This is a genomic window from Chitinophaga eiseniae (assembly GCF_012641265.1).
Lineage (GTDB): Bacteria > Bacteroidota > Bacteroidia > Chitinophagales > Chitinophagaceae > Chitinophaga > Chitinophaga eiseniae_A.
Map to the genome: position 1 here is coordinate 346,030 of NZ_JABAHZ010000004.1, position 115,343 is coordinate 461,372.

Here is a 115,343-nt window from a genome sequence, read left to right on the forward strand (position 1 = left end):
ATATGGGGCCAATAACCCCTGGGGTAATTTCTGGGCAGTATCCGGCGGATGGAGAATTTCCAATGAAGAGTTTATGAAGGGGCAAGGATTGTTCGATGATCTGAAACTGCGTGCTGGTTACGGAATTACCGGTAATCCGCCTAATGCGGGCTTTCTCAGCAAACCATTGATCGGCTATGGCGATTATGTGTATACGAACGGTAAATGGTCCAAGATCCTGGTGCCTGCTACGAATCCCAATCCGTTTATCCGCTGGGAAGAAAAATCTGAGGCCAATATCGGGTTGGACTTTAGTATGCTCAAGGGCCGCATTAGCGGTAACATCGATGTATACAACCGCCGTATCAAAGGACTGCTGTATAACTACGCAGTGCCTAGTCCCCCGAACCTATACCCACTCACTACCGCCAACGTAGGTAAAATGGAAAACAAAGGGATAGAAATCATGCTAAATTTTGTACCGGTAAAAACGAATGATTTTACCTGGAATACCAGCGTTAATTTTTCTACCAATACCAACAAATTAATCAGCTTATCCAACGAGCTATACCAGACCACCACACCTTACTTTACCACTGGTGCAGCGGGTGTACCTATTCAAACCTTTACCAATATTGTAACCGTTGGAAAGGGAATAGGCGATTTTTACGGTTATAAAGTGATTGATATCGATGATAAAGGGAAATGGATCTACGAAGGAAGAGACGGTAAGCCGGTTAAGTACGACGATTTCCCACATGCTTTCGAGGATAAAAAAGTGATTGGAAATGGATTGCCTAAATATTATGCAGGCTGGAATAATAATTTCTCCTACAAGCGCTTCGACCTGGGTATTACCATGCGGGGGGCTTTCGGCTACCAGATCATCAACTCCCAGCGCATGTATATGGAAAACCCTACCATCCAGAATTATAATATCCTGAGATCTGCCTATGACAAGGTGTTTGGGAAAACCGAACTAAAAGTAAATGCCCTGGAATTTAACAGCTACTATGTAGAAAAAGGGGATTTCTGGAAGATAGATAACATTACACTGGGCTATACGTTTGCCGGTCTGAAGAATAAATACCTGAAAGGGGCGAGGGTATATGTGTCTTCCCTGAATACCTTCACCATTACCGGTTACAAAGGACTGGACCCTGAGGTGAACCGGATGGGCCTGAACCCCGGCATGGACGACCGTGATAAATATCCTACTACCCGTTCCTTTACCCTGGGCGTGAACCTGAATTTTTAACCACTAAAATGACTGCACATGAAAATGCGCTTTAACATATATGCGTTACCGTTAGCGATACTGATGATCGTAACGGGCATGGCCTGTACCAAATTAAAAGATAAGCCCTATACAACCATTATCTCCACGGAATTTAATCCTACTAAAGATGATATAGCAGCGCTGGTAGGCGCCGGCTATTCGCAGTGGCGATTTGTATTGCTCGACTGGAACGGCTTGTGGCGTGCGCAGGAAGTAACGGCCGATCAGCTGGTGATACCCAAACGCCCCTGGGGCTGGTTTGATGATGGTGTGTACCAGCGCTTACACCGCCATACCTGGACTACCGACGACGATGTGGTGAATCAAACCTGGTCGAGAACTTATGCCGGTATTACCAACTGTAACCGGATTATTTACCAGATCGAATCCGGCCTGATACCGGTAGGAGAGGCGAAGCCTGCTACGCTGGCAGAACTGAAAGTGCTGAGAGCTTCGTACTATGCTGTGTTGTGCGATTTTTATGGCAATGTTCCCCTGGTGACCCAGTTCGATCTGCCTATGGGATATTTGCCGAAGCAAAACACAAGAAAAGAAGTATATGATTTCATTGTAAAAGAAATTACGGACAATATTCAGTTGCTCAGCAGTGCCAACGATGTGAGCACCTACGGGAAGTATAATAAGTGGGCGGCGTTTACCCTGCTGGCCAAGATGTACCTGAATGCCGGCGTATATACCGGTACCCCGGAATGGGCCAAATGCATCAGTGCCTGCGATAGCGTTATTCGCTCCAACGCCTATATCCTGGAGGCGGCCCAGAAGAATGTTTTTATAACTGAAAACCAGAACTCCAAGGAAATCGTGTTGGCCATTCCTATGGATGAAGATTATACCAATAACTGGAATGCCTTTGACTTGCACATGCAAACGCTGCAACAGGAAAACCAGGCTACCTATAACCTGAAAAATACGCCCTGGGGCGGTATTTGCGCCATTCCACAGTTCATCAGTACCTTTGACCCGGCAGATGCCCGTTACCAGCGCAACTGGATCAAAGGGCAGCAATACACCTCCTCCGGGCAAATGCTGTATGTAGCACAGGGCGATTTTGCCGGCAAGCCTTTGAGTTTCGTGAATGAATTGCCGGGGCTGGAGAAAGGCGAATCAGTACATGGATTCAGGCTAGGTAAGTTTGAAATAAAAATGGGTGCTTCTAACCGCCTCAGTAACGACTTCCCGGTATTCCGTTATGCGGAGGTGCTGATGATGAAAGCAGAGAGCCTGTTGCGCACCGGTAAAGCCGATGAAGCGGCGGCGATAGTGACACAGGTAAGGCAGCGGGATTTCCTCGCCGATCCAGCCAAAGCGGTGGTAACGGGGGCGCAACTGAAAGCCGGCAGCGTGTATGCCTATGGTATGAAAGACCAGGTGAATAACCAGTTTACCAACGAAGGCGGGGCCGATATTGAGTATGGCCGTTTCCTCGATGAACTGGGCTGGGAATTTGACCAGGAAGGCCACCGGCGCACGGACCTGATCCGGTTTGGCGTGTTTACCAAAAAGTCGTGGTTATCGCATGCGGTTACTAATAATAACAACAGGATATTGTTCCCGATTCCCAGAACGGAAATACAGAAGAATGGTAACCTGACCCAGAATCCGGGGTACTAGAGACATCAGGGTGGGGCTGCCCGGTGGGTATTTTTCTCGCAGAGGCGCAAAGCTGGTAAGCAGCAGAGATTGAAGCAAATTTTAAGCCCGCAAAGCGGGGAGATAATGTAGTACCATATGCTACATTATCTCCCCGCTTTGCGGGCTTAAAATTTGCGCTCTTCTTCTTATTAAATTCTTTGCTGCTTTGCGCCTCTGCGAGAAAAATACCCGCCGGGCAGCTTTTTTTATGCGTATATTTATGCAGATAATGTCAATAAATCACCTATTTTCAATCAACTGAAATCAACAAGAAAATACCTATATCGTTGGCCAATAGGGATGTTACCCAGAACTGCTGTGTTTTACAAAACGAGGAAATCATTTGTCTGTAGATGCCACACATATCAGTAAGGAGCTGCTCCTGCGTATAGCCGGTGGAGATGAAAAAGCATTTACCCAACTGCTGATGGAGCAGTCGGGGTTGCTGTACAGCTTTGTGCTGCGGCATACCGGGGTAAAGGAGGTAGCGGAAGAAATTGTACAAGATATCTTTACCCAGGTTTGGCAAACCCGGGAGAGCCTGGCGGAAATCCGGAATTTTCGTACTTATTTGTACGTTATTTCCCGTAACCGTATACTCAATGAAATCAAGCGGCTGATGCGGGAGCGGAAGCGTCATGCCGAGTGGGTGCATACCGCTGTGGGTATACTGGAAGAAGATACAGCGATGATAGAGCAGCAATACAACCTGATAGAAGCGGCTATCCAGCGTTTGCCTCCGCAACAAAAGAAAGTATGGACCCTGAACCGGCAGGAGGGGATGACCTATCAGCAGATAGCAGCGGCGATGAATATTTCCAGGGAAACTGTTAAAACCTATATCCAGTATGCCAATGCAACTATTACCAGGTACATTGCCAGTCACCCGGGTATATAATTTAAAATTTTTTTTCTCCCCTTTACCCCCTTTTTCTGAGTTGCGTTGTCCTTATGTATAAAAATGTCCGATTTTGGAAGATTACCGTACCAGGTTAGCGCACCTGCATCATTTATGGTCCATACAATCCCTCTCTGTCGTGGAGCAGGAAGAGTATGTGGCGTTGCTGGAGCAATACGGTGAAGCAGAAGTGCTGGGGCCTATGTTGGACGACAGCTGGGCTACTGCGCGGGATCAGGGAACGTTTACCGCATCGGACAAAGTCGCGCTGGCCCATCGTATTATTTCGGCGGCGCCGCCGGAGCGATTTACGGAAACACGGGTATACTTACTGTGGCGCTGGCTGGTAGCTGCTGCCGTATTATTGGTGGTGGCACTGGGAGGCTGGCGGTATTACGTGTACACACATCGGGCTGTACCGGTATTGGCAGTAACAGATATTGCACCCGGTGACAATGGGGCTATTCTTACGCTGGGCGATGGCAGCCAGGTGGTATTGGATAGTTTAAGCGACGGGATAGTGGCCAAACAGCAAGGCACCAATGCGGTGATCAGCAAAGGGCAGCTGGCCTATGAGGCAACGATGGCCGGTCAGCGAGACGAAGAAATAGTGTATAATAAAATGTCGACGCCGAGGGGAAAACAGTTTCAGCTGATATTGCCCGATGGCACAAAAGTGTGGCTGAATGCCGCCACCGCTATCCGGTATCCTACCGCGTTTGCCGGTAATGAAAGAAGTGTGGAGGTAAGCGGAGAAGCTTATTTTGAAGTGGCCCCCGATAAATCCAAACCCTTCCGGGTACATTTTATATCGGCGGAAGGCCGCCGCCAGGGAACTGTACAGGCGTTGGGGACCAGTTTCAACGTATGTGCCTACCAGGACGACCCGGCCGCCAGAATAACCCTGCTGGACGGTAAAGTATTGGTAACCCCATCGCAGGCCGACAGCAAAGGCGCTATCCTGGTACCCGGTCAGCAAGCGGCCCTCATGTATAGCCAGTTGGCCAGCATGAAGGTACAAACCGCCGATACCAGCCGCGTAATGGCCTGGAAGAATGGTATGCTCAACCTGCATAACATGGCCCTGGGAGAAGTGATGAAGCAAATATCAAGATGGTATAATATCGATGTCGTGTATGAAGGCAATATCCCGGATATTACCTTCTGGGGCGAGATCAGCAGGTCTGAACACCTGTCAACTGTACTTGGCTTTATGGAAGAATCAGGCATTAAATTCAGCATCGGTGACGGAGGAAAGCAAATAATCGTCAAAAAGAGTAATTAAAATAGGTAGCATACCCCTGTTCCTGTGAAAGTCAGATAGGTAGCTGTAGTTCCGTTACAACGGGGAGCGCAATTTTATCAATCAAAGTAAACCAAGTCTATGCACTTTACACCCTGCAAAGGTCGTCCTGGAAAGGAACGGCTTAGTAAGCTATTGCGGAAGCTGACTGCATTTGTCTTCCTCATTATGTGTTTACACATCAGCGTAAACGGCAGTACGCAGATCGTTTCCATTTCCGGAAAGAAAATACCCGTGGAAGAGGTATTTCTCACCATTAAAAAGCAAACCGCTTATGCCGTTGTCTGCAAGTCCTCCGTGATAAAGGATATGAAGCCGGTAGACCTGAATGTAAAAGACATGCCACTGCGCAACCTGATGGACCTGACCGTCAAAAACCAGGGATTGCAATACACCATCGGTAGAAATTCCGTATTTATTTTTCCCGATTCGGCGGCCGCAAAAAATGATGCTAAAAAAAACGAAAGGGAAAACGTTACCCGGCAGCAAGAGCCCGTAACCGGTAAGGTAACCGATTCTACCGGCGCTCCCTTGCCAGGGGTCACTGTTTTCGTGAAAGGAAAATACAGTACCGCGGTAACCACCAGCAAAACCGGCAGCTTTTCCATCGCCGCTGCCGATGGAGATGTGCTGGTAATCTACAACCCCGGCTTTACAACCCGTGAAATTCCCGTAAAGAAAGGGCAAACATTGCAGGTGACATTAAAAGTGCCGGAAAAATCGCTGAACGAGGTGATCATCACCGGTTTTCAACAGTTGAACAAAGAAACGTTTACCGGCGCCGTAGGCAAGGTAGATAAAGCCCTGCTGCAGCGTTCCGGCGTTGGTGATGTGTCGCGGATGCTGCAGGGCGCCGTGGCCGGCGTCAGCGTGGAAAATGTATCCTCCACTTTCGGAAGTACGCCAAAGATCAGGATCCGGGGAAGCGCCTCCATCAGCGCCAACCAGGAACCCTTATATGTGGTAGATGGCGTACCCGTTAGCTCTCCTGCCAATATACAACCCAACCAGCTATATTCCGGCGACCCCGCCGCCCTGCTCGGATCTGCCATTGCCGGTCTGAATCCTGCAGACATTGAAGATATCGCCATCCTGAAAGATGGATCCGCGACTTCCCTCTATGGTACCCGCGCCGCCAACGGCGTAGTATCCATCACCACCAAAAAAGGGAAGAAAGGACAGATGACGGTCAACGTCGGCAGCGCATTGACGCTCGGCATCCGCCCCAACGTAGCTACCTTTAACCTCATGGACTCCAAGGAACAAATGGAGCTTTCCAATGAGCTTTACCGCTATGGTTACCTTTCGGTATTAAACTATCCCAGCACCACCGGCGCTTTTACGGATATTTATAACCAATATACGCAGCGTAACATTACCCAGGCCCAGGCCAACGAATTGCTGAATAAAGCGCGTGCGGTGAATACTGACTGGTTTAAGGTATTATTCAGGAACAACCTGGTGCAGGAACACAATATCTCTATCGGCGGCGGCAGTGAAAAAGCGACCTACTTCCTGTCTGGCAGCTACCTGCACGACGATGGACAGGCAAAGGGATATAATACCAACCGCTATACAGCTAATTTTCGTACGGTGATTAACGTTACCAAAAAGTTGGATGTGGACTTTATCACCAACTTCACCTACCGGGATCAGCTCACCCCTGGAACGTTCAATAGCGGTACCCGTAATGGCCAGTCATCCCGTAATTTCGACCTCAACCCATTCAGCTATGCGGTCAATACCAGCCGCGCGATGGTGCCCTACGATGAAAACGGCAACTACAAATATTACCTGCGCGATTTTGCTCCCTTCAACGTATTGAATGAGCTGCATGAAAATTTCAATACGCTTACCAGCACGGATATCAGAACGGCGTTGAAGCTGACGTATAAGATCATCCCGGGGCTCACCTATGAAACGTTGATGTCGGCGCGGAAAACCAGCGCAGACCTGAGCCATGTGATGACCGAAAGATCCAATGTGGCGGCAGCTTACCGGGTAGCCTCCCCGCTGTCGATCGCTAACCTCAACACCTTGCTGTATAAGGATCCGAACGATCCTAACGCCATACCACAAACGATTTTGCCCACAGGCGGTATCCTCGATCAACAAACCGCCCGGGGAAGTTTCTTAACGATGCGGCACGCGTTAAACTGGAACCATGCTTTTAATCGCCTACATGTTGTCAATGTATTTGGCGGCTTTGAAATAGGCAGCGACAAAGTGAACACTACCTCCACCCGCGGATGGGGATACCAGTATTATGCCGGTAAAATTATTTCCCCCAGCCCGCTGGCATTAAGAGCGGCCATTGAAAAGAATGAACCGTATTATACCGAAACATTTACCCGGGAAAATAAAACGGCCTTCTTCCTCAATACCAACTACGTATTCGACGAGAAATATATCGTAGACCTGGCCGCCAGGGTAGATGGCAGCAACCTGTTTGGTTCTGCCACCAAAACCCGGTTCCTGCCTAACTACAGTATTGGATTGGCCTGGAACGTAAGCCGCGAGAAATTTATGGAGCAACTGAACAGCGCGGGCAAAATAGATTTCCTGAAAGTAAGGGGTAGCTATGCCTTACGCGGGAACGCCTGGCAAAGTTCTCCGGCTTTAAATGCCAAGTATCAGAATTATTATCGCGGTGATCCTAACTATGATGAGTTAGGCATCAACATCCTCTCTCCCGAATTATATAACCTCAACTGGGAAAAAGATTATACCACCAGTGTGGGTATTGACGTAGGGTTGTTTAACAAAGTTACCCTGACAGCAGAATACTATAACCGCGCCAACAAAGACCTGGTAGCATCCAGGAATGTATCCTATGAAGATGGCTTCAGTACCAAAACGATCAACTGGGCCAGCATGACCAATAAAGGGATAGATGTTACCCTCGGGATTAAAGACATTATACGTACACGGGATTTTCACTGGAACTTCAATGTCCTGGTGGGACAGGTGAAGAACCGGTTAACAGAAGGTATTTTTTCACCGTTGTTGACCCAGAAAACAGCGCCAACAGGATACGGAGAAGTGGGCAGGCCACTCAACGGTTTATACGCCTACCGTTTTGCCGGGTTGGATAATATGGGACAACCCCTGTTTTATGGAGCAAAAAATAACAAGTACAGTAACATCGTGTTGTCTTCGCAGGATGACTCACTGATTGCATACCAGGGTTCCCGTGATCCAACCGTGACCGGCTCTTTTACCAATAGTTTCAATTACAAATCATTTGAGTTGCGGGTTTTCTTTACCTATAGCTTTGGCAACAAAGTGTTCAGAAACCCTATTGTCAGCAGCACTTACGACGACAACCTGGCCACCCAAAAAGATGTGGCCGCCCGCTGGCGTATTCCCGGCGATGAGAAGATCACCAATATTCCCGGGCTGGTATCCAATATCCAGGATTCCTATAACCAGGCTGCTTTTATTCAGCGGGAGTTTGCGTACAACAGGAGCGACCTGATGGTGGTGAATGCTGCCGTGCTCCGGTTGAGCGAAGTTACTTTGTCGTACGACTTTGTACCGAAGAAAGCCAGTCCGTTGAAAATGGCGCGTTTGTCGCTCGCTGCCAACAACCTTTATTTCTGGGCCGACAGGGACTTACGGGGAGTGGATCCGCAAAGCATTATTTCGGGTGTCAATCTCCCTAACCCTACTTCTTATACACTCAGATTAAACGCCCAATTTTAAAATATTCAGCTATGGTAAAGACAGCTCTGAAAATAAGCAACCTGGCGATGTTACTGTTGCTCTTCTGTGTAGGAATGACAGGTTGTAAGAAGTTTACAGAAGAGGCATATGATAACCGGGCGCAAATAGAATCGGCCGATCAGTATGCCAAAGTATTGGTAAATGCCTACCCGATAAGACATGACCTGTTTACAGACATTCTTACCGACGATTATGACTTTCATGCGCAGCTGGCGCAGGCCTCCAATATCAGTGCCTACCTGCCCATGTATTTATGGAAAGATGATTACCCGGATAATATTAATACCGGACCGGCAGTGGCTTACGCAGGGTACTATTCAAAAATATACTATGCCAATTTGGTAACAGAAGGTATTGATGCTGCCACCGGTTCGCCGGAGCAAAAAGCGGCGGTAAAAGGGGAAGCCCTGCTGGTTCGCGCCTACTGTCATTTTATATTGGTGAACCTTTTCGGACAGCACTACAATGTGGCTACGGCTGCCAAAGACCTGGGTATACCGCTGGTGACTGAAATCAATAAAGGCAATATTAATTTCTATCATCGCAATACGGTGAAGCAGGTTTACGACCAGGTAGAAAAGGATGCTACCGATGGCCTCGCGTTGTTGCAGAAAGGAGGCAGTTACACACCGGCTAACCCTTACCATTTTTCCGTAGCCAGTGCTAATGCTTTCCTTTCCCGTGTCAAACTATATAAAGGAGAATGGGATGAATCAGTTAAATATGCAGATGCCGTGATTGCAGAAAAAGGACGTATCGTCCGGAACCTGGCCGCGGATCTTGTTTTCCAGCAATCCAACGGCCTGCCTTTTTTTGCAGCAAGGTATATGGACCCGGCCTCTCATCCTAATTTGTTGATGTTGTCATACGTGACTAACCTATCGCCCATTACCCCAACCGGCTTTTCTATCTGTGGCTTTTTCCCCAGCGATTCTATCGTTCCACTGTATCAGCCAGCGGGTGCCAACGATCTTAGAAGAAGAGTGTTTACCGCAGTAGGTACGGTGATTGACCGGCGGCTGATTGCCATCAAGTATGGTACGCAGCCTAACAGTCCCAATAACACGCCCATTAAAACACCTTACTTCAGTATGGAAGAAGTATTGCTCAATCATGCAGAAGCCTTGCTGAGAAGCACTAACGGTAATGCTATCGCCGGAGCATTGGCCGATGTGGAAGCCATCCGTAAGGAAAGATACGTACCCTATATGTCATTAGATCCGGCTATTACGAAACAGGCATTATTGGATATAGTGTTGTTGGAGAGAAGGAAGGAATTTGTAAACGAAGGATTGCGTTGGTATGATGTAAAAAGATTGGGACTAAGAGTGGAGCATCGCACCTCCAGGGGCGGCCCACCGGCAGATGTACTGACTGCCAGCGATCTGCGGAAGGCTTTGCAGATACCACGTTTGGAACAGGAACGGAATGTACCTATCGCCTCCGAATTAAATCCCAGATAACCACCTGCAAACTTTTTTATTATGAAACAAGTAATCAAATTATCTGTCATAACTGCGTTGGTCAGCCTGATCTGTTTCTCTTGTGTGAAGGACAAGCAGCCGGCGATCAACGATACCATCGATTATTTTCCCAGGGGGGCGCTGAGAAACGGGCTGGATAGCCTGATAGACACCATTCAGCAAAAATATGGGCTGCGGGTTATTTATAAGTTCGAACCCAGGGTAATTGATCCGACTACTTTTTTCGTGCCTGCTAAATATGAAAAAGCCAAGCCCTATACGAAAATGGTCGTGGAAAAAATGTGGCTGGAACCGATCAGCATCTATGCACCGGAATTTTCCAAGCACCAGATACCTATCGAATTCCTGACGGTAGGAACCGGTATTCACTTTAACTCGCTGAACTCAGGACCCGCTGCCGGCGCAGGTTTGAACGCCCAGTATTACCGGTTAGGTATGGGAGATGTAGATAACTACGCGTTGGACCGGGGTTGGATCAGGGATCATATCTGTACAGTATACCACGAACATGCGCATCAGCTGGATCAGAAATTCGGGCGCCCGGTAGGATACGATCAGGTATCACAGGGGACTTATTACGATTTACAGTTCCAGTATAAAACAGATGAACAGGCTAACCAGGACGGATTTTTTACGGCTTACGGGGGATATTTACCGGAAGAAGATTTTGCCACTACGGTAGAAACCATGATCCGCTTGCCTAAGTCGGAAGTGCTCCGTATTGCCGCCATCAATCCAAAGCTGGAAAAGAAGTATAAGATGGTCAACGCTTTTTACCTGAGCAAAGGTATTGACCTGCACCTGATGAAGGTAAAGCTGGATTCCACTGTGATGGCGCTGGTACCCTAACGTATTTAATGACATTAAAAAAAGGGAAAATGAAAACTACATATCAACTCCTGATAGCCCTGGCGATGGTGGCAAGTATGGTGGGGTGTACAAAATATGAAAAGGATTTTAACCTGGATGAGTTGTCGGCCAAACAGGACCGGCTGAATACACAAATTCTGCAGCGGCTCGCGGATGCGCCCAATGGCTGGGTGATATACGTGCCTAACCCGGATACGGCTGTGCTGAGTGCTACGCCCATCATCCTGAGATTTGATACGGCCAGCCGTACCTATACTTCCAAGTCACCGTTCCCGGTATCCAATGCCGGCACGCCCACTTTGTTCGACGTGAGCAGTGCTACCGGCGCCCCTTTGCTGAGCTTTGCCAGTGGCAGCGTGTTCTCTGGCTGGAATGAATCGGGCGGCATCAGCGATTTCTTTTTTAAAGTATTGAACGTAGGCCAGGATACTATTGATATACAGCCCTATCGTAAAGGCCAGACTTACCAATCGGAAGGTGGTATCCCCATGAAGATGATCCGTTTGAAAGCGCCTATCACCTGGTTTGATAATCCTTTCAACCTGCGCTCGCTGCTGTTGTCGGGGGCATCGCCTTTCCAGAAGAGCAGTATCAACGTATTACAGTTGACCTATCAGAATGGATCGGCGCCCAGCGCCCTGAGCATGGCCTTCTTCGCCATGGGCCCGGATGACCTGGCCTTCCTGAACGCCTATGTACCGTTTAACCGCGATATGAAAATGTATCCTGCTGCGGTGGCGGTAAACGGTGATCCGGATTATTTCAGTTTGTATCACCTGGGTAATAACAGCTTTTTCTCGCATGTAGACAATGGATTTTCTCCCGGCTGGCTGTTTATCGACTTACCCCGGGCTATTATCAAAAAATTGAAAACCGATCACCTGATCGTGCGGGCAGTGAGTAATGATCGCGCTAAAGTAACGGTGTTTGCCGTAGATAAAAACGGGAATGAAGTGATTACAGGCTTGCTGGAAGCGAGACCGTAAGTTTTTCTCGCGAAGGCGCAAAGCAGGAAAGAAGCAAAGAAATTAAAAGAAAGAAGAGCCCGAATTTTAAGCCCGCAAAGCGGGGAGATTATGTAGTATTATTCTATGCTATATAATCTCCCCGCTTTGCGGGCTTAAAATTCGCTTCAATCTCTGCTGCTTTGCTTCTTTCCTGCTTTGCGCCTTCGCGAGGAAAACTACGCTTGGTCAGCCTTATTTTTAAATCTCTCTAAAAAGCATTGCTTCCTAACGATGAATTCTCTATTTTTATAAAGATTAGCTTAAACGATTAAGCATTTTGTTGCCCATATTGACAAACAGGTGTTCCCGTTATGGGCTATGTAACCAGGACCGGCGTATGAAAACGACCGACAGGGTAGCCATCTCAAAAAAGTATGCATATGAAGAAAGATAACAACCGGCGTTCTTTTCTGAAAAATATAGCCATTGCCTCTTTCGGCGTAACAGCCTTGCCTTCGGTAGCCGGAGCGGCCGATCTGCCTGTTGAGGAAGAGAAACGGGATAATAAGGCAGCGGAAACCCGTCGCAGGTTCAACGACGTTTATGCCGGGAAATACAATAACCGGGCGGCATTTCCTATAGGAGGCATCGGTGCCGGCATGTTTTGCCTGGAAGGTACCGGGGCTATCTCTCATTTATCGGTGCGTCATAATCCTGAAATGTTTCATGAACCGGCCATGTTTGCCGCTATTAGTTTGAAAAGTACGCCCGGACTGGCCCGGGTGCTGGAAGGCCCGGTACCCGACTGGAAAAAATTCGGACAGCGCGATGCAGGTCTTGGAGGTACCGGCGGCGCTACCTGGGGATTACCCCGGTTTAAAACAGCCACGCTGCAGACTCGCTTTCCTTTTGCACAGATTATACTCGCCGATCCGCAACTGCCGTTACAGGTAAGTATAAAAGGTTGGAGTCCTTTTATTCCCACAGATGAAGACCATGCCAGCATGCCCGTTGGGGGACTGGAATACCAGTTTACCAACAAAAGCCACCAGGCGGAAGAATATGTCTTCTCTTACAACGCCCGGAACTTTATGCGCCAGGGCGACGCTGGCAATGCGATAAAACCTTACACCAACGGGTTTATATTATCACAGGTCGCCATAGCAGACGCGCCGGAGAAGCAAGGGCATTTTGCCATCTACACCAACGAGCGCCATACTGTGGTGGATCATTGCTGGTTTCGTGGTAACTGGTTCGATCCACTCACCATGGTTTGGAACACGCTGAAAGATGGCAATACCCGCAACACGCCACCCGTGGCGCAGGATGCACCCGGAGCATCCCTGTTTGTACCTTTCCGCCTGCAACCCGGCGAACAGAAAACCATTCGCGTGATGATGGCCTGGTATGTACCGGATTCCAAATTGCGGATAGGCGACACAGTTAATGGCAAACCCGGAACACCACCGTATTATAAGCCATGGTACAGCAGCCGGTTCAATGGCATACAGGCGGTAGCTGATTACTGGGCACAGCATTACGATACCCTTCAACAAAACACCCAACGGTTTACCGATACTTTTTATAACAGCACTTTGCCACCGGAAGTATTGGAAGCGGTGGCGGCCAATCTTACCATCCTGAAATCGGCTACCGTCATGCGCCAGCACGATGGGCGATTCTGGTGCTGGGAAGGCTCCGGCGACAACTGGGGTAGCTGTCACGGTACCTGCACCCACGTATGGAATTATGCGCAGGCAGTGCCTCACTTGTTTCCCGCATTGGAAAGGAGTTTGCGCAATACAGAGTTCAACGAAAATCAAAATGCGGAAGGTCACCAGGGATTTCGCGCCAATCTGCCCATTTCTCCGCTGGTGCATAATTTTCACTCGGCAGCAGATGGACAGCTGGGGGGTATTATGAAAATATACCGCGACTGGCGCATCAGCGGCGACCACGACTGGCTGAAGAAAATGTATCCGCTGGTAAAAGTGAGCATGGACTACTGTATCCGCACGTGGGACCCCGAAGGGAAAGGACTGGTGGAAGAACCACATCATAATACCTATGACATTGAGTTCTGGGGCCCTACCAGCATGTGTACCAGTTTTTACCTGGGTGCATTGCAGGCCATCATGCACATGGGTACATTTCTGCAGCAGGATGTATCGGTTTACAGCAGCCTTTATCAGAAGGGGAAGCACGCATTGGAAACGACTTTATACAATGGTGAGTTTTTTGTACAACAAATTAAGTGGACCGGCTTAAAGGCGCCCGACCCGGTAAAGGCGCAGTCATTCAGTACACAATATGCGGAAGAAGCGCGGGTGTTGCTGAAAAAAGAAGGCCCCAAATACCAGTATGGCGCGGGCTGCCTGTCCGACGGAATACTGGGGGCCTGGATAGCCCGGGTATGCGGACTGGAAGAACCTGTTGATGCTGCCAAAACTAAAAGTCATTTGCTGGCGGTACACAAATACAACGGCAAGAAAGATCTGAGCACCCATGTAAACCCGCAACGCTCCACTTATGCGCTGGGAGCGGAAGGTGGCTTGTTGCTGTGTTCCTGGCCTAAAGGAGGCATGTTGTCGCTTCCCTTTGTATACAGTAATGAGGTGTGGACCGGTATCGAATACCAGGTGGCTTCTCACCTGATGTTTCATGGCGAAGTGGAAAAGGGATTGGAGATCGTACGAGCTTGCCGCCAGCGATACGACGGCGCCGTACGGAATCCTTTCAATGAGTATGAATGCGGGCATTGGTATGCGAGGGCCATGTCGAGCTACGGGTTATTACAGGGGCTGACAGGCGTGCGCTATGACGCCGTGGATCAGGCGTTGTATATCGATTCCCGGGTAGGAGATTTCACCAGCTTCATTTCCACGAATACCGGTTTTGGTACGGTGAGCTGGAAGAAGGGTGTTCCTTCGCTGAAGGTGGCATATGGTACTATACCTGCCACGCACGCGGTGGTGGCAGGTAAGAAAATGTCTTTGCAATTGGTATAACTATCCGCGCAGGGTTTGAATGTTGTTGATCAGTTGACCAATATGATCGATACTGATTTCAACGCGGTCGTGATCCTGCAGGGTGAAGTCGTTGCCGGGTACCAAGCAGGTGCCGGTCATCAGGTAACAGCCGGTAGGGAAAGCGCAGCCTTTAAAGAGAAAACGAACCAGCTCTTCATGACTGCGTTTCATTTGACTGATAGGTACATTGTCGTTGTATTGCAGCTGTTCCTGCCGGTAAATCGACATGCTGATGTTGGTGTTGGCCGGGATGGGCCGATCAGGGACCATCAGGCAGGGGCCCAGCCCGGCGCATTTTTCATATACTTTTGCCTGCGGCAGATACAGCGGATTTTCTCCTTCAATACTGCGGGAGCTCATGTCGTTACCAATCGTATAGCCTTCCACGGTACCCCCGCTGCTTACAAATAAAGTAAGCTCTGGCTCGGGTACATCCCAGGTAGAATCTTCCCGGATATATAAGGTTTGCTGATGCCCCGAAACGCGGTGGGGAGTGGCTTTAAAAAAGAGTTCCGGGCGTTCGGCCACATATACTTTATCATAAAAGGTGGCGCCACCGGATATTTCCGATTCTTCCATGCGGGCGGTGCGACTGCGATAGTAGGTAACACCGGCAGCCCATACTTCCTGTGATCCGATAGGCGCCTGCAAATCGTGTGCGAGCACCGTTGTCGCTGCATCCCTGGAAATGGGGGTACGGCCGTTGATATCCGCGAGCACGTGCTGGTATAATCCGGGTCTGTTTACATATTGATCCCAGGCGGCATTAATGGAATAGTATTGCTCCTGGTGCGCTACCAGGAGGAACTGGGAAGTTTTATAGATGTGGAGGATATTCATGTGTGTTTATTTGCTGGTGAGAAAATGTTGAACTTCTTCCAACGGCAGCTGCCACAGTTGTTGTGCCATTGCTTGTAATGCCTCCCGGCTCCCTTCGAAGTGCATGGTCACCTGTTTATAGGTCATGGCTTCGCCAGGTTTTAAGGCCCTGGCATCGGAAGAAGATTCCACTTCATAGAAAGGCCCCATTTGTGTGCCATCGGCCAGTGGACCATCATTGTAGCAGTTGACCGCGTCGCCTTTAAACGGTTCCTGTTGCAGTTCCCATTTAGCGTTGACATAACGTCCTTGTGGTACCACTTCATAAAATAGTACGGTGAGTGTATTGTTGGCAAGGTCAATACTGCCGGCGCCTTTTTTCGCTACAAGTGGGGAGAGCCCCAGTTTACCGCGTGATTTACCATCGGCGCGCAAGAGCAGCAGGCTGTCTTTTACCTGTAGGTTAGCGGGACCTATTTTCCCAAAATAGTTATCGGTGATATGTTTTTGCGCATTGGGGATATGCCTGAAGGGCGCTACCACAGCGGTTTGTTCCGATGGTTTGAACATGCCGAGCAGCCATATGCTCAGCAGGCCGTTTTGTTCCTGCCAGGCGCTATCGCTTTTGTTGGTGAGTATGTTAGTGGTTTCATAAGCCACGCTGTGCATGCCTGCCGGCAATGCAAACCCCAGTGTGGTATTGATGTCCTGGTTGTTGAGCAGGCGGATAGTGCGACTGATATGCAGGTTGAAATGGGTGCCGGAATAATTCTGCAGGGCGCCCTCTTGCTGGTAGGTGATGGCGGTATCGGATTGCGCGGTAACAGTATAGTGGGTGGTATCTATCAATCCTGGTGTTTGCCAGTTGGTAAAATCAAAGGGCTTTCCCGGTGGAAAGAAAAGGGCGTATTGTCCACCTTCTGGTCCCAGCCAGAAGCGTTCTTCGCCACCGAATGCGTTGATATGGGGCGCATATTTTCCGGAGGCTACCAGGTGATAGTTGATCCAGCCAAAGCTTTTACCGCTGTTGCTGCCGGTGGTGCTGGTCATTACACGGGCCTGGTAGTCGCCGGTTACTACTACACGGCCACTATCGCCGGCGTGTTTTAATACCACTACATTTTGGAGGTGTTGTTGCAGGAAGGCCACGTCTTCGTTGAAGTTGCCGGGAGTGGCAGCCTGTTGTGCTGTATTTTTTGCACCGCTGTTACAGGCGGCCAATCCTGCAGCGAGGCAACCGGAGAGGAGGATAGATTTCATATCGGTGGAATTAAGGTGAATGTTTATATCAGCGCCCTGTCGAGATGTACATAGCCACCATCCACGTGTATCAGTTGCCCGGTGGTATGGCTCGATTTCTCTGACAACAGGAACGCGGTGGTTTGTGCAATTTCTTCCGGGTGCGTCATGCGTTTACCGAAGGGTATGTTGGCCACGATGCTGGCCAGTTTGGCTTCTTTATCCGGGAAGGTGTTGATCCAGCTTTCGTATAGCGGTGTCCATGACTCTGCTACGATGATGGCATTGACGCGGATGCCGAAGGAGCGGAGCTCCACGGCCCATTCCCGGGTGAGCGCATTGCGGCCACCGTTGGCAGCGGCATAAGCGGAAGTGTTACCCTGGCCTGTTTCAGCGGTTTTGGAGCTGATGTTTACAATAGGGCCTTTGCTGGCAATCAGGAAGGGGAGTGCGTGATGCGCCATCAGGTAGTAGTGTACCAGGTTGCGGTGGAGGGATTGCATAAACCCTTCGTAGGATCCGGTTTTAAGCCCTACGCCATCGTTGATGCCGGCGTTGTTCACCAGTCCGTCGATCCTGCCGAATTGGGCGGCAACGGTGGCAATGGCCTGTTCGCAGGCGGTAGGGTTGGTAAGCTCCGCTACTACCTGTGCACCTTTCCCACCGGCTTGTTGAATATGTTGCAGGTGCGCCTGGTTATCGGCTTCACTGCGGCCAATGATAACGGGAATAGCACCTTCCTGCGCCAGTATGCTGGTGATGGCAGCGCCTATGCCCTTGGCGCCGCCGGTAACGAGGATGATTTTATCTTTCAGACCAAGATCCATAACTGATTATTATGTGTTTGAAAAATGCCCGTCTACCAGTCGCCAGATACGCAAAGGATTGCGGTCCTGTAATTCGGGTGGCAGCAGTGACGCGGGGAATCCCTGGAAACATACCGGCCGGCAGAAGCGGTAAATGGCGGTGGTACCTACAGAAGTGCCGGCAGCGGGCGTGGTGGCAGGCCAGGGGCCTCCATGTACCATGGCGTGATTAACGGCTACGCCTGTAGGAAAACCATTGATAATGATCCGGCCTGCCTTCTCCCGTAAGATATCTATCAGGGGGGCATGTGCAGTCAGCTCTGTTTCCGTACCGTGAATGGTAACGGTGAGCTGTCCTTCCAGCCGCTGCGCCAGCTGATATAGTTCTTCCATATTGGTGGCTTGTATATGCAGGGAAGAAGGCCCGAATACTTCGTGACAGAGCGCGGGATTTTCAAGCGCCTGGGTCACAGATACCTGTAACAGGCAGGGGCTTCCCTGGTGTGGGGTGGCAGGTGCTTTCCCCAGCACGAGCGCGCCTTGCCCGGTCAATTGTTCCACACCGCTGGTATAGGCTTCCAGTATGCCCGGCGTAAGCATATACCCGGCGGCGGCGGTGGTGATACCTTGTTGTAACGCCTGTACGAAGGTGCTGGCGCCGTCTTTAGCGGTGATGAACATACCGGGATTAGTGCAAAATTGCCCAACGCCCTGGGTCACGGATTGCAGGAATTGTTGCGCCAGTTCGGCTCCTTTTTCCTGTAAGATTCCCGGGAGAAAGAAAACAGGATTTACGCTGCCCATTTCCGCATACACCGGGATGGGTGTAGCTCTTCGTGTAGCCGTTTCATATAGTGCTTTGCCACCCCTGAAGGAGCCGGTAAATGCGATGGCCGACAGGAGGGGATGTGCGGCCAGGTATTGCCCCGTTTCATGGGAAGTGCCATGCAGCATGGAAAATACCCCTTCGGGCATTTGCGTGTGGAGAGCGGCCTTACGGATGGCGGTGGCTACCAGGTGAGAGGTATGCGGATGTGCGGGATGTGCTTTAAACACCACCGTACAACCGGCGGCCAGCGCAGCGGTAGTATCGCCGCCCGCTACCGAAAAGGCGAGTGGAAAATTGCTGGCGCCAAAGATGCCGATCACGCCAATGGGTATTTGCAGCTGGCGGATATCGGGTTGGGTGTTGATCCGGGCATTAACCCAGGAGCCTTCGGCAATGGTGTCGGCAAATAATTGCAGCTGCCCGGTGGTGCGGTCTCTTTCGCCCTGCAGCCGCGCTACCGGCAGCCCGCTTTCGGCAGCGGCCACCTGGATCAGCTCATCGCCCAAAGCCATGATTTCTGCTGCAATGGCTTGCAGGAAGGCAGCCCGCCGGGGGGCCGGCAGCTTTTTGTAATGCGGAAAGGCTTTGGCCGCAAGGGTGAGGGCGGCATCCATTTCGCCGGCGGTGGCTTCCCGGAATTCGGTGGGCAGCCATTGTTGCCGTACCGGGTCAAATGCCCGGAAGGTGTGGTCGCCTTCTCCGGAAAAACTGGTACCGATCAATTGTAATCCTGTTAACATATTTCTGCTCATCGTCCGGTAGTTTATGCGTATACGTTAGTTTACTTCCAAATCATTTTTTGCCGGTAATGCCGGAAAGGGGGCGTGTGGCTCGCGCTGGTACCAAAACACGACGCTGCTGATATCCGACTGCTGTGGCAGATACCGTCCGCCGCTGCGCCAGCCCAGGTCTTGTATGGTTACCTTCAGCTCTTTTTCGAAGCGGACAGGATCCATAATATGCCAGCGGTATAAGCCGAAGCGTTGCTGGGATTTATAGAGTCCATCGGGGCGGATCACCTGGTGCAGACCGGTGTACGGCGTATTGAATTCCTGGTAATGTCCTTTGTTATCGAAGTTATAGGAGCCACAGAAATAGTCTTCCGTACCGGTACCACAGATGGTAGGCGCCTGGCGGTCGCCATCCAGGAAGAATTTGATTTCTCCTTCTCCCCACCAGCCGTTGTTGTTAACGCCCCATGCGAGGTAGGTACCTACGTATTGGCCTTTTCCTTTCACGCCATCTATCATGGTAAACTCAGCGCCTTTTACCGGGTTGTTGCGACGGAATTGTGCATGGAAATAGCCTGCATCTTCCGGTACCTGGGTAAGGGTATAGTCTACCTGGTAGTAGAGGGTCATTCTTTCGGTGTTGATATTTTCCATGGTGATTTTGCACTTCTTGCGGAAGGGCATGGCCCAGTAGCAGTTGAAGGCACTACCCGGGTTTACGCATATGGCGAGGGAACTAAGCGGTGCATATTCTCCCCAGCCCATCCCAAAAAAATCACCTACAGGTACTTCTACCGAAGGAGTGGATTCATCGTCCCAGTAGATGCGGAGAATAGAATAGCGCCAGTTGCCGGTGGGCGTCATCCAGATATGCTGAATGGCGCCGGGGCCGCTCATTTCGGCCAGTGTAACTGTTTTGCCGGCTTCGATGTTGATGAAAGGATTTATCTTCCAGCCTTGTCCCAATTCCCTGGCGGCGTTTTTTGCGGTGCCCTGGTCTAATGGTGTCATGCCGCCTTTGCCGGGTTCGCCGGTCAGATTTTCCGGACTGATAGAACGGGTTTTAGCGTCAGATAAACGGAACAGGTTACCCATGTTCATATCCAGGCCATTAAAAGGTTGTTGTGCATAGATGGCCGCGCTGACACAGGTGGTAAGAATAAGCAGCAATAGTTTTTTCATTTTTACGTGGTATTAGATCACTGTGAATAATAAGCTTTAACGTTTAAGCGTGGGCATAACACTACACGGGTTCCTGCCTGGTGATGGGTTAGCGGCGTTTGCCACAGGATTTTCTGACCACCAGCGTGGTATCTATACAAATATGTTCTATGCCTTTATGCGGTTGATTGATTTGTTCCAGCAGTACCCGCACGGCGGCTTTACCCATTTCAGGGATAGGCTGTCGTACAAAGGTAATGGGACAGTAGAACAGGTCCAGTGCATCCGTTTCATCGAACGTGATGATGGCCAGTTCATCCGGGATACGGATACCCCGTTCATTGATATATTTCAACCCCTCTATGGCCAGGCTGTTGGTGGCAAAGAAGATGGCATCGGCGCGATGGCGGCTGTTGAGCAGCTGATCGATGGCCAGTTGCATATCTTCTTTGAGATGCGAGTAGCGGGCGGTTTTCAGCAGGCTACGGCTGGCGCTGAACCCATGCGCCTGCAAGGCCTCCTGGTAGCCGCGTTTGCGCTCACTGATATGATGCAGGGTCGTTTTATACGCGATCATACCTATCCGTTGCCTGCCTTTACGGATCAGGTGCTCCACCGCTTTTTTAGCCCCCTGGTAATTATCTACTGTAATGTGACTGGCCATTATCTCCGGGAAAAAACGGTCGATCAGTACAAAGGGAATATTTTGCGCCTGCAGTTGCCGGAGCTGATGCTCCGACCCTTCGGCAGGAGTGATGATCAACCCATCTACCTGGCGGTTCAGCAACACATTCACCAGGTCGTCCGACTTAGCGGAACTTTCATCAGAGCTGCCAAAAATAACGGTGTAGTTATTCCGCTTGGCTTCATCTTCAATGGTCCGGGCAATATTGCCGAAGAACGGGTTGGAAATATCTGCTACTATCAATCCTATGGTAAACGAGCGCCCACTCTTCAGGCTGCGGGCAATATGATTGGGCTGATAGTTCAGCTTCCGGGCAATTTCCCGGATCTTCTTCGCAATTTCTTCGCCTACCCGGGCTTCTTTTTCTTTGTTTGTCAGCACATAAGATACCAGGGCGGTAGATACGCCCGCTGCGGTAGCAATATCTTTTAGTGAGACCTTCTTCATGACTTAAAAATATGCTTAAACGTTTAAGGAAGCAAGTTTTTTGGAAAATTTTCTAACTTCCCGTTATAGCTACTTATATGGCCGCGACCGGCGGCCGCAAAAAAATCCAAACACCCTGTCCAATTCGTCCAAAACCATTTGTTATACAGGTATAACATTAAAACGTACAACAATGCAAGAGTTTATCCTGATTTTCAGACACGAAGACGGCCATAAGATTGCGTCTCCGGAACAGAACCAGATATGGATGAAACAAACCATGGATTGGATCGGCGGTATTGCCGCACAAAACAAATTCGTAGGCGGCAATGGCCTTCCTTTCGCAGATGCCCGGGTGGTACATGCCGATAAAACCGTAACCAACGGGCCTTTTGGCGAGATAAAAGAAACTATTGGCGGTTACATCATCGTAAAAGCTGGTTCAGTGGAAGAAGCGGCGGAGTTTGCAAAGGGCTGCCCCATTTTACAAGGCGACGGCAATACCGTGGAAGTACGGCAGATCGCTAAAGGTGATGGCGTACATTAAAAGAGGCATTGGTCCCGGTAGCATAGCTGCCGGGACTGTTTTATTTTTGTGTCATGGAACAACCCGCCTTAATACCACATTTATTCAGGACAGAATTCCGGAAGATCACGGCTGTACTCTGCAAGGCTTTCGGAATAGAAAACATCGCTGTTGCGGAAGATATTGCCGGCGAAACGTTTTTGTCTGCCCTGGAAGTATGGCCCTACAAGGGTATTCCGGAGAACCCGGTGGCCTGGTTGTACCTGGTGGCTAAGAATAAAACCAGGAATTATCTTTTACGTAACCAGCACTTTGCAGAAAAGATAGCCCCGCAGATGAAGGCGGTGGCAACAGAAAGCGAACAACTGGATATCAATCTCTCGGAAAAAAATATTACAGACAGCCAGCTACAGATGTTGTTTGCCATCTGTCACCCTGCTATACCGGTGGAAGCCCAGATAGGACTGGCTCTTCGCATCCTCTGCGGTTTCGGGATTCCTGAAATTGCCAATGCTTTTTTAACAAATAAAGAAGTCATTAATAAAAGATTGTTTCGGGCAAAAGAGAAGTTAAGAGAAGAAAAAATTCCCATCGAATTCCCGGCGCCGGCGGAAATCAATCAACGCCTCGATGCGGTGCTCACCACCCTGTACCTGCTGTTTAATGAAGGCTACTACTCGGAAAGCCAGGACGCTGTACTGCGGGAAGACCTTTGCCTGGAAGCGATGCGGCTCACCTATTTATTGATTGAGTACGAAGCTACCAACCAGCCGGAAGTCAATGCCCTGTTTGCTTTGATGTGTTTTCATGCTTCGCGGTTTGAAGCCCGTAAAAGCGATAATGGAGAAATTATACTGTACCACGACCAGGACGAAACCCGCTGGAACCAGGAATTAATAGGCCGTGGGGCATGGTTCCTGCACCAGGCTTCGGAAGGACAACGGCTTTCCCGCTATCACCTGGAAGCGGCGATAGCTTACTGGAGCACACAAAAAAATGATACGCCGGAAAAATGGGAACAGGTGTTGCAACTTTACAACCGCCTGCTCCAGGTAGCTTATTCTCCCATTGCTGCGCTCAATAGAACCTATGCGCTCGCTAAGGTACACGGCGCCGCCATTGCTATTACCGAAGCGGAGAAACTGAAGCTGGAAAATAATCACTTTTATTTTGCCTTACTGGGAGAGTTGTACAGTAGTATCGACCCCAACAAGGCCCGTGAACATTTTCAACGGGCTTACCAGCTGGCAATAACGGACACGGATAAACGGACCATGCAGCGGAAGATAGATGCATTATAAGCCGGTACATCCGCAAGAAACGGGTTGTGTACACCCCGTGCAAGCGTCACCTTTACCATAAAAACAGACGTTATGCATGTAGTCAGTGAACCGGCTATTCTTTACTTTGGAACACCGGTCGTATTAATCAGCACCCTCAATGAGGATGGATCGGCTAACCTCGCGCCCATGTCATCTGCTTTCTGGCTGGGACAGCAATGTGTATTGGGACTGGGGGCTTCGTCTAAAACTACCGAAAACCTGTTGCGCACCGGCCGTTGTGTGCTCAACCTGCCTTCGGTAAAGGAAGTGGCGGGCGTAAACCGCCTGGCACTCACCACCGGTAGTAACCCGGTTCCGGAACGGAAACAGCAAAGAGGCTACCGGTTTGAACCCCATAAATTCGAAACAGCAGGTTTTACACCATTGCCTGCCGATAAAGTGCCAGCGCCCCGTGTGGCGGAATGCCCTGTACACCTGGAAGCCACGGTGTCGGCAGTACATCCCCTGGGCGCTACACAAAGTATACGCATCTTCCACCTCGATATTATCCAGGTACATCTTCACCCCAGCATCCTGATGGATGGCCATCCTAACCGCGTAGATCCGGATAAATGGCGGCCACTGCTCATGAGCTTTCAGCAACTATATGGGTTAGGGGAGAGATTGGGAGAATCGGTGCTGGCACAAATTCCCGAGCAGCTGTACGCCGTTTCGAACCGGTAAAACTTTCTTAATTTCAATAGGACAAAATGTGATGGGTATGTTACAAAACAGGGTAGACCCATTCGGCCGCCTGGTTAAAACCAGTGCCCGCGGTGGCTGGATGGGCAACCGGGGCATATTGCATGATGAGCAGCAACATATTTGCCGGGCATATAAATCTACTGCCTGGATTACCTGCGTGTTGCAATTCAAAGACCGCAAAAGAACGGTGATGACGCCCGGTCGCTATACCGAATTATTTTTCCTGGATGAAGCTACCGCCTTCTCCGCAGGGCATCGTCCCTGCTTTGAATGCAGGCGTTCCGCTTACCAGCATTTTAAATCCTGCTGGCTGGCAGGTAATCCACAGTATGGATTTACAGCGGAAGTATCGATACAGGAAATAGATAAAATTTTACAACAGGAAAGGATCAGCCGGAAGAAGGAAAAAGTCACCCATGAAGATACTTTTGGACAACTGCCGGACGGCGCTTTTATCGCCATCAAGGAACAGCCCTGCCTGGTATTCCGGCAGACGGCTTATCCCTGGTCGCCTTTCGGCTATGGTACACCAATAGCCATCACCCCCAACGAAACAGTGACGGTGCTAACGCCGGCTTCCATCATCCGGGCTTTCAAGGCCGGGTATATTCCCGAAATAATACTTCCCGGTATTTAAACAGGTAGCTTTCTTATTTTTGCACTATGAAACATATAGATTGTGCGGGCCTGATTGTGGTGAAAAACCGTCGGCTATTGCTCGCCTATAGTAACAACAAAGGCGCCTGGTATTTGCCGGGAGGAAAGGTAGATCCGGGAGAAACAGCGGTAGCAGCCCTGCAACGGGAAATTAACGAAGAGCTGAATATCCATTTGCCGGGAGATAGCCTGCAATGGTACTACTTCATTAGTGCTCCGGCTTTTGGTGAAGATAACCTGGAAATGAGACAACATTGTTTTTTACATGAGCTGGAGCAAGAACCCATTCCTGCTGCTGAAATCGGTGCACTGCGTTACTTTACGCCTGCCAGCTATCAGATGGAAGCCCACCAGGTAGCGGGTGTACTGATCGCTTTTAAAAAACTACAGGAAGACGGATTGGTAGATTAATTCATGAATTTTGATACAACTGCATGATGTCACACCAACTACTACAGCGTTTTAACGACAGCATTGATCAATGGATCGCTTTCCTGGACCACTACTCCTGGCAACAATTGTTACAGTCGCCGGCGCCAGGGGCATGGTCATTGGGACAGCTATACATGCACCTGATCGAAGATACCACGTATCATGTCGAACAAATGAAAGCCGCTTTGCTGGCTACCGGGGACAGTGATAAAGAGATGCATCCCGATGCCAAAACTATTTTTGCACAAGAGGGATTCCCCGATGTGTTGATAGCAGGACCAGCTACTTACGACAGTGTAATGCAGCCGGTGAATAAAGCCGCCCTGCTACAGGGATTGGAGCAGGTAAAGTACGAAGTACAACAACTATTATCGGCTAGAGATATTATGCAGGCCAGGGGCAAAACCATGCACCCGGGATTACATTTCTTCAGCGCAGCAGAATGGTTACAGTTTACCACCATGCATATGCAACATCATCTGCGGCAGAAAGCACGAATAGATCGTCTAATTAATAAAAATAACCAGGAATGGGACAGGAAATAGAAAGGAAATTTTTAGTAAACGGCGCGCAATGGCAACGGGCGGAAAAGCCTGCTGGAGAACATTACAGGCAGGGATACCTCCTGCTGGACCCGGATAAAACCATCCGGGTGCGCCTCACACCCACCAAAGGTTTTCTGACCATCAAGGGAAAGTCAACCGGCGCTACCCGGGCAGAGTTTGAATATGAAATACCGATGGAAGAAGCCAGCACTTTGCTGGACCAGTTTGCGATCGCTGAGCTGTCGAAGATCAGGTATACCCTTACCTACAAGGATAAAGTTTGGGAGATAGATGAATTCCTGGGGGATAATGCCGGTTTACTGGTGGCAGAGATAGAACTGGAAAGTGAAGATGAATCTTTTGAACGACCAGAGTGGGTGTCGGAAGAAGTGACAACAGATGCCCGGTATTATAATGCGAATCTGACAACGATGCCTTATAACAAATGGTAGATTACATGGCAGTAGTATAAAATAAATGGGAGTAACGCAGAAAACGTTACTCCCATTTATTTTATAAGCGATATTAATATCCTGAATTCTGTATCAACACCGGTGCATTTCTATCTATTTCCGTTTGCGGAATAGGCCAGAAATCATACTGGGGCAAATACTTGGTTTTGATAGTAGGCTGCAGTGGATTAGGCACAAACCCATTCAGTTTCTGCGCGGCAATTCCCCATCTTCTCAGGTCGAAGTAGCGGAGTCCTTCCAGGGCAAATTCTACTCTTCTTTCATGCCGGATCTTAGCCCGCATCTGGGTTTGCGACAAGCCCGCCGGTAAGTCGGGCATATTGCTGCGGTTTCTCACCAGTTTAATAGCGGCATACACAGACGCGTCTGGACCGGCCACTTCATTCTGGGCTTCGGCATACATGAGCAATACGTCGGCAAAACGCAGCAATACAAAATCATTGTCATCAATGGTACCATAGTCGGGATCTACAAGGGTAGGATCCAGCCATTTCTTTACCGCATAGTAGCCGGTGGTCCAGCTGTCTTTACCCGGGGTGGCAATGGCTAAGGCGCCGGTAAATGGCCAGCCTTGCGCTTTGGTATCGCCAGGGAAAAAGAAGGTCTGGCGCATACGCGGATCACGGTGTTCATATGGCTTGCCGGGTACATACACTGCAGAGGAGGTGGTATCTTTGCCATCGGCGGCTTCATATTCGTCGATCAGATCCTGGGTGCCTTGCTCGCCCTTCCAGCGTTGCAGGTTCACAGAAATGGCCACATCCTGGTGCAGGATATTCGGACGCAGGTACTTCACAGAAAACAAGATCTCTTTACTGTTATTCTGATCAGGTTTGTAGAAGTTACCGGCATAGCTGGGGTTCAGCGAATATTTGTTGCCGGTAATGATTTGCTGCGCCAGCGCTGCTGCTGCAGCATAGTTTTTCTGGAAAAGCAATACGCGTACTTTATATCCCTGGGCAGTGCTCTTTACGGCATGTCCATTACCATAGGCATCATCAGGCAGGGCGGCAATAGCAGCATCGAGGTCGGTCAGCACCTGTTTCAGCACGGCATCACGATCTGATTTTGCCCGGCTGGATTTATAGTCGAGGCTAAACGGATCTTCCGTTACGATTACGGTATTGCCATAGAGCTGTGCCAGCCAGAAATAGTTGAATGCCCGCAGGAAATAAGCTTCTCCTTTGTATTGGGTAAGTTTATCACCACTGAGCACCTTGTCTACGTTGGCAAGGAAGCTATTCACAGATGCAATAGCCTGGTAACAGTTGGTATAATACGATAACACAAAATCGCCCGACTGTGGCGTAATACCCCCGGTCAGCGCATTAAGGCCTCCACCGTAGTTGTATTGTCCATAGGAATCATCAGTAAAGTTATCCCAGGCGAATACGCTATACTGGGAGGTGGCATATCCGCCACTGCTAGCGTATAAGGTATTGTATAAACCGGTGAGCGCTTTATCGGCATCATCGGGCGTTTTCCAGAACAGGGAGGAGGCGAGCTTATCCGGCGGCGTTACATCCAGCACGTTTTTACCACAGCCGCTGCCTATGATCATCGCTATTCCTACTAATATTAATAACTGCTGATATTTTTTCATAACTAATCATTTAACAGGAAGAAATTAAAACTGTACCATTGCGCCAAAGGTGTAGGTCTTTGTTTGCGGATAGGTAACATAGGTGCCACTGCTTACGCGCTCAGGGTCCAGTCCGGGAAACTTGCTGATGGTAAATACATTGTCGGCGGTGAAATATACGCGGAGCGATTTAATACCCACCTGTTTCAGCATAGGGGCAGGTAAGTTATAGCCCAGCTGCACATTCCTCAAACGCAGGAAAGATGCATCTTTCAGAAAATAGGTAGATGCATAATTCTGTACGGGTTGATAACCATCGGCTACATAAATCTTAGGCATCGTGTTGGTATGATTTGTTGGCGTCCAGCGGTCTCTCCACGCAGTGGTTGGTACAGAGCCCTGTCTGAAGGGTTCTATACCCCAGCCGTTCACATAAATTTTCTGTCCTTCGGATGCATACAGTTGAGCGCTCAGGTCAAAATTTTTCCAGGAAGCACCCAGGTTAATGGCATACTGAAAGGAAGGGTATTTCCCTTTGATGTAAGTGCGGTCTTTGTCATCAATCACACCATCGTTATTGATGTCCTTTATTTTCAAATCGCCGGGAGTAGGCGTGACAGGCTGTTTGGGTGATTTGGCAATTTCATCTGCACTCTGGAAAATGCCATCCCAGGTATACAGGTAAAATTCATCCAGCGAATGTCCTTCTTCCATGATGGTAGTACCGCTGATTTCTCTTTTACCAAATTTCTCCAGCGTGTTTTTATACGCCTGGAAATTACCGCCTACATACCAGGTGAAATTTTTCCCAATGCGGTCGTTATACTGTACGCTAAACTCCACGCCTTTATTTCTTACCGCGCCGTTGTTGATAACAGGTGGCTGTAATCCTAACCACAGCGGCACTTGTGAGGTGCGGAGGATATCAAAAGTGTATTTGTTGAACCAGTCGGCGGTAAAGTTGAGTTTATTATCCAGCGCAGTCAGGTTCAATCCCAAATCCAGTACCCGCGTGGTTTCCCAGGAAAGTCTTGGGTCAATGATCTGGCGGCCATTGAAGCCGGTGCCAATGCTGGTGCCAAATACATAAGGGGTATTGTCGAGGGTGGACTGATACGGGTAAGTTCCGATATTCTGGTTACCTAATTGCCCCCAGGAGGCCCTTAACTTCAGGTCATTGATCCATGATACGTCTTTCATAAAGGCTTCTGAAGAAATCCTCCAGGCGCCGGAGAAGGAATAAAATAAACCCCAGCGCGTGTTGGAAGGCAGCCTGGAAGTACCATCGTATCTTACGCTGGCGCCAAACAGGTATTTATCTGCATAGTCATAATTGGCGTTACCATAAAAGGAGCGGATACCCCATTGTCCGGAAGTACCGTTATTGGTCTGGCCATCTTTAGGACCGAAATCAAGTTCCCGTAAATCGTTGGTAGGAAACTGCGTACGGCTGCCGCCCAATGTATCTGCTTTATTCAGCTCCTGCTGATAACCGGCCAGTGCAGATAACTGGTGTTCTCCGAATTTCTTTTTATAGGTGAACTGTGAATAATACACAGTATAGAGATAACCCATATTGCCCACCGTAAGGCCGGGAGTACCGTCATCGAGTAATCCGGCGGGACTCATGTCGCTGAAGTAATAAGTAGGAATAGTAGGGCGGAAGTCGTTGAATTTGTAGTTGTCGTAGTTCATACCAGCCCTGTTTTCCCATCTCAATCCGTCTACGATATCTACATCGAGCGACAGGTTGCCCTGTGCGTAGTAGTCGGTGGTTCTTACGCGGATATCTTCCTGTACAATGGCCACGGGGTTTTTGTTGCCCAGCTCATTGGAATAGGCTTTTTTGATCCACTTGCCATCTACAGAAGCGGGATACAACGGTGACTGTGCCAGTGCAGACAGGAACATATCGCCTGCCCCATTTTCGGGATATTTTCTGTCGGCATAGCGCATTTGTACATTGGCGCCTACGGTAATCCTTTTATTCACCTTGGAGCTCAGGCCTAAGTCGAGCGTATATTTTTTATAGTCGAAGCCAATCAATACACCCGGCTGCGTGCTGATGCCCACGCCCAGGCTATAGCTGGTATTGTCTTTACCGCCGCTCATGTTCAGGTAGTGGTTCTGGGTATAGGCGGTTTGGAAAATATCATCCAACCAGTTGTGGTTAGGATATTTAACGCGGTCAGTAGCATTTTGGTAGAGATCGATTTGCTGCTGGGTATAGAGTGGCGCCAGGCCGGAATTGGTCCGGGCTTCATTCGACAACTGCATGTATTCTGCTGAGTTGGTAATGATATCTGGCAGTTTGGCGGCTTTGGAAATACCGAGGTTGTAGTTGTAGCTCAATGAAAAACCTCCTTTACCTTTCTTCGTCTTCACCACGATAACGCCGTTGGCGCCGCGTGATCCGTAGATAGCAGCAGATGCTGCATCTTTTAACACTGATACCGATTCAATGTCGTTGGGATTTAAGATACTCATGTTGCCGGGCAGTCCGTCGATGATGACTAATGGATCGTTGCCGGCGCCACTGAAGGTGCTCACACCGCGGATCCGCAGTTGCACGTTTTCATTGCCTGGTTCTCCCGATCCCTGTGTTACCTGTAAGCCTGGCAGCTGGCCTTGCAGGAGGGAGGCGGGATTGGTGGCCACGCGTTTGTTGAGGTCGGCCCCTGATATCGTTGCTACGGCGCTGGTGAGCTTATGTTTTTCCTGGGTGCCGTAACCCACTACCACTACTTCATTCAACCCGGCCACATCTTCTCTCAGCGTGATGGTGAGCTGGCGCTGATCGCCTACTACTACTTCCTGGCGGAGAAAGCCGATGGCGGAAATAACGAGGATCGCATTATCGGGTACTTCCAGCGAAAACAATCCTTCGGGAGAGGTGAGGGCGCCCTGCGTAGTGCCTTTGATCTGTACGGTAATATTGGGCAGGGGATTTCCTTTTTCATCTACCACTTTCCCGCTGATTTTCTTGCTGCGGATTTGTTCTGCGGCGTTTTTTAGCACCACCATATTGTTTTCCAGGATGCTGTAATGCAGTCCCGTTTGATGGGTGATTTCATCCAGCACAGTTTTGATGTCAGCTTTTTCCATGGTAAGGGTCAGCTTTGGCAGTTTTTCTACATCGCTGTTGCTATAATAGAAAGTGTAGCCCGATTTTTTTTCGAGATAACGGAATACTTTTTCTGCATCTGCTTTTACAAAGGAGAGCGACAGGTTGTTTTGTGAATATCCGGCTGCCGAAGCCTGGAAGAATAAGAAGAGTAGAACACCAGTAAACTTGAACATGAGTAGCAATTTACTTCCATTACATGGCACTACAAACGAAATTAGTTTGGTTGCTATTTTCATAACCTGTAGAATTCTTATGAATACTTTTAAAAATGTGGAATATGGAATAAAACACCGGGAAATTCCGGGCATAGCTTTCCCACTAGGGAGGTCGCTCCCCAATCATGATAACGTGCATCATAGCTGGATTTTAGTTAATTGTTATGATATCGTCCTGGATGGAATATTTGAATGGTTGAATATCCTGTAAGATGTTTAATAGTTTTTCTACTGATACATTGTCGGCGCGGCCGGAAAACCGCAGGCCGGCCAGCTCCGGATCCCGGATAATGATTTTAACGCCATACCAGCGTTCCAGCCGGAGTGCCAGGCTTTGCAATGTTTCATTACGGAATATCAGCTGGTTATTGATCCAGGCTGTTTCCAGTACATGCGTACTGTCGGTCATCGAAATAGGCGACAATGGTTGGCGTTCCACTGCCACGTTGCTGGTTTGTTCCCGGGCTACGCCGGTACTTCTCCCGGAAGGCGCAGCACTTGTACGCACTATTACTTTTTCGTTGGGAGCTACTTTGAGCCGCTGTTGCCCCTCTTTTAAGATCACTTCCACTGCGCCGGATATCACCGCCGTTTCTTCAAAATCTTCTTCTTTATAAGAACGTACATTGAAAGAAGTACCCAGCACCCGGATGTCCATGGTAGCGGCATGGATAATAAAAGGCCGGTTGGCCGCATGTTTAATATCAAAAAATCCTTCCCCGCTCAGGTATACCTCCCGCTGATGCTTATCCATTTTAACGGGATAACGCAGCGTACTGCCAGCATTGAGCCAGATGGTGCTGCCATCCGGTAAGCGGATCTTTGTTCGCATCCCGGCATCGGTACTCACTATTTTATATCCATTCTGTTTGCCGCCATAGAGGTAACCCCATAGGGCGCCAGCACAGCCTAGCACAAATAAAAATCCCACCAGCATTTTAAGTACCGGCCATTTGCGGCGTGGCGGCGCGGCTGCCGGAGGTTCCGCAGTAATGGCCTGCGTTACTTTATCCATCAGGCGCGCGGTAGCTTCGTCCTCGTTCTCCGCAGATGTTCTGCTGAACGAAAGCTGGTTTAGCATCCCCGACCGAAGCCAGTCGCCCGGATGCTGTAATAACAACTCATCCAGTTCTGCCTTTTCCTCATCAGAAATCTCATTGTTCCAATGCAAGGACAGTAACTCCCATAGCCGTTTGGTCATTTATTTAAAATATAATGATTCATGGATATGCTATAAAGACAACACCCAAACAAAAAACAATTAAGTGAAACGAAAAAAAATTTCAGGAGTAGGAGTAGAGAAGGGTAGTACCCAGGGATAGCCACATTTTTTTCAGGGCCAGGGTCATCTGTACATTTACCGTTGCTTTGGAGATATCGAGCAACGTAGCTACTTCTTCATAGGAGAGCCCTTCTTCTTTTACGAGCACAAATATCTGCCGGCAACGGGGCGGCAACGACCGGATGGCAGCCTGTATAAGATCCAGGTGCTCCTTGCTGATCATAATATCTTCCGGGTTGCGATGGTGGTGGCGGTTGACCTGTATTTCCCAGGCAGCGTGATGAGCCTCGCGGCGCCCCTGGCTTTTCAGGTAATTCAATGCTGTATTTTTGACGGCTTTAAACAGGTAATAACGAACGTTCTGCGGGCAGGCTACCTGTTGCCGTTGTTCCCATACTTTAATAAATACATCAGCTACAATCTCTTCAGCTTCTTCCTCATTACCCACAATATTATACGCGAAATACTTTAATGAAGGCGTAAATGCCCTCATCATTTCCTTAAACGCGGAAAGATCCCCCATGACCCAAAAGGATGTGTAAAGTTGGTCGACTTTGATCATAACAATGTATAAACTAAAGTAACATTTCTTTTAATGCACGCAGTATGTTGAATTACCCATATATAATAGTATATTACCTGAAATGGACATTCCTCGCGGAGGCATTACTATATTTAAGTAAACATTAATGTAATTATTAAATATTTCCCATTAGATTCAGGGAATAATTATACCGCATGAAATTTTCATCCCTTAAAGGCATAATTGCCTCTCTTGTTTGTCTGGGATTTATGACAGCAGCTCACGCGCAGCTATCTGATAGAGTCAGTACCCTCTCCAGGCTGGAGCCGGCACTCACACAAATGCTGGCAGAAACCCATACCGCCGGATTCGCCGTTGCTGTTGTAGAAAAGAATAAAGTGGTATATGCCAAAGGGTTCGGTTATCGCGACCAGGCAGCCAGGCTGCCCGTTACCCCTGATACCCGCTTCGCCATCGGCTCCTGTACCAAGTCCTTTACCAGCGCACTGCTGGGCAATCTGCGGCAGCAGGGAAAAGTAGATTTCGATAAACCGGCCACTACTTACCTGCCAGCACTGCATTTCAATAACCCCGACCTCGACCACCAGGTAACACTGAGGGATATGATGTGCCACCGTACCGGCTATTCGCGCTACGATATGGCCTGGTACCTGTTTGGCACCGACTCCCGGGATACCCTCCTGAAACGGATGTATTATATGAAGCCCGATTTTCCCCTGCGCGCCCGCTGGCAATACAATAACTTCATGTTTATGGTGCAGGGAATGGTAACAGAGCAGCTCACCGGCAAATCATGGGAACAAAATATCAACAGCCAGATTTTTGAGCCCCTGGGCATGCAGGCATCGTCTATCGGCACGGTAGCATTGGCCGCCGCCCCGGAACATTCGCTGGGATATGAAGTAGATGATAAAAATAGGATCAAGGAAATGAAATATCACCCCATTACCGCTATGGGCCCGGCAGGCGCCATCAACAGCACAGTGATGGATATGTCGAAATGGTTAATCACCTGGATCAATGGAGGCACCTACAACAAAAAAGAAATTATCCCGGCCAGCTATGTAAAAGATGCAATTTCCTCTCAAGCGGTCGTGTCGGGCGACTTGCCGGATAGCAAATCCACTTATTCCCAGTTCCTCAACTACGGCTTTGCCTGGATGCTGTTTTCTTACCGCGGGCATTACCGCGTGGAACATGGTGGCAACGTAGATGGGTTCACCGCGCTGATGGCTTTTTACCCTACCGACAGCATCGGCATCGTAGTGCTCAGCAACCAGCAGAATTCTGCCGTGCCTACCCGGGTAACAGACCTGGTTTCTGATCACCTGATGGGTATCAATACCACGAAGAGAGAGAAGCCAACACCTAAGCAGGACGGTGATCCGGGGCCGGAGAAAGACTCCGCGTTTACCCCGCACCCGGCTTCCCATTCTTTGGCTGCCTTTGCAGGACAGTATAAGAACGATGCCTATGGCTATTTCGACCTTTATGTAAAAAATGATTCCTTATATGCCAGGTTCCCCTATATCACCTGGTACCTGTACCACGAAAACTATGATATCTTTTCACCGTTCAATGCGGCCGACTCTGTGATCGATGTGAAATACAAATCCAATATGCGGGTACAGTTTCTCCTGGCTACCACCGGCGAAGTAGACCAGCTGCAGTTTTCCTTTGATCCCGCTGGTGGACCGGTTATCTTCAACCGGGTAAGCCAAACGCTAAACCTGTCGCCAGATGCTCTTAGGAAATTTACCGGCCAGTATAAAAGTGGAGGCTTGTCTATCAACATTAAACTCGCTGCCAATAATGTGTTGCAAGTGTATACCCCCGGACAGCCAATATTCACGCTGGAAGCGGAAGACAGCCACCTTTTCCGGGTAAAGGAACTAAAGAATTATAAATTGAATTTTGTGGAAGAAGGCGACCAGGTGACGGCTGTAAAATTAACGCAACCAAACGGCACATTCCGCGCGGACCGCGTAAAAGAAGAAAAGTGAAAATTCGGCTAAAGTTTAGCAGGGAATAATTATTTTTGAAAGAATGGGGCCGGGCGTCAAACACCGGCCCAACTGTTACCACTGTAATCAACCGGATGAGCAGCACCTATACTTATTTATTATCGGTCAGGAGTCCACGAAACAATGTTATCATATGAACAGGTTATTTGATCTGGCCGCAGCACAGGCCACCGCACGTCCCAACAGCATTATGCTTGCCTCAAAAGTAAACGGTGCCTGGCAAACCCTTACCTGCCGGGAAGTAATGGAACAGGCCGCCGCCTTTGCCGATGGATTACTGGAATTGGGGATACAAAATGATGAATTGCTGCCGGAGAAACAGGAGAAAATAGCCCTCGTGTCACAAAACAGGCCAGAGTGGATTATTGCCGACCTGGGTGTTCAGCAAACCGGCGCCATACTCACACCCATTTATCCAACGATCAGCCCCACCGAATTTGCGCTGATCCTCAACGAGGCAGAAGTACGCATCATGATTTTCGCCGGTAAAGAGCTGTACGACCGCTTCCAGCCAGCGTTTAAAGATATTCCTACACTCACCCATGTATACACGTTTGATGAAGTACCAGGCGTTAAGAACTGGAAAACACTCACTGCTTCCCCCGCCGGTGAAGCCAAACGAAAAGCTGTATGCGACCGCATTGCCAGCGAAACGGTAGCTACCATCATCTATACCTCCGGCACCACCGGCACTCCCAAAGGAGTAATGCTCACACACCGCAATATCGTGAGCAATGTCATCGCCTCCATGCCGGCGTTTTCGTTTGCCCGCAAAGATGATCGCTGCCTCAGCTTTTTACCGCTGAACCACATCTTCGAAAAAACAGTGACGTATATCTATATACAGGCAGGTCTCAGTATTTACTACGCCGAAAGTATGGATACCATTGGAGATAATCTGCGAGAGATAAAACCAATGGTATTTACCTGTGTGCCCCGCTTGCTGGAAAAAGTGTACGAAAGGATTATGGGAAAAGGCATGGAGTTGAAGGGCATCAAACGGGCGCTGTTCTTTTGGGCGGTCGACTTAGGCAAGCGATATGACAACATAAACCGGGGTAGCATTTTCTATCGCGCACAGCTGGCCCTGGCCAATAAACTCATCTTCAATAAGTGGCGGGAAGCGCTGGGCGGCAGGGTAGACGCCATTGTGAGCGGATCGGCCGCTATGCAGGAAAAACTCATCCGCATTTTTACTGCAGCTGGCATCATCGTGATGGAAGGTTATGGCTTAACAGAAACTTCCCCGGTTATTTCCGTGAACCGCATTGAAAGTAAAGACCGCCGCATTGGCACCGTAGGTACGCTGATCGACGACATAGAAGTGAAGCTGGCTGAAGATGGAGAAATTATTTGTCGCGGGCCCAATGTCATGCTGGGTTATTATAAAAAGCCCGAACAAACGGCGGCCGTTATTTTACCGGATGGCTGGCTGGCCACCGGCGACATAGGCGTTTGGGTAGAAGACCGGTTCTTAAAAATCACCGACCGGAAAAAGGAAATATTCAAAACTTCCGGCGGAAAATATGTGGCGCCCCAGGCCATTGAAAACAAGATGCGGGAAAGCCCTTTTATCGCGCAAATGATGATCGTAGGCCCCGGCCGTAAGTTCGTGTCGGCGCTGATTGTACCGGGCTTCGACCAGGTGCGGAACCGATTGGCCGGTCAGGGCATCGCCTTGCCGGATGATAACCGGGAACTGATCAAACTCCCGGCCGTTATTCAACTGATCCAGGAGCAGGTGGACCGCTACAACCCCCTCTTCGGACACGTAGAACAGGTAAAGAAATTTACCCTGCTCCCGGGCGAATGGACCGTCGATAATGGCATTCTCACGCCTAAGCTCTCGCTCAGGAGAAAAGTGGTAGAGCAACAATTCGAAAAAGAAATAAACGCTATGTACGAATAAGCTGCCAGCTAAAGTCGTTGTATATTTGCAGCGTTATATGCAGGTACCTCCATCCATAGCGCTATCTGGTTTTATTAAACATTATCTTTTCCTGGAAACGACCACGGAAGCGGTAAAGCAGCTCCGGCTATTTGCCGACGGCCATACCGGCTGGGTGTTTTCGTTTAAAGACCAGCTGATCCGCGGGTTTACCCCCGAGGGTACACCTGCTTATTTGCCTGATAACTTTGTATACGGACAGGTAAATGCTTTCCGCGACCTGTATGGCCATGGGCATATTTCGCTGATGATCGTGGTGTTTCACGCACATAGTATCTACAGCCTGTTGGGCATCCCTTCCGGTGAACTCAAAGACGATATTTTGCCAACAGCCGAACTATTCGGTTCTGGAGCAGGGACCTTGTACGACAGACTACTGGAGCAACCCGATATCTCGGAAAAGATCAGGTTGGTAGAAGACTTTTTCGGTGCGTGGTTATCCGGGAAAAGTTTTCCGGTGCAGTCGCCCGTAACTGCCGCCATGCGCTTTATTGCCGCCAGCAAGGGCCTGGTAACTGTAACAGCGCTCACCCAACTAACGGGATACCACGAACGAAAACTGGAGCGGGCATTTACAGCAGGCATCGGTGTTTCTCCCAAGCAGTTTGCGGGGATTGTAAAGCTGCATGTATTCCTCCGTTGCCTGAAAACATCGTCCTCTTCCACACACCTTACCTCCCTGGCATATGAGGTCGGTTATGCTGATCAGCCGCACCTGATCCGGGAGTTTAAAAAATATACCGGACTCACCCCTTCCCAATACCGGCACCAGGTACACCCGCTGGCGGTCAACTTCCTGGCATTGCGATCGCCCGGAGCTTAAAAAAAATGCATTTGTCGGATTTGTACATTTTTCCCTCAATGGGAGCCATTAGTTTTGCGCTATAACCAAATAGCCATGAACAATATGAAAATTGCCACCGCACAGTTTGAAAATAAGAGCGGTGATAAAAATTACAATCTCTCCGTGATCGAAAAACTGGCGGAGAAAGCTGCCAACGAAGGAGCTAACGTGGTTGCCTTTCATGAATGCTCCGTTACGGGGTACACCTTTGCGCAGCACCTCAGCAAAGAACAAATGCTGGAGCTGGCAGAGTTTATTCCACAAGGTCCCAGTATAACGCGGCTCCAGGAGATAGCTGCCCGCTATAACATCGTGGTGCTGGCCGGCCTATTTGAGAAAGATGAGCAACAACGCCTCTTCAAGGCCTATGTATGCGTAGATAAAAATGGACTGGTAGCCAAATACCGGAAATTACATCCTTTTATTAATCCTCATCTTAACCCCGGTGATGCCTACTGTATTTTTGAGATCCAGGGCTGGAAATGTGGTATCCTGATTTGTTACGACAACAATATTATCGAAAACGTGCGGGCTACCCGCTTACTGGGCGCTGATATTATTTTTACGCCGCATGTAACGATGTGTACGCCTTCTACCCGCCCGGGAGCCGGGTTTGTGGATCCGGTGCTGTGGGAGCGCCGGGAAACAGATCCTACTTCCCTGCGACTGGAATTTGATGGTATGAAGGGGCGCGACTGGCTCATGAAATGGCTGCCGGCACGGGCCTACGATAATGGAGTATATATAGTTTTTTCCAACCCCATTGGTATGGATGACAACCAGCTAAAAAATGGTTGTGCCATGGTAATAGATCCTTTTGGAGATGTGATCGCGGAATGTCGCACCCTGGGCAACGATGTTATTACCACTACCATCACTCCCGAAAAGCTGACACAGTCGGGCGGTTCCCGGTATATCAGGGCGCGGCGTCCCGACCTGTACCGCGATATAATCGGGCAGGAACATGCGCCGGAACAAAAGGTGGTATGGCTGAATAAATAATTAATGGACGGCATATGGCTTAGATACGATTATCTCCCGGAAATACCCTATTTTGGTTACACCCGCGGAGTGTAACCTTGCCGGGAGATATTGTAAAAGCAAGTCGTTATATGCTTACATCGGTCATCGAGTATATCCTGCTCGTTTTTATTATCCTATTTTTTGTACTGCTGGCGCAACAGCTGAAGATCGCCTACCCGATTGTGCTGGTGCTGGGTGGTCTCCTGGTGAGCCAGTTTCATTTTCTTCCTTCCATACAAATCAACCCGGAGCTGATCCTGTTGATCTTTTTACCGCCCTTGTTATATGAAGCTGCCTGGTATACTTCGTGGAAAGAGTTTTGGCGATGGCGAAGAGTGATTGCCAGTTTTGCTTTTCTCATTGTTGTATTTACGTCCCTGGTGGTGGCGGTGGTATCGAATGCATTGATCCCCGGATTTACGCTGGCACTGGGCTTCCTGTTAGGAGGCATTGTATCGCCCCCCGATGCCGTGTCGGCTACTACCATCCTCAAATATGTAAAAGTACCGAAACGGATTTCTGCGATACTGGAAGGAGAGAGCCTGATGAATGATGCCTCCAGTTTGATTGTATTCAGCTTTGCTAAAACAGCGGTGATGACGGGCGTATTCGTATTCCACGAAGCGTTGGGAAGCTTTGTGGTGGCCATTGTAGTAGGAGTGGCCATCGGGCTGGCGGTAGCAGTGATATACTATGGAATTCACCGCTGGTTGCCTACCAGCACGCAGATGGATGTAGTGTTGACGTTAACGGCGCCTTATGTGATGTACATTGCAGCGGAATCGCTGCATGGTTCCGGCGTACTGGCGGTTGTCAGCGGGGGGCTTTTCCTCTCCTCCCGCAGCATGCGTATCTTCAATTACCGTAGCCGCCTGCAGGGCGCCAATACGTGGGCTACGCTGGGGTTCCTGTTGAATGGACTGGTGTTTATGCTCATCGGGTTGGAGCTGCCTGTTATTATCCGTGAGCTGGGAACCGTGAGCATAGGCGACGCTATTAAATATGGGTGTATCATTACCGGCGCACTGATTGTAACGCGCTTGTGTTGCACGCTGGGAGCTTCGGTATTCACGGTATTTATCAGTCGCTATATTACTACCGCCGACAACCGTCCGGGATGGAAAGGCCCCATCATCATTGGCTGGGCGGGCATGAGGGGTGTGGTGTCGCTGGCGGCCGCCTTGTCTATCCCGGTGTTAATGAACAATGGTCACCCTTTTCCGCAGCGTAACCTGGTGTTGTTTATCACGTTTACGGTGATCCTGCTCACATTGGTGGTACAGGGGTTGACCTTACCGGTGGTGATCCGTTGGGTGAAGATGGAAGACCCCGACAAAGTCTGGTCTACCGAAGAGCAGGAAGAAAAGATCCGCGAGGCGCTGGTTGATCATAGTATTCAATACCTCGATGCCCATCACACCAGCGATATGCAGGCCATCGTGGAGCTCAGGGATCTGCGGACAGACCTGGCTGCCGGTAAGGCCGTTGCCATCCGGCACAAACGGCCGGGCATGGACCATGAAGGATATAAAAATGTATTCCTGAAAATGCTGGATCATCAGCGGTATGTACTGCATGAGCTGAATAAAGACCCGCATATGGAGCATGAAATTATCCGGAAGTACCATGAACTGGTGGATATCGAAGAAGAGCTGTTGAGGATGAAGTCGGAAGAAAGCGAATAGAACTCCTGCATAAATAGTACCTTGCCGGCATGAAAATGAGTCATTATCTCCGGCAGGGAAAGTCTGAAAATTACCAGGATGCAGAAGCGAAAGGTTTGTTGAAAGCCGGTGAGGTAGCAGCGTTGCTGTCGAAGCGTTTTAATACGAAGATCGCGGCAAAGGAGCTGGAGGTATTTGCCTCCGAATGGCATCATGCCGGCGTATTTAAGCGGGCAGCTTCCGGTAAGCTGGGCGGGCGCCGGGTTTACTTCTTTTCGGCCACCGATATTGATCAGATCTCCCTGGAAAAAATACAGGCCAACAGGGTGGCTACTGCCAGCAAGCCTGCACCCGATACCCGGGTGGTACAAGGTTGGTATCCCCAGTTTTTTCGTATGACCGACCCCGTTACCCGTAAAACTTTTTCCAAACCTTTTATCGGTGTCTATAAAGGACGGGCCGACAAAGCGCCTAAAGGATTTGCACCATTGGATGAGAAAGCTTTTGCTGCGGCTGAAATGCAGCGGGGTAAAGCACTGAAGCCCGGGGAGGTGCCGGTTTTTTAAGGACGCATTACGTTTTGTCGTATCATGGCCGGCATCCCCACACTTGGGGAACCGCTGCATCGGGATTACAGCTTTTTTACTTATCTTAAATGAAGAAAATCATCCACGATATGAAAAGCATACCTACTTTGCCACTGGTGTCGAAATATGTTGCAGAGCAACCACGCTTTACTTTACTGGATTCCGTTACCAACAGGATGATCCTGGTTGTTTTTTGCAGCATTTTCAGCTTCCTGTTTATGTATATTTTTCTGCCATTTAATATTAACATCTGGTATGAAGGGCAGCACCTGGCCCTGATGCCCCTGTTCCTGATTTTTACTTTATGCGGGGTAGCGGTGCTCTGTATCACCCAGTTTGCCCTGGCAGGCTGGAAAGTGCGCCGGAAACTAACCAATGCCACCTACGGTGGCTGGTTTTTGGGAGAAGTATTGCTGGTGTCACTACTGGTCACCATCGTAAATGTGTCTATCACGGATACATTCTTTTTTACCTGGACCGAATTTATCAATACCCTCCGTTATACCTCCCTGATTTTTCCATTGCCTTATTGTATTGCCCTGCTTTGGTTTTTTACCCGGGAGAAAATAGCCCAGCTCAAAAGCCTGGAGAAAGACAAAGACCAGGTAGTGGTGAAAACGGAAGAAAACTGCATCCTGATCCGTGATGAACATGATAAGCCTGTATTAACCCTGCATCCTGGTAAGCTGCTGCTGGTAAAGGCAGAAGATAATTATGTACAGGTATATTACCTGTCGGGTAACCAGGTTTGTAAAGAGCTGGTGAGAACATCCCTGAAGAAACTGGAAGGTTATTTATCGCCCCGGCATTTTGTGCGGGCACACCGTTCTTACCTGGTGAATATTACTAAGGTGGTACTTTTTAAGAAAAATACAAAAGGACATTACCTGGAGCTGGAGGGATTACATGATCTTCCGGTACCGGTATCGGCTACCTGTTTGCCGGTGTTCCAGGAACGATTCACCCCGGCCGCCTGATTTCTACCCCTAATAGCCCCATTTTCGCCCCAAAGTCTTACGGGGTAATACTTCCCCTTTCGGTATTTTATTAATATCGCTGTATCACACATTGCCTTTCATTGCCCATTTAAAATTAACAACCAAGCCATCTAAAATCGTTCTGCCGATGTTTAAATCCACTTTTATAAGTATGGTTTGCCTGTTCGGGTTACAGTTTGTTGCTACCGCACAGATTGTCATTTCAGGAAATGTTCGGAACAGCGTTACCAAAGAAGTAGTACCTGTAGTATCTGTTACCATGAAAGAAGCTCCCAACGGCGACTATACCAACGATCAGGGGAACTTTAAGTTCTCCACCCGGAAAACATATCCTGTTACCCTTATACTGTCATCGGTTGGCTTTGAAACAAAGGAAATCACCGTTTCCGGTCCCGGTTTCCAGCGGGTGGAATTATCACCTGCCTCGGTATTGGGTAAGGAAGTGGTGGTTTCCGCCAGCCGCTTTGTACAAAAGAAGATTGAGTCGCCCGTCACCATCGAAAGGATCGGTACCAAAGACATCATCAACTCCCCGCAGCCCAGCTACTACAACATGATCCAGGGCCTCAAGGGGGTTGACGTTACCACCTCCAGCCTGTTGTTTACCACCATCACCACCCGTGGCTTTAACACCAGCGGCAATACCAACTTCACCCAGATTGTAGATGGTATGGACAACCAGGCCCCGGGACTCAACTTCCCCATAGGTGCTATCATCGGGCTTACAGAGCTGGATGTGGATAACCTGGAAGTACTGTCCGGCGCCTCGTCCGCACTGTATGGCTCCCGCGGATTAAACGGTACCATGGTGATGACCGGCAAAGACCCGTTTAAATACCAGGGCCTCAGCGCCCAGATCACCCAGGGTGTCAACCATGTAAAGAAAGGGAAGTCTAACGACCCGTTGGGACCGTCGCCCTATTACGACTGGACGGTGCGCTGGGGAAAGAAAGTGAGCGATAAGTTTGCGTTTAAAATAAATGTGCAGTACACCCAGGCGAAAGACTGGATGGCCAACGATACCACGAATACCAACGGCCCCGGTGGTCCCCGGCAGGATCCTAACTACAATGGCGTAAACATTTACGGTAGTAAGACTTCGGTAGACATTAATCCCTTCCTGGAAGGCGCCCTGGCGCAAGTACCGGAACTGGCGCCTGTTATCAACCCCATGCTGGCAGAAGGCAGTCACTATGTGGCCCGCACCGGCTACCCCGAATATGGTTACCTGAGCAGCGATGCCAAAATGTTTAAAGCCAACGTAGAACTCCGCTATAAGATAAAACCTAAGCTGGAAGCTATTTTATCTGGCACCTACGGCCAGGGTAACGCGGTATACAGCAATGATACCCGCTATGCATTGACCGGCTTTCACCTGGGCCAGTACCGGGCAGAACTAAAGGCCGAACACTGGTTTGTTCGTACCTATACCAGCCGCGAAAATTCCGGGCACACCATCATTGCCATGCCCACGGTACAGCTGATCAACGAAGCCTGGAAGCCCAGCTACAACGCCAATACCGGCGATGGCTGGTACCCGCAGTATACCAGCGCTTTACTGGAAGCCATGTCGCAGGGTAAAAGCTACCTCGATGCCAGCAATATGGCCAGGGTATTTGCCGACCAGGGCCGGCCCGATGCCGGCAGTCCCCAGTTCCTGCACCTGAAAGACAGTATCTCCAGTATCCCGACGTCTAAAGGAGGTACCCTGTTTACCGACCGAAGTCGCCTGTTCAACACAGAAGTACAATACAACTTTACCCACCTGGTGAAGTTTGCAGAGCTGATTGCAGGACTTAACTACCGCCTGTACCGGCTGGACTCCAAAGGCACCTTATTCCCCGATAATGATGCCCCGATCGATGTAGCAGAATACAGCGCTTATGCTCATCTCACCAAAAAAGTAATACACGATAAACTCAGCCTGGCGGCGGCATTCCGGTACGATAAAAATACCTTGTTCGCCAAGCCCCGCATCACCACCCGGGTATCGGCTGTACTGGAAGTAAACAAGGAAAGCTTCATTCGCTTCTCTTACCAGAATGCCTATAGCTTCCCTTCCAATATCCAGTCGCTGCAAAGCACCCTGATTGATTACAACAGCTTCGCTTCCGGGGGCTCCGACCGCCTGCTGAATGGGGTATATCATTTTGATAAATACCCGGCTTACACCTTGAGCAGCGTAGATTCTTTCCAGCACAGTAAAAACCCGGCCGACCTGAAACAGTTCCAGCTGAAAGATATCCGGCCGCAGTCTGTAGATGCGTTTGAGTTAGGATACTCTTCCCTGATTGCAGGCAGGGTATTAATTGATGTATTGGGATACTATTCCACCTGGAAGAACTTTATCGGCTATGTAAACGTAGCCAACACGCCGGGAACCGACGATCCACAGGCATTCCTGGACCACAGCAAATATATTCAATACAATATCGCCTATAATGGCGCCGAAAAAGTAAATACCTATGGCTATGCAGCCAGCGTGAGCATCGATTTCTCCCATCACTTCCTGGGAAAAGTCAATTTCTCGTCCGACTTCCTGAAGAACCGGAACAACAGCCAGGTAAACAATTTCAACACGCCCAATTATAAGTTTAACGTAGATTTTGGTAACACGGGTTTTGGTAAAAAAGAACGTTATTCATTCAACACCACCTTCCGTTATCGCCCGGCTTATTTTTACCAGATAGGCTTCGGAAGCGGTACGGTGCCGGCTTCTGCGGTGATCGATGCCCAGGTGAGCTATCGCTTGCTCCAGGCGCATTCCACGATCAAGCTGGGTGGTACCAACCTTACCAATACCTATTACAGGAATGGCTTTGGTAGTCCTGCTATTGGCGGTATGTACTATATCACTTTTGCCTACAATGTTTTCTGATAATAAAAAATAAATTACATGAAACGATACACACACTACCTGTTGTTGTTATCCTTGCTGGCGGCCTGTAAGGGGTCGGAAGTAAAAGATGCCGGAGATGCCGGCGGTTATAAGAAACAGCTCAGCTTTGGTCCCGGAGAGGAAACAAAAATAGCCGAAGCGTTGCTCACGCTCACCGACAGTAGCAACATTACCCTGAAAGAGGGACTGTACAAATTTGATAACCTGAGCATTGCCCAGCTAAAACATATCAAAATACAAGGCGCTGGTCCGGATAAAACGATCCTCGATTTTTCGGCGCAAAGCCAGGGTGGGGAAGGTATCCGGGTTACCGATGTAAAAGGGTTTACCATCGATGGTCTTACCCTGAGGGATTCCAAAGGCGACCTGATCAAGATCAACAAAAGCGAAAATGTGGTGATCACCAACCTGCATGCGGTGTGGTCGGTATCAGATTCTACTACCGGCGGATATGCCATCTACCCGGTAATGTGTAAAAATGTGCTGGTAGAAAACTGTTACGCGCAAGGTGCTTCCGATGCGGGTATTTATGTAGGGCAAACCGATAGCGCCATTGTACGAAAATGCAAAGCATATAAGAACGTAGCCGGATGTGAAATAGAAAATACTTCCCACGCAGAAGTATATGATAATGAGTTTTGGGGAAATACCGCCGGCTTCCTGATTTTTGACTTGCCGGATTTATCTAAACGGGGTGGTTTTGTAAAAGCGTACAACAACTATTTTCACGATAACAACGAACGTAATTTTGCTAAATCAGGCAGCTTTGGCTCTACCTGGGGCGTTGGTAATGCAGCTCCCGGCAGCGGCGTGGTGATTTTAGCGGCATCTGATATCGATCTCCATCACAATCGTATTATCAACAACAACTCCAGCGCTATTTCTGTCGTATCCGGATTTTTTATCGATGAAAGTGCGGGATCAAAGATCAATGATCACTATTTCCCGATTCCCCGCAATGTGCATATCCATGATAACACCATGGAGGTGGCGAATGCGTTTCCACCGGCTGTTTATGAGCATCATACCGGTAAAATACTGGTAGGTATTGAGCAGCAGCTCAATGCGATGGATCCGTCCCGCAAAAATGCCCGGTTGCCATTTATTACTTATGATGGGATTACGACCAATCTGCTCACAAAAGGCACAGCGGTGAATCCGGACTCACTCTGTATTCAGCAGCAGGGCCCTAATCTATTTGTGAATGTAGATGCGATGAATATGAAATCGAAGACCTGGCATCCCAGCACGGATGTGACACCTTATGTTTGTAAATAAATTTTTTTCGAGAGATGAGGAAGCTTTGCTTATTGATATTGTGTGTAATACTGTGGCTGGCCGCCGTGCAGAGTTGCCAGCAACGCCCGGCGCCTGCTGTGGTGGCCGGACCGTTTCAGTTTAAAGATAAATTGTCGGACTACGGCTTTTTTACCGGCGCACTGAAAACGCTCACTCCCCGCAAAGGCGTAGTGAATTATGAATTAGCCACGCCACTGTTTACCGACTATGCGGTAAAAGACCGCTTTGTAGTGGTGCCGGAGGGAAAACAAATCCATTATACCGATCACGGTGCATTGGATTTTCCCGATTCGACTTTCATCATTAAAAACTTCGCTTACACCAGCCCTGCACACGAAAAGGTAATGATAGAAACCCGGCTCTTATTCAGGGATCCGGCCGATCATCAGTGGAAAGTGATGAATTACCTCTGGAATAAAGACCAGCAGGACGCCGGCAAGTGGATACTGGGCAAGAGAATCCCGATCACCTTCCTGGACGATAACGGGCAGGAGCAGTCGACCATATACCAGGTGCCCAATACCAATGATTGTAAACGCTGCCATATCAACAACAGCGTACTCACGCCCATTGGTCCCAAGGCGCGTAACCTCAACTACGTACGTCATGGACAAACGGCCAACCAGTTGCAGGAATGGGCTACCAATGGACTATTGGCGGGTATGCCTGCCCTGGATAAAGTACCGCAACTGCCCGACTGGAAAGACAGTGTACACTTTAGCGTGAGTCAGCGTGCCCGCGCCTACCTCGACGTGAACTGTGCGCATTGCCATACCAAGGGCGGCGATGCCTATAATACCGGTCTATTCCTGGAATACGAACAAACCGGGGCCGATCACCTGGGCATGATGAAATCGCCGGTATCGGCCGGTGGGGGCGCCGGCGGGCTCGATTACGATGTAATCCCCGGAGATGCACAGCATTCTATCCTGGTATACCGGATGAATAGTATTGAGCCTGGTACGGCCATGCCGGAGCTGGCCCGTACAGTGATTCATAAAGAAGGCGTAGCGCTGATCCGGCAGTGGGTGAATGAGATGAAGCCGGGGCGTTAATTACGTGGATTTAAATGAAATAGTGAAAGTCGCCTGCTTGCGGGCGACTTTTTTATGCATGATAACTGCAATATTATGTATAAAATATGTGTTTTTTATTTAAAAATACATATTTTTGCGTAAAATGCGCAAATAATGCTTATTTATTTCAAAGTTGCGAACTATAAATCTATCAAGGACCCTGTGGTAATTAACTTTACTGCAACGGGTATCAGTGAACATGCAGATACACACATCACGACAGTGGCCAACACGCCGTTACTGAAATCTATTTTGTTATACGGACCTAATGCCAGCGGAAAGACTAATATTTTAGAAGCGTTTTTACATTATCGTTATCTCATCACTAGTTCTGCGAAAGAAAGCCAGGGTAATGAGGCAATTGAGGTACAGCCTTTTTTATTAAATACGGTGACGGCTAAACAACCGGTTTTTTTTGAAGCCAGGTTTATTTTGAATGGTGTGAAGTATAGATATGGTTTTGAGGCAGACAAAAAAATTATTCATAAAGAGTGGTTACTGGAAGCGAAAGCAGCGAAGGAATATCCAGTGTTTTTAAGAATAGGGCAGGATATTGAGATCGATGGAAAGCGTTTTGCAAATGCAGAAGGATTAGAGAAAAGAACAAGAAAGAATGTATTATTCTTATCAGTGGCGTCTCAATGGAATGTAGCGAAGGCAGAAAAAATTAATGCCTGGTTTGGGAATGCCTTCACTATTCATGGATTATTGGATACTGTATATGAAGATTTTACCCTGAATATGTTGGAAGATGAAAAGTATAAACATAAAATAAGGGATTTTGTCAGCAAAGCAGATTTAGGAATTGCGGACCTCGAAGCATATAATATGCTTTCAAGAAAGGATGATTTTGGCAGTGATGATTTTTTCGGCCCAAGGTTTAACACACATTTGACGGAGATGGAGAGAAAGTCAAGGGCTGCATTGACCTGGCATAAGGTATTTGATGAGCATAATAAGGAGGTAGACATGTACCCTTTTGTTATGCGCACGCAGGAATCCGAGGGAACCAAAAAATATTTTAACCTGATAGGTCCATTAATCAAGGCATTGGAGCAGAACTACCTGGTGGTAATAGATGAATTTGACGCGCGTTTTCATTCGCTGTTATCAAAGGCAGTAATAGAGCTGTTTAATAACAATCCCCAGTCACAGGCACAATTATTTATTGCCAGTCATGATACCGCTTTGCTGGATAAAGAGTTGCTTCGCCGGGATCAGATTTACTTTGTAGAGAAAGACGGTTTTGGTGCCACCCAGGTAACGTCATTGGTGGAATTTAAAATACGCAAGGAAGCGCCTTATGATAAGAACTACCTGGAGGGAAAATTTGGCGCCATACCAATGATTGATAACCTGGAATCAGCCCTGAAAAAATGAGTAAAGGCAGGAAGGAGTCATTCAATGATTTGCTGCAATCATTGAAGACAAAAAAGGTAGAAACCCCGAAATCGGTGGATGTAATTGAAGAGCGTAAATATTTTTTAATTGTATGCGAAGGTGTTAGAACAGAACCCATCTATTTCAATTACTTCCGGAATTTTTTGCCGCCAAGGCTGCTGGATACAATCCAGGTAGATGGCGCCGGTTGCGATACCATCGATGTTGTCAAAAGAGCGGTTGAGGAGAAAAAGAAGCGGGAAAAGCACAAGCTGAAACCGCCCTATGATGAAGTATGGGCGGTGTATGACAAAGACGATTTTTCCGATACACGATATAACGGCGCCATTGCCCTGGCCAAAAAGGAAGGTATTCAAAGTGCCCATTCGAACCAGTCATTCGAGTTGTGGTATGTGCTCCACTTTCAATACCTGGATACCGCCGTTCAAAGAAAGGACTATATACCAATATTAAGTAAGAACCTGGGATTCCCCTACATGAAAAACAGCGAAAGGATCGTAAAAACATTGTTTGAATCCGGAAAAGTGAAGGAAGCCATTGCCCGCGCAAAAAAACTGGATGCCCGGTATGGTGGTAATGCTCACGCCGGCTTTTGCCCTCACACCAAGGTACATGAATTAGTGACGGCACTCCTCAAATATACCCGGCAGCCTTATATTAAATAATAATTTAAGCATATGTTTAATGTGTCAATGCTTTCGTACGCAATTCCTGTTTTGAAAAATGTTAATTATTTTTATTTGTAATTAATTGATTATTAAATATAACTATTTTCCTCATCAGGAAAACTCCTCATTTTTTTCCCGATTGCGTAAATCATTTTCCCGATCTGATACACCAAACAAACTGAATCGCTGCAACTTTGCGAAAAATATTAGTAGTTGAAGCATTTATACTTTATTCTCAGTCTCATTTTAATAAACCTTACTGTACTGGCGCAAAACGGCACCGTTAAAGGAAAGATCACTTCTGCAGATGGACAGCCTGCCGGCTTTGTAACCATCGGGTTAAAGGATACCAAAAAAGGCGCCCTCACCGATGAAGAAGGTCAATTTATCATCAAAAATGTAAAACCAGGTAATTACGTCCTGGTAGTTTCCTATACCGGTACTAAAACCCTCCACAACAATATCACCGTGGCTGCCGACGAGGTAACCGCCCTGCACCTGGCCCTGGAAGCAACTTCCAGCCAGCTGAATGAAATTGTGGTAGATGGTACAAGAACCCGCACTATCAATAAAAAGCCGGTGAGCATCGGCAAATTACCGGTACCCGTGATGGACCTGCCCCAGAGCGTGGCTATCATCGGGCATGAAGTGCTGGAAGACCAACAGTCGCAGCGCATGAGCGATGTAGTGAAAAATATCAACGGCGTATACATGGCCTCCACCCGCGCAGGTACCCAGGAAGCTTTCAACGCCCGCGGATACGCATTTTCTTCTACCAACATGTTCAAAAACGGCGCCCGCGTGAACTCCGGTGCGATGCCGGAAATGAGCTCCCTGGAAAGAATAGAAGTGCTGAAAGGCAGCGCCGCTATCCTCTACGGCAACGTAGCGCCAGGAGCAGTGATGAACATGGTGACCAAACAACCTAAATTTAACTTCGGCGGAGAGGTAAGCCTCAGAGCCGGTAGCTTCGGACTCCTGAAACCCGCTTTCGATGTATACGGTCCTATCTCCAAAAAAGTAGCATTCCGGGTAAACGGTACCTTCGAAACGGCCGACAGCTACCGCGACCAGGTACACTCCAAACGTTATTATATCAACCCATCCCTGTTGTTTAAGTTGAGTGACCGTACCGAATTAGTAGTACAGGCCGACTACCTGAAACACGACTTTACACCGGACTTCGGTATCGGGTCTATCTCCGATACAGCCATCATGAAAGTACCACGCAATACTTTCTATGGAGAAGCCTGGCAATATGCACATACCCAACAAACGACTGCCTCTGCCAATATCCGCCATAAGCTGAGCAAAGACTGGTCGCTGAACGGTATCGTGTCTTACTCTAAGTACCAACGTGATTACTACGCATTAGAAAGAATACAGGTACAGTCCGACGGTAAATACAGACGCCTGCTGGGCAGAAATGCTACCAACGAAGATTATTATTCCGGTCAACTGGATCTTACCGGTAAAGTAAGAACTGGTTCCCTGGAACATACTATCCTCGCCGGTGTGGATGCAGATAGATACCTGACGGGTAACTATGTTTATACCGTACCTACTGTATTGCCAGGTACAACTGGTGTCTATGATAGTATCAATGTGTTTGACCCTGCTAAATATAACCGTAGAACCGATCTACCTTCATCTGCACTTAGCACCGTTACCAATAACCCAATCAACAGGGTAGGTGTATATGTGCAGGATTTAGTCAGCATTTCAGAAAAATTGAAAGTACTGGCGGGCGTTCGTTACTCTTACCTGCAAACAGAAGCTACAGCAGCATATGATTTTAAAGGTGGTAAAACAGTAGGCAAAGGAAAATATGACCAGGCATTTTCTCCCCGTTTTGGTATCGTGTATAAGCCAATCGCTAATACAGCCATCTTTGCCAGCTACTCTACTTCTTTTACACCTAATACCGGTAATGATATATACGGTGAAACCCTAAAGCCTTCTATCATTAGCCAGTATGAAGCAGGTGTTAAAAACGATTTCTTCAACGGCTTACTGTCAGTAAATGTAACAGCTTACCGCATCCGGAATAACAACTACGCACAAACGGCGCCATACCTGAAAGATGGTGCGCAGAATAACAACACGCTTATCAAAACGTTGATTGGTGAAACCCTGAGCCAGGGTGTGGAACTGGATATCGCCGGGCACCCGCTGCCAGGACTGGATGTAGTGGCGGGGTACAGCTACAACAACATGACCATCGAAAAGACCTCTGGCCTGAAAGGTAGCTCTATAGAAGGAGAACGCCTGGTAGGTAACCCTAATCATACTGCCAACGCCAGCGCCTTCTATACTTTACAGCAAACTAAATTGAAAGGACTGAAATTCGGTGCTGGATTTTATTACATCGGTCAACGTTACGCCGGCTGGAACAATACTGTAGGTCAGTCACAGCCATTCAGCCGCCTGATCTCTGTACCAGGTTTCTCCACCCTCGACCTGAGCGCTGGATACAATTTCAAACGTTTTGCAGTAATGGCCAAGGTATCTAACGTTACCAATACTTATAACTACTACGTACACGAAAACTATAGCATTAACCCGATACCGCCTACACAGTTTACCGGAACGGTATCCTATAAATTCTAAGGGAATGTAAAAACGCGACAGCCGGTTCTTTTAAAGAACCGGCTGTCGCGTTTTATAGAAGATGTCAGTAAGCTATTTACACCCGCCCGCTACCAGCGGAATACTATCAAACTTCAATTTATCATTGTCCAGGTTAAAAACCGGTTGGCCGAGGCGGTCCACGCTTTCCGGCAAGGCTTCATAGGCCTGTTCCCCGGAAATCTTAAAAATAGCCGGCCTGGAGCTTTCCACTCCCTCACTGAAGAAAGTATATTTACCCCGGATAATCCCGTTGTGCAGCACGCCATTGAATTTGCCGGTATTCTTATCCTTCTCAAAGAAATTATAAAGGAGCGCACCGGTAGCTACGCTGTCAGAAAAGGAGATGCTAAGCTGGATAGTATCTCTGCCCATAATTTTAGCATAGCAATGTGTAGTATTCTTTTCTTCAGCAGGTGCGGCGGTAGTCAGTGTATCCGTTGCCGTAACGGCCTGTTTGGATGCCTGTTGATGGCAGGATACCAGGATGTCTGCTGCCAGTACCAGTAAGATAATAGGTGTTTTCATACCCTTAAATTAACACTATTTTATTTCCCGGAAAGAAATTGTAATTATGTGGCATCATGAAAAAACTGATCTGCTCCTGGTTATGCTGCCTGTTGGCGGTTACCTGCTTTGCCAAATATGAAAACCTGTCTGATACTGCATCTACCGTGGCCGACTGTCGCAAATGTATAATAGTGGCGGAACAATCGCAACATCGTATCGTGATTGTAAATATCACTACCGGGGCCGTGATCTGGGAGTGGAAGCCGGAATTATCCAACGTCCAACCGGCGCATGTTAAATGGTTCAGCAATCCCAGCGATGCCAAAGTGGTGTATAATAACCAATACATTTTAACCAATGCCTCCGGCGGGGGCGTAGCCCTTATCCGCATTGCGGATAAGAAAACCGTGTTTTATGCCTATGCCGGCGGTAATACGCATTCGGTGGAGCTATTGCCAGATGGCAATATCGTAAGCGCCTCCAGCACGGGCAATTACCTGATGCTGTTCAGAACCGATACCCTTCACTATCCCGATGGCGTATATACGAAAAAGATAACCGTGGCTTTTGGGCACAACGTGGTATGGGACGCTGCCGGCAAACGCTTGTGGACCGCCGCCATGGATACCATGCACGTATTCCGTTATAACTTTAACTGCCAGGCCCCCGACCTGGTGCCGGAAGCAGCTGTGGCTATTCCCGGAACGGAAGCCCATGACCTGTTCCCCGTATATGGCAAAAATAGTTTATGGCTTACGAACACGACCAACGTATATACTTTCGACATAAAAACCAGGAAAGCCACGCAGGCGCCCGTCATACAACATGATATTAAAAGCGTATCCTCCGGACCCGCCGGTTACCCGGTGCTGCTGGTGAAACCCAGGGAATCGTGGTGGACAGACGAAGTAATAGATGCCAGCGGGCATACTGTCTTCTCCCAAAAAGGCTGGAAAATTTATAAAGTGAGATGGGTATTGCCCAATACCTTCAGCTACCCGGCCCACGATCAGCTGCATCTTTGCCGCTAAGGCGCGCCAAATTTAATTTTCGTACTTTTGCGCCAAATGCAAAAAGAAAAATACTCCGTAAGTAATATACTTACCAATCTTAAGATCGATTCACTCAACGACATGCAGCAGGCATCGGTAACCGCTAACCAGCAACATGCCAATGTAATCCTGCTGTCGGCCACCGGTTCCGGTAAAACACTGGCGTTTTTACTGCCCATACTGGAAAGACTGGATCCTGCCAATAAAAATACCCAGGCCCTCATCGTAGTGCCCTCCCGGGAACTGGCCCTGCAAATAGAAAAGGTGTTCAAACAAATGGGCACCGGCTATAAAATTACTGCTTGCTATGGCGGGCACCTGCGGGAAACCGAAGAAAATAATCTCATTCAGCCCCCGGCAGTTATTGTAGGTACACCCGGACGACTGGGAGATCATATCCGTCGCGAGAATATTACCGTTGCCGCCATTGAAACACTGGTACTCGATGAATTTGATAAAACCCTGGAACTTGGCTTCCAGGAAGAAGTATCCTTCATCGTGGAATCATTGCCCAATATCAAAAAGCGTATCCTCACCTCCGCTACAGAAGCCGTGGATATCCCGGCATTCCTGGCGCTGGATCAACCGGCAAAGCTCAACTTCCTGCCGGAAAACGGTACGCCGGCTGAAAGGCTCGCGATCAAACAGGTATTATCGCCGGAAAATGATAAGGTGGATACCCTCTTCCGCCTGATCTGCTACCTGGGCAACCGCTCTACCATTGTGTTCTGCAACCACCGCGATGCCGTAGAGCGTACCAGCAAAATGCTGTCCGAGAAAAGTATTATCAATACCTTCTACCATGGCGCCATGGAGCAGCAGGAACGCGATGCTGCCCTCTGCAAATTCCGTAATGGGTCCGTAAACGTACTGGTGACCACCGATCTGGCCGCGCGTGGACTCGACATTCCCAATATCCGCTACATCGTTCACTTTCACCTGCCACATACAGAAGACAGCTGGACACACCGTAACGGTCGTACCGCCAGGATGGAAGCCAGCGGCACTGCTATCGTGATCCTCGCGCCCGATGAAAAGCTGATGCCTTACCTGGCCGATGAAACCATCGAGACTATTGAGCTGCCCGAAACAGCGAAATTGCCCGAGAAACCTAAATGGACCACGCTGTTCATTGCTGCCGGCAAAAAGGATAAGGTAAATAAAGTAGATATCGTAGGCTTCCTCGCCAAACAAGCACACCTGAAAAAAGAAGATATCGGCTTAATTGAAGTGAAAGACTTCTTTTCATTTGTAGCCGTGGTGAAATCCAAAGTAGGACACGCCCTGGAACAGATTAAGAATGAAAAGATCAAGAATAAAAAAGTGAAGATTGATATAGCGAGATAATAACGCTTTATATATAGTTGGGGGCAGTGGTCGTTGGACCACTGCCTTTTTTATTTTTTCTCGTAGCGACAGGGTGATGTAATCCTTATTTCCCTTCGGGGTAATAAGACTGCGTTACTTCAATCACGCCCACAATATGATCATTAAACGCTTCGAGCTCCTCCGCCGGTACCCATAATTCGTTGTGTATAACTCCACCTACATTCTCCACAGGATACCTTTCCAGGAAACTGCTATCTACTGCAAAGCGGGTTACAAAGCCAGATCCGTATGCCGGAACATTCCATTCTACTGAAATCTGGATCGCATAAGCCTCGTTCATAACGGGATAAAAAATGGGTTGATCCGGTTTCCGGGGCGGGAATCTTTTCCACCCCGACTGCTCTATTAGTTTTAGTTCATCGGGACCTACAGGGCGATATAAGGTGGTTAACTCCATTGCAGATAATTTGTCTAATTTTAGTTACGAATATAACATAATGGCTACGAATACCCAACTCCGCCGGAAGGACATCCCACAGTATGTATTGAATGATTTCCGGCATCTGCACCGGATGGAGCAGGATACTTCCGATTTTGGTTACAGCAACCTGGATGCAGCCAGGCGTATACCCGGCTTTGAAATATACTCCAGCGAAGGGTTGCGGCCGGCAGTAGGACCGCTGAAGTCCGACTTCTACCGGATCAGCATTACCCTGAGCGGTAGTGTGGACGTGCAATTGGGGCTGGAGCAGTTTAAACACCGGCCAGGTACGCTCAGCTTTACTTTTCCCGGCCAGGTATTCAGTAAAGACAATATCAGTGCAGATACATTCGGCTACTATATTTTATTCAATGCCGACTTCCTGGAAGATATTATCCCGGCGGCGAAGATCCCGGTGGAGTTTCCTTTTTTCGACTATTCAGGCGTACCCTTTGTACAGCTGGAAGTTGCCGCCATTACAGCGGTAGCAGACTTTGTGAGAAAGATCAACGAAGAGCTGCAGCAGCACCGGTCCGGCTGCGAAAAGGCTATCCATATGTACCTGTACCTCTTATTGCTGGAAGTAAAGCGAAGCTATGTAGCACAGGGACTGGATGCTACGGCCACGGATATACGTAATGCCTACCTGGTACCACGGTTCAAAAAGCTGGTGAGCCAGCATTTCCTGGCCAAGAGAAAGGTGGCCGATTATGCCACGCTGCTGGGCGTTACCCCTAATCACCTGAATCGTACGGTAAAGGAAGTCACCGGTCATACCGCTTCGGAGGCCATTGCCGATATGCTGGTACAGGAGGCTAAAGCAGCGTTGCGGTATACAGATACTTCCGTGGCGGAAATTTCATGGCGACTGAATTTCAGCGACCCTGCCGGCTTTAACCGGTTTTTCCGGGAACAGACCGGGCAAACGCCGCTGGCGTTTCGTAAAAATGCATAATCGGGTTAATACAATGCATGATTGCGATAACAGTACCACGCTTTTTATGCCGCAACTTTGTGAGCATAAAAGTTAACGATATGTCTACCTCATTTGAAAGTAAGAAAGTAGTGATTGCCGGCGGTTCTTCCGGCATTGGATTAGCCACCGCAGCAGCATTGATACAACAGCGGGCGCAGGTAACTATTACTGGTCGCGACGCTGATAAACTGGCCCGGGCAGCGGCCGCTCATCCCGGGTTACATACGGCGGCGATGGACAGCTGTAACAGAACGGCACTGGATCAGTTTTTCCAGGCCCATGGGCCTATCGACCACCTGGTGATTGCATTGAGTGGCGCCAAGGGAGCCGGTACTTTTGCCGACTTGTCGCTGCAGGAACTGCGGGAAGGATTTGAAGGGAAATTCTGGCCACAGCTGAATACTTTACAGGCAGCCTTGCCCTATGTGAATAAAACAGGCAGCATTACCCTCATTACCGCGATATCCGCTATTACGCAGGCACCTGGCGTATCCGGGCTGGCCGCCATCAATGGCGCGCTGGAGTTAATGATTCCTTCCATTGCCCGGGAAATACAACCCTTACGTATCAACGCTGTTTCGCCGGGCGTGGTAAATACCGCCTGGTGGGATTTCCTGCCTGCGGAGGCCAAAGCAGCCACGTTTGAACAGTTTGCCACGCAAACACCGGTAGGCAGGGTAGGAGAGGCGGAAGAGATAGCAGACAGCATCCAGTTCCTGATGCGAAACAGGAATATAACGGGAACGATTATACGTTGCGATGGGGGATTGTGTTTGTAGTAAGTCGGTGACTATTTAGGGCGCAGGGATTTCATCACCTGTTGAAATACCTGTCGCAGCATCTCCGTGGTAAGGGAGAAGGGCTTGCCCGACATGCTGGCATTATCGATATGAAATTTGACTAACGTATAGAATGCGCCATAGGCAACAGCCCAGAACACTTCTATGGGCAGGGAAATAATTTCTCCCCGGTTCATGGCATTTTGAGTAAACCGCTGCATGGCCGCTTTGAAGGCAAATTCCGGGGAACCGTCCTGTTTTTCGATCAGGGGAGAGTTACGGAACTGCTCTGCAAAGCGGTAATGCAGCGGGTATTGCGTAATATACTGATAGCGGTTGTACCACTGCTGCCATAACCCGGTTTCAAAATCCACCTCAGGGTCAAATCCTTTCATGGTTTCTTCTACAAAGGTGGCGGCAGTGGCAGCATACAGCTGGTTGAGCAAGTCTTCCCGGTTCTTGAAATAGATATAGATCGTAGATACTGATATATTGGCCGCTTTGGCCAGTTTATGCATACTAAGTCCATCAAATCCTTCCTGGACAATCATTTCCATTGCCTTCTCGCGGATGGCCAATGCCTTATTTTCATCTTTAATACGCATAAAGACAAAGATAAAAGAATGATTGTTCTTTTTAGAATATTTATTGCAGGAAAGCCAGGGAACCACCGGCCGGCAGCTCATAAGCTTCTTTGCCTGCTTCGAAGATGCGGGCGCTTAGGGTACCTTCCAGGGTGAGTTGCCTGCCCCTGGCGTAAATCCAGCTACCTTCCCGCAATCCCAGCACGGGGGTAGTATTTTGCGTGTGGTATTCTTTGATCCTGGTTTCCCGGGTTTCGCCCATATGCTGGGAACCCTCGATGGGGTCCAGGTAATGTGGATTAAGATTGAAAGGAATCAGCCCCATGGTGGCAAAACTGGGGGGATATACAATCGGCATATCGTTGGTATTTTGCATTGACACGCCCCCAATGTTGCTGCCTGCGCTGCAACCCATGTAAACGGCGCCGGCTTTCACGGCTTCTCCCAGGATATTCATCAGGCCTTTTTCATGCAGCTGTTTTACCAGCAGGAAGGTATTGCCTCCGCCGGTGAAAAAGCCATTTGCCCCGGCAATGGCGGCTCCCGGATCATCGAAAGTATGTAGCCCCCGCACTTTTACACCAATAGCCGCAAAGGCTTCGGCAGCCCTGTTGGTATAATCATCATGCGAAATCCCTCCCGGGCGGGCATAGGGAATAAATATGATCTCGTCTATCCCTTCGTACAACACTTTCATGGCCGGTTGCAGGTAAGCCAGGTAAGTTTCCCCAAACAAGGTAGAGGTGCTTGCCAGTATAAAATGTTTCATAGACCATAAAGGTACAGAAAAGCGGAAATCGGAGCGCAAGAAGCTCGCTGCTTCCCGCTTCTCAAAAAAAATATTATTTTTAATTGTAAATATGACAATTATTTTGTTTTTTTGAATTCTCACAGGTTAGGCAACGATGCCTGGCCCAGTTTTTTAAAAGCCTCGTTATGAAAAAGCACTATCAGTATATCCGTACAGGTATTTTAGGAATCCTGCTTTCCGCGGGGGCAGCATCTGCCCAGAACACGGTTACTTTTAAACCGGACGCGCCTACACAAACCATCAACCGTAATATTTACGGCCACTTCGCCGAACACCTGGGGAACTGCATCTATGGCGGGTTTTATGTGGGTGATACTTCTCATATCCCCAATGTAAGCGGGGTACGTAAAGATGTAATTGCCGCCCTGCGTAAAATGAAGATCCCCAACCTTCGCTGGCCGGGAGGATGTTTTGCAGATACCTACCACTGGAAAGATGGCATAGGACCTAAAGACAAAAGACCCACCATCGTGAACACCTGGTGGGGTAATGTAACAGAAGATAATAGCTTTGGTACACACGACTTCCTCAACATGTGCGAAGAGCTGAACACGGAGCCTTATATCTCCGGTAACGTGGGAAGCGGTACCGTACAGGAACTGACCGATTGGGTACAGTATGCCAACTTCCCCGGCAAAAGCCCGATGTCGGATCTGCGCCAGCAAAATGGCCGCAAGGAACCCTGGAAAGTACAATTCTGGGGAGTAGGTAATGAAGCCTGGGGATGCGGTGGTAATATGCGTCCTGAATATTACGCCGACCTGTACAGGAAATACGCCACCTTTATGCAGGGAAACGTTTTCCGTATCGCTTCCGGCGCCAATGGCCCGGACTATAACTGGACCGAAGTACTCATGAAAAATATTCCCCATCATTTACTGCAGGGCATCGCCCTGCACCACTACTCCACGGTAGAATGGAGTAAAAAAGGCGATGCGGTAAATTTTAACGAGCAACAATATTTCGCCACCATGAAATCGGCCCTGTTTATGGACACCCTGGTGATTAAACACTGCGCTATCATGGATAAATATGATCCGGCTAAAAAAGTAGCCCTGGTGGTAGACGAATGGGGTGGATGGTACGATGTAGAAGGCGGTACCAATCCCGGCTTCCTGTTTCAGCAAAATACCATGCGCGATGCCATGATTGCCGGCGCTACTCTCAATATCTTCAACAACCACTCCGACCGGGTACGCATGGCCAATCTCGCACAGGCCATCAATGTACTGCAATCCGTTATTCTCACTAAAGGTGATGTGATGGTGTTAACACCTACCTACCACGTCATGGAAATGTATAACGTTCACCAGGATGCTACCCTTATCCCCATAGCGCTGCACAGCAACGACTATGTATATAATAACGAGAAACTGCCCGCCGTTTCAGCCTCTGCGTCGAAAGATAAAAATGGCATTACCCACATTTCACTGGTTAACATCGATGCACATAAAACGCAGGATATTACGCTGGATACTCATGGACAAGGATACAAATCCATCAGTGGCCGCATACTGGCTTCCGCCAAACTGCAAGACTATAACAGCTTTGCCAAACCAGATAATATCAAGCCGGCCGACTTCAAAGGCGCTACCCTGAAGAATAACCAGGTCAGCGTGAAATTGCCTCCGTTCTCAGTAGTGGTACTGGAACTGAAGTAATAGCTCACTGGTCAACAAACGGGTGTACACACACCCGTAATTTTTATCTCTTATAAATAAGTGTCAATATTACAATCAATATGAAGGCGTCATACGTAATAGGAGTAGACTATGGAACGGATTCTGTCCGGTCTATCATAGTAGATGTACAAAACGGGCAGGAAGTAGCCGCATCGGTATTTTACTATCCCCGCTGGAAAGATGGTCTCTATTGTAACGCAGCACAGAGCCGGTTCCGTCAGCATCCACTGGATTATGTGGAAGGGCTGGAAACAACCATCAAAGCCTGCCTGAAACAGGCCGGCAACAACGTAGCCGCCAATATCAAGGCCATTTCCGTAGATACCACCGGCTCTACCCCGGTAGCAGTAGACGAAACCGGTACGCCACTGGCACTCAACCCTGCCTTCCAGGACAATCCAAACGCCATGTTTGTACTCTGGAAAGATCATACCGCCCTGAAAGAAGCCGCCGCTATTAACGCTACTGCGGCCACTTTCGGGGAAAACTACCTCCGCTATGTAGGAGGTATCTATTCCTCTGAATGGTTCTGGGCCAAGCTCCTGCATATTCTCCGGGTAGACGAATCCGTTAGAAATGCTACGCATTCCTGGGTGGAACACTGCGACTGGATTCCGTTCCTGTTGTCGGGCGGAAAGCATGCCAGTGAACTGAAACGGGGCATCTGCAGCGCAGGACATAAAGCCCTGTATGCGGCTGAATTTGACGGGCTGCCACCAGATAATTTCTTCACCGCAATAGACCCGTTGTTAAAAGGATTTACGCAACGGCTGTTTACGAAAACATATACTTCCAGCGAAGCTGCCGGTAATCTTTGCCCCGAATGGGCAGAAAGACTGGGGCTGCCCACCAGTGTTGTGATTGGCATAGGCGCGTTTGATGCGCATATGGGCGCCGTAGGCGGACAAATTGAACCTTATCACCTGAGCAAGGTAATGGGCACTTCTACCTGCGATATGCTGGTAGCACCTATGGAGGAAATGAAAGATAAGCTGGTAAAAGGCATCTGCGGGCAGGTGCCCGGATCGGTGATCCCCGGAATGATGGGCATGGAAGCAGGACAATCTGCTTTCGGCGATGCGTATGCCTGGTTCAGCAACGTACTGGCGTGGCCGTTACAACAACTGCTGCCGGGTTCTTCGCTTATAGATCCGGAACTGGCTGCAAAGCTGGCGGCCGAAACCTCCGGCAGAATGATTGCTGAATTATCCAGACAGGCCGCCGGGATTGCCCCGGACGAGCATAGTGAGCTGGGCATCGACTGGCTGAACGGTCGCCGCACCCCCGATGCAGACCAATCCCTGAAAGGAAGTCTCACAGGCCTCAACCTCGCCACCGACGCGCCGCGCATTTTCCGCTCCGTGGCAGAATCCACCTGCTTCGGCGCCAAGGCGATCGTAGAACGTTTCGAAAGAGAAGGTGTGCCGGTGAAAGGCCTAATCGGCATCGGTGGTGTGGCAAAGAAATCGTCCTTTATCATGCAGATGATGGCCGACGTGATGAACATGCCGATCCGTATTCACCGCTCTGAACAAACCTGTGCGTTGGGCGCTGCCATGTTTGCCGCTACGGCCGCGGGACTCTTTACCCGGGTAGAAGAAGCCATGGAAGCGATGGGACAGGGATTTGAAGTAACCTACCATCCGGATACCCAACGGGCCGGCATATACGAAAACAGGTATCGGAAATATAAAGCATTGGGTGCTTTCACCGCAAATATCAACATCGATTAATTTATTGTATGCAACAGTATCAACATATCCGGCAGGCTGCCTACGAAGCTAATATGCAGCTGCCTGCGCTGGGACTGGTGATCTTCACCTTTGGCAATGTAAGTGCGGTAGACCGGCAACTGGGTGTATTTGCAATTAAGCCCAGCGGAGTGCCTTATGCGGAGTTGTCGCCCGGCAAGATGGTCATCGTAGACTTTGACGGTAAAACAGTAGATGGCCAGCTGCGCCCTTCGTCTGATACCCTCACCCATGCGGTGTTATATAAGCATTGGGAGCATATCGGCGGTATTGTACATACCCACTCCACCTATGCCACCGCATGGGCACAGAGTCAGCGCGATATCCCCATTTATGGTACCACGCACGCCGATCATAATACGGTAGATATTCCCTGCGCACCGCCCATGTCAGATGCCATGATTGCCGGTGATTATGAGTACCAGACCGGTTTCCAGATTATGGATACCCTCCGGGAACGGGGCCTCACTTACGAAGAAATTGAAATGATCCTGGTCGGGAACCATGCCCCTTTCACCTGGGGTAAAACCGCCGCCAAGGCTGTATATAACAGTGCCGTGCTGGAGTCTGTTGCCCAGATGGCGTATCTTACAGAATCTATCAACAGCAATGCTCCCCGTCTGAAAGACGCACTGATAAAAAAACATTTTGAACGTAAACATGGCCCCAATTCCTATTATGGGCAATAAACCAAACAACATGACGAATCTGAAAACTTTTGAGATCTGGTTTGTAACCGGTAGCCAGCATTTATACGGAGAAGAAACACTGAAACAGGTAGCGGCACATAGCCAGGAGATAGCAGCTTCGTTGAATAACGATGCGCGTATACCCGTTACCGTAGTTTATAAGCCTACAGTAAAAACACCAGATGAAATTTATGCCGTTTGCATGGAGGCCAATACTGCTAAGAACTGTATCGGTATCGTGACCTGGATGCATACTTTTTCGCCGGCTAAAATGTGGATCCGTGGCCTGAAAGCGCTGGCGAAACCTATCTGCCACCTGCATACACAGTTTAATCGCGATATCCCCTGGAAGGAAATAGACATGGACTTCATGAACCTGAACCAGAGCGCGCATGGCGACCGTGAGTTTGGATTTATGATGAGCCGTATGCGTATGAACCGCAAAGTGATCACTGGTCACTGGCAAGACCCCGAAGTACTGGAAGAACTGGGTGGCTGGGCCCGGGTGGCCGCCGGCTGGAACGACTGGCAGGGCGCACGTTTTGTACGCTTCGGCGACAATATGCGTTTTGTAGCAGTAACGGATGGCGATAAAGTAGAAGCAGAATCAAAGCTGGGCTTTTCCTGCAATACGCATGGTATAGGCGACCTGGTAGCAGTGATCAACAGTATTGGAGATAGCGAAGTGAATGCCCTGGTGAAGGAATATGCCGACACCTATACGATTTCCGCGGCGCTGCTGCAGGATATAGCCCTGAAAGATGCGGCCCGGATAGAGCTGGGATTGAAAGCATTCCTGGAAGCAGGTAATTATAAAGGTTTTTCCGATACGTTCGAAGACTTACACGGCATGATCCAGCTGCCGGGTATTGCCGTACAACGACTCATGAAGGCGGGTTATGGCTTTGCCGGGGAGGGCGACTGGAAAACAGCGGCACTGGTGAGAGCGATGAAGGTAATGGGCAGCGGATTAGCCGGTGGTAACTCTTTCATGGAAGACTATACTTATCATTTTGACCCGGCCAACCCGATGGTGCTGGGTTCACATATGCTGGAAATCTGCGAGTCGATTGCTTCCGGTAAACCTTCCTGTGAGAAGCATCCGCTGGGAATAGGCGGTAAAGCCGATCCGGTGCGACTGGTATTCAATGCGGCCGCAGGTCCCGCTATCAACGCTTCCCTGGTGGATATGGGTAACCGTTTCCGTTTACTGGTAAATGAGGTAGAAGCGGTATTGCCGCCACAGGATCTGCCTAAACTGCCGGTAGCGAGAGTGTTGTGGAAGCCGTATCCCGACATGAAGAAGGGCTGTACTGCCTGGATCCTGGCAGGAGGCGCACACCACACCTGCTATAGCCAGAACCTTACCTCCGTACATATGCAGGACTTTGCGGAAATGGCCGGAATAGAACTGGCGCTGATAGGTAAAAATACCGATCTCCGCGAGTTTAAAAATGAGCTGCGCTGGAATGATGCCAGTTACCGGAGTTACTAAATGCAGGCGATGGGCAGCAGGTATTTGAATAATATGGAGATGCCTGCTGCCATACCACCGCTATATCAACCGATCTTTCAACACGCATAAGCCCAATGCTGATTGCCAACTGCTAAAAGGTACACAAATTACCCGTTATGAAAAATATACTTTCCATTGGCGATATCATCGTCTTTGTTATTTATTTCGTCATCGTTGCCACCTATGGTTATTGGATATACCGGAAGAAGAAAAAAGCGGCTACTGATACAAAGGACTTTTTCCTGGCCGAAGGATCCCTTACCTGGTGGGCTATTGGCGCCTCCCTGATTGCCTCCAATATTTCAGCCGAGCAGTTTATCGGCATGAGTGGCGATGGTTATTTTGTAGGAATAGCGGTAGCCGCCTATGAGTGGATCGCCGCCATCGCCCTGATCATTATCGCCGTCTGGTTTATTCCCATCTACCTGAAGAATAAAATTTATACCATGCCGCAATTCCTGAAAACGCGCTACAATGAAACCGTGGCGCTGATCATGGCAATTTTCTGGCTGTTCCTCTATGTATTTGTTAACCTCACTTCCATTTTATACCTGGGCGCCCTGGCCATCAATGGACTGTTGGGCGGTCAATACCTGCATGTGGTGATGATTGCGCTGTCGGTTTTTGCGGTGATCATTACCCTGGGAGGTATGAAGGTAATCGGGTACACCGACGTGATACAGGTAGGCGTATTGATTATTGGCGGGTTGGCAACTACCTATATGGCATTGACCATGGTAAGCGAGAAATTCGGATTGGGACATGATGCGATGGCCGGTTTCGGTGCGTTGATGAAAGATGCGCCGGATCATTTTCATATGATCCTTGCCAAGCCAGATGCGTCCTCTTCCCAGGAATATATCAACAAATACCTGGTACTCCCCGGTATCCTGATGTATGCGGCAGGGCAGTGGATTGTGAACCTCAATTACTGGGGTTGTAACCAGTATATCACCCAACGCGCGCTGGGGGCTAACCTGCAAACCGCCCGTAACGGGATTATGTTTGCCGGCCTGTTGAAAATTATGATGCCTATTATCGTCATGCTGCCTGGTATTGCGGCGTATGTGTTGCAAAAGAATGGGCATTTACCAGGCCTGGAAAGTAAAGATGGAGCGTATGCCGCCATTCTCGGCTTTTTGCCTTCCGGCCTGAAGGGATTGTCGATAGCCGCGTTAACAGCTGCGATCGTAGCTTCCCTGGCAGGTAAGGCCAACAGTATCTCTACTATTTTTACCCTGGATATTTATCGTAAATACATCCGCCAGGATGCCTCAGAAGCCAAGCTGGTGTGGACCGGCCGCATTACCGTGGTAGCAGCCATGGTGATGGCTATCCTGTTTACCTGGAATGATCTGTTGGGCATAGGCGGGGCAGGTGGATTCACCTTCATCCAGAAATATACCGGCTTTATCAGCCCCGGCGTATTTGCCATGTTCCTGCTGGGTATGTTCTGGAAACGGACTACCGGCGCAGCAGCGGTGGCAGGTATTGTTACCGGTTTTACCCTTTGCGTGTTCTTCAACCAGTTTGCGCCGGCAGTGCTCGGAAATGAAACGATTTTCTATACTGCTTACCCCAATGGTAAAGGCGGTTACGAAATTCCTTTCCTGATCTGTATGGGCCTGGCTTTCCTGTTTACCATGATCGTGATGATCGCTATCAGCCTCGCGGGACCAAAAGTAAACCCGAAGGCATTTGTATTCGACAAGGGCATGTTCAGGATCAGTCCTGCTACAACCGTATTGATCGTTGTAACGTTACTGTTACTATCGGCTTTGTATATACGTTTCTGGTAATAGCTGCGGCGACTATCTTTTTTAGCCCCGTGTTTCGCGGGGCTAAACTTAATTTGTATTTTTATTGCTTAATCAATCGCTATGAAAAGATATTCGCAGCAAAGTCGCTTATTATTCGCTGTTGACTGTATTATTTTTGGATTTGACGGACAAGAGCTGAAATTGCTGCTGATACAAAGGGGCTTTGCGCCTTTCAAGGGCCAATGGAGCCTGGTGGGCGGATTCGTACAGGAGATTGAAAGTGCGGAGGATGCCGCCAGCAGGGTGTTGAAAGACCTCACCGGGCTGGATGGCATTTATATGGAGCAGCTGCATACGTTCAGTTCCCCTTCCCGTGATACGGTAGAACGTACCGTATCGGTGGCTTATACTGCCCTGATTGATATACAGAAATATAAACAACAACTGAACGAAGATTTCCATGCTGTGTGGTTTCCTATTAACCATCACCCGGAGCTGATCTTCGATCATAAACAGATGGTAGACCAGGCCAAGGAAAAGCTGCGGTATAAAGCTGCGCTGCATCCATTGCTGCTGGAGCTGCTGCCGGGTAAGTTTACCATCCCGCAACTGCAACACCTCTATGAATCGGTTTATAACGTGGCCTTCGATAAGGGTAATTTCAGCCGTAAGATCCTGTCTACCAAGTTGCTGGTAAAGCTGGCAGACAAAGATAAGCTCAGCTCTAAAAAAGGCGCTTTTTACTACAAGATAGACCGTAAAAAGTATAACGCTAATTTCCATGCTTTCCTCAACTTTGTACCGGATCCACATGTATTGGCCGCTACAAACGGGGCGTAAGGGAAATATAAGTTTTTACGTGTTGGATAAACAATTAAAAAACTTCCGTAACTTAGGCCCACGCAATGTAAGGGGATAGTGAACGTGTTCTTCGGAACACTTTTTTATACGATTTTTTATAATTGTTTATTTGACAATTAATAAGAGATGCAATTAATACCTGGTATAAGTTTTTAAAACACCGTATATGAAATGGACGACTGTATTTTTGCTATCGTCCCTTTTTTTTATTTTCGCGGCCATTGGCCCGCTACTCCGGAAGCAGGAGTAAGAAAAAAGCAATTACCACATATGAGAACACAACGTATGATGACAACAGCGGCTTTGTTGATGGGGATGTATACCTTCCCGTCGGTAGCGCAACAGCCACTGCAATTTACCGTAAAGGCCAACGAGGTAAAAGCGCCCGTAGCACCCCATATGTGGGGGATTTTCTTTGAAGATATCAACCTCAGTGCAGATGGTGGTATTTATGCAGAACTGGTGAAAAACCGCTCCTTCGAATTCAACGCTCCCCTGATGGGCTGGAATATCCCGAAAGAAACGGCGGCTAACGGAAATGTACTGGTGGTGAACCGTCATGATACACATCCATCCAATCCCCGGTTTGCACGAATAACAGTAACGGGCACACGTAGTTTTGATATGGTGAATGAAGGCTTCCGTGGCATGGGTATTAAAGCCGGTGAGCAATATAATTTTTCCCTATATGCCCGCCAACAGGGCAACACACCGGTAAAGATCAGGGTAGCCCTGGTGGATGAATCCGGGAAGGAGATCGGCAATGCAGCGGTATCGCCCGTGGGTAGTGAATGGCAGCCTTATAAAGCGTCTTTTACCGCATCGGCCACCGTGGCCAAAGCCAGGCTAAGAGTGGAATTCAGCGGTCCGGGTATCCTCGACGCCGATATGATTTCCCTGTTTCCCCAGCATACCTGGAAGGAGCGTAGTAATGGGCTGAGAGCTGACCTGGTACAATTGCTGGCCGACCTGCATCCCGGTTTCCTGCGTTTCCCCGGTGGTTGTATTGTAGAAGGAAAGGAGCTGACCAACCGTTACCAATGGAAGAAAACCGTTGGCGATGTGAACGACCGCGAACTGATCATCAACCGCTGGAATACGGAGTTTGCACACCGCGCCACACCGGATTATTTCCAGTCGTTCGGATTGGGATTCTTTGAATATTTCCAGCTGGCAGAAGACATCGGTGCGTCGCCGCTGCCTATTCTCAACTGCGGTATGGCTTGTCAATACAACAGCGGAGAAGTAGTGGCTGTAAACGAGCTACAGCCTTATATCCAGGATGCGCTCGACCTGGTGGAATTTGCCAATGGCGATACCCACACCAAATGGGGCGCATTGCGTACCAAAATGGGACACCCCGAGCCGTTTCACCTGGAAATGCTGGGCGTGGGCAACGAACAATGGGGACCCCAGTACGTGGAACGCTATACTATTTTTGCAAAAGCCATCAAAGATAAATACCCCGACATCAAGCTGGTGAATAGCCTGGGGCCCAGTCCCGACGGCGATAAATTCGAGTTCCTGAATGATACGCTTCGCCGTCTGAATGCCGACATCCTGGATGAGCACTACTACAGCTCTCCCGAATGGTTTTTGAGCAACGCAGGTCGCTACGATCATTACGACCGTAAAGGTCCTAAGATCTTTGCCGGCGAGTATGCAGCGCATACCAAAGACAATGGCGCCAATAAAAACTCCTGGCAGGCCGCCCTGGCGGAAGCTGCGTTTATGACAGGCCTGGAGCGTAACACTGATGTAGTGACGATGGCCTCCTATGCACCGTTGCTGGCGCATGTAGATGGCTGGCAATGGGCGCCGGATCTGATCTGGTTCGATAACCTGCGGTCTTACGGTACGCCCAACTACTATGTACAAAAACTCTACGCCAACCATAAAGGATCGGAGGTAGTATCCATGCTGAAAGGAAACCAGGTAATCACCGGGCAAGACAGCGTATATGCTTCCGCAGTACTCGACAAAACTACCGGGGAGCTGGTGCTGAAAATGGTGAATGCCGCTGCTACGCCAGTTCCGGTGGAAGTAGCTGTACGGGGTGTGAAAGGGCTGGCTGCCAGCGGTCGCCTTATTACGCTGCAAAGCAACGATCTCCAGGCGCTGAATTCATTGGAAACGCCTACCCATATTGCGCCCACAGAAAAGACCATCGACACCCGCCACAAAACGATTAAAACTACCATGGCGCCCTGGTCTTTTTATGTGATTCGCACGAAGATAAATCCGTAGTTGTCTTTTGACATATGTTATAACCGTTGACAAACCGTCAACGGTTTTTTTATTCTGGTAAAGCTAAGAACGGCCCCCATTCAATGGAAGAATGGGTGGCCGGTGGTGCATTAATCCTTGATCATCCTGCATCCGTACAACGGACCAGCACTGTTGTTGGCCTTGGGCACAAAGCGGATCTGTACCTGTTGTTTGCCTTGAGTGAGGTGCGCCGGGATAGGATAAGAGATATCGTAGAAGCGGCTGCCTTTGTACTTGTTGATATCTTCCGTGGCAATAGTAGTACCGTCTACCACGATATCGAAGGTTCTGCCGCGGTTATCCATACCCCAGTAGGTACATTGCAATGTATGCGCGGCTTGTGGGTCTACTTTCATGGTAAAGGCAAAATATCCTTCCGGCCAGGCGATGCGCCATTTGCGGCCATGCTCTTCTTCAGTAGTAGTTTTTTCGCCGGTAAAATTATGATCGCGTTCGGGCTGCATTTCACCCGGGCGCAGGATATCGGTGGTACGGGCGTCCAGCTCCTGCTGCTTTTTCTTTTCCGCGGCATATACTGCCTGTTGTTGTTTCCAGCTATCGGGACTAAATACATCCCAGTACACGGTGTAGTACTCATTCCGGGTGGTGTTGAAAGGCACCAGGGTAACATCCTGTGGCTGTCCGGTACCGGCGGAACGGAAGCTGAGTTCACGGCTGTCGGCACGCTTGATCCAGGTATCTGGAGTTTGATTGGCTGTTACTAATACGGGCACTCCACTTACCGGGTCGGGTTCTTTTTCTCCCAGTATGCCAGACAACAGTACAGGACCATAGAACAGCGCCTGGCGATTAGGATTGTCGGGCATTGCCTCTGTATATACATCGGCTGGTAAAGTCAACAATACCCGGTCATTGTTTTTCCAGGTACGGGTGATAGTAAAATAGCCGCTTTCATCTGTTGTCAGCGGTACCTGTTGTCCGTTTACCTGCAGGCTGATACCGGGGCGTGCCCAGGCTGGTTTGCGGATACGGAGGGTAAAGGCGCTGGTTTTCCGGGTACTAACGGTAAGGGTTACACGGTTATCTGCCGGCAGACTGGTGGTCTGCGTTACGGTAATACCTTTTTCTTTCCAGTTTAATACAGAAGGGATAAAAAGGTTCACATACAGGCTGCCGTCTTCGCCGCGATAGTAAATGCTTTCACCATATTTTACATGGTTTTCCATACCGGATCCCACGCAGCAGGTGAAGGTTTCAAATTCGTCGCTGTATTCTTTATGACCGCCCATGCGAAGAGGCACAAAGTAGCACATCATGCCGGTTTCGTGGTTCTGGGAAGCCAGGATATGGTTGTACAGCGCCTTTTCGTAATAGTCCATTAACCGGGCTTGTGGCGACAAGGCAAACAGGTGTCTTGTCAGCTTCAGCATGTTATAGGTATTGCAGGTTTCGGTGGTATTGTCGGTTAACGCGTCGTTCAGGTGCCGCGCAGGGCCAAAGTATTCGTAGTTGCTGTTTCCCCCGTTGGCATAGGAATGATCCCGGGTTACCACTTCCCAGAAATATTTAGCGATGGCAGCATCCTTTGCATCTTTATTCAGTTCGTACCTGCGTATGCTGGCAATGGCCTTGGGGATCTGGGTATTGGAATGTTTACCCGGTAAAATATCTCTCCCGATAGCCAAAGAATCCAGGATACGTTTATCATAAAAGCGATAGGAGAGATCCAGGTATTTTTTATCGCCGCTGAGGGCGTAGGTATTGGTCAGTGTTTCTGCCATGCCGCCATATTCACAGATCAGCATTTTTTGCATCTGCTCTTCCGAGAGATTTTTTATGATGTGGCCGGTCCAGTCGGCCAGGCGTTTATTTACTTTTAGAGCAGTGGCATTGTCGCAATACAGCCAGGCATCCAGCAGGCCGGCCATAATTTTATGCACGGTATACCAGGGCGACCAGCCGCCGTTCAAGTCAAAGCCACGGGAGCGGATATCGCCGGCAGCAATCTCTGACCATAATTTATTATCGTTGGGGAAAGCGCCAATGTAACCATTCTGCCGTTTGTCCTGGCAAATAGCCAGCTCACTTACGAGGTAGTTAACCCGGTTCAGGTACGCGGTATCTTTAGTAGCGGCATATTGCATGGCGCAGGCCGAAAGGTAATGTCCCATGGTGTGACCCGCCAGGCCACCGGTTTCCCAGCCGCCATATTGTTTGCCCTTCGGCTCCAGGCCAGCGTTGGAACGGAATGCCGACAACAGCCTGTCGGGATCTATTTTAAGCAGATAATGTGCATCAGCCAGCATGGCGGTTTTGAAGGGACCATCAGATAAAGTAACATCCGATATAGGAAAAGGATATGCTTTAATGTCTACAGCCGGCAACACTTTCATCTTACTTTCTTTCCATCCGGGAACATAGGATTGTGCCTGCACGCTGTAATGGCTTTGCAGGCCGCCCGCCAGTAACAGGCAGGGAATGATCAGTCTTTTCATGTCGTCAATGTTTAACAAGGCTAAAGCTAGCTACCACCCCGTATACTTACTTTTTAATTATTGACAGATAGTACACGTATTTTAATCAATCGCGTTTTTAATTGTTAGTTTGACAGTAATTTTAAAATAAATTTATTTGATTGTAGCAAGATTATCCCGATATTTAGACACTCTTTTTCACTTAATACCAAAATACGTTATGGATATGAACTTAAAGGCATTGTCCGCCCTATTGATTTCCGGTGGAACCCTCATTGCATCCTGCAATAATGGTGCAAGTACCAAAAAGGAAGATAAGGACTCCACATCAACTATCGCCACTATCAGCCCTGCTGCTCCCGTTAAATTCGGACAGTCGGATGGCCAGGAGGTGCTGCAATACACCCTGAAGAATGCCGCTGGCATGGAAGTGAAAATACTGAACTATGGCGGTATCATCACAGATATTATCACCGCTGATAAAAATGGACAGAAAGGCAACGTCGTTTTATCCTACGACTCCCTGTCCGGCTACCAGCAGAAAGGCCAGCCTTACTTTGGCGCGCTGATTGGCCGTTATGCCAACCGTATTGCTGATGCCAAATTCAAACTGGATGGTAAAGAATATTCCCTGGCAGCCAATGACCACGGTAATACCCTCCATGGTGGCCTCAAAGGCTTCGATAAGGTAGTATGGGCCGCCACACCAGCCGGCGACAGCAGCCTGCAACTTACCTACACCAGCAAAGATGGAGAAGAAGGCTATCCTGGTACCTTACAGGCTACCGTGGTGTATACACTCACCGCTGATAATGCACTGCAAATCAACTATAAGGCTACCACCGATAAACCAACACCTATCAACCTCACCAACCACGCTTACTTTAACCTTTCTGCAGGCAAAGACAGCACCATCCTCGGACATGAACTGTCGCTCAAAGCCAGCCGCTATACGCCGGTAAATGATAAACTCATTCCTACCGGTAAACTGGATCCGGTAAAAGGTACGCCTATGGACTTTACCGCCCCCAAGAAAATTGGTACGGATATCGACAAGGTAAAAGGTGGTTATGATCACAACTGGGTACTGGATAAGAAAGGCAACGAACTGGAAACCATTGCTACGCTATATGACCCTGCCAGCGGTCGTTATATGGAAGTGGCTACTACGCAACCCGGTATCCAGTTTTATACCGGCAATTTCCTGGATGGTACGCTGGCCAATACCCGCGGCGGACAAAAGTATGGACAACATGCGGCCCTCTGCCTGGAAACACAACACTTCCCTGATTCTCCCAATCAGCCATCATTCCCCAGCGTGGTCCTGAAACCAGGAGAAACATTTTCACAGACTACGGTATACAAGTTTTCTACTAAATAATAATGCACTTAAAATAAAAATCCCGGTGGCTACCTGCCACCGGGATTTTTATTTTAGTAGAATGCCGGTTAATAATTCGGATTCTGTATCAAAGTGCCTTTACTTCTGTCGATTTCTGTCTGCGGCATCGGGAAGAAGTAGTTCTTTGGACGGGTAAACTTGCGGGGGGCGCCACCACGGGTCACCACCGAGCCATCGTAGGCCAGTTTAGGCTTGGCGTTGATGGTGACGATATCTACCAGTTTAGCTTTGTCCCACCGCAGCAGGTCCTGCTGACGCTCATTTTCACCGCATAATTCTACCCGGCGTTCATGCATCAGTTCTTTCATACCGGCATTGGTAACGGCCGGCAGCGTGGCGGAAGCACGTTGACGTATGGCTTTGATTTCCGCATCGCCGGCGCCAGGGCCATTGAGGCGGATCTTAGCTTCGGCTACCAGCAGGTAGATGTCGGCCGAACGCATCAACGGCGTTTTTAAGGAATAGTCTAAACCACCGGAAGGCTTCCAGGCGCAGAATTTCTTATAGTGATAACCTGTCCAGGAGGCATCTGCATTGTAGGTAGCAATACCGGTACCGATGTTTACCTGGTCGCCGGGTTGCATAATACAGATATTTTTGCGGGGATCGCCGGCTTCAAATTCATCTACCAGTCCTTTGGTAGGGTAGAAGAAGCTCCAGCCATTCCAGTTCCTGGGTGCGTGATAGGTGATGAAGTCGGAATAACCGCTACCATCCACGGTTTGAACGGCCAGCAGCATTTCGCTGTTGTTGCCGGTGGCTACGCTGAAATTATCTGCATAGCGGGGCGCCAGTTTGTAGTTGGCATTGGTAATCACTTTATTACCAAATTCAACGGCTTTATCCAGCTTTTCCCAGTTCATGTACAGCTTGCATAATAAGCCCCAGGCAGTACCTTTACTGACGCGGCCCTTATCACCGTCGCCGTAGCTTTCGGGCAACTGGTCGGCGGCAGCCAGCAGGTCGGTTTCGATCTGGGCGCGCAGTTGGTCGGCGCTTACTTTAGGTTTATTGTAGTTGGATTTTATCACATCGTCCTCTGTAACCATCGGTGCTTCGCCATAAATCAACAGCAGGCGCCAGTAGGCGAAGGCGCGGAAGAAATGGGCCTCTCCAAGGCAACGGTTTTTAATAGCCGGGTCTATATCGGTTATTTTAGGCACGTAGATCAATACGTTGCTGGCGCGGTTGATCGTTTCATATTTCCATCTCCAGCCTACTTTTACACTATAGGTAGATGCATCATAGCTATAATCTTCGATGGCTGCATCGTAGTCGTGGTCGCCACCGCGTACCTGGTCGTCGGAGCAGTTGTCGAAAACAAACTCGTTAAAACCGGTATAATCTTCTTCCAGTAACACGTTATAGATACCGGTAACGCCGTCTACGGCATCGCTCTGGTTGCGCCAGTAGTTGCCGGTGGTATAATTCCCCTTAGGTTTTACATCGAGCACGCTTTTACAGCCTGCCATAAATAATGCGGAAAATGCGAGTATATATTTGATCCGTTTCATGATAATTCAATTTAAGTTCCCGTTAATCAGAAGTTGAGTGTAGCGCCGAAAGTAAAGGTCCTGGCCTGTGGATAGGCCGCTACATCTACACCTCTTTGCCTGTTGCCATCTTTGGTACCGTTAACGTTATCAGTGGAGGTGCTGTAACCCAGTTGTGGGGTAAGCCCGGAATATTTGGTGAGGATGAACAGGTTTTGTGCCGCTACATACACATGGATATCGGAAATGCCGCTACGGCCCCAAACTTTAGCCGGGATGGTATATCCCAGGGACGCATTTTTGAGGGCAAAGTAGTTACCATTTTCCACGAAGCGATCAGATACGCGGTTGTTCTGGTTAGCATTGCCCAGGGTCATGCGGGGTACGGAGTTGCTGGTACCTTCGCCATGCCAGCGGTTAAGCGCATCGGCGTACATGTTGTATGGATAGTTGGGATCCATGCCCTGCATTTTATCGGCGTTATAGAGTTTTACGCCGCTTACACCTGCAAAGGACAGACTCAGGTCAAATCCTTTATAACCGGCGCTGGCCTGGATACCATATACCATTTTCGGATTGGGGCTGCCCAGGTTAACGCGGTCTTTTTCATTGATGATACCATCGCCGTTGGTGTCTACGAAAATGGCATCGCCGGGTTTGATATTATCCTTGTTGGGATCATTTTTAATATTAGGATCGTTCTTGATTTGCGCATCGTTTTGATAGATACCATCTGTTTTCCAACCGTAGTAGGAGGCGAGTGGCTGTCCTACATAGGTACGGGAAATTTCCTGTCCCTGGCGGCCATAAGGGGTAGAGCCGATATAAGAGGTGGGATCATACAGCTTGGTCACTTCATTCTTGATGAAGGAAGCGTTGGCACTGATGTTATAGTGAAACCGGTCATTACCGCCCTGGTAGCTGGCTTCCAGTTCCCAGCCTTTGTTGTTCAGCTGTCCCAGGTTACGGTCGGGGATACCGGAAGTACCATGCAGGTCCATTTCTGGTGCTGGTACCAGCATGTCGCGGGTTTTCTTGTTAAACCAGGTGATGGTGGTGTTTAGGCGGTTGTTGAGGAAACCTGCTTCCAGGCTGATATTGGTCATTTCTGCTTTTTCCCAGGTAATATCGGGGTTGGCTAAGCGGGAGTTCCATACGCCGGTGTATGGGTTTTCGCCGAAGTTATAGCGTCTGTCTTTGTCGATAGGCGCCAGGTATTGGAAGTCGGCTACGTTTTGGTTACCGAGTTGTCCCCAGCCGCCGGTGATTTTCAGGTTGCTGATGGCTTTCACGTTATCCTTGAAGAAGGTTTCGTCCGAAACGCGCCATCCTGCGGAGAAGGCGGGGAAATAGCCCCAGCGTTGGTCGGGTGCAAACCGGGAGGAACCGTCGGCGCGGAAGGTAACAGTGAGCAGGTACTTGTCTTTGTAGCCATAGAAGCCCCTTACAAAGCCGGAGGCGATGGCGTTGGAGGCGTAGTAGTTACCGGTTGCATCGTGGATATCGTTACCATTACTTAATACCCGTTGATCCAACGCTTCGTCGTTATAGCCCCAGCGGTCGCCCCGGAACCAGGAACCATTGAAGGTTTGCTGGGAATAGCCACCGGTGAGGGTGATGTGGTGCACTTGTGAAAATACCTTGTTGTATGTCAGGAATATTTCACTGAGCTGGTTGTTGTTGGTTTCATTGCGGTTAAATAATTCGGCGTGGTCGCGGGCCCTGGTTTGATCCAGCACTTTAGGTGCAAAGCTGTACTGGTTGGCCATGGAGCCATCGAAGCCGAAGTTACCGCGGAGGGTGAGGCCATCGGTGATTTCCAGTTCGCCGTATACGCTGGCCAGCATGCGGTAGTTTTTAATCCACGTATCGGTGGTTTCCGCGGTGTATACCGGGTTGTTGATATCGCCCAGTTCATTGCTGGCTTTGGAGCTGCCATAGCTACCATCCGGGTTATGCACCGGAATGGCCGGGTTGAAGCGGAGGGCGCTAAAGATAAGGCCGGTCTGGCTGGAATAGGTATCCGGACCGCTGCTTTTCTTGTACGTAAGCTGCATATTTTCACCTACTTTAAAACGCTTGCCCAGCTTATGTTCGGAGTTGATGCGAACCGAGTAGCGTTGAAAATAGGAGTTGGTGATGATACCATTTTCTTTGTAATATCCTGCGCTGACCAGGTAGTTGGAGCTGCTGTTGCCGCCGCGCAGGCTTACGTCTGCGTTGGTGATATCGCCGGAACGTAACAGGGCGCGCTGCCAGTCGGTGCGCTGGGTAGAATAATACGCATCTTTCCAGATGGCTTCTACCGGCACGCCATCGTTGGTATAGCGTTCCTGTTTGAGCATGGCCAGTTCGGGTGCGGTAAGCAAGGGAATATAGCGGACGGTGTTGGAAGCGCCCCGGTATAAGTTAACGGAGGTTTTCAGTTTTTCACCATAGTTACCTTTTTTGGTGGTGATGATCACTACGCCATTGGCGGCCCGGGTACCATAGATCGCGGAAGAGGAGGCGTCTTTGAGTATTTCCATGGAGGCAATGTCGTTAGGGTTTACATCACTGAGGCCGCCGGCGGGGATTCCATCGATGATGATCAGTGGGTCGGCGTTGTTGATGGTACCGGTACCACGTATACGAATGGAGGGGGTGCTGCCGGGGGCGCCATCGGAGCGAACGATGTCCACACCGGAAACGCGGCCCTGGATGGCTTGTGCGGCATCCGGTACCGGTATGTTTTTAATATCAGATCCTTTCACGGAAGCAATAGTACCGGTCACATCTCTACGGGTTTGTACACCGTAACCTACTACCACTACTTCTCCCAGGCCTTTGGTGGTGGCGGCCAGGGATACATTGATAACTGTTTTGTCGCCGATGGTGATCGTTTGCGGTTCATAGCCTATAAACGTGAACAAAACCGATTTAGCACCCGCTGATAAAGAAAGGGTGTAGTTCCCTTTTGTATCGGTGATGGCGCCGCTGCTGGTGCCGGGTGCGGTTACGTTTACGCCGGGCAGTCCCTGCCCGTCAGCTGCTCCGGTGACTTTCCCGGTAATGGTCTTTTGGGCAAAAGCCGTGCTGGCAGCGGCACATAAAAAGACCATCAGAAAGCATAATTTTCCAGTGAATGAATACCTCATGATAAAATGAATAAGACGTGAATAGAAGAAACGTGATCGCAACAGTTATACGGCTTGTTCTTTCTGTTGTCGCTTTGCTGTTTTTTGGCGGTGATAAAATAAAATTTGCTAAATCGTTTTTGCGATGTTGCCTGTTTTTTTGTTGGCGTAATATGGTTTTTAATGTGGACGAATAATGATTGCTAAATTGTTATGGCACGTTGCTGTTGTAGGTTATTATTAGATTTAGATGCTGATAAACGGGTGTACAAAAACGGGATGAAAGCTGGTTGACATGGTTACACGATTAGCATTTTCACAGTTCTACAGATGGTGACCACACCGCAAATGATCAGTTTATTGTTGGTATTACATTCCCACAGTACACACTTCACAATGGTTGGCTCAACCGAAAAATACACTTTTTTTTGGCTGACATGCACAGAAATTTTCTCTGTTGTCAGAAAGGTAGTGAATTTTACAAATGTAAGGGTATAGTTTTTTACCGGGGATTGATGCCGGATTAAATAAGTATTAACTGTGGAAACAGGGTAGGGGAAACGCTTATCGGCAAAATAAAAGCCGGAAACCACTTACAGGGTCCCCGGCAAAGGTTGGTTTATCAGGTGATTTTAGGGCTGAGCATCTGCAGTTTCCCGTACGGAAACAGCCGCGGCATCGCCATTTTTGCGTTTATTGGCCAGGTAATAAACAGGAATGCCTGACAAAGTAATGATCAACCCCGGCCAGGTAAACCTGGGCTTGTAGATAAACAATAACCCGCAAAAGGCCAGCCCCATAATAATATATAATATTGGCAGTACCGGGTAGCCAAATGCTTTATAGGGGCGCTCTGCATCAGGGCGTTTTTTACGCAGGATAAAAATACCGGCAATGGTGAGCATATAAAAAGCTACTACCACAAAGGATATCATGTCGAGTAAGTCGCCATACCGGCCGCTTAAACACCACAAACACGCAAGTAAACATTGGATCCATAAAGCAAAAGAGGGCACCGCTGCTTTGTTGAGCGTGCCGGCCCGCTTAAAAAATAAGCCATCGTTGGCCATAGTATGATATACCCGGGCGCCGGCCAGTATCAACCCATTGTTACATCCGAAAGTAGATACCATGATCATCACAGCAATAACGATCGTTCCTGCATTTCCCAGCACGGCCTGTGACACGGATACGGCTACACGATCTTTAGGAGCATGTGCTATTTCCGATAAAGGGAGTACAGAGAGATACGTAATATTGGTGAGCAGGTATACTACGGTTACAATAGCGGTACCCAGGAATAAACTTAACCCAATATTCCGTTTTGGGTTCTTTATTTCGCCGGCTACAAAGGCCACATTATGCCAGGAGTCGCTGCTGAACACGGAGCCTACCATAGCGGCGGCTATAGCGCCAAAGGCGGCCATGGTGGTGTAGGAAGCAGCAGTGCCGCTGTCTGTCAACGCATGCAGGCGCCAGGCATCCTGCCAGTTGGCCTGCCATACCGCCGGCTTCATGGCTGCCAGCCCACATACGATCAGGGCGCCCAGGCTGATTAATTTGGTGAGCGTAAAGGTGGTTTGTATGGTTTTACCTCCCTCAATACCCCGTGTATTCATATACGTGAGAGATACAATGACGAGTATCGACAGCAGCTGCGCGGCCGTGATCTGCAGGCTGCCCAATGGCAACACTACATTTTCTTCGCTGAATACCGGCAACAGGTAAGCCGTGAACTTGGCAAAGGCTACCCCCACGGCCGCAATAGTAGCGGTTTGTATGACCGTGAAAAAACTCCAGCCATACAGGAAGGCCGTCATCGGGTTGTAGGCTTCTTTCAGGTATATATATTGACCGCCAGCGCGGGGAAACATGCCACTCAGCTCGCCATAGCTCAGCGCAGCGGTAAGGGTCATGAAGCCTGTAATAAGCCATACAAGCAATAGCCAGCCCGCACTACCGGTATGCCGCGTAATATCGGCGCTGACAATAAATATTCCGGAACCGATCATACTGCCCGCCACCATCATGGTGGCATCCAGCAGCTTGATAGAAGGCTTGAATGAAGGAGTGGCTGACATAAGTAGCTATCGTAATTTGGTTGATATGCAGGTATTTGAACTCCTTAAAACTACAGCTACTTTGCTGGCTATTCTATTCGCTTATTGACCAATACTATGCAGATTTTGTACTGCCGTCATGGTCCAGCTGGTCATATTCCCGCAGGTAGCTGCGGGGCGACTTACCCGTAATACTCTTAAATACCCGGTTGAAGTTGGCGATGCTGTTGAAACCACAATTGTAAGCTACCGTGGCAATACTGTCGAATGAACCGCCAGCCAGCTTTTTACAGGCTTCATTGATACGCACTTCGTTGAGAAATGATACAAAGGTTAAACGGGTATGTTTTTTAAAATACCGGCAAAAGGCCTGCGGCGTCATATGCGCCTCGCGGGCAATGTCTTCCAGCTTTATCTCTGTATCATAATGCTGCATGATGTAATTGTAGATATACCCGATGCGGATACCTTCCTGTTCATTTACAGACGATAACCTCGACCCGGTAATCAATGGCTCCAAATTTTTCAGCGTAAGAAAAAAATTCATCAGGTCTACAAACGCCATGAACTGCAATATACCCTGCGACTGATGGATTTTCAGCATGCGGCTGGATACCTCCAGTACATGCGCCTCCGGGATCTTGAATCCATTTTTCGACTGCTCTACAAATGATTTGATCTTCTTGAACTCCGGCAGATCAAATAACGGCGCCAGCTTACCATCGGGATTGAAGAACACCGTGAGCGCCTGCACATTCTTTTTGTTCTTTCCCACAAACGGCATCGCCTCACTCTTTAATACATGCGGCTGATTACTGCCTATCCAGTATATTTCATTCGACCAGAAAGCATGCATATTGTTTTCCACTATCAGGGTGCCCTGCCCATGCTGTATCCAGGTTAACTGGATCTCTTCATGCCGGTGCAGATGCGGGTAAAATGCAGGCAAAGAATCATGCTGCGTGATAATAGTTTTATCATGCGCTACAGGTATGGTAAACTGTAATACTTTCATGGAATCACATTATTCTTTTTTTAACACCTTTGAATGATTTGAGCCTCAATTTAGGTGAAGATATGAGAACAAGTTATTAAAAAACGTTTAAAAACTAAACTTTGTGCATAGTACTTTTAAGAAAAATATATCCACCAGGGTATCGGCTAACTGTCGAAACTATATTTATTTACAACAGACCGGAATGACTTATGAAATACAAGAAAATATTTTGCTGGCTGTTGCTATGGAGCACTCCCGCCGCCTGCCTGCATGCACAGCAAAGTAAACCAACACCTTATCAGCCCACGCATGCAGAGATACTGCAACGTTACCGCAATGCGCAGCGACTGGATACCGTTACCCGGAAAACGGTGTTTAAACACAATGTCGACGCCAACTGGCTGCCCGGCGGAACGTCGTTCTGGTACGCCAATACGGACAGGGATAGCAGCCGCACTTTTTACCTGGTACAAGCTGCCACAGGAAAAAAAGAGCTGGTGACCGACTCCGCAAAAATTGCGCAACTCAAAAAAGATGCCCTGGCGCCTAACGCTGTTCGTTCTCATGAACCCAGCCGCTGGGAAGGGTTTGCGACCGACAGCCTTTCGCCGGACAAACAATGGGTAGCCGTTACAATCGATGGCAATGTGTATGTACGCTCGGTAAAAGATGGGTCTCTCACCCAGTTTACAAAAGATGGTAACGCCGCTAAAGACTTCTACGGCGCATTGGCTTGGTCGCCCGACAGTAAATACCTCGTAGGCTACCGCATTCACCCTGTGGAAGATTCGTCCGTTTACTATGTACTCACCGACGTACCCGGCACCACCCGCGGACAGCTCCGCTCTCAGCCCTATAAGCAACCCGGTGATCCGTTTACCACCTACGAAATGTACCTGTTTACACTTGCCGGCCATACCACCACCAAAGTCAATACCGACATCATCGACTTCTTCGATGCACCCGTATTACACTGGCGGCACAACGATGCCCGCTACTTCCTCTACGAAAAAGTAGACCGCGGACACCAACGTTTCCGCGTAATGGAGGTAGATGCCAGTAACGGACAAACCCGTACGGTACTGGATGAAAAGTCGCCCACCTTTATTTATGAATCGAGGTTGTATACGCACTACCTCCCGGAAACCAACGAAATGCTCTGGACCTCCGAAAAAGACGGCTGGCGGCATATTTACCTGGTAAACACCCTCACCGGGGAAATTAAGAACGAGGTGACAAAAGGCGACTGGCTGGTCAGGGAAATAGACAGCGTAGATGCAAAGAAGCGGGAAGTATGGTTTCGCGGCAGCGGCAGAAACAAAGGGGAAGATCCTTATTTCGTACATTATTACCGGGTCAACTTCTCCGGCAATAAACTGGTAGACCTTACGCCCGGCAACGGTAACCACCAGGCTTTCTTCTCTCCCGACAGAAAATATTTTATAGACAAATACTCGCAGGTAAACGTACCACCGGTAAATGAACTGCGCCGTACGGAAGACGGGAAGCTGATCACCGTACTGGAAAAAGCAGATGTAAGCGCCTGGCAGGCACTCGGGGTGCCTTTCCCGACGCCGTTTGTTGCCAAAGGCCGGGATGGCCTAACGGATATCTGGGGAATTATGTGCCGACCAACAGATTTTGATCCCACCAGGCAATACCCGGTAGTGGAAAACATTTATGCGGGTCCACAGGATGCTTTCGTTCCCAAAAGTTTCATGAGCTATTACAGCGATATGCAAGGCCTGGCCGACCTGGGATTTATTGTGGTGCAAATCGACGGCATGGGCACCGCCAACCGCTCCAAAGCTTTTCATGATGTATGCTGGAAGAACCTGGCCGATGCGGGCTTCCCGGACCGTATTGCCTGGATCAAAGCCCTGGCACGGCAATACCCGTTTGTAGATACCTCACGGGTAGGACTATACGGCACCTCTGCAGGCGGACAAAATGCACTCGGCGGGTTACTTTTCCATCCGGAGTTTTATAAAGCAGCCGTGGCTTCCTGTGGCTGCCACGATAACCGTGTAGATAAGCAATGGTGGAATGAACAGTGGATGGGATACCCGGTAGACAAACATTATGAAGAACAGTCCAATGTTACCAATGCGGGCAAGCTGAAAGGTGATCTGATGTTGATTGTAGGAGAAGCGGATACCAACGTGCCGCCGGAGTCGACCTACCGCGTGATCAATGCCCTGATTAAAAACGGGAAGCGGTTTGATTTCCTGCCCATACCAGGCATGGGGCATAGTGATGGCGGTCCTTATGGCCGTTCCCGGCGCCGCGACTTTTTTGTGCAGCACCTGTTACATACCACACCACCCGATAAAAATAACAACGAATAAAATATCAGCTACTTGAAAAAAATACTATCACTGATGGCCGGTCTGCTGTTGCAACAGGCCATCACCTATGCGCAATCTGCCGATAACGACCTGTATCAGCAAACCAGTGAAGTAAATAATATCATGGTACAATACGAGGCAGATGCGGGCAACCTCCGTCGTTTTTATTTTGTAGAAACGTCGCCGGAGCATATTGTCCGTATGAATGCACTCATTAAAAGCTACCAGCAACGCCTGGAGGCGTTGGACTACAGCCATCTTAATGTAGGCGCCCAGGTAGACTATACGCTGTTCCGCCGCCGGTTGATTTCCGCAGCAGAAGACGGGAAAGAGGGTGGCGAGGAAAATGAACAGGTGAAAAAATGGTTCCCCTTTGCAGATAAGATCTACCAGGTGGAACAAAGCCGCCGCCGGGGTACCAAACCAGATGCGCCCGCACTGGCAGCGCAGCTCAGCGGCATCGCCAAAGAGATCGCGGGACTAAAAGCCCGGCTGGAAAAAGACAGCAGCTTTACCCAACCGGTTGCCCGCAGGGGAGTGGCTACTGCCAAAGGTCTGCGCCAGGCGCTCAACAGCGTATATACATTTTATAATGGTTATGATCCGCTCTTTTCCTGGTGGATCCCGGCGCCCTATCAGCAGGTAGACAGCCTCTTGAAAAACTATGGCGCCACCTTTGCCGCCAAAGAGAAGAGCAGCGCTAAAATGCCGGACGACGGCAGCGGCATTGCCGGCCACCCTATTGGTCGTGCTGCCCTGATCCGGGGATTGCAGGAAGAAATGATTCCCTATTCCCCCGAAGAGCTGCTGGCTATTGCCAATAAAGAATTTGCATTCTGTGATGCAGAAATGGAAAAGGCTACCCGGGAAATGGGATTGGGCTCCGACTGGAAAGCAGCCATGGAAAAGGTGAAGAATAGCTATGTGCCACCGGCCGACCAGCCGGAGGCGATGATGAAATTATACAACGAATCGGTGGACTTCCTGAAGCAGAAAGACCTTATCACCCTTCCGCCGCTGGCAGAGGAAACCTGGCGTATGATCATGATGACGCCGGAGCGCCAGCTGGTAAATCCCTTTTTTACAGGAGGAGAGGAGTTCAGTGTATCCTATCCCGTTAGCAGCATGAGTCACGACGACAAAATGATGAGCATGCGCGGTAATAATCCCCATTTCTCCCGTGCTACGGTTCACCATGAACTGCTGGCTGGGCATGCGCTGCAGGAGTTCATGCAAAACCGTTACAAAGCTTACCGGCATTTTGAAACGCCTTTCTGGATCGAAGGGTGGGCCCTGTATTGGGAGAGATTGTTGTGGGACCAGGGCTTTGCCAAATCTCCGGAAGACCGTATCGGTATGCTCTTCTGGCGCAAGCACCGTTGCGCCAGGATCATCTTCTCTATCAACTACCACCTCGGTAAGTGGACGCCCCAGCAATGTATCGACTTCCTGGTAGACCGCGTAGGCCACGAACGCGCCAACGCAGAAGGAGAGGTGCGCCGTTCTTTCGTAGGCGGCTACAGTCCCCTTTACCAGATTGCCTACATGATCGGCGGCCTCCAGTTCGAAGCACTGAAAAAAGAGCTGGTAGATAGCGGAAAAATGACGTACAAACAATATCATGACGCCATACTGAGAGAAAATATGATGCCAATCGAAATGCTGCGGGCTATTCTGCTCAATAAGCCCGTGCCGAAAGACTTTACCAGCAGCTGGCGCTTTTATAAGTTATAAAAGAAGATCTTCTGTAAAAGAAAGGAGGAACGCCCAGGCGTTCCTCCTTTCTTTTACAGAAGATCTACCTGTTAAAATCATCAGCCTATGAGTTAATTTTCAGGTAGTAATATCCGCGCTTTTAAAATAGTTTTGTGATAAATAATAATTGTCAACATAACACTTAAATAAATCAGCCAAAAGAACGTCCATTGCCTTGTCGACAGCGTGTGTATAGACCTGTATCATAGAACATCAACCAGAATTTTTCAACACAGCTAAATCCTTCTCCATGCGAAAACTTGTCATGGCCTTTATCGCCTTACTGGCGGTCTTACCATCTGTTGCCCAAACAGTAAAAGTAACGGGCACGATCACAGATGAAAGAAGCGGGCCACTTCCCGGCGCCTCCGTAAAAATTAAGGGGGGCTCCCAGGGCGTCATCACCAACGACAAAGGCGAATTTGCTATCATGGCATTGCCCGATGCTACCCTGGAAATCAGTTTTATCGGCTATCTCAAACAGGAACAAAAATTAAAAGGCCGGTCCCATCTCAGCATTGTACTCACACAAAAGAACGGTGCACTGGAAGACGTAGTTGTTATCGGTTACCAGACCGTAAACCGGAGAAAGGCCACTGCGGCGGTATCCAGCATCCGGGGCAAGGACATTGAAAACATTCCTGCCGGCAGTTTTGAACAACTGCTCCAGGGACGTATGTCGGGCGTAAACGTACAGAACTTCACCGGCGAACCCGGCGCCGCACCTACCATCTCTGTAAGGGGTAACACGGCAATCGGTACTTCTTATCAGAACAACCAGTACAAAATTCTCAACAAACCCCTGTATGTGATTGACGATGTACCGCAGTTCAACGATGATATGGTAGGTCCGGACATGGGCACCGGTACCAATAACATTGCCGGTTTAAACCCCAATGAAATTGAATCCGTCGATGTGCTGAAAGACGCCGCCGCAGCGGCGGTATATGGCTCCCGTGGCGCCAACGGGGTGATCATCATCAAAACAAAACGCGCCCGTACCGGATCGCCCCGTTTTAGTATTTCTACCTACGGGGGGCTAACGGAAATACCTAAACTCCGCACCGTACTGGTAGGCGCTGCAGAGCGCAGGGAAAAAATACGCCTCTACGACGACGCATTTGCCGGTAACCAGGACCGTCTCATTCACCGGAACCTGATCATGACCGATAGTCTCAATCCCGATCTGAATAAGGCTACCGACTGGCAACGGCTGTTTTACCGCAACGGGTTTATCCGCAATGTAGATCTTAACGTATACGGGGGTACGGAGTATAATACTTACCGTTTATCCGCCGGCTATTATAAGGAAGATGGTATCGTAAAAGCTTCCGGTTTCACGCGTTATACGCTCAATTATTCTTCTTCTATCCGCACTAAAAATGGCGCGTTGGAAGTGATCCCCAATATCCGCCTGGCCCGTATGGAAAGAGGCCGGGGATCGGGTAGTGCTGATTTGCTGGGCGCAGTAGGGCAGAGCATGCCTTCCTCGCTTTTTGCCGCCGACGACAACAGCCTGCAACGTGTGCTGGGCCGGTACAACAGCAATATGGATATCAATACCGATAACCAGGTGAACGGCGATATTTCGTTTAACCTGCGATTATCCAGGCAGTTGTCTTTCCGCTCCCGTAACTCCGTAGCGATGGTGATGAGCCGCCGCGACGTATCGGTGCCCGGTGATCTGAATGCAGATTTAGGAAATTCTGCCTCCTCCAACAGTGGGTTACAACAAAGCTATACTACCTCCAACGACCTGAACTGGAATGCTGTTTTTGGCAAGGCTAAGGAACATACCATCAACGCCATCGTAGGACAGGAAGTTCAATACAGTACTTACCAGAATACTTATGCCCGCGGCGATCGCGGCGCCAGCGATCAGATCCAGGTGGTGAACGGATTTCCACAGGGACCTTATCTCTATGGTAGTTCATCCTATTCGGCTTTCGGAATACTGTCGCTGTTTTCCCGTATCAACTACGACTATAAAAGTACTTACCTGCTGTCGGCTTCTCTGCGTGGCGACGCGGCTTCCAGCTTCGGGCCTAATAATAAATGGGGCTACTTCCCCGCAGTATCCGCTGGTTGGATCATCAGCAACGAACCTTTTATGCGTCGCTATGCCAGCTGGTTGTCGTTATTGAAATTAAGAGGAAGCTACGGCGTACTGGGTAACCTGCCCGGCGATTATTACCTGCAATACAGCCTGTACAACATTGGTGGCGCCGGCTACAATGGTAGTAACCTGAATCCCAATACCTATAATGGTACGGTAACAATTACCCCGCAGTTTGGCTCTGGTGGCGTAGCACAGAAAGACATCAGCTGGGAAAAAACCGGTAGCTGGAATGGAGGTATAGAAGCAGAGCTGATGAATGGAAAATATTATTTCAGTGCAGACGTATACGTGAAAAACAGTAAAGCCGGATTGATTGATATGAACCTGCAAAGTACCACGGGTATTGCCACTGCTAAAACAAACGGCGCCCAGATCCGTAACTCAGGTATAGATATCAATTTCCAGTTCCGCAATGTGTTGCCGGAAAAGAGTGCCCTGCGCTGGGAAATTTTATGGAATGTGAGCATGAACAAAAACCTGGTGGTCAACCTGCCCAACGACAACCGGGATATCACCTTCGGTAACCTGTTTAATACTACTCATATCCTTACACGGGGAAAAGCGGTGAATACTTTTTACCTGCTGAAAACACTGGGTGTATATGCCACCGACGACGATGTACCCACGGATAAATATACCGGCAAGAAATTCCAGGTAGGCGCCGTGAACGATCCCAATGCCAATAATCCTTTCCGGGCCGGGGAATTCATTTTTGCCGACCTCGATGGAGATGGTATTATAGATGCCTTTAACGGCGGCATTTCGGGAGATAAGATTCCTTATGGTAATCCTAATCCTTTCCTGACAGGTGGTATTACACAGAACTTTTACTGGAAGAATTTCACTTTTGGATTCCTCTGCACCTTCACTTTTAAAAGAGATGTATTGAATCTCTATGACTCAGATACCTACGGCCGCTATGGTTGGGACCAGTCGGGTAACGAGTTTTCCAAATACGCGGTGTCCGACCTCTCCAAAATGAATATCTGGCGCAAACCGGGCGACAAAGCCGAATATGCAAGAATGGATATCGGCACTTACCGCTATTACTACCGGGCCGACCAGACTTTCTTCCTGGAGAAAGGAGATTATTTCCGTATCAAGAACATTTCTATGGGCTATGCACTTTCCCAGAAAGCATTGAAGCCGTTGCACCTGAGCAGACTGCGCTTCTATGGCCTGATGGACAATGTATACATTTTCCAGGCATCGAAGAAATTGCCGGATGCGGAAAATGTAAACCCCTATGGAGAGTATAACGGTGTTGGCTATCCGAGCCCGCATAAATATACCCTGGGCATTGATGTAGGATTTTAAACACAGCTAAACATTTTTTATGAAACGGATCTTCATTACACTCATCATAGCAACCGCATTTTTATCGTCCTGTAAAAAAATGCTGAACCAGGAACCGAAGGATACCACTTACGAGGAGAAATTCTGGAAGTCGGAAAATGACATGAAGAAAGCGCTGGCAGGGGCTTATGCATCGTTGCGTTCCAACCTGCTGGACCAGGACTATTTGCATAACCTGGGTGATATGACCCTGGGTAGCGAGTACATCGTGATTCAAAGCGCACCCTACTTCTCTAACTCCGATTGGAATTTGCAGGTGGGCAAGTTTGAAATGAACTATCTAGATGTATTCCGCAATTGGTCGAGGTTTTACAGTACCATCCTCCAAACCAACCTGATGCTGCAAAAACTTCCGCTGGTACCAGACAATACCTTCCAGGACGACCCGGTAAAGGGACGCAGGAACATAGCCGGGCAAACCCTGTTTATTCGCTCCTATGTGTACTTCCAGCTGTTGCGTACTTTCGGGGATGTGCCGTTGGTAACCACGCCAGATCCCAATCCTATTGCCAACAAACCATTGGCGCGCACCGACAAAAACCTGGTAGTACAGCAGATCCTGAACGACCTGGACTCCGCCGCCAACTGCCTGGATATGTCGTATGAAGTAGAAACTACCCGGGGAACGGTACCCAACAAAGCCAGCGTGATGGCGCTGCAAGCCCAGGTATATCTGTGGCGAGCCTGCGTGATTAAACGGCCTGCTTTTGAAGCTACGCCGGATATGGACGATGTAAACAAAGCATCTGCCCTGATTGAAACCATTGTGAACAGTGGCTTGTACGGACTGGCTGCCCCCGGAGGAAAAATAGATAGTATTCAGTATGCGAAAGTATTCACCGGTAACAGCCGGGAAAGCTTATTTGAACTGTATACCCGCTACGCTTATAATGAAGGTTCCAACAACCTCATGCCCATTAAGTTCCTGAGAACGCCTATCCTGGCAAAGACAGATTATCCCAACCTGGTCCTCGGCCCGAGTTACGTGAATAACCTGTTTCCAAGGATTGTGCAGGTAGGACCCAACCCGGAAGATACAGTCACTAATACGGATATACGTAGAAAGGTATTCCTGTATGATGCGGATGGCGCCAATCCCATTTTTGTAAAGTACAGTAACGTGATTTATAATAATCCCAATCAACAGGCCGATCCTTACCTGGACAACAACGTGACTTTACTGCGTTATGCCGACTTACTATTAAGCAGGATGGAAATTGCGGTATATAAAGGGCAACTTGGATTGGCGTATTCACAGCTCAGGGACTTTCGCCAGAGCCGTAACCGCCCGCAGTTGGACTCCGCTACTTTCGTGAGCGAAGCGCCGCTGTCGTATAACCGCCTGCTGGATGAAATTATGACAGAACGCGCCTGCGAACTGTTTATGGAAGGACAACTGTACTTCGACGATGTAAGAATGAAGCGCTCTTTTGTGCCCTGGCTAACGCCCTCCCGCTATAACCAGGAAGGTTTCCTGCTGCCGCTGGATCCGGCGTTATTTAACAATAACCGGCTGCTGGTGCAGAATAAATATTGGGCAGGTAAAATTTAATCATCCACAAAATTATTCATCATGAAATATATTCACCTGCTACTCCTGTTGCTGCTGGCCCTCGCAGGATGTAAAAAAGATAACTACCTCGTGAATGATGGAGGTACTGATCTGGAGAGGATCAGGAAGATGTCGACCTACGATTTCCTGCGGGAAAGTAAGGTCCTGGATACGGTAGTACTACTGATAGACCGGGCGGGAATGAAGGACGAGATCAATGGAGATATTACTTTTTTCTCTCCCACTACCTATGGGGTAAACTCTTTTCTCAAACAGCAAACTATTGCCCTGCAAAGGCGTACCAATAATGAAAATATAAAGTTTACGCTCGATAGCCTGTCTGCAGATAGCATTAAATTCTACCTGCGCCGGCACATTTTCAAAGGCGTCATAGATAAGAAAGCATTGACGTATACGAAGAAAAGTTTTACCAATGTAAATGGAGAAGGGAATTATTATATCAACCTGGAGAAGTATTACATAGACGTTAGCGGTATTCGCTCTACCACCAACAGGATTCGGTTCCGGCGCATTTTTGGCCAGCCGGATGAAGACGTGCCGGATGGCGTGGAAAACCGGGAACCGGATTTTTATACCTATGTACAAACGTCGGAAGTCCGCACAGCTACTGGTATGGTGCATGTGTTGGATGCCGACGCCAACTACGGATTTTATATTTATAGAGAAAACTAAAATCAGCGAAGTATGAAATATATCTTATTCGCAATCATGGCAGGGGTGTTGCTGGTGGCGGGTTGTACCAAAGTGCAGGAAGGTTTTTTAAGCGATGGTATCCGTTATAAAAGCCCTGAAATATTTATTCCCAAAGGAATTACAGCGCGTTATCCCGGTATTCTTTTCGATGGATCTACGCCACCGGTAAAGTTCGAGATCCTGGATATGCGACCGGTGGAAGGGGGGAAGTTGCCGGCAGCCTTTAGTACCAAATACCCGGTATGGGTGTTCAAAGATAAAATGTCGTTCAACCCGGATACAGATACCACCATTGCGCTGTTGCGCGCCAAGCAGGATAGCCTGCAGGAATTGCCCTTCGAGTTTAACCCGGTAAATGGAGGGTTCCTGTTTAAAGCGCCGTCGGCCAACTTACCCAACGGCGTGTATGAATTTGATGTGAAGGCGACCAATGTAAATGGCAGCAAAGTGTACAAGAACCTGGCCCGCCTGCATATCGAAGACCCGGAATATATCCGGATGACAGAAGTGCCGGTGATTCCCGGCTATGATTCGGTAACCAATACCTTCCCTGGGGCGGTCCAGGGAACAATGGAACTAAAGCGCATCTCCCCGCAGGGTACCCAGGTGATGCTGAAGATCATGGACAAAAATGGTAAGCTGTTCAACCCCAAAAACGGGGAAGTGATTACCCGTGGCGATCGCCCTTCTTTTAAATCTTATGCCAGGTTTAACCCGGTGATTGTGACGGATACCGCCCTGATTACAGATTATGCCATTGCTCCCTATCCGGCCAAGCTGATTCCAGGTTATGTGAACTACCTGATTTACTACCGTATACCCGCCTGGTTTATTAAAATGGATGGAGCAGCTCCCAAAGCCTGGTCGGCCAACCCACGTTTTGGCTTCCAGATCGTGTTTGAGGGCACTTATGAGGTGATTATCCATTTACCCAATGTAGCCAAGCTGTAAAAGAGCAGAAAGCTGGAGGTTTTAAGCCTTCAGCTTTCTGCTTCTAAGATAAAATGCAAGGAATACTCGTTAATATCTACGCAGTATTCCTCTTTTTTTATAAATAATTTTATTTGTCATATTGACAATTATATATTTGCACATACTTGTCAACCATAAATCCAATTTCTATATTAGGTGTTCATAAAGATAAAAGGTATGAGATCATTTTTGGGGAAGATGGCGTTAGCAGGCGCCGGTATGCTTTTAGGCAACACGGGATTGCAGGCTCAGCTGCAAAAAGATTATCCGATAAAACCAGTAGCCTTTACACAGGTAAAGGTGAATGATAATTTCTGGGCGCCGAAAATAAGGACCAACGCCAGCGTTACCATCCCATATACACTGGACCAATGCAGGAAAACAGGCAGGATAGATAATTTCCTGCGGGCAGCCGGCAAATTACCAGGCGATAAATTCACCGAGTATCCTTTTGACGATACAGATTTATATAAAATTATTGAAGGTGCTTCCTATGGGCTGCAAACGCAACCCAACCCGGCACTGGAACGGTACCTCGATACCCTGATTACCATCATCGGCAATGCCCAGGAAAAGGATGGCTACCTCTATACCTTCCGCACCATGAAAGCGGCTAAACCACATGACTGGATAGGTAGTAAACGTTGGGAAAAAGAAGAAGACCTGAGCCATGAACTATATAACGCCGGCCACCTGTTTGAAGCAGCCGTAGCACACTACCAGGCCACCGGTAAAAGAACCCTGCTCAACATTGCCATCCGGAATGCCGATCTGCTGGTGAAAGATTTTGGATGGGGAAAAGAAGAAAAGTTCCCCGGTCACCAGATCGTGGAAACCGGCCTTACCCGCCTGTACCGGGTTACCGGCAATAAGTCGTACCTCGACCTGGCCAAATTTTTCCTCGATGTACGCGGTCCTGGCACCAAAGACAGCCAGGAATACAACCAGGCCTACAAGAAAGTGGTCGATCAGCATGAAGCCGTAGGCCATGCCGTTCGCGCTACCTACATGTATACCGGCATGGCCGATGTTGCTGCCCTTACCGGCGACCGCAAATACTTATCCGCCATCGACGATATCTGGGAAGATGTGGTGGACAAAAAATTATACATTACCGGCGGTATTGGCGCCACTGGCGCCGGCGAGGCTTTCGGCGCTGCGTATGAACTCCCGAACATGTCGGCCTACGCCGAAACCTGTGCCGCTATTGCCAACGTATACTGGAACAGCCGTATGTTCCTGCTCCATGGCGACTCTAAATACATAGATGTACTGGAACGTACCCTGTATAACGGGTTGTTGTCAGGAGTATCTATCAGCGGTGATCGTTTCTTCTATCCCAATCCGCTGGCTTCAATGGGGCAACACCAGCGCAGTGCCTGGTTTGGATGCGCCTGCTGTATTTCTAATATGACCCGCTTCCTGCCTTCTATGCCAGGGTATGTATATGCACAGAAAGACAATGATTTATACGTAAATCTCTTTGTAGGCGATGCTGCCACCATCCAGCTGAAAGCCGGTAAAGTAGGCATTGTACAACAAACCGACTATCCCTGGAACGGGAAAGATGATATCACCATCAACACGGCAAAACCTACGGCCTTTACGCTGAAAGTACGCATTCCCGGATGGGCGGAAAACCACCCGGTACCCGGTAACCTTTATTTCGAGGAAGACAGCTCCGCAGTCACTATTCCCATCCTGTTGAATGGTCAGCCACTCCATTATACCGTGGAGAAAGGCTATGCGGTGATTAAACGCACCTGGAAAAAAGGAGATAAGGTAACGCTCAACTTACCAATGGACGTGAAGAAGGTGTTGGCAGCAGCGCCCGTGAAAGACGATCAATACCGCTTTGCACTGGAACGCGGGCCTATCATGTATTGCCTGGAAGGACCGGATAATAGAGATGCCACGGTACAGAATATCGTAGTGGCAAAAGACGCCGCCGTAACTCCCGTCTTCCAAACCAGCCTGCTCAACGGTGTAATGACCCTGCAAATGCCGGGCAGCTCTGCGAGCCGGCAGCTGAATACCGACGCGCTGATCAACAGCCAGCAAACGGTAACGGCTATACCGTATTATTCCTGGGCTAACCGCGGTCCCGCTGAAATGACGGTTTGGATTCCATTTGAAGCTGCCGCCGCCCGTCCTAAGCCTGCACCTACCATTGCATCTAAAAGCAAGATCAGCGCATCGGTAAAGAATCAGCGCATGCTGATGGCCCTCAATGACCAATACGAACCAAAGGACTCTAAAGATAACAGCGCCCTGTATTTACATTGGTGGCCAGCAAAAGGCAGCAGCGAATGGGTGCAGTACGACTTCGACAGCGCTCATACCATCAGCCGTACCAAAGTATATTGGTATGATGATGGTCCCTTCGGTGGCTGCCGCATCCCGGCCGCCTGGAAACTGTACTACAAACAGGGCAGTGAGTGGGTGCCGGTAAAGAATACCACGCCCTATACGACAGAGAAAGACAAGTACAATGTAGTATCCTTCGAACCGGTAACGACTACCGCCCTGAAGCTGGAAGTGCAGCTGCCGGCCGACAATTCGTCGGGTATTCACGAATGGATAGTGGAATAATAAAATAAACGCATGAAACAGGGTTATCTTGCCGCCATCGGGTTGCTGATGGGGTGCTACCATACTATGGCCCAATCCAGGGCTGATATCCATGTTAATACAACGGTAAAGGGAGCTACGGTGCCCGCCACCCTGCATGGTATTTTCTTCGAAGAAATCAGCCACGCCGGGGAAGGTGGATTGTATGCAGAAATGGTGCAAAACCGGGGCTTCGAAGATCATGTGATCCCTGCCGGTACCCGCCTGGAAAACGGTTGGCTGCAACCTTTCCCGGCAAAGCCCCACTTCATGCTGGGGCAGCCTTCCGACTGGAAAATGGAATGGCCCGTTCATAGCCAATGGCCGGCATGGCATGTTGAGAACAAAGGCCTGCAGCTTTCACTGGCAACGGATCATCCCTTACATCCCGCTACGCCGCATGCTTTGCAGGTAGATATAACTGCGATGGATACACGCAATTATCCTTCCCTGGTCAATGAAGGATTCTGGGGAATGAAAATTACGCAGGGAGAATCTTACCGCCTGTCGCTCTTTGCGGATAACGTAAAGGGTTATACGGGAAAGGTTACGATATCCCTGCAATCGGCTACCGGTAAGGTATTGGCCGATACGACGTTTAGCATTACCAGCCCCGCTTCCTGGCAGCAGTACGCAGCAGTACTTACTGCAAAAGAAAGCGATCCGGCAGGTAAACTGGTGCTCTCTTTCCATAACAAGGGTACGCTATTACTCGACATGGTATCACTGTTTCCTGTTCATACTTTCCGCAACCGCCCCAATGGCATGCGCAACGACCTGGCCACACTCATTGCGCGCATGAAGCCGGCCTTTGTACGCTGGCCCGGCGGCTGTTATGTAGAAGGCATTACCGTGGAAAGTGCACCTGACTGGAAAAATACCATTGGTCCACTGGAGCAACGGGTGCCCACGTATAGCCCATGGGGTTATTGGAGCAGCAACGGGTTCGGCTACCACGAATACCTGCAGTTTTGCGAAGATATTAACGCCGCGGCGTTGTATGTGTTCAACGTAGGGATTTCCTGCGAATACCGCAGCGGTACCTTCCTCCCGGAAGACAGTCTCGCCCCGGTAATACAAAATGCACTCGATGCCATTGAATATGCGATAGGACCGGTGACTTCCCGCTGGGGGAAAGTACGCGCCGCCAACGGCCACCCGGCGCCATTTCCGCTTAAATACGTAGAAGTAGGCAACGAGCAGCACGGGCCGGCCTATGCCAAAAGATATAATAAATTTTACGACGCCCTCCATGCCAGGTATCCGCAGATCGGCATCATTGCCAGCATGGGTATTGGCGATGTAAACCGCCATACGCTCGACAGTATGCAGCATACGGATATCGTAGACGAACATGCCTATAAAGATGCCGGCTGGAGCTTGCGTAACTTCGACCATTTCGATCGTTATAAACGGGGCAACTGGAAAATGTATGTAGGCGAATATGCTACCAATGCCGGCGTAGGCAGCGGTAACCTGCAGGCGGCTCTCAGCGATGCGGTATATGTAATGAGCATGGAAAAAAACGCCGACCTGGTCAACATGAGCAGCTATGCACCTTTACTGGTGAACGAGCATGACGTAGACTGGCCCGTGAACCTGATTCACTTTGATGCCGCCAACAGCTTCGCAAGGATCTCTTATTATGCCCTCAACCTGCTCAACGATCATAAAGCTTCTTATAACTACCCTGTTACGACCACCCTGCAACCCGAAATGCTGGTAAAACCACGGTTTTCAGGCGGTATCGGTCTCGCTACCTGGGATACGGAAGCAGATTATAAAGACATTGTAGTCGTGGAGAATAAGGATACAGTATACAACAGCGGCAAAGATCCGCAATGGATAGACTGGCTCCCGGTAAGAGGCCAGTGGAAAAAATCCGGAAGCATTTTGGGACAAACAGCCGAAGGTCCCCAACAACTGGCCATCCTGAAAGATCATCACTTCAACGCCTATACGCTGACTTTAAAAGCGCGTAAAACTAGTGGCGTTAACGCCTTCATTATTCCTTTTGCCGTAAAGGATACCAATACCTGCCTGCGGGCGCATATTGGCTCCTGGCTCAACTCTCACGCGGTGTTTGAAAGTCTCACCAACGGAGAAGAGGTGGCCGGTATCAGCAATCCGGTAAGATTGAAAGCCCCCCTGGAAAAAGACCGCTGGTACAATATCCGGCTGGAAGTAGGCGCGGAAGAAGTGAAATGTTATGTGGCGGATACCCTGTTAATGACCTATCGGGAACCACAAAAATTATTTGCCATCGCCGGAAAGGAGGAATCAACCGGTGACATCATCCTGAAAATAGTCAATGCTTCAGAAAGCCCGGTAAGCACCGATATTCACCTGGATGGGAAGGAGACGGTAAGCTCCGTGGCGAAGGTAATTACCCTTACGGGAGACAGGCCTGGCGCAGAAAATTCGTTTGCAACGCCCACCGCCTACGTGCCACAGAGCAGCACCATCACTAACGCCGGTACAAACTTTACCTGGACGGCGCCCGCTTTATCGGTAAATATTATCCGGTTAAAGCCGCGCGGGTAACCTGCGCAACTGGCTATCCGCCAGATAAGCAACTTAAATGATAACAAAGCGGTGATAGTCAGTGGCTATCACCGCTTTGCTATTATCCGGAAAAAATATTTTTATACTTTGTAGTGCAAAGTGCTTTTTATTTTATAATTTTACCCCGTATTCAAAAACTGTATATGGAAGCAGCCCCCTCTAAAAGGCTACCAGAGCCCTTTTTATTAGGCCTCGTATTGTTAACAGTATCCCTGCCGTTGTTTGTAACATCGTGCTACGTTGTAGAAGACAAAGCCGCGTTTGCCTTCTTAATCAATCACCTGATCGCCCTTTTTTATTTCCTGGCACTCTGGTGGAGTGGGGGGCTGAAAGCAGGCCCTAACCGCCGGAAAGTGACGGCAGCAGCATTTGTACTGTTGTTCATAGATGCTTATACTGTCAATAATGTTTTCTCCGTTTTTCAAACCTCCGCCCCCTGGTTTGTGGTGATATTGGTGCTGCTCTGCGCCAATACCCTGGCTTTTGGCTATTTCGACCGATGGCCGGAATGGGTGAGGCTCCTGCAATGCGCGGTATTGGGATTTACCTTCCTGGCGCCTGTATACCTGGCAATCTATCTCTTGCCCTTGTATATTATCAGCCTGATAGCACTCATCGCTATCGGTATTTCTGTGGTCACCTTTACGCCTATATTCCTTTGCTGGTTTAATATAAGGATGGTACAACGGGAAGTCTGGAAAGTAAAACGTTACCGGCTTACTTACCTGTATAGCGGCGCAATAGCCGTGCTCCTCACCGTTGCTTACGTCATCGTGTACGCCGTGCAGGTAAAAGCGATAGACGATAGTGAACGGCGTGCGATCAGCCAGGACAATGGCATACCCGTTTGGATAAAAACTGCGCAAACCCTGCCCCGCGGACCATTGGTGGAGAAAATACTGAAAACAGATCTGGTATATGTGAGCCCGGTATGGACGGACGCCAGCTTCTGGGATGTACCCGACAGAAGCTATGACCATGAGTTGGTACACGATCCCCTCTTTGTAACCGCCAGCGCATTGTTTGGCCGTACTACCATCAGCCGGGACGACCGGCTCAATATCCTCAACGTGATCTATGATAAGCGCCATTATACAGAGGAACGCCTCTGGAGCGGCAACGACCTGGTAACCACACAGGTGGCCACCGCAGCGGATATATGGCCGCAGTATCACCTGGCCTATACCGAACATACACTCACCGTAGCTAACCACGACAAAAGAACCTGGACCCGTGATGAAGAAGCGATTTATACTTTTCATTTACCACAAGGCGCGGTGGTAACCTCCCTTTCCCTCTGGATCAATGGCAGAGAAGAAAAAGGCGTGCTCACTACCCGGCAGAAAGCCACCCGGGCTTATACACAAATTGTAGGAGTGGAGCGGCACGATCCCTCCGTTGTACACTGGCAGGAAGGCGACCGGGTGGTGGTACGCGTATTTCCTGTGCCTGCAGCGGGAGAAAGAAAATTCAAGATCGGTATCACGTCCCCGCTTTCCGTGGAAAAAGGACAGTTATGCTACCAGCCCGCCTGGTTTGAAGGCCCGCCACATGAGGATGCCAGTTATGAGGCCACCCTGCGCATGGATCGCTGGCCTGCAGATATCACACTGCCGGCTGGGTTTCGCAACGGCAGCCAGCATACCATTACCCGGAAAGGAGACTATGATGCCAACTGGGAGCTGCGCTTGCCAACTGTACCAATAGACAACGCGGCATTCAACTTTAACGGTCAACGCTATACGCTGTTGCCCTACACCCCCAGCCAGGAGGTATTCCTGCCGGCCGACTATTACCTGGACCTTAACTGCAACTGGCGCTATGAAGATTACCGGAAAATATTGCTGCAGCTGAAAGGCAAGCCAGTATGGGTGTTTCACCCGGTCAACGGGAAAACAGCTGTCACAGACGGTAACCAGCTGTCCCTCTTTAACCACCTGCAACAGGCGCGTTTCTCCCTGTTTCCTTTTCATCAACTACCGGAGGCGGCCAACGCTTTGGTAATTACCGCCACCGATAACATTTCTCCACAGCTGAAAGTGTTGGATAGCTCCTTCCGGGAGCCATTATTGCAATACCTGGCGCATCAACCGGTGAGGGTATACAACATAGGCACCACCATTTCCCCTTACCTGGCCACTTTGAGAGAATCACGGTCACTGATCTACGATCATGGCACCACAGAAGAATTGTTGCACCAGCTGAAGCAACAGCGCTTCCTGCGCCCGGAAGCTGATAGCGCCGACCAGGTGATTGCCCATGCCGGTATCCGGATAGTTAGCAGTGCAGATAATATCGGCAATACCGGCCCTGATCACCTGGCCCGCCTCTTTGCCTACAACCAGGTGTTACAGCAAATGGGCCGGCATGTGGCAACCGATAGCACTGCGTTAATTAATACCGCCACCAAAGCCTGTATCGTTACGCCATTGTCCAGCCTGGTGGTGCTGGAATCTGCCAACGACTATAAGCGATTTGACATAAAAGAGGACCTGAACTCCCTGCAAAATGCCTCCCTGAAGAGCCATGGCGCCTTGCCGGAACCTCATGAATGGGCATTGTTTATCATCGCCGTGCTGATCCTGGCTTATGTAAGATTTGAGAAAGTATTGTTTCGCAGAAAAAAACAGGTATGCTAACGTTATTGGATATACGTAATTTGAATAGAGGGGCAAAACTGTCGGCGGCTATGCTGCTGGCAGTTTATTTTATCCTGGCCATCCTGCAGTTGCAGGACTATTTCGAATGGCGCAGCCCTTTCTTTTTGCTATGTGTGTTGACGCTGCTACTGGTATTCCAGGTAGATGCCTCCCGGAAAGGCAGCACCCGCTGGGGCTGGATAGCCCTGGTTTTCGGCCTGCTCTCCTGGCAATTACCGGTGTTTACATTACGATATGCCACTTTAGTGACCGCTACCTTTTTTGTAGTAGAATATTTTTACGGACGTTTGTCGTTCCTGGTGGTATTAACAGCCATCCTGGCAAGTCCCGCTATCGATAATATCACCGGCGTATTTACATTTCCCATCCGGTTGGGATTGAGCGGCATGGCCGGTCGCCTGTTACATCTCGTAAACCCTGCTATCACCACCAGTGGTAACCTGATCCTGGTGGGAAATAGCGAATTTAGCGTAGACACCGCTTGCATGGGATTACAAATGCTGCTGACATCGTTGTTGTGTGGTGTGGCGTTGATAGCGTTGTACCAACGGAGGCAACAGTGCGTTTTAACTTCGGCTTTACTGTTGCTGGTATTGGCTTTCATCGTAGTCTTAAATGTAATCGCCAACCTGCTTCGTATTATCTTGCTTGTGCAGTTTGCACTGCCCCCTGGTACCGCTGCCCATGAAATGGGAGGCATCATTACCCTGTTGATCTACGTGGTGTTACCGCTGCTATTCCTGCTGCCCCGGTTAATAAAACGGTTTGGTAAGACGCCTGTTCAGGGGCCGCCTGCGCCGGTATCTTACGGTTATGGCATGGGATTACAGTGGTTACTGGCAGCAGGCATCATCGGTATTCATTGCTGGGCACCATCTAAGGCCGCCGCCCACGCTATACCGGTAAAGCACCTGCCTGGCTATACCTATACTGTATTGCCTGATAACGTAGTGAAAGCAACCAGTGCGAAAGTACTGCTATACGTAAAGCCGGTAAAGGGCTTTTATTTCACAGATCATCAGCCCATGATCTGCTGGAAGGGGAGTGGTTTCGAGTTTCATAAAGTGAAGGAAGCCACCATCACGGGGACAAAGGTCTTTACCGCGGAATTAAAGAAAGATAGTAGCACGCTTTATACCGCCTGGTGGTATGAAAGCGGCGTCGGTGCCACCAACAGCCAGCTGGAATGGCGCTGGGATGCGGGTATTAACGGCAATAGCTATGCATTGGTGAATGTTACGGTAGAAAAACAATTCCTGCTGCTACCTACCGTAACAAACCTGCTCAACGCACATCTTATCCCGGAATAACTTCCGTGTCCTCTTTGTGGCGGGGTTGATAATAGAGATAGAAATAAGCCAGTAGCAGCAATCCTGTCAGGAAAGGAATCAGGGCCAGGTGTTTGTAGGTAATATCTCCAACGATAACCCGGGTATCGAAATGTAAGAACTCGCTGATCATCCAGTAGGAGTTGGCGGCAATCCACACGCTGATGGCTACGTTGTGGCATAATTCTGCCATAAACTGGCGGGTACGCCAGGCAATAATAATAGAAATGATCAGGGTGGGGAAGATCATGGCAATGCCCAATGGTTTCCAGATCATACACCAGCTGATATCTTTCAATAACCAGAAAACGATATGCAGGTTTTCCATTTTACGGTAACTTAAAGGAATACTGTATACCGGCGATGTGGTTGACGACTTACTCATGTTGCTTTGACTGTTAATTTACAGGGGATAAAGATATTCTTTATCTTCGTTTTTACACCAGCCCATCGCATAGAAGGAACGAATTTTACTGGTCCTGGCGGCAAACGTTTATAGCCGGTTGGCCGAGTAATATAAGATAATTAGTAACTTGAGTTTACAATTTATTAATTATGAAAATCCAACAATCCTTGAAATGGCTGGTACCAGCCATTGTCATGTTTTTTTCCTCAAAAGTGAATGCACAACAGTTTGATCTCGGTGTTCGCGGAGGTATCAGTATCCCCAATCTTACCGGTGGCGGCAGCAGCCTGCAAAATCCCCTGAATACCGGCTATAGTTCCCGTCAGGGCCCTGATTTTGGTATCCTGGGCGAATACCACCTCAGCAAACTGTTTTCTATTGAAGCCATGATCAGCTACTCTTCCCAGGGAGGTAAAAAGAATGGCTTCCAGGCTTATCCATTCCCCGAAGAAGCGAAACCTGTTGTTCCTCCTGGTCAACCTATTCCTCCTTACCTTTATGCCGATTTTAAAAGCCAGGCAAAGCTGAATTACCTGATGGTACCCATCTGGGCTAAGTTTGGTTGGAACCTGGGGCATTCCCCCCTGCGCTTATACGTAGATGCGGGACCGTTTTTCGGATTCCTGGTAGGAGCGAAGCAAGTTACCAGCGGCAGCAGCAACGTGTATTTTGATGAAGGCAAAACGATGCAGGTACCTATCGGAACAGCTGACTTCAACCGGACAACAGACATTAAAGACCAGTTGAATACATTCAACTTCGGCGTAAGTGGGAACCTTGGGCTGGCCTATCTTTTCGGCCGCAGTCAGGTATTTGTGGAAGGTGGGGGCAACTACGGCTTCCTGAATATCCAGAAAGGCTCCAACAATGGTAAGAACAAAACCGGCGCCGCTACGGCTTCTATCGGGTACGCTTACCGCATTTGTAAATAACATTTTTGAAGCGGTTGGTATTTGTTTCCCGAGAAATAAATACCAACCGCTTTTATTTAAGGGTTAGTAGACCATAACCCCGCTGATTTCAGCAATACCCGCCGGTTCAGCTTCAGCTGTGCTACTACCAACTCCGCCAGGTCTTCCGGTTGCAATACTTTCTCCGGGTTACCATCTGTTAACTGCAGGTCTTTTGCCATATCGGTAGCAATGGTGCTGGGCGTTAATGCGCTCACCCGGATATTATGCTTCCGCACTTCCAGCATCAGCGATTCTGTTAATCCCAGCAACCCGAATTTGGAGGCGCTATAAGCACTGGTGGCAGGAGCTCCTCGTTGCCCAGCTGTAGACGAAATGTTGATGATATCGCCGGTTTTCCTGGCAATCATTTCCGGTAACACCGCCCGGGTAACATAGTATACCCCCATCAGGTTTACCTGGATGATTTGTTCCCACTGCGTGGGTGTCAACTCCAGGAAACCGCCAAAGGCAGCGATACCCGCATTATTGATCAATATATCGATGGCGCCCAGCTCTTTGGTTAAACTGGCTACTGCCACATCTACGGCAGACATATCGCTCACATCGGCAACAGCATAAGCTACTTTTACACCACTGGCCTGTACTTCTTTCGCTACTGCCTCCAGCGAACCCGCTGTACGTCCCATCAGGGCAATGTCTACGCCTTCCTTTGCCAGGGCTATGGCCAGCGCACGACCTATCCCTTTTCCTCCGCCCGTAATGAGGGCCTTTTTCCCTTTTAATGATTCCATATGATATATTCTTTTTTTGCAGTAAAAATACCTGGCAAAGGTATTCCATTTACAGGTTATCTTCGCAGCACATCCTTATTAACCGCATCAGATCATGATACAGATTTCTAATGAAAAACTCACCGTACAGGTAAACCCGCAGGGAGCAGAACTGCAAAGCATTGTACGCAACGACAACGACCAGGAATATTTGTGGAGCGGCGACCCCGCTTTCTGGGGAAAGAAAAGCCCGGTACTGTTTCCCATTGTAGGCGGCCTGAAAAATAACACGTACCGGTACAATGGAAAATCTTACACCCTCGGTCGCCACGGCTTTGCCCGGGAGCAACTGTTTACCGTTACGGAGCAGGAAGCGAACCATGTTAGTCTCCATCTCTCCGACAATGATACTACCAGGGAAGTATATCCCTTCCGGTTCGGCTTTACTATCCAATACCTCCTGCAGGACGACCAGCTACAGGTAACTTACCAGGTTACCAATAAAGACAGCAAAGAACTCCTCTTTTCAGTAGGCGCTCATCCTGCCTTTAAACTGCCGCTGGCAGATGGTACTGCCTACGAAGACTATTACCTGCACTTCAATAAAGAAGAAACGACCGGCATATGGCCCCTGTCGCCAGGGGGACAAATAGAAACTGCTCCTGTACCGTTTCTACAGCAAACAAAGGAATTGCCCCTGAAGAAATCCTTGTTCTACCAAGATGCCCTGGTGTTTAAATCACTGGCCTCTACCGCCATCAGCATTGCCAGCAAACATACATCCCATGGACTCACCCTGGAATTTGAAGGATTCCCCTACATGGGCATCTGGGCCGCTAAAGACGCCAACTTTGTATGCATCGAACCCTGGTGCGGTATCGCAGATAGCGTAAATGCCAGCGGGGAATTGACAGAAAAAGAAGGCATCAACCGGTTGGCGCCGGGCGCTACGTTTGAAAGAACCTGGACAGCCGCATTTTTCTAAGTACAAAAGCGTACTGGTATTGCAACGGAAAGCAATAGCAGTACACTTTCCGCGTTTTGTGTTTACCCTTAATCTCTGTTGATGAAATCCTTTCCACGGTTATCATTTGTGAACGCCATTCTGCTGATAGTGGCCTTTGCCGGGCTGGCAGCTCAACGATACCATCATGATGCCAGTCGTACCACCATTACGTTTAAGCTGGACAAGGGCAGCCGGTTGTTTATTTCCTACCCCCTGAATATAGTTCAGTTTAAAGAGATACACCTCCCTACCATTACTGCCGATTCATCGTTCACCATCACCGTGGAGACAGAAATACCTTTTATCGTCAACAATTTAAACAAAACAAGAACGCCGTACCTCTTCTTCCCCGGATATGATTACACCGCGCACGTCCGGGAAAATGAGTCAGATATCCGCTTCCAGTGTGGTAGTGATGCACAGAAAACAGCGGAATCTAATGTGCTCCGGGAAATAGAAACGGCTACGTATCAATTTAACCTGAGCCTTAGTCCGGTAGCCATGAAGTATGTTTATCAGAGCCGGCAATATGGACGATCACTCGACTCATTTCTTCTGGCACTGAAAGGGCGCCGACTGGAAAAAATAGAAGAATACCGTAACACTAACAAAATATCTTCGGAAGGAGGACGCTTTTTAACCGCCTATGTGTTTTATGATTTTCTAGGAGCCAGGTTGATGCCCTTTTACTATCCCAATTTTGACTTACAGCAACTCCCTGACTGGTATGCGGATACCATACGCCAATATCAACACGTATTCAACGATGCTTCCCTGTTGCGTCTGTACTCCTTTCAGGGAGCATTGATTTACGCCAACCGTTTCCTGGCGCTGAATGCGGCAAAAGGTACTTACGCGCTGGGGGATCAGTTTACCGCAGCAAAAAACTTCACCGCTTCGGTACCGGTTAATGATTTCCTCCTGTACCAGGTGTTGAATAACCACAGGAACAAGGAAGACCGCGACTATGCCAGGTATGTTGACGCTTTCAAAACAGGTTGTTCCGATACGCTCTACCGGAGAATTATTCAGGATAATTTTGAGTACATGGTAAAAGAAAATACCCTGCCGGCTTCAGTATCACAAGCGTTTACCCTGGGTAAAAAGATGGTTAAACTGGATTCCCTGCTCACAAAACAAAAGAAATTAATTTACCTGGATTGCTGGGCTAGTTGGTGTGCCCCCTGTAGAAGTGAAATGCCCTCGTCGGCAAAGTTGCAGCAGCTATTTGCAGGAAAAGATATTTCTTTTGTCTTTCTGTCGTTGGATCAGGACCCTGGCCAGTGGCGGCGTGCGGTTGGCGACTATCCCTTTATGAATGCTGGCAACAGCTTTGTGCTGATGGGAAGTAATCAGTCCTCATTTGTAAAGCAACATCGGATTCACAGTATTCCACGCTATATACTCCTGCGCAATAATGGGCAGATCATCAGTGAAGACGCCCCAAGACCTGGAGACCCACAAGCGGCGGAACTCATCAATAAACATTTATAAGTATATAAAAAACAACGGAGTAACGTGATCGTTACTCCGTTGTTTTTTTATACAAGATTAGGTTACATCTAGAAATTATATCCTGCCTTCAGCCCAAAGAAGCCCCTGGTACCATCTTTAAACCAGGCTTCGTATTTGGCTTCCACGTCCAGGCCCAGTAAACGGATACCAATACCAGGAGCCACCAGGCCGCCTACGCCGTTGTAGTTCTTGCCCATATATTGTACTGTACCACCTTCCACTTTCACATACAGCAGCGAAATCAGCTGGTATCTCAGCCCCAGGCGGATAGGTATTACGTTATAGTTAGGGTACGTATAGGTGGTGCCGTTACTGGTGTAATCCTTACCGGGGAAACGGAAGTAACTGACAGAACCTACCGCCGTTAAACCTGCTACCAGCTTCACATCAGCACCCAGGCCGATACCATAACCCGTATTGTGGGTATCATTGAATTTACCAACGGGAAAGCCGGCTTCCACAAAAGGTCCGATACTGAAACGTTTCAATTGTGCCTGCGTCGACTGTGTACTGATACACATCACCAGGAGCATGGTGGCAAATGCCAGGACGATTTTTTTCATAAGAACTAATTTTCAAAGGAAATGGTTGACTAAACAATCAGCCATAAAAGTACGTAACTAATTGTTAATTACGACTGATGAATTAGTACGGGATGAGATATCGACAAATCTTCCCGTTGATGACCGCCGGTGGAATGATGCCCATTGCCGGATGGTAATTCTATTTTTGGCGGTATCAGCTTGTACACTACGGGCGTCACTATACGCGACAACAAAGTAGAACTGATCAACCCTCCAATCAAAACAATCGCCAGTGGCGCAATCAGCGGATTGGTAGATATGGCCACCGGTATCAGTCCGCCTATGGCAGTGAGCGAAGTGAGTACGATCGGCAGGAAACGCACTTCCCCGGCTTCCCGTATAGCTGCATCCAGCGGAGTACCCTGCATACGCAGCTGGTTGGTAAAATCTACCAGTAAGATGGTATTCTTCACCTCTATACCAGCCAGGGCTATCAGGCCAATTATTGCCACAAAGGACAGGGAGTTGCCGGTCAGCCAAAGCGCTATCGCCGCACCTACAATACCCAGCGGGATTACCGACAATACGATCAGCATGCTCTTAAAGGTTTTGAATTGCAGGATCAATACGGCCACAAACAGGAACACGGTCACAATAATTACGCCCATAAAGCCACCAAAGGAGTTTTTACGGCTTTCTACTTCACCTCCCATCTCATAACTATATCCTGTTGGCAGATGCATGGCATCCATTTGTTTTACGACGTCGTTAATAACCTGGTCGGTCAGGAAACCCTTGCGGATAAAGGCACTCACGGCTACTACCCGGTTTTTCTCCTGGTGGTTAATAGTCAGGGGAGATGTTTCCAGCTGTAGCTGTGCTACCTGTGAGAGTGGAATCGCCGTTCCCTGGCTGTTGTTCACATACAAATCCTTAAATACATCCAATGTAGGCTTACCCGTTTTTTCTTTAGTGAGCAGGATATCGTAATCGTTGTCGTTTTGATCGTTGTACTGACCCAGGTTAATACCGGAGATGGCTAAACGCACTACCCGGTCAATATTGGCGGTAGGAATCCCCAACTGCTGGGCCTTTTCCCGGTCTATCTTTACCCGGATATCCGATTTCAGGGTGCTTACGGGGTTGTTGATATAAATGGTACCGGCTGTTTTTTCCAGCAGCTTTTCCACGTTGCCGGCTACTGCCCGCAGGGTATCCAGGTTGTCGCCAAAGAGCCTTACTTCTACCGGTGCCACCATCGGTGGCCCCTGCTCAAAATTCTTTACTTCCACTTTAGCGCCGGGATAAGGCGTCCAGCGCTTGCGGAGCGACTCAATCAGCCTGGTTTTTTCGGCGGGGCTGGCATGAGGGTCCAGCTGCACAAAGATCTGGGCATAGTCGCCCCGTTCGTTCTCCTGCATTTCGTTGTAATAAATGCGTGGGTTGCCTTTCCCAATATTGCTGACATAGGAACGGATGTCTTTTTCCTGTTTCAGCGTTTGTTCTATTTGTTGTACAATGCCATTGGTATAAGCAAGATTGGACTGCGGCGGTGCAAAAATATTGATGAGGAATTGCGGCTTTTCTGAAGCCGGGAACAGGCTGAAACCAATGGCTTTAAACAGGCCAATGGCGCCGCCAAAAATCACCACGGATACGATCAGCGTCAGCACAGGTCTTTGCAGGGCCTTGTCCAGCAGGCGGGCATAGCTGCCATGGATTAACTTTTTCAGCATACGCATAAACAGGTTACCATCAGGGTGACCGCTATGCTCTTTCAGCAACCGGCTGGCCAGGAAGGGGATAATAGTGAGCGATACGCCCATGGAGGCCAATACGCTGAAAATAACGGCCAGCGGGAGGCTCCGGATAAAGTCACCGCTGCCTTCAGGCATAAATACCAGCGGCATAAAGGCAATAATCAATGCTGCGGTACAGCCAATAACGGCTAGCCCAATCTGGGAAGTGGCTTTCAGCGTGGCTTCCATGCGGGAATGTCCTTCCAGCATCCATCGTTCTATATTTTCTACCACCACAATGCTGTCGTCTACCAGCAGCCCCAGGGCTACTACCAATCCCACAATGCTCAGCTGGTTCAGGTTATAGCCAAAGAACTGCAGCAATACGATGCCAATAGATAACGACAACGGGATGGATATCATCACAATTAATGCCGGGCGTTGTCCTAACGGCAACAAGGTAAAGGCCACCAGGAGTATGGCGATGAGGAAATCCTTTCCCAGTCCGCTTAATCGGTTGTTGACCGCATCGGCCTGGTCGAAATACTGCACCAGGTCAATATTAGCGGGCAGGGTTTGCTTGAACTTTTCTATAACAGGTTTGTACTGCTGCTGTGTTTTGGAGATGTTTTCACCGCTCTTCTGTGCAGCAGAAACCACAACGCTGCGATGCCCGTTGAGGCGTACGAAGTATTTCTCATCTTCAAAACCATAATATATCCGGGCAATATCTTTCAGGAATACAATCTTTCCATTGGCATTGGATACAATAGTGTTGTTGATTTCATCGATATGCTGGTAGTTGCCGCTGGTTTTGATATTGAAGCTTTTGTCGCCTGCATCGATGCTCCCACCGGGGATATTGGCCATTTCGCTTTGTACGGCAGCCATCACCGTGTTTACCGGCAAATGCAGCTGGGCCATTTTATCAAGCTGCAATTCCACCCTTACCTGCTGATCCGGCAGGCCATGCAGTTTTACATTTTTGAGAGAAGGAATTTTTTCCAGTTCATCCTGCAGCTTGTCAGCATAGTAGCGTAGCTTGTCGCGGGAGGCATTTTCAGAGATCAGGGCTACCTGCAATACGTTTACATCGGAGGGTTCCTGCTTTCTCACTTCCATGCTGTAAATGTCTGCCGGCAAGTCTTTCCGCTTGTTGTTGACTTCTCTCACCAGCTCCTGGTATTTCTGGTCTACGTTAGAGCTGTATTTATACTCTACCCGTATCAGGGCTACGCCATCGTTGATGGTGGTGCGCACCCGTTTGATGTCATCCAGTCCATAGATTTCTTTCTCCATGGGATCTACTACCAGGTCTTCCATGTCTTTGGGACTGGTACCGGGGTATACCACTACCACGGTAAACTGTGGCGCTCTCATTTCCGGATCTTCTGAGCGGGGCATATTGAGGATGGTAGTAAGTCCCAGCACGATGATCATGATGAAAATGACCAGGGTAAACTGGTAGTTTTTGACGGCATATCTCGCTATTTTCATGGTAGTAATGATTATTGGATGATACGGATAGGTGATTGATCCTTCAGGTAGGCGCTGCCAGAGATGATGAGTGCCCTGGCTTGTTCCATGCCGCTGCTGATAAGTACATTTTCTTTTTCCATACCGGCTACGGTGACGGGCACTTTTTGTGCGGTTTTATTATCGTTGGTCACAAATACAAAGCCGGTGCTGCCGTTTCCATCGAGCAGGGCGGCGTAGGGGATACTCCAGGTGCTGCCAGCAGTGGTGGTGGCGGCGTTGATATGGCAGCGGCCAAACATGCCGGCCGCGATAGCGGCGGGCTTGCTGCCGGTCAGTTGTACGTCTACGAGGAAGGTACCGCTCTGCGCATCGACACCCTCCGATTTACGTGTAACCATGCCTGTTAAACTGTCGCCCGGTACGCCGGAAATTTCTATGCCGGCTTTATCTCCTGTTTTTATCTGTGCCCACTCTCTATCGCTTACGCCTACACGTAATAGCCAATGTGCGCTGCTGGCGCCGTTGGTTTGCAACACGGCCGTGCCGGCGTTCACCATCTGGCCGGCGCTTACCAGCTTATGCAGAACGTATCCATCCTGGGTAGCATGGATAGAAGAGTAGCTGCGGTTAAACTGGGAGGTGCTCAGTTGCTGCCGGGCCTGGTCCATCACGGTCTTGCTGTTATCCAGCTGTTCCTGGGTAGCTACGCTGTCGTTGTGCAACCGCATGGTCCGTTGGTAATCCCGTTGCGCTTTATCAAAGGCCAGCTGGTCACGTTGCACCTGTGCATCAATTTCTGTGAGATTGAGGGTAGCCAGCAACTGTCCTTTATGTACCCGGTCGCCTTCTTTCACCAGTATATTATTGATAATGCCGTTGGTTTTGAAAGAGAGATATACTTCATCATCGGTGGTAAACTGGCCAGACGCATGGATGGTGATAGCGCTGCCCTGTTTGGCCAGGGGCATTACTTTCACGGGAATAGTGTCTGAGTTGCTGGTAACAGCCGCCGGCTTGCTGCCGCAGGAAAACAGGAGCAGGGAAAGTGGCAGCAGCAGTAAGGTATTTTTCATGTGAGTATAATTTATTGGTTGTTGTTATCAATCTGGTAAGATGCCTGGGTACGTTCTACTGCGGCGTAAGCGGTTTGTACGGCCGCCTGGGCAACAGTGGTTTGCAGCTGTGCCTGGGTCAGTTGATTCTGCGCATCCAGGAGTTCTATATACAGCAGTTGCCCTTCCTTATACACCTTCAGCTGATCGCGGTAATATCTTTCTGCGAACGACAGCTGGCTTTTAGCGGTGTTGAAGTTCAGCAGGGCCGTCTGGTAGTCGTTAACCGCCTGGTATACCTGTAGCCGCAGGGCTTCTGCTGTTTGGTCGGCGGCATTGGTGATGGTTTGTACATCATTGGCCGCCTGTTTGATTTTGTATTTGTATTTGTGAGAAGCAAATAAGTTCCATTCCAGGTTTACGCCGAACAGGTAATAGCGCGTATCCCGGTTGAAGTTGCCCCCCATACCCTGGGAGCCCAGGTCGACGAAGGTGCTGAGCTTAGGTACCAGGTAAGCCCGCTGTAATTTTTCGTTTAACCGGTAGGCGTTAGTAGCACTTTTGTACTGTGCCAGTTCTTCCCGGTCGTTGATGTCTTTGCCGGGCAACTGTGCCGGAGCGGTGAGTAAAGTGCTGTCCAGCGTAATGTTTTCGGTGAGACCGCGATTCAGCAGGAAGTTGAAATAGGCCCTGGAATTCTGCCGGGAGGCCACTGCTTTATTGATATCGGCTTCTGTTTTTTCTTTCTCGGTCTGCGCACGGTACAAGGCGGTGTTATTGCGCACGCCATTGCGCACCATGCTTTCATTGATGCGGATATTTTCCTGGATCAGCGACAAGGCATTGTTGTATATAGCCACGGCCTGTGAGGCCTGGTAGTATTGGTAGTAGGCGGTTTTGATATCTTTTACCAGTTCCCGTTTATATACGTTTACCGCTGCCTGTTGCTGCGTAATCTGTTCTTTTTTTATCAGCTGGTTGTAATAGATTTCTGCATTCAGCAATGGGAGGGAGGCCCGCAGTTTGGCATCGTAAAAATTATCGGGGTTCAGTTGTACATGCACATTGTCGAGCGATTTAAACTGGTGACTATTGGTGAGCTGGTTGAGGCTGTTGTACACCGGGTTCATGATATCGCCGATAGGAAAGTCGATAGTACGGCCTCCCGACGATTTGGTATAATTGCCCAACAGGGATACGTTGGGACCAAATAAGCTCCTGGCTTCTTGCAGGGCCAGCATCGATTTGGTTAGCTGGAAATGTTGTTCCTTCAACCCCTTATTATTTTGAAAAGCTTGTTGAATGTATTGGTCCAGCACATTGTTCTGCGCCAGGATGGGGCGTCCGGCCAGCAATACGGCCACTAACAATGCTCCTTTAATAACTGATGTGTACATAATGAACGGTGTTTATCGATGCGCAAAAAAATAAAGCCAGGAGGCTTCTGTAATCAATGTTGATATACTAAACAGTGTTTAATAGCAGTGTTAAAAAAAAGCCAGGATGGCTTTTTACTGATTTATGCTTTGATCATCTCCAGGTATTCGTCAATAGCGGTGGCGATTACCCGTGGTACATCTTCTTCCGGTACCCTGGATACCTTGGTACATCTGCCCCGCAGATGCAGGCTGATTAAGCCATGCGCAAAGCCCCAAACTGACAGGGTAGCTATCGTAGCATCTTTAAATTTCACTACCTTCTTCTCTATACACTCCTGCATCAAGCCATGCAAGGCATCGTAAGAAGGATCCCCGTTCTCCCATTTCTCTTTCTCTACCAGGGTGTTCATCGGCGCTTTAATAATAAACATCAGATCGTACAACTCCGGGTGTTGCCGGGAAAATTCAAGATAGGCAACGGCCAGTTGCTCCAATCGTTTGAACGGATCCTCCGCGTTTATCTTCTCCCTGAACTCCTCTGCCAGGGTGGCAAAAGCCTGGCTCTGCACATCATACAACAGTTCGTCTTTATCTTTGTAATAGAGATAAATCGTAGCCGGACTGTACTCAATCTTATCAGCGATGTTGCGGATAGATACTTTTTCATAACCTTCTTCCACAATCATCTCAACAGCAGCATCTACTATGCGCCGGCGCATTTCTGCCTTTTCACGCTCTTTTCTTTCAATAATGCCCAAGTTGTTAGGTTTACAGTGCAAATATACTGAACAGTGTTTATTTTCCAAATTTATTTTCAGCAAGACCTTTTCAAAATTACTCCACGCTCACCTCATCGCAACATAGAGCAGGCTGTTTACCCGCTACCAGGCGCCATTCCGGCAAAGCGGCCGGGCATTTGGCAGTAACCCTGATATACCTGGCGGAAGTGCCTGGTAAAGAAAAAGGGTAGTGCTGGATTTGGACGGTATAGTCTTCGGCCGGCACCTGGATGTCTTTTTCCCCGGCAGTGGTAAAATGTTGCCCGTCAACCGACGTTTCTACCTGTATACGTACCGGCGTAAAAATATAATGCCGGGCATCCAGCAGGAAATTCATTTGTACCTGGTGAATAGTTTTGTTAGTACCCATATCGATCGTGGCAATCATATCCTTACCATAGGTAAACAGCCAGTTATAGCTGAAATCTTTACCACCCATTAATCCATCGGTAAGGGTAGCCTCTTTCTTGGGTGAATATTCTGGCGTATAAGGGTGTACCAGCGTTACCGGCGCACGTAATGCCAGGCTGTTGATCCATTTACGGGAAAAAAGCTCCTGCCATTCCTGTACGTAGGCATCGGGCGATAAACCACCTTCCGACAGCTCCTGTACGCCGGCTGTCTTACATTGCTGCGCGAATTGCTGGACGCGCTGCGGCCACCTCGCTTTTACGGTACCATCGGCCTCCAGGTAGCCGTATTGCTCGTTTCCATAGTAGCGTGATTGCTGTAATACCACGTATTCCAGGAACAGGCGGGTACCAGCCACCCGCTGCCGGAAAACAGGATTGTCACCCGCGGCCGTTTCGGCCTTGTCCAGCAGGGTGGAGTATTGATCTATCAGCTTCGGTGATAAGTAGTCACGGATATTATAAACCGGGTTCCCGTAAATATCCAGCGTAGTATGCGTGGTTTTAACGGCATTGCTGAGTGCCTCCAGGTATTGCGCTATAAACGGCGCTGCCGGGCCATAATATCCTTTCAGGAAATCATTATTGACCTGCTGCATATCAGCGTCGGGATGCCATAACAGGGCCGCCTGTACGTAGCTGTTATAGGCCGCCATATCGCCATAGGTTTCGCCGCTACCCTGGGAAAACACACCTTTCACATGATGTGCCGCAAAATATTTGATATTGGATTGCAGGTTATCATAATCCGGGAAAGGGGCCAGGTAGTTGGTAAACTGCGTGGTATAGTCCCAGATAAACAGGTTGCTGGTCATCGCTTCCCATCCTTCCAGGTGCTTGCGGAAAGCTGCGGCCGAAGACGTTTGTGCCAACGGCTCCTGCCGGAAAGCATCTATGGTGCTTAGCATGATATACACGTTGTTGCCGGGCTTCGTTTTCAACGGCGGCCTGGCGGTATAGCCATAAGCCAGCGTGGTAAAGCGTTGCTGCGGAAACTGACTGGCTACGCGGTTTACAAACCGGATCAGGGAACCCTGTGGTCCGCCTTCCTCTGCATCTGCCTTACGGCATAAATCGCAGGTACAGGCGCCGCCGCCATCCTCGGGAGATATAGACCAGTATGCTGCATCGGGGTTATCTGCAATGGCCTTTTTAAACCGGGCTACCGTTAATGCATATACGTTTTCATTACTCAGACAGAGCTGTTGGGCCTGCCTTTTCCCGTTTACCAGTGAATAATATTCCGGGTGTTCCTTAAAATAAGTAGCAGGTGGAAGGAGCTTAAAAAAGGAATGTCCCCACAGTCCCCACAGGTCTTCAAACCGGTGTAACCGGTGCCACGACAGGTATTCAGGGTCCATGGAAGGAGGGTAGTAGCTCTCCCGGTAAAGGAAAGCCGGTTCCTGCAAATCAGACAGGGACCCGCTGATACGTATATCCTTTGTTGTTGGAACCAACGCAGGGCCCGCGCCATCCTTACGGCAACCCATATAGGCCTGCAGGGTATGATATACGCCGTATACTACACCTTGCCCGCTGCCCCCGCGGATATAAAGGAACTTGTCTTTACTGCCGGTAAAAAAACCTTCAGCCTTTATCTTTTCCGGGCCATAGGTATGGTCGGTACTGCCAATAAATACGGCCAGCTGATCTTTATACTGGTTTTCCGGGATCACCGGTAAAGCAGCTCCGGAAATACGTTTTACATAATCCCTGAATATATCTGCTGCTTTACTTTCCGCTTTGCTGGCCTCCGTGGGCACTACAATAACATAGGCACTGTGCCCCTGCTGTACCAGCGATAATTCACCAGTTTGCGGGTGACACGCGCCTAGTAACATAGTTGTCACCGTTAACAAAACACTGCTCATAAATCTGCACATTGTAAGTCTGTTAAAATTTCCGTTGGAGCATCAGGTAAATATCATACTGGTTCTGATAGCCCACATCGGTAATTTTCTGGTTGATCCAGGTGCCATATAATCCCAGCGTAGTGCGGTAATGCAATACTTTTTGATAACCTACCCCCACACTATGCGTCAGCAACCCCGAAAGATTCGGAAAGTTAATCAGCCGGCTCCGGTCATCCGGAGAAGTACCCAAGCCACCTACCAATTGCAGGTAATCCTGCCGCTTGTTCATAAAATAGCGGGTAGTGAGATTAAAGGCGGTGTAGTTTTTGGAAGATTCGTTGATTATAAAGCCCCGGAGGTTCACCCAGAAATCACCGAACGGCTTAGCTACAGAAACCACACCAGAAATACTGCTGGTACTGTCCAGGTTCAGGTAACGCCCGCCCAACTCTACCTCTATCTCCTTTTTAAATGTTTTGAAGATAGAATAGGCCGCCCTCCATTGCGGGAATACCTCTTTATTGGAATAAGCCACCATGCCATAGGAATACAGGCTGCGATTATGTGTGTAATACATTTCGGCCAATCCCTGTAAGCCGTTACCCGTCTGCCTTCCGGCGTAGTTCACCTGGAAAGCATAAGAGCCGCGTTTC

82 protein-coding genes (2 of these 82 only partly in view) are annotated in these 115,343 nt (G+C 49.0%); 54 read left to right on the forward strand and 28 right to left on the reverse strand.

What is annotated here, in order from left to right:
- From HGH91_RS18470 to HGH91_RS18510, 9 genes are all read left to right on the forward strand, one after another.
- A protein-coding gene (locus HGH91_RS18470) for a SusC/RagA family TonB-linked outer membrane protein (RefSeq protein WP_211092351.1) crosses the window boundary here: on the forward strand, positions 1-1,237 show its 3' end. The gene continues 2,069 nt to the left of window position 1, outside the view; the window shows 1,237 of its 3,306 coding nt (coding positions 2,070-3,306); the start codon falls outside the window, past its left edge; it ends in the stop codon at positions 1,235-1,237.
- A gap of 18 nt (positions 1,238-1,255) precedes the next feature.
- Positions 1,256-2,890, forward strand: coding sequence for a RagB/SusD family nutrient uptake outer membrane protein (locus HGH91_RS18475; protein ID WP_168740283.1), 1,635 nt, complete (start codon positions 1,256-1,258; stop codon positions 2,888-2,890).
- A gap of 364 nt (positions 2,891-3,254) precedes the next feature.
- Positions 3,255-3,809, forward strand: a complete 555-nt coding sequence (locus HGH91_RS18480; RefSeq protein ID WP_168740284.1) for an RNA polymerase sigma factor — start codon at positions 3,255-3,257, stop codon at positions 3,807-3,809.
- Positions 3,810-3,882: 73 nt separating this feature from the next.
- The gene (locus HGH91_RS18485) at positions 3,883-5,094 is read left to right on the forward strand and encodes a FecR family protein (RefSeq protein WP_168740285.1); all 1,212 of its coding nucleotides are present in this window, start codon (positions 3,883-3,885) and stop codon (positions 5,092-5,094) included.
- Positions 5,095-5,193: 99 nt separating this feature from the next.
- The gene (locus HGH91_RS18490) at positions 5,194-8,817 is read left to right on the forward strand and encodes a SusC/RagA family TonB-linked outer membrane protein (RefSeq protein ID WP_168740286.1); all 3,624 of its coding nucleotides are present in this window, start codon (positions 5,194-5,196) and stop codon (positions 8,815-8,817) included.
- Between the two features lie 11 nt (positions 8,818-8,828).
- Positions 8,829-10,301: a RagB/SusD family nutrient uptake outer membrane protein gene (locus tag HGH91_RS18495; RefSeq protein ID WP_168740287.1), complete on the forward strand. Its 1,473-nt coding sequence runs from the start codon at positions 8,829-8,831 to the stop codon at positions 10,299-10,301.
- Between the two features lie 21 nt (positions 10,302-10,322).
- Entirely contained in the window at positions 10,323-11,171 is an 849-nt protein-coding gene (locus tag HGH91_RS18500; RefSeq protein WP_168740288.1) for a putative zinc-binding metallopeptidase, read from the forward strand.
- A 29-nt stretch (positions 11,172-11,200) separates the two neighbouring features.
- Positions 11,201-12,178: a DUF4302 domain-containing protein gene (locus HGH91_RS18505; protein WP_168740289.1), complete on the forward strand. Its 978-nt coding sequence runs from the start codon at positions 11,201-11,203 to the stop codon at positions 12,176-12,178.
- A gap of 401 nt (positions 12,179-12,579) precedes the next feature.
- Positions 12,580-15,147, forward strand: a complete 2,568-nt coding sequence (locus tag HGH91_RS18510; protein ID WP_168740290.1) for a GH116 family glycosyl hydrolase — start codon at positions 12,580-12,582, stop codon at positions 15,145-15,147.
- Here the strand turns inward: HGH91_RS18510 and HGH91_RS18515 are convergent, their stop codons facing one another.
- The 6 genes from HGH91_RS18515 to HGH91_RS18540 all read right to left on the reverse strand — a co-directional run bounded on the left by HGH91_RS18515 (position 15,148) and on the right by HGH91_RS18540 (position 21,885).
- On the reverse strand, positions 15,148-16,008 hold the full coding sequence (locus HGH91_RS18515; RefSeq protein WP_168740291.1) for a fumarylacetoacetate hydrolase family protein: 861 nt from the start codon (positions 16,006-16,008) through the stop codon (positions 15,148-15,150). It lies immediately after the preceding gene.
- 6 nt (positions 16,009-16,014) lie between these two features.
- On the reverse strand, positions 16,015-17,247 hold the full coding sequence (locus HGH91_RS18520; protein ID WP_168740292.1) for a DUF6786 family protein: 1,233 nt from the start codon (positions 17,245-17,247) through the stop codon (positions 16,015-16,017).
- A gap of 23 nt (positions 17,248-17,270) precedes the next feature.
- Positions 17,271-18,053 (reverse strand): SDR family oxidoreductase, encoded by a 783-nt coding sequence (locus HGH91_RS18525; protein ID WP_168740293.1) that lies wholly within the window; start codon positions 18,051-18,053, stop codon positions 17,271-17,273.
- 9 nt (positions 18,054-18,062) lie between these two features.
- Entirely contained in the window at positions 18,063-19,613 is a 1,551-nt protein-coding gene (locus HGH91_RS18530; RefSeq protein ID WP_168740294.1) for an aldehyde dehydrogenase (NADP(+)), read from the reverse strand.
- Between the two features lie 24 nt (positions 19,614-19,637).
- Positions 19,638-20,774, reverse strand: a complete 1,137-nt coding sequence (locus tag HGH91_RS18535; RefSeq protein WP_168740295.1) for a glycoside hydrolase family 172 protein — start codon at positions 20,772-20,774, stop codon at positions 19,638-19,640.
- Positions 20,775-20,862: 88 nt separating this feature from the next.
- Positions 20,863-21,885 carry a LacI family DNA-binding transcriptional regulator gene (locus tag HGH91_RS18540; RefSeq protein WP_168740296.1) on the reverse strand — a complete coding sequence of 341 codons (1,023 nt, stop codon included), beginning with the start codon at positions 21,883-21,885 and terminating at the stop codon, positions 20,863-20,865.
- Between the two features lie 172 nt (positions 21,886-22,057).
- Between HGH91_RS18540 and HGH91_RS18545 the strand changes: the two genes are divergently transcribed.
- From HGH91_RS18545 to HGH91_RS18575, 7 genes are all read left to right on the forward strand, one after another.
- A complete protein-coding gene (locus HGH91_RS18545; protein WP_168740297.1) occupies positions 22,058-22,411 on the forward strand; it encodes a YciI family protein in 354 nt (117 codons plus the stop codon).
- 53 nt (positions 22,412-22,464) lie between these two features.
- Positions 22,465-23,691, forward strand: a complete 1,227-nt coding sequence (locus tag HGH91_RS18550; protein WP_168740298.1) for an RNA polymerase sigma factor — start codon at positions 22,465-22,467, stop codon at positions 23,689-23,691.
- A gap of 72 nt (positions 23,692-23,763) precedes the next feature.
- Positions 23,764-24,396 (forward strand): flavin reductase family protein, encoded by a 633-nt coding sequence (locus HGH91_RS18555; protein WP_168740299.1) that lies wholly within the window; start codon positions 23,764-23,766, stop codon positions 24,394-24,396.
- A 37-nt stretch (positions 24,397-24,433) separates the two neighbouring features.
- Positions 24,434-25,054, forward strand: coding sequence for a hypothetical protein (locus HGH91_RS18560; protein ID WP_168740300.1), 621 nt, complete (start codon positions 24,434-24,436; stop codon positions 25,052-25,054).
- A 26-nt stretch (positions 25,055-25,080) separates the two neighbouring features.
- Positions 25,081-25,485, forward strand: a complete 405-nt coding sequence (locus tag HGH91_RS18565; protein ID WP_168740301.1) for an NUDIX hydrolase — start codon at positions 25,081-25,083, stop codon at positions 25,483-25,485.
- Between the two features lie 26 nt (positions 25,486-25,511).
- The gene (locus HGH91_RS18570) at positions 25,512-26,051 is read left to right on the forward strand and encodes a DinB family protein (RefSeq protein ID WP_168740302.1); all 540 of its coding nucleotides are present in this window, start codon (positions 25,512-25,514) and stop codon (positions 26,049-26,051) included.
- Positions 26,036-26,503 carry a CYTH domain-containing protein gene (locus HGH91_RS18575; protein WP_168740303.1) on the forward strand — a complete coding sequence of 156 codons (468 nt, stop codon included), beginning with the start codon at positions 26,036-26,038 and terminating at the stop codon, positions 26,501-26,503. Before HGH91_RS18570 ends, HGH91_RS18575 begins: the two co-directional genes overlap by 16 nt.
- A gap of 73 nt (positions 26,504-26,576) precedes the next feature.
- On the opposite strand, the gene HGH91_RS18580 is transcribed toward HGH91_RS18575, so the two are convergent.
- From HGH91_RS18580 to HGH91_RS18595, 4 genes are all read right to left on the reverse strand, one after another.
- The gene (locus HGH91_RS18580) at positions 26,577-28,127 is read right to left on the reverse strand and encodes a RagB/SusD family nutrient uptake outer membrane protein (protein WP_168740304.1); all 1,551 of its coding nucleotides are present in this window, start codon (positions 28,125-28,127) and stop codon (positions 26,577-26,579) included.
- 24 nt (positions 28,128-28,151) lie between these two features.
- Positions 28,152-31,406 carry a TonB-dependent receptor gene (locus HGH91_RS18585; protein ID WP_168740305.1) on the reverse strand — a complete coding sequence of 1,085 codons (3,255 nt, stop codon included), beginning with the start codon at positions 31,404-31,406 and terminating at the stop codon, positions 28,152-28,154.
- Between the two features lie 193 nt (positions 31,407-31,599).
- A complete protein-coding gene (locus HGH91_RS18590) occupies positions 31,600-32,649 on the reverse strand; it encodes a FecR family protein (protein ID WP_168740306.1) in 1,050 nt (349 codons plus the stop codon).
- Positions 32,650-32,731: 82 nt separating this feature from the next.
- Entirely contained in the window at positions 32,732-33,292 is a 561-nt protein-coding gene (locus HGH91_RS18595) for an RNA polymerase sigma-70 factor (protein WP_168740307.1), read from the reverse strand.
- Positions 33,293-33,468: 176 nt separating this feature from the next.
- Here HGH91_RS18595 and HGH91_RS18600 point away from each other — a divergent pair, with 176 nt between their 5' ends.
- From HGH91_RS18600 to HGH91_RS18660, 13 genes are all read left to right on the forward strand, one after another.
- A complete protein-coding gene (locus HGH91_RS18600; RefSeq protein ID WP_168740308.1) occupies positions 33,469-35,277 on the forward strand; it encodes a serine hydrolase in 1,809 nt (602 codons plus the stop codon).
- Between the two features lie 154 nt (positions 35,278-35,431).
- Entirely contained in the window at positions 35,432-37,207 is a 1,776-nt protein-coding gene (locus HGH91_RS18605) for an AMP-dependent synthetase/ligase (protein ID WP_168740309.1), read from the forward strand.
- A 37-nt stretch (positions 37,208-37,244) separates the two neighbouring features.
- The gene (locus HGH91_RS18610; RefSeq protein WP_211092352.1) at positions 37,245-38,069 is read left to right on the forward strand and encodes a helix-turn-helix domain-containing protein; all 825 of its coding nucleotides are present in this window, start codon (positions 37,245-37,247) and stop codon (positions 38,067-38,069) included.
- A gap of 75 nt (positions 38,070-38,144) precedes the next feature.
- Positions 38,145-39,092, forward strand: a complete 948-nt coding sequence (locus HGH91_RS18615) for a nitrilase family protein (RefSeq protein ID WP_168740311.1) — start codon at positions 38,145-38,147, stop codon at positions 39,090-39,092.
- A 110-nt stretch (positions 39,093-39,202) separates the two neighbouring features.
- Entirely contained in the window at positions 39,203-40,798 is a 1,596-nt protein-coding gene (locus HGH91_RS18620; RefSeq protein WP_168740312.1) for a Na+/H+ antiporter, read from the forward strand.
- A gap of 29 nt (positions 40,799-40,827) precedes the next feature.
- The gene (locus tag HGH91_RS18625) at positions 40,828-41,343 is read left to right on the forward strand and encodes a hypothetical protein (RefSeq protein WP_168740313.1); all 516 of its coding nucleotides are present in this window, start codon (positions 40,828-40,830) and stop codon (positions 41,341-41,343) included.
- Between the two features lie 110 nt (positions 41,344-41,453).
- Positions 41,454-42,341, forward strand: coding sequence for a LytTR family DNA-binding domain-containing protein (locus HGH91_RS18630; protein ID WP_168740314.1), 888 nt, complete (start codon positions 41,454-41,456; stop codon positions 42,339-42,341).
- Between the two features lie 148 nt (positions 42,342-42,489).
- Entirely contained in the window at positions 42,490-45,240 is a 2,751-nt protein-coding gene (locus HGH91_RS18635; protein ID WP_168740315.1) for a carboxypeptidase-like regulatory domain-containing protein, read from the forward strand.
- Between the two features lie 18 nt (positions 45,241-45,258).
- A complete protein-coding gene (locus tag HGH91_RS18640) occupies positions 45,259-46,539 on the forward strand; it encodes a parallel beta-helix domain-containing protein (protein ID WP_168740316.1) in 1,281 nt (426 codons plus the stop codon).
- Positions 46,540-46,553: 14 nt separating this feature from the next.
- A complete protein-coding gene (locus HGH91_RS18645; protein ID WP_168740317.1) occupies positions 46,554-47,615 on the forward strand; it encodes an SO2930 family diheme c-type cytochrome in 1,062 nt (353 codons plus the stop codon).
- Between the two features lie 135 nt (positions 47,616-47,750).
- Positions 47,751-49,016 carry an AAA family ATPase gene (locus tag HGH91_RS18650; protein ID WP_168740318.1) on the forward strand — a complete coding sequence of 422 codons (1,266 nt, stop codon included), beginning with the start codon at positions 47,751-47,753 and terminating at the stop codon, positions 49,014-49,016.
- The gene (locus HGH91_RS18655) at positions 49,013-49,702 is read left to right on the forward strand and encodes an RloB family protein (protein ID WP_168740319.1); all 690 of its coding nucleotides are present in this window, start codon (positions 49,013-49,015) and stop codon (positions 49,700-49,702) included. Before HGH91_RS18650 ends, HGH91_RS18655 begins: the two co-directional genes overlap by 4 nt.
- A 216-nt stretch (positions 49,703-49,918) precedes the next feature.
- Positions 49,919-52,315: a TonB-dependent receptor gene (locus tag HGH91_RS18660; RefSeq protein WP_168740320.1), complete on the forward strand. Its 2,397-nt coding sequence runs from the start codon at positions 49,919-49,921 to the stop codon at positions 52,313-52,315.
- 72 nt (positions 52,316-52,387) lie between these two features.
- On the opposite strand, the gene HGH91_RS18665 is transcribed toward HGH91_RS18660, so the two are convergent.
- Positions 52,388-52,861, reverse strand: a complete 474-nt coding sequence (locus HGH91_RS18665) for a hypothetical protein (RefSeq protein WP_168740321.1) — start codon at positions 52,859-52,861, stop codon at positions 52,388-52,390.
- Positions 52,862-52,917: 56 nt separating this feature from the next.
- Between HGH91_RS18665 and HGH91_RS18670 the strand changes: the two genes are divergently transcribed.
- Positions 52,918-53,874 carry a DUF6528 family protein gene (locus HGH91_RS18670; protein ID WP_168740322.1) on the forward strand — a complete coding sequence of 319 codons (957 nt, stop codon included), beginning with the start codon at positions 52,918-52,920 and terminating at the stop codon, positions 53,872-53,874.
- 36 nt (positions 53,875-53,910) lie between these two features.
- Positions 53,911-55,242 carry a DEAD/DEAH box helicase gene (locus HGH91_RS18675; protein ID WP_168740323.1) on the forward strand — a complete coding sequence of 444 codons (1,332 nt, stop codon included), beginning with the start codon at positions 53,911-53,913 and terminating at the stop codon, positions 55,240-55,242.
- An 85-nt stretch (positions 55,243-55,327) separates the two neighbouring features.
- Here the strand turns inward: HGH91_RS18675 and HGH91_RS18680 are convergent, their stop codons facing one another.
- A complete protein-coding gene (locus HGH91_RS18680) occupies positions 55,328-55,681 on the reverse strand; it encodes a hypothetical protein (RefSeq protein ID WP_168740324.1) in 354 nt (117 codons plus the stop codon).
- A 40-nt stretch (positions 55,682-55,721) separates the two neighbouring features.
- On the opposite strand from HGH91_RS18680, the gene HGH91_RS18685 reads away from it, so the two are divergent.
- Together HGH91_RS18685 and HGH91_RS18690 are read left to right on the forward strand one after the other, a co-directional pair.
- Complete coding sequence (locus tag HGH91_RS18685; protein WP_168740325.1) at positions 55,722-56,660, forward strand: helix-turn-helix domain-containing protein; 939 nt, start codon at positions 55,722-55,724, stop codon at positions 56,658-56,660.
- 80 nt (positions 56,661-56,740) lie between these two features.
- Entirely contained in the window at positions 56,741-57,460 is a 720-nt protein-coding gene (locus HGH91_RS18690) for an SDR family oxidoreductase (RefSeq protein WP_168740326.1), read from the forward strand.
- A gap of 11 nt (positions 57,461-57,471) precedes the next feature.
- Here the strand turns inward: HGH91_RS18690 and HGH91_RS18695 are convergent, their stop codons facing one another.
- Complete coding sequence (locus HGH91_RS18695; protein ID WP_168740327.1) at positions 57,472-58,065, reverse strand: TetR/AcrR family transcriptional regulator; 594 nt, start codon at positions 58,063-58,065, stop codon at positions 57,472-57,474.
- Between the two features lie 40 nt (positions 58,066-58,105).
- The gene (pepE, locus tag HGH91_RS18700) at positions 58,106-58,813 is read right to left on the reverse strand and encodes a dipeptidase PepE (RefSeq protein ID WP_168740328.1); all 708 of its coding nucleotides are present in this window, start codon (positions 58,811-58,813) and stop codon (positions 58,106-58,108) included.
- A gap of 167 nt (positions 58,814-58,980) precedes the next feature.
- Between pepE and HGH91_RS18705 the strand changes: the two genes are divergently transcribed.
- The 7 genes from HGH91_RS18705 to HGH91_RS18735 all read left to right on the forward strand — a co-directional run bounded on the left by HGH91_RS18705 (position 58,981) and on the right by HGH91_RS18735 (position 69,361).
- Positions 58,981-60,516 (forward strand): alpha-N-arabinofuranosidase, encoded by a 1,536-nt coding sequence (locus tag HGH91_RS18705; RefSeq protein WP_168740329.1) that lies wholly within the window; start codon positions 58,981-58,983, stop codon positions 60,514-60,516.
- Between the two features lie 80 nt (positions 60,517-60,596).
- Positions 60,597-62,270 (forward strand): ribulokinase, encoded by a 1,674-nt coding sequence (locus tag HGH91_RS18710; protein ID WP_168740330.1) that lies wholly within the window; start codon positions 60,597-60,599, stop codon positions 62,268-62,270.
- Positions 62,271-62,278: 8 nt separating this feature from the next.
- On the forward strand, positions 62,279-62,977 hold the full coding sequence (locus HGH91_RS18715; RefSeq protein ID WP_168740331.1) for an L-ribulose-5-phosphate 4-epimerase: 699 nt from the start codon (positions 62,279-62,281) through the stop codon (positions 62,975-62,977).
- A 10-nt stretch (positions 62,978-62,987) separates the two neighbouring features.
- Positions 62,988-64,472 (forward strand): L-arabinose isomerase, encoded by a 1,485-nt coding sequence (gene araA / locus HGH91_RS18720; protein WP_168740332.1) that lies wholly within the window; start codon positions 62,988-62,990, stop codon positions 64,470-64,472.
- 137 nt (positions 64,473-64,609) lie between these two features.
- The gene (locus HGH91_RS18725) at positions 64,610-66,292 is read left to right on the forward strand and encodes a sodium:solute symporter family transporter (RefSeq protein ID WP_168740333.1); all 1,683 of its coding nucleotides are present in this window, start codon (positions 64,610-64,612) and stop codon (positions 66,290-66,292) included.
- Positions 66,293-66,373: 81 nt separating this feature from the next.
- Complete coding sequence (locus HGH91_RS18730; protein WP_168740334.1) at positions 66,374-67,093, forward strand: NUDIX hydrolase; 720 nt, start codon at positions 66,374-66,376, stop codon at positions 67,091-67,093.
- Between the two features lie 291 nt (positions 67,094-67,384).
- A complete protein-coding gene (locus HGH91_RS18735) occupies positions 67,385-69,361 on the forward strand; it encodes an alpha-L-arabinofuranosidase C-terminal domain-containing protein (RefSeq protein WP_247651772.1) in 1,977 nt (658 codons plus the stop codon).
- Between the two features lie 110 nt (positions 69,362-69,471).
- Here the strand turns inward: HGH91_RS18735 and HGH91_RS18740 are convergent, their stop codons facing one another.
- Complete coding sequence (locus tag HGH91_RS18740) at positions 69,472-71,838, reverse strand: glycoside hydrolase family 127 protein (RefSeq protein WP_168740335.1); 2,367 nt, start codon at positions 71,836-71,838, stop codon at positions 69,472-69,474.
- A 199-nt stretch (positions 71,839-72,037) separates the two neighbouring features.
- On the opposite strand from HGH91_RS18740, the gene HGH91_RS18745 reads away from it, so the two are divergent.
- Positions 72,038-73,198, forward strand: coding sequence for an aldose epimerase family protein (locus HGH91_RS18745; protein ID WP_211092353.1), 1,161 nt, complete (start codon positions 72,038-72,040; stop codon positions 73,196-73,198).
- 68 nt (positions 73,199-73,266) lie between these two features.
- On the opposite strand, the gene HGH91_RS18750 is transcribed toward HGH91_RS18745, so the two are convergent.
- The 4 genes from HGH91_RS18750 to HGH91_RS18765 all read right to left on the reverse strand — a co-directional run bounded on the left by HGH91_RS18750 (position 73,267) and on the right by HGH91_RS18765 (position 80,903).
- The gene (locus HGH91_RS18750) at positions 73,267-74,733 is read right to left on the reverse strand and encodes a RagB/SusD family nutrient uptake outer membrane protein (RefSeq protein WP_168740336.1); all 1,467 of its coding nucleotides are present in this window, start codon (positions 74,731-74,733) and stop codon (positions 73,267-73,269) included.
- A gap of 26 nt (positions 74,734-74,759) precedes the next feature.
- Positions 74,760-77,813, reverse strand: a complete 3,054-nt coding sequence (locus HGH91_RS18755; RefSeq protein WP_168740337.1) for a SusC/RagA family TonB-linked outer membrane protein — start codon at positions 77,811-77,813, stop codon at positions 74,760-74,762.
- A gap of 647 nt (positions 77,814-78,460) precedes the next feature.
- Positions 78,461-79,909 (reverse strand): APC family permease, encoded by a 1,449-nt coding sequence (locus tag HGH91_RS18760; protein WP_168740338.1) that lies wholly within the window; start codon positions 79,907-79,909, stop codon positions 78,461-78,463.
- A gap of 94 nt (positions 79,910-80,003) precedes the next feature.
- Complete coding sequence (locus HGH91_RS18765; protein WP_145669061.1) at positions 80,004-80,903, reverse strand: AraC family transcriptional regulator; 900 nt, start codon at positions 80,901-80,903, stop codon at positions 80,004-80,006.
- A 191-nt stretch (positions 80,904-81,094) separates the two neighbouring features.
- Between HGH91_RS18765 and HGH91_RS18770 the strand changes: the two genes are divergently transcribed.
- The 10 genes from HGH91_RS18770 to xrtN all read left to right on the forward strand — a co-directional run bounded on the left by HGH91_RS18770 (position 81,095) and on the right by xrtN (position 100,846).
- A complete protein-coding gene (locus HGH91_RS18770; protein ID WP_168740339.1) occupies positions 81,095-83,233 on the forward strand; it encodes a S9 family peptidase in 2,139 nt (712 codons plus the stop codon).
- 12 nt (positions 83,234-83,245) lie between these two features.
- Complete coding sequence (locus tag HGH91_RS18775) at positions 83,246-84,967, forward strand: DUF885 family protein (protein WP_247651773.1); 1,722 nt, start codon at positions 83,246-83,248, stop codon at positions 84,965-84,967.
- A 271-nt stretch (positions 84,968-85,238) separates the two neighbouring features.
- Positions 85,239-88,424, forward strand: coding sequence for a SusC/RagA family TonB-linked outer membrane protein (locus tag HGH91_RS18780; protein ID WP_168740340.1), 3,186 nt, complete (start codon positions 85,239-85,241; stop codon positions 88,422-88,424).
- A 19-nt stretch (positions 88,425-88,443) separates the two neighbouring features.
- Positions 88,444-90,015: a RagB/SusD family nutrient uptake outer membrane protein gene (locus HGH91_RS18785; RefSeq protein WP_168740341.1), complete on the forward strand. Its 1,572-nt coding sequence runs from the start codon at positions 88,444-88,446 to the stop codon at positions 90,013-90,015.
- Between the two features lie 21 nt (positions 90,016-90,036).
- Complete coding sequence (locus tag HGH91_RS18790; protein WP_168740342.1) at positions 90,037-90,708, forward strand: hypothetical protein; 672 nt, start codon at positions 90,037-90,039, stop codon at positions 90,706-90,708.
- Between the two features lie 12 nt (positions 90,709-90,720).
- Positions 90,721-91,680, forward strand: a complete 960-nt coding sequence (locus HGH91_RS18795; RefSeq protein ID WP_168740343.1) for a DUF5007 domain-containing protein — start codon at positions 90,721-90,723, stop codon at positions 91,678-91,680.
- A 198-nt stretch (positions 91,681-91,878) separates the two neighbouring features.
- On the forward strand, positions 91,879-94,293 hold the full coding sequence (locus HGH91_RS18800; protein ID WP_247651774.1) for a glycoside hydrolase family 127 protein: 2,415 nt from the start codon (positions 91,879-91,881) through the stop codon (positions 94,291-94,293).
- Positions 94,294-94,305: 12 nt separating this feature from the next.
- A complete protein-coding gene (locus HGH91_RS18805) occupies positions 94,306-96,855 on the forward strand; it encodes an alpha-L-arabinofuranosidase C-terminal domain-containing protein (protein ID WP_168740344.1) in 2,550 nt (849 codons plus the stop codon).
- 164 nt (positions 96,856-97,019) lie between these two features.
- Positions 97,020-99,515, forward strand: coding sequence for an XrtN system VIT domain-containing protein (locus tag HGH91_RS18810; RefSeq protein ID WP_168740345.1), 2,496 nt, complete (start codon positions 97,020-97,022; stop codon positions 99,513-99,515).
- Positions 99,509-100,846, forward strand: a complete 1,338-nt coding sequence (gene xrtN / locus HGH91_RS18815; RefSeq protein WP_168740346.1) for an exosortase N — start codon at positions 99,509-99,511, stop codon at positions 100,844-100,846. Before HGH91_RS18810 ends, xrtN begins: the two co-directional genes overlap by 7 nt.
- Here the strand turns inward: xrtN and HGH91_RS18820 are convergent.
- Entirely contained in the window at positions 100,833-101,249 is a 417-nt protein-coding gene (locus HGH91_RS18820) for a hypothetical protein (protein ID WP_247651775.1), read from the reverse strand. The genes xrtN and HGH91_RS18820 overlap by 14 nt on opposite strands.
- A 170-nt stretch (positions 101,250-101,419) precedes the next feature.
- Between HGH91_RS18820 and HGH91_RS18825 the strand changes: the two genes are divergently transcribed.
- On the forward strand, positions 101,420-102,202 hold the full coding sequence (locus HGH91_RS18825; protein WP_168740347.1) for a porin family protein: 783 nt from the start codon (positions 101,420-101,422) through the stop codon (positions 102,200-102,202).
- Between the two features lie 56 nt (positions 102,203-102,258).
- Here HGH91_RS18825 and HGH91_RS18830 read toward each other — a convergent pair whose 3' ends face one another.
- Positions 102,259-102,975: a 3-ketoacyl-ACP reductase gene (locus tag HGH91_RS18830; RefSeq protein WP_168740348.1), complete on the reverse strand. Its 717-nt coding sequence runs from the start codon at positions 102,973-102,975 to the stop codon at positions 102,259-102,261.
- A 94-nt stretch (positions 102,976-103,069) separates the two neighbouring features.
- On the opposite strand from HGH91_RS18830, the gene HGH91_RS18835 reads away from it, so the two are divergent.
- Both HGH91_RS18835 and HGH91_RS18840 read left to right on the forward strand, forming a co-directional pair.
- The gene (locus HGH91_RS18835) at positions 103,070-103,939 is read left to right on the forward strand and encodes an aldose 1-epimerase family protein (protein ID WP_168740349.1); all 870 of its coding nucleotides are present in this window, start codon (positions 103,070-103,072) and stop codon (positions 103,937-103,939) included.
- A gap of 81 nt (positions 103,940-104,020) precedes the next feature.
- Entirely contained in the window at positions 104,021-105,454 is a 1,434-nt protein-coding gene (locus HGH91_RS18840) for a TlpA family protein disulfide reductase (RefSeq protein ID WP_168740350.1), read from the forward strand.
- A 68-nt stretch (positions 105,455-105,522) separates the two neighbouring features.
- Here HGH91_RS18840 and HGH91_RS18845 read toward each other — a convergent pair whose 3' ends face one another.
- The 7 genes from HGH91_RS18845 to HGH91_RS18875 all read right to left on the reverse strand — a co-directional run.
- Positions 105,523-106,038, reverse strand: coding sequence for a hypothetical protein (locus tag HGH91_RS18845; protein WP_168740351.1), 516 nt, complete (start codon positions 106,036-106,038; stop codon positions 105,523-105,525).
- Positions 106,039-106,106: 68 nt separating this feature from the next.
- A complete protein-coding gene (locus tag HGH91_RS18850; RefSeq protein ID WP_168740352.1) occupies positions 106,107-109,235 on the reverse strand; it encodes an efflux RND transporter permease subunit in 3,129 nt (1,042 codons plus the stop codon).
- A gap of 11 nt (positions 109,236-109,246) precedes the next feature.
- Positions 109,247-110,290: an efflux RND transporter periplasmic adaptor subunit gene (locus HGH91_RS18855; protein WP_168740353.1), complete on the reverse strand. Its 1,044-nt coding sequence runs from the start codon at positions 110,288-110,290 to the stop codon at positions 109,247-109,249.
- A gap of 11 nt (positions 110,291-110,301) precedes the next feature.
- Complete coding sequence (locus HGH91_RS18860; RefSeq protein WP_168740354.1) at positions 110,302-111,666, reverse strand: TolC family protein; 1,365 nt, start codon at positions 111,664-111,666, stop codon at positions 110,302-110,304.
- Between the two features lie 122 nt (positions 111,667-111,788).
- Positions 111,789-112,406 carry a TetR/AcrR family transcriptional regulator gene (locus tag HGH91_RS18865; protein ID WP_168740355.1) on the reverse strand — a complete coding sequence of 206 codons (618 nt, stop codon included), beginning with the start codon at positions 112,404-112,406 and terminating at the stop codon, positions 111,789-111,791.
- Between the two features lie 76 nt (positions 112,407-112,482).
- Positions 112,483-114,678 (reverse strand): DUF4838 domain-containing protein, encoded by a 2,196-nt coding sequence (locus tag HGH91_RS18870; RefSeq protein WP_168740356.1) that lies wholly within the window; start codon positions 114,676-114,678, stop codon positions 112,483-112,485.
- Between the two features lie 52 nt (positions 114,679-114,730).
- A protein-coding gene (locus tag HGH91_RS18875) for a tetratricopeptide repeat protein (protein ID WP_168740357.1) crosses the window boundary here: on the reverse strand, positions 114,731-115,343 show its 3' end. 2,249 nt of this gene lie beyond the right edge of the window; the window shows 613 of its 2,862 coding nt (coding positions 2,250-2,862); its start codon lies off the right edge, out of view — the gene reads right to left on this strand; its stop codon occupies positions 114,731-114,733.

Coding starts and splice junctions, on each gene's coding strand:
- HGH91_RS18500 (WP_168740288.1), top strand. CDS start 10,323: ATGAAACAAGTAATCAAATTATCTGTCATAACTGCGTTGGTCAGCCTG.
- HGH91_RS18735 (WP_247651772.1), top strand. CDS start 67,385: ATGAGAACACAACGTATGATGACAACAGCGGCTTTGTTGATGGGGATG.
- HGH91_RS18635 (WP_168740315.1), top strand. CDS start 42,490: ATGTTTAAATCCACTTTTATAAGTATGGTTTGCCTGTTCGGGTTACAG.
- araA (WP_168740332.1), top strand. CDS start 62,988: ATGACGAATCTGAAAACTTTTGAGATCTGGTTTGTAACCGGTAGCCAG.
- HGH91_RS18520 (WP_168740292.1), bottom strand. CDS start 17,247: ATGAAATCTATCCTCCTCTCCGGTTGCCTCGCTGCAGGATTGGCCGCC.
- HGH91_RS18645 (WP_168740317.1), top strand. CDS start 46,554: ATGAGGAAGCTTTGCTTATTGATATTGTGTGTAATACTGTGGCTGGCC.
- HGH91_RS18680 (WP_168740324.1), bottom strand. CDS start 55,681: ATGGAGTTAACCACCTTATATCGCCCTGTAGGTCCCGATGAACTAAAA.
- HGH91_RS18545 (WP_168740297.1), top strand. CDS start 22,058: ATGCAAGAGTTTATCCTGATTTTCAGACACGAAGACGGCCATAAGATT.
- HGH91_RS18650 (WP_168740318.1), top strand. CDS start 47,751: ATGCTTATTTATTTCAAAGTTGCGAACTATAAATCTATCAAGGACCCT.
- HGH91_RS18730 (WP_168740334.1), top strand. CDS start 66,374: ATGAAAAGATATTCGCAGCAAAGTCGCTTATTATTCGCTGTTGACTGT.
- HGH91_RS18490 (WP_168740286.1), top strand. CDS start 5,194: ATGCACTTTACACCCTGCAAAGGTCGTCCTGGAAAGGAACGGCTTAGT.
- HGH91_RS18610 (WP_211092352.1), top strand. CDS start 37,245: ATGCAGGTACCTCCATCCATAGCGCTATCTGGTTTTATTAAACATTAT.
- HGH91_RS18740 (WP_168740335.1), bottom strand. CDS start 71,838: ATGAAAAGACTGATCATTCCCTGCCTGTTACTGGCGGGCGGCCTGCAA.
- HGH91_RS18570 (WP_168740302.1), top strand. CDS start 25,512: ATGTCACACCAACTACTACAGCGTTTTAACGACAGCATTGATCAATGG.
- HGH91_RS18530 (WP_168740294.1), bottom strand. CDS start 19,613: ATGAGCAGAAATATGTTAACAGGATTACAATTGATCGGTACCAGTTTT.
- HGH91_RS18690 (WP_168740326.1), top strand. CDS start 56,741: ATGTCTACCTCATTTGAAAGTAAGAAAGTAGTGATTGCCGGCGGTTCT.
- HGH91_RS18765 (WP_145669061.1), bottom strand. CDS start 80,903: ATGAAAGTATTACAGTTTACCATACCTGTAGCGCATGATAAAACTATT.
- HGH91_RS18725 (WP_168740333.1), top strand. CDS start 64,610: ATGAAAAATATACTTTCCATTGGCGATATCATCGTCTTTGTTATTTAT.
- HGH91_RS18695 (WP_168740327.1), bottom strand. CDS start 58,065: ATGCGTATTAAAGATGAAAATAAGGCATTGGCCATCCGCGAGAAGGCA.
- HGH91_RS18830 (WP_168740348.1), bottom strand. CDS start 102,975: ATGGAATCATTAAAAGGGAAAAAGGCCCTCATTACGGGCGGAGGAAAA.
- HGH91_RS18845 (WP_168740351.1), bottom strand. CDS start 106,038: ATGAAAAAAATCGTCCTGGCATTTGCCACCATGCTCCTGGTGATGTGT.
- HGH91_RS18850 (WP_168740352.1), bottom strand. CDS start 109,235: ATGAAAATAGCGAGATATGCCGTCAAAAACTACCAGTTTACCCTGGTC.
- HGH91_RS18835 (WP_168740349.1), top strand. CDS start 103,070: ATGATACAGATTTCTAATGAAAAACTCACCGTACAGGTAAACCCGCAG.
- HGH91_RS18510 (WP_168740290.1), top strand. CDS start 12,580: ATGAAGAAAGATAACAACCGGCGTTCTTTTCTGAAAAATATAGCCATT.
- HGH91_RS18705 (WP_168740329.1), top strand. CDS start 58,981: ATGAAAAAGCACTATCAGTATATCCGTACAGGTATTTTAGGAATCCTG.
- HGH91_RS18585 (WP_168740305.1), bottom strand. CDS start 31,406: ATGTTCAAGTTTACTGGTGTTCTACTCTTCTTATTCTTCCAGGCTTCG.
- HGH91_RS18505 (WP_168740289.1), top strand. CDS start 11,201: ATGAAAACTACATATCAACTCCTGATAGCCCTGGCGATGGTGGCAAGT.
- HGH91_RS18750 (WP_168740336.1), bottom strand. CDS start 74,733: ATGAAACGGATCAAATATATACTCGCATTTTCCGCATTATTTATGGCA.
- xrtN (WP_168740346.1), top strand. CDS start 99,509: ATGCTAACGTTATTGGATATACGTAATTTGAATAGAGGGGCAAAACTG.
- HGH91_RS18800 (WP_247651774.1), top strand. CDS start 91,879: ATGAGATCATTTTTGGGGAAGATGGCGTTAGCAGGCGCCGGTATGCTT.
- HGH91_RS18870 (WP_168740356.1), bottom strand. CDS start 114,678: ATGTTACTAGGCGCGTGTCACCCGCAAACTGGTGAATTATCGCTGGTA.
- HGH91_RS18565 (WP_168740301.1), top strand. CDS start 25,081: ATGAAACATATAGATTGTGCGGGCCTGATTGTGGTGAAAAACCGTCGG.
- HGH91_RS18785 (WP_168740341.1), top strand. CDS start 88,444: ATGAAACGGATCTTCATTACACTCATCATAGCAACCGCATTTTTATCG.
- HGH91_RS18575 (WP_168740303.1), top strand. CDS start 26,036: ATGGGACAGGAAATAGAAAGGAAATTTTTAGTAAACGGCGCGCAATGG.
- HGH91_RS18745 (WP_211092353.1), top strand. CDS start 72,038: ATGGATATGAACTTAAAGGCATTGTCCGCCCTATTGATTTCCGGTGGA.
- pepE (WP_168740328.1), bottom strand. CDS start 58,813: ATGAAACATTTTATACTGGCAAGCACCTCTACCTTGTTTGGGGAAACT.
- HGH91_RS18620 (WP_168740312.1), top strand. CDS start 39,203: ATGCTTACATCGGTCATCGAGTATATCCTGCTCGTTTTTATTATCCTA.
- HGH91_RS18825 (WP_168740347.1), top strand. CDS start 101,420: ATGAAAATCCAACAATCCTTGAAATGGCTGGTACCAGCCATTGTCATG.
- HGH91_RS18855 (WP_168740353.1), bottom strand. CDS start 110,290: ATGAAAAATACCTTACTGCTGCTGCCACTTTCCCTGCTCCTGTTTTCC.
- HGH91_RS18590 (WP_168740306.1), bottom strand. CDS start 32,649: ATGACCAAACGGCTATGGGAGTTACTGTCCTTGCATTGGAACAATGAG.
- HGH91_RS18640 (WP_168740316.1), top strand. CDS start 45,259: ATGAAACGATACACACACTACCTGTTGTTGTTATCCTTGCTGGCGGCC.
- HGH91_RS18540 (WP_168740296.1), bottom strand. CDS start 21,885: ATGAAGAAGGTCTCACTAAAAGATATTGCTACCGCAGCGGGCGTATCT.
- HGH91_RS18580 (WP_168740304.1), bottom strand. CDS start 28,127: ATGAAAAAATATCAGCAGTTATTAATATTAGTAGGAATAGCGATGATC.
- HGH91_RS18810 (WP_168740345.1), top strand. CDS start 97,020: ATGGAAGCAGCCCCCTCTAAAAGGCTACCAGAGCCCTTTTTATTAGGC.
- HGH91_RS18665 (WP_168740321.1), bottom strand. CDS start 52,861: ATGAAAACACCTATTATCTTACTGGTACTGGCAGCAGACATCCTGGTA.
- HGH91_RS18600 (WP_168740308.1), top strand. CDS start 33,469: ATGAAATTTTCATCCCTTAAAGGCATAATTGCCTCTCTTGTTTGTCTG.
- HGH91_RS18790 (WP_168740342.1), top strand. CDS start 90,037: ATGAAATATATTCACCTGCTACTCCTGTTGCTGCTGGCCCTCGCAGGA.
- HGH91_RS18715 (WP_168740331.1), top strand. CDS start 62,279: ATGCAACAGTATCAACATATCCGGCAGGCTGCCTACGAAGCTAATATG.
- HGH91_RS18550 (WP_168740298.1), top strand. CDS start 22,465: ATGGAACAACCCGCCTTAATACCACATTTATTCAGGACAGAATTCCGG.
- HGH91_RS18675 (WP_168740323.1), top strand. CDS start 53,911: ATGCAAAAAGAAAAATACTCCGTAAGTAATATACTTACCAATCTTAAG.
- HGH91_RS18555 (WP_168740299.1), top strand. CDS start 23,764: ATGCATGTAGTCAGTGAACCGGCTATTCTTTACTTTGGAACACCGGTC.
- HGH91_RS18760 (WP_168740338.1), bottom strand. CDS start 79,909: ATGTCAGCCACTCCTTCATTCAAGCCTTCTATCAAGCTGCTGGATGCC.
- HGH91_RS18710 (WP_168740330.1), top strand. CDS start 60,597: ATGAAGGCGTCATACGTAATAGGAGTAGACTATGGAACGGATTCTGTC.
- HGH91_RS18670 (WP_168740322.1), top strand. CDS start 52,918: ATGAAAAAACTGATCTGCTCCTGGTTATGCTGCCTGTTGGCGGTTACC.
- HGH91_RS18805 (WP_168740344.1), top strand. CDS start 94,306: ATGAAACAGGGTTATCTTGCCGCCATCGGGTTGCTGATGGGGTGCTAC.
- HGH91_RS18755 (WP_168740337.1), bottom strand. CDS start 77,813: ATGGTCTTTTTATGTGCCGCTGCCAGCACGGCTTTTGCCCAAAAGACC.
- HGH91_RS18780 (WP_168740340.1), top strand. CDS start 85,239: ATGCGAAAACTTGTCATGGCCTTTATCGCCTTACTGGCGGTCTTACCA.
- HGH91_RS18840 (WP_168740350.1), top strand. CDS start 104,021: ATGAAATCCTTTCCACGGTTATCATTTGTGAACGCCATTCTGCTGATA.
- HGH91_RS18820 (WP_247651775.1), bottom strand. CDS start 101,249: ATGAGTAAGTCGTCAACCACATCGCCGGTATACAGTATTCCTTTAAGT.
- HGH91_RS18515 (WP_168740291.1), bottom strand. CDS start 16,008: ATGAATATCCTCCACATCTATAAAACTTCCCAGTTCCTCCTGGTAGCG.
- HGH91_RS18535 (WP_168740295.1), bottom strand. CDS start 20,774: ATGAAAAAACTATTGCTGCTTATTCTTACCACCTGTGTCAGCGCGGCC.
- HGH91_RS18770 (WP_168740339.1), top strand. CDS start 81,095: ATGAAATACAAGAAAATATTTTGCTGGCTGTTGCTATGGAGCACTCCC.
- HGH91_RS18560 (WP_168740300.1), top strand. CDS start 24,434: ATGTTACAAAACAGGGTAGACCCATTCGGCCGCCTGGTTAAAACCAGT.
- HGH91_RS18630 (WP_168740314.1), top strand. CDS start 41,454: ATGAAAAGCATACCTACTTTGCCACTGGTGTCGAAATATGTTGCAGAG.
- HGH91_RS18615 (WP_168740311.1), top strand. CDS start 38,145: ATGAACAATATGAAAATTGCCACCGCACAGTTTGAAAATAAGAGCGGT.
- HGH91_RS18860 (WP_168740354.1), bottom strand. CDS start 111,666: ATGTACACATCAGTTATTAAAGGAGCATTGTTAGTGGCCGTATTGCTG.
- HGH91_RS18595 (WP_168740307.1), bottom strand. CDS start 33,292: ATGATCAAAGTCGACCAACTTTACACATCCTTTTGGGTCATGGGGGAT.
- HGH91_RS18475 (WP_168740283.1), top strand. CDS start 1,256: ATGAAAATGCGCTTTAACATATATGCGTTACCGTTAGCGATACTGATG.
- HGH91_RS18495 (WP_168740287.1), top strand. CDS start 8,829: ATGGTAAAGACAGCTCTGAAAATAAGCAACCTGGCGATGTTACTGTTG.
- HGH91_RS18625 (WP_168740313.1), top strand. CDS start 40,828: ATGAAAATGAGTCATTATCTCCGGCAGGGAAAGTCTGAAAATTACCAG.
- HGH91_RS18605 (WP_168740309.1), top strand. CDS start 35,432: ATGAACAGGTTATTTGATCTGGCCGCAGCACAGGCCACCGCACGTCCC.
- HGH91_RS18655 (WP_168740319.1), top strand. CDS start 49,013: ATGAGTAAAGGCAGGAAGGAGTCATTCAATGATTTGCTGCAATCATTG.
- HGH91_RS18685 (WP_168740325.1), top strand. CDS start 55,722: ATGGCTACGAATACCCAACTCCGCCGGAAGGACATCCCACAGTATGTA.
- HGH91_RS18525 (WP_168740293.1), bottom strand. CDS start 18,053: ATGGATCTTGGTCTGAAAGATAAAATCATCCTCGTTACCGGCGGCGCC.
- HGH91_RS18795 (WP_168740343.1), top strand. CDS start 90,721: ATGAAATATATCTTATTCGCAATCATGGCAGGGGTGTTGCTGGTGGCG.